103 protein-coding genes, 3 tRNA genes, 1 pseudogene and 2 riboswitches (1 of these 109 running past the window's edge) are annotated in these 114,535 nt (G+C 63.9%); of the genes and pseudogenes, 67 read left to right on the forward strand and 40 right to left on the reverse strand.

Annotated elements, in window-relative coordinates; genetic code table 11:
• Window positions 1–84: 84 nt before the first annotated feature.
• Window positions 85–183: riboswitch (glycine riboswitch) on the reverse strand.
• Between the two features lie 74 nt (window positions 184–257).
• On the reverse strand, window positions 258–2,195 hold the full coding sequence (locus IEY62_RS14645; RefSeq protein ID WP_189019095.1) for an FAD/NAD(P)-binding protein: 1,938 nt from the start codon (window positions 2,193–2,195) through the stop codon (window positions 258–260).
• Window positions 2,196–2,255: 60 nt separating this feature from the next.
• On the opposite strand from IEY62_RS14645, the gene IEY62_RS14650 reads away from it, so the two are divergent.
• The 3 genes from IEY62_RS14650 to IEY62_RS14660 all read left to right on the forward strand — a co-directional run bounded on the left by IEY62_RS14650 (window position 2,256) and on the right by IEY62_RS14660 (window position 5,961).
• Window positions 2,256–4,508 (forward strand): prolyl oligopeptidase family serine peptidase, encoded by a 2,253-nt coding sequence (locus IEY62_RS14650; RefSeq protein ID WP_189019097.1) that lies wholly within the window; start codon window positions 2,256–2,258, stop codon window positions 4,506–4,508.
• Between the two features lie 142 nt (window positions 4,509–4,650).
• A tRNA-Ser gene (locus tag IEY62_RS14655) sits at window positions 4,651–4,738 on the forward strand.
• A gap of 329 nt (window positions 4,739–5,067) precedes the next feature.
• Entirely contained in the window at window positions 5,068–5,961 is an 894-nt protein-coding gene (locus IEY62_RS14660) for a quinone oxidoreductase family protein (protein ID WP_189019099.1), read from the forward strand.
• Window positions 5,962–6,058: 97 nt separating this feature from the next.
• Here the strand turns inward: IEY62_RS14660 and IEY62_RS14665 are convergent, their stop codons facing one another.
• Together IEY62_RS14665 and IEY62_RS14670 are read right to left on the reverse strand one after the other, a co-directional pair.
• Window positions 6,059–7,498, reverse strand: coding sequence for an MFS transporter (locus IEY62_RS14665; RefSeq protein ID WP_189019101.1), 1,440 nt, complete (start codon window positions 7,496–7,498; stop codon window positions 6,059–6,061).
• A 110-nt stretch (window positions 7,499–7,608) separates the two neighbouring features.
• Entirely contained in the window at window positions 7,609–9,774 is a 2,166-nt protein-coding gene (locus IEY62_RS14670) for a RecQ family ATP-dependent DNA helicase (protein WP_189019103.1), read from the reverse strand.
• Window positions 9,775–9,913: 139 nt separating this feature from the next.
• Here IEY62_RS14670 and IEY62_RS14675 point away from each other — a divergent pair, with 139 nt between their 5' ends.
• The 5 genes from IEY62_RS14675 to IEY62_RS14695 all read left to right on the forward strand — a co-directional run bounded on the left by IEY62_RS14675 (window position 9,914) and on the right by IEY62_RS14695 (window position 14,565).
• On the forward strand, window positions 9,914–11,332 hold the full coding sequence (locus IEY62_RS14675; RefSeq protein ID WP_189019106.1) for a phosphomannomutase/phosphoglucomutase: 1,419 nt from the start codon (window positions 9,914–9,916) through the stop codon (window positions 11,330–11,332).
• Window positions 11,333–11,342: 10 nt separating this feature from the next.
• Entirely contained in the window at window positions 11,343–12,254 is a 912-nt protein-coding gene (locus IEY62_RS14680; protein ID WP_189019114.1) for a hypothetical protein, read from the forward strand.
• 65 nt (window positions 12,255–12,319) lie between these two features.
• Window positions 12,320–12,757, forward strand: a complete 438-nt coding sequence (locus IEY62_RS14685) for a hypothetical protein (protein ID WP_189019116.1) — start codon at window positions 12,320–12,322, stop codon at window positions 12,755–12,757.
• 22 nt (window positions 12,758–12,779) lie between these two features.
• Window positions 12,780–13,247: an RrF2 family transcriptional regulator gene (locus IEY62_RS14690; RefSeq protein WP_189019122.1), complete on the forward strand. Its 468-nt coding sequence runs from the start codon at window positions 12,780–12,782 to the stop codon at window positions 13,245–13,247.
• 160 nt (window positions 13,248–13,407) lie between these two features.
• Entirely contained in the window at window positions 13,408–14,565 is a 1,158-nt protein-coding gene (locus tag IEY62_RS14695) for a globin domain-containing protein (protein WP_189019123.1), read from the forward strand.
• Between the two features lie 135 nt (window positions 14,566–14,700).
• Here IEY62_RS14695 and IEY62_RS14700 read toward each other — a convergent pair whose 3' ends face one another.
• The gene (locus tag IEY62_RS14700; RefSeq protein ID WP_189019124.1) at window positions 14,701–16,527 is read right to left on the reverse strand and encodes a phosphoenolpyruvate carboxykinase (GTP); all 1,827 of its coding nucleotides are present in this window, start codon (window positions 16,525–16,527) and stop codon (window positions 14,701–14,703) included.
• A gap of 284 nt (window positions 16,528–16,811) precedes the next feature.
• Between IEY62_RS14700 and IEY62_RS14705 the strand changes: the two genes are divergently transcribed.
• A tRNA-Arg gene (locus IEY62_RS14705) sits at window positions 16,812–16,885 on the forward strand.
• 216 nt (window positions 16,886–17,101) lie between these two features.
• On the opposite strand, the gene IEY62_RS14710 is transcribed toward IEY62_RS14705, so the two are convergent.
• The gene (locus IEY62_RS14710) at window positions 17,102–17,830 is read right to left on the reverse strand and encodes a FadR/GntR family transcriptional regulator (protein WP_189019125.1); all 729 of its coding nucleotides are present in this window, start codon (window positions 17,828–17,830) and stop codon (window positions 17,102–17,104) included.
• A gap of 333 nt (window positions 17,831–18,163) precedes the next feature.
• Here IEY62_RS14710 and IEY62_RS14715 point away from each other — a divergent pair, with 333 nt between their 5' ends.
• The 7 genes from IEY62_RS14715 (at window position 18,164) to IEY62_RS14745 (ending at window position 26,411) form a co-directional block, all read left to right on the forward strand.
• Window positions 18,164–19,786 (forward strand): ABC transporter substrate-binding protein, encoded by a 1,623-nt coding sequence (locus IEY62_RS14715; protein ID WP_407671500.1) that lies wholly within the window; start codon window positions 18,164–18,166, stop codon window positions 19,784–19,786.
• 100 nt (window positions 19,787–19,886) lie between these two features.
• Window positions 19,887–20,843, forward strand: coding sequence for an ABC transporter permease (locus tag IEY62_RS14720; RefSeq protein WP_035733684.1), 957 nt, complete (start codon window positions 19,887–19,889; stop codon window positions 20,841–20,843).
• 3 nt (window positions 20,844–20,846) lie between these two features.
• Entirely contained in the window at window positions 20,847–22,967 is a 2,121-nt protein-coding gene (locus IEY62_RS14725) for a dipeptide/oligopeptide/nickel ABC transporter permease/ATP-binding protein (protein ID WP_189019127.1), read from the forward strand.
• The gene (locus IEY62_RS14730) at window positions 22,964–23,770 is read left to right on the forward strand and encodes an ATP-binding cassette domain-containing protein (protein WP_189019128.1); all 807 of its coding nucleotides are present in this window, start codon (window positions 22,964–22,966) and stop codon (window positions 23,768–23,770) included. Before IEY62_RS14725 ends, IEY62_RS14730 begins: the two co-directional genes overlap by 4 nt.
• Before the next feature lie 37 nt (window positions 23,771–23,807).
• Entirely contained in the window at window positions 23,808–24,725 is a 918-nt protein-coding gene (locus tag IEY62_RS14735; protein WP_189019129.1) for a dihydrodipicolinate synthase family protein, read from the forward strand.
• Between the two features lie 5 nt (window positions 24,726–24,730).
• Window positions 24,731–25,714: an ROK family protein gene (locus tag IEY62_RS14740; RefSeq protein WP_189019131.1), complete on the forward strand. Its 984-nt coding sequence runs from the start codon at window positions 24,731–24,733 to the stop codon at window positions 25,712–25,714.
• Window positions 25,715–25,724: 10 nt separating this feature from the next.
• Window positions 25,725–26,411, forward strand: a complete 687-nt coding sequence (locus IEY62_RS14745; protein WP_189019133.1) for an N-acetylmannosamine-6-phosphate 2-epimerase — start codon at window positions 25,725–25,727, stop codon at window positions 26,409–26,411.
• 403 nt (window positions 26,412–26,814) lie between these two features.
• Here the strand turns inward: IEY62_RS14745 and IEY62_RS14750 are convergent, their stop codons facing one another.
• Window positions 26,815–27,654, reverse strand: a complete 840-nt coding sequence (locus IEY62_RS14750; RefSeq protein ID WP_189019135.1) for a sulfurtransferase — start codon at window positions 27,652–27,654, stop codon at window positions 26,815–26,817.
• A gap of 447 nt (window positions 27,655–28,101) precedes the next feature.
• Here IEY62_RS14750 and IEY62_RS14755 point away from each other — a divergent pair, with 447 nt between their 5' ends.
• The 5 genes from IEY62_RS14755 to IEY62_RS14775 all read left to right on the forward strand — a co-directional run bounded on the left by IEY62_RS14755 (window position 28,102) and on the right by IEY62_RS14775 (window position 33,875).
• Entirely contained in the window at window positions 28,102–29,559 is a 1,458-nt protein-coding gene (locus IEY62_RS14755) for a dihydrolipoyl dehydrogenase family protein (protein WP_189019136.1), read from the forward strand.
• Window positions 29,560–29,629: 70 nt separating this feature from the next.
• The gene (locus IEY62_RS14760; RefSeq protein WP_189019139.1) at window positions 29,630–30,451 is read left to right on the forward strand and encodes a P-loop NTPase family protein; all 822 of its coding nucleotides are present in this window, start codon (window positions 29,630–29,632) and stop codon (window positions 30,449–30,451) included.
• A complete protein-coding gene (locus IEY62_RS14765) occupies window positions 30,448–32,484 on the forward strand; it encodes a YhgE/Pip family protein (protein WP_189019141.1) in 2,037 nt (678 codons plus the stop codon). The genes IEY62_RS14760 and IEY62_RS14765 overlap by 4 nt, the downstream gene beginning before the upstream one ends.
• Window positions 32,481–33,113: a TetR/AcrR family transcriptional regulator gene (locus IEY62_RS14770; protein WP_189019143.1), complete on the forward strand. Its 633-nt coding sequence runs from the start codon at window positions 32,481–32,483 to the stop codon at window positions 33,111–33,113. Before IEY62_RS14765 ends, IEY62_RS14770 begins: the two co-directional genes overlap by 4 nt.
• Window positions 33,114–33,254: 141 nt before the next feature.
• Window positions 33,255–33,875 (forward strand): hypothetical protein, encoded by a 621-nt coding sequence (locus IEY62_RS14775; protein WP_229785335.1) that lies wholly within the window; start codon window positions 33,255–33,257, stop codon window positions 33,873–33,875.
• 43 nt (window positions 33,876–33,918) lie between these two features.
• Here IEY62_RS14775 and IEY62_RS14780 read toward each other — a convergent pair whose 3' ends face one another.
• The gene (locus IEY62_RS14780; RefSeq protein WP_189019147.1) at window positions 33,919–34,830 is read right to left on the reverse strand and encodes an EamA family transporter; all 912 of its coding nucleotides are present in this window, start codon (window positions 34,828–34,830) and stop codon (window positions 33,919–33,921) included.
• Window positions 34,831–34,902: 72 nt separating this feature from the next.
• On the opposite strand from IEY62_RS14780, the gene IEY62_RS14785 reads away from it, so the two are divergent.
• Window positions 34,903–35,814, forward strand: a complete 912-nt coding sequence (locus IEY62_RS14785) for a LysR family transcriptional regulator (protein WP_189019149.1) — start codon at window positions 34,903–34,905, stop codon at window positions 35,812–35,814.
• A gap of 6 nt (window positions 35,815–35,820) precedes the next feature.
• On the opposite strand, the gene IEY62_RS14790 is transcribed toward IEY62_RS14785, so the two are convergent.
• From IEY62_RS14790 to IEY62_RS14800, 3 genes are all read right to left on the reverse strand, one after another.
• Window positions 35,821–36,345 (reverse strand): SixA phosphatase family protein, encoded by a 525-nt coding sequence (locus IEY62_RS14790; protein WP_189019151.1) that lies wholly within the window; start codon window positions 36,343–36,345, stop codon window positions 35,821–35,823.
• 241 nt (window positions 36,346–36,586) lie between these two features.
• Window positions 36,587–37,453 carry a winged helix-turn-helix domain-containing protein gene (locus tag IEY62_RS14795; RefSeq protein WP_189019153.1) on the reverse strand — a complete coding sequence of 289 codons (867 nt, stop codon included), beginning with the start codon at window positions 37,451–37,453 and terminating at the stop codon, window positions 36,587–36,589.
• 547 nt (window positions 37,454–38,000) lie between these two features.
• The gene (locus tag IEY62_RS14800; RefSeq protein WP_189019155.1) at window positions 38,001–38,825 is read right to left on the reverse strand and encodes a hypothetical protein; all 825 of its coding nucleotides are present in this window, start codon (window positions 38,823–38,825) and stop codon (window positions 38,001–38,003) included.
• Between the two features lie 199 nt (window positions 38,826–39,024).
• Between IEY62_RS14800 and IEY62_RS14805 the strand changes: the two genes are divergently transcribed.
• From IEY62_RS14805 to IEY62_RS14825, 5 genes are all read left to right on the forward strand, one after another.
• Entirely contained in the window at window positions 39,025–39,765 is a 741-nt protein-coding gene (locus tag IEY62_RS14805; protein WP_189019158.1) for a response regulator transcription factor, read from the forward strand.
• Window positions 39,766–39,768: 3 nt separating this feature from the next.
• Window positions 39,769–41,268 (forward strand): sensor histidine kinase, encoded by a 1,500-nt coding sequence (locus IEY62_RS14810; protein WP_189019160.1) that lies wholly within the window; start codon window positions 39,769–39,771, stop codon window positions 41,266–41,268.
• 133 nt (window positions 41,269–41,401) lie between these two features.
• Window positions 41,402–41,563: riboswitch (cyclic di-AMP (ydaO/yuaA leader) on the forward strand.
• Window positions 41,564–41,568: 5 nt separating this feature from the next.
• The gene (locus IEY62_RS14815) at window positions 41,569–42,426 is read left to right on the forward strand and encodes an aggregation-promoting factor C-terminal-like domain-containing protein (protein ID WP_189019162.1); all 858 of its coding nucleotides are present in this window, start codon (window positions 41,569–41,571) and stop codon (window positions 42,424–42,426) included.
• A 169-nt stretch (window positions 42,427–42,595) separates the two neighbouring features.
• The gene (locus IEY62_RS14820) at window positions 42,596–43,657 is read left to right on the forward strand and encodes a glycosyltransferase (protein WP_189019165.1); all 1,062 of its coding nucleotides are present in this window, start codon (window positions 42,596–42,598) and stop codon (window positions 43,655–43,657) included.
• Window positions 43,658–43,680: 23 nt separating this feature from the next.
• Window positions 43,681–44,436 (forward strand): MerR family transcriptional regulator, encoded by a 756-nt coding sequence (locus IEY62_RS14825; protein ID WP_189019166.1) that lies wholly within the window; start codon window positions 43,681–43,683, stop codon window positions 44,434–44,436.
• Window positions 44,437–44,443: 7 nt separating this feature from the next.
• Here the strand turns inward: IEY62_RS14825 and IEY62_RS14830 are convergent, their stop codons facing one another.
• The 4 genes from IEY62_RS14830 to upp form a co-directional block, all read right to left on the reverse strand.
• Complete coding sequence (locus IEY62_RS14830; protein WP_189019168.1) at window positions 44,444–45,835, reverse strand: pyridoxal phosphate-dependent decarboxylase family protein; 1,392 nt, start codon at window positions 45,833–45,835, stop codon at window positions 44,444–44,446.
• A gap of 49 nt (window positions 45,836–45,884) precedes the next feature.
• Complete coding sequence (locus IEY62_RS14835; RefSeq protein WP_189019170.1) at window positions 45,885–46,574, reverse strand: HAD-IA family hydrolase; 690 nt, start codon at window positions 46,572–46,574, stop codon at window positions 45,885–45,887.
• Between the two features lie 45 nt (window positions 46,575–46,619).
• A complete protein-coding gene (locus IEY62_RS14840; protein ID WP_189019173.1) occupies window positions 46,620–46,997 on the reverse strand; it encodes a VOC family protein in 378 nt (125 codons plus the stop codon).
• A gap of 196 nt (window positions 46,998–47,193) precedes the next feature.
• Entirely contained in the window at window positions 47,194–47,829 is a 636-nt protein-coding gene (gene upp, locus IEY62_RS14845; protein ID WP_026542238.1) for a uracil phosphoribosyltransferase, read from the reverse strand.
• 22 nt (window positions 47,830–47,851) lie between these two features.
• Between upp and IEY62_RS14850 the strand changes: the two genes are divergently transcribed.
• The gene (locus tag IEY62_RS14850; RefSeq protein ID WP_189019175.1) at window positions 47,852–48,385 is read left to right on the forward strand and encodes a nucleoside deaminase; all 534 of its coding nucleotides are present in this window, start codon (window positions 47,852–47,854) and stop codon (window positions 48,383–48,385) included.
• 24 nt (window positions 48,386–48,409) lie between these two features.
• On the forward strand, window positions 48,410–48,790 hold the full coding sequence (locus IEY62_RS14855; protein ID WP_189019177.1) for a VOC family protein: 381 nt from the start codon (window positions 48,410–48,412) through the stop codon (window positions 48,788–48,790).
• Window positions 48,791–48,808: 18 nt separating this feature from the next.
• Here the strand turns inward: IEY62_RS14855 and IEY62_RS14860 are convergent, their stop codons facing one another.
• From IEY62_RS14860 to IEY62_RS14875, 4 genes are read right to left on the reverse strand one after another with little or no spacing between them, the layout of a single operon-like run.
• Window positions 48,809–50,023, reverse strand: a complete 1,215-nt coding sequence (locus tag IEY62_RS14860) for a DNA glycosylase AlkZ-like family protein (protein ID WP_189019179.1) — start codon at window positions 50,021–50,023, stop codon at window positions 48,809–48,811.
• A gap of 19 nt (window positions 50,024–50,042) precedes the next feature.
• Window positions 50,043–51,038, reverse strand: a complete 996-nt coding sequence (locus IEY62_RS14865; RefSeq protein WP_189019181.1) for a glycosyltransferase family 4 protein — start codon at window positions 51,036–51,038, stop codon at window positions 50,043–50,045.
• Complete coding sequence (locus tag IEY62_RS14870; RefSeq protein ID WP_018777978.1) at window positions 51,039–51,437, reverse strand: 6-pyruvoyl trahydropterin synthase family protein; 399 nt, start codon at window positions 51,435–51,437, stop codon at window positions 51,039–51,041. It abuts the gene before it with no gap.
• Between the two features lie 3 nt (window positions 51,438–51,440).
• Window positions 51,441–52,442, reverse strand: a complete 1,002-nt coding sequence (locus tag IEY62_RS14875; protein ID WP_189019184.1) for a zinc-dependent alcohol dehydrogenase — start codon at window positions 52,440–52,442, stop codon at window positions 51,441–51,443.
• 139 nt (window positions 52,443–52,581) lie between these two features.
• Here IEY62_RS14875 and IEY62_RS14880 point away from each other — a divergent pair.
• The 10 genes from IEY62_RS14880 (at window position 52,582) to IEY62_RS14925 (ending at window position 63,714) form a co-directional block, all read left to right on the forward strand.
• Window positions 52,582–52,671: transfer RNA gene (locus IEY62_RS14880), tRNA-Ser, on the forward strand.
• A gap of 133 nt (window positions 52,672–52,804) precedes the next feature.
• The gene (locus IEY62_RS14885) at window positions 52,805–53,296 is read left to right on the forward strand and encodes a hypothetical protein (protein WP_189019186.1); all 492 of its coding nucleotides are present in this window, start codon (window positions 52,805–52,807) and stop codon (window positions 53,294–53,296) included.
• Window positions 53,297–53,392: 96 nt separating this feature from the next.
• A complete protein-coding gene (locus IEY62_RS14890; protein ID WP_407671501.1) occupies window positions 53,393–54,004 on the forward strand; it encodes an SRPBCC family protein in 612 nt (203 codons plus the stop codon).
• A gap of 2 nt (window positions 54,005–54,006) precedes the next feature.
• Window positions 54,007–54,414, forward strand: a complete 408-nt coding sequence (locus tag IEY62_RS14895) for a hypothetical protein (protein ID WP_189019188.1) — start codon at window positions 54,007–54,009, stop codon at window positions 54,412–54,414.
• Window positions 54,411–55,583, forward strand: a complete 1,173-nt coding sequence (locus IEY62_RS14900) for a cation:proton antiporter (RefSeq protein ID WP_189019190.1) — start codon at window positions 54,411–54,413, stop codon at window positions 55,581–55,583. Before IEY62_RS14895 ends, IEY62_RS14900 begins: the two co-directional genes overlap by 4 nt.
• Before the next feature lie 47 nt (window positions 55,584–55,630).
• Window positions 55,631–56,251 (forward strand): hypothetical protein, encoded by a 621-nt coding sequence (locus IEY62_RS14905; RefSeq protein WP_189019193.1) that lies wholly within the window; start codon window positions 55,631–55,633, stop codon window positions 56,249–56,251.
• 108 nt (window positions 56,252–56,359) lie between these two features.
• The gene (locus IEY62_RS14910; RefSeq protein ID WP_189019195.1) at window positions 56,360–57,097 is read left to right on the forward strand and encodes a YcnI family copper-binding membrane protein; all 738 of its coding nucleotides are present in this window, start codon (window positions 56,360–56,362) and stop codon (window positions 57,095–57,097) included.
• 102 nt (window positions 57,098–57,199) lie between these two features.
• Window positions 57,200–57,847: a DUF4232 domain-containing protein gene (locus IEY62_RS14915; RefSeq protein WP_189019508.1), complete on the forward strand. Its 648-nt coding sequence runs from the start codon at window positions 57,200–57,202 to the stop codon at window positions 57,845–57,847.
• Window positions 57,848–57,902: 55 nt separating this feature from the next.
• The gene (locus IEY62_RS14920) at window positions 57,903–62,891 is read left to right on the forward strand and encodes an Lhr family ATP-dependent helicase (RefSeq protein WP_189019197.1); all 4,989 of its coding nucleotides are present in this window, start codon (window positions 57,903–57,905) and stop codon (window positions 62,889–62,891) included.
• A complete protein-coding gene (locus IEY62_RS14925; RefSeq protein WP_189019199.1) occupies window positions 62,884–63,714 on the forward strand; it encodes an Fpg/Nei family DNA glycosylase in 831 nt (276 codons plus the stop codon). Before IEY62_RS14920 ends, IEY62_RS14925 begins: the two co-directional genes overlap by 8 nt.
• 75 nt (window positions 63,715–63,789) lie before the next feature.
• Here the strand turns inward: IEY62_RS14925 and IEY62_RS14930 are convergent.
• A pseudogene (locus IEY62_RS14930) lies at window positions 63,790–63,897 on the reverse strand (IS5/IS1182 family transposase); the annotation flags it as partial.
• 159 nt (window positions 63,898–64,056) lie between these two features.
• Between IEY62_RS14930 and IEY62_RS14935 the strand changes: the two are divergent.
• Window positions 64,057–65,430 (forward strand): amidohydrolase family protein, encoded by a 1,374-nt coding sequence (locus IEY62_RS14935; protein WP_189019201.1) that lies wholly within the window; start codon window positions 64,057–64,059, stop codon window positions 65,428–65,430.
• A gap of 174 nt (window positions 65,431–65,604) precedes the next feature.
• Here the strand turns inward: IEY62_RS14935 and yczE are convergent, their stop codons facing one another.
• Complete coding sequence (gene yczE, locus IEY62_RS14940; RefSeq protein ID WP_189019204.1) at window positions 65,605–66,234, reverse strand: membrane protein YczE; 630 nt, start codon at window positions 66,232–66,234, stop codon at window positions 65,605–65,607.
• 61 nt (window positions 66,235–66,295) lie between these two features.
• On the opposite strand from yczE, the gene yczR reads away from it, so the two are divergent.
• Entirely contained in the window at window positions 66,296–67,744 is a 1,449-nt protein-coding gene (gene yczR / locus IEY62_RS14945; protein ID WP_189019206.1) for a MocR-like transcription factor YczR, read from the forward strand.
• 85 nt (window positions 67,745–67,829) lie between these two features.
• On the opposite strand, the gene IEY62_RS14950 is transcribed toward yczR, so the two are convergent.
• Window positions 67,830–68,804, reverse strand: a complete 975-nt coding sequence (locus IEY62_RS14950; protein ID WP_189019208.1) for a quinone oxidoreductase family protein — start codon at window positions 68,802–68,804, stop codon at window positions 67,830–67,832.
• Window positions 68,805–68,936: 132 nt separating this feature from the next.
• Between IEY62_RS14950 and IEY62_RS14955 the strand changes: the two genes are divergently transcribed.
• Window positions 68,937–69,374, forward strand: a complete 438-nt coding sequence (locus tag IEY62_RS14955; RefSeq protein WP_229785337.1) for a MerR family transcriptional regulator — start codon at window positions 68,937–68,939, stop codon at window positions 69,372–69,374.
• 9 nt (window positions 69,375–69,383) lie between these two features.
• On the opposite strand, the gene IEY62_RS14960 is transcribed toward IEY62_RS14955, so the two are convergent.
• Window positions 69,384–69,881 (reverse strand): DUF4188 domain-containing protein, encoded by a 498-nt coding sequence (locus IEY62_RS14960; protein WP_189019210.1) that lies wholly within the window; start codon window positions 69,879–69,881, stop codon window positions 69,384–69,386.
• Window positions 69,882–69,977: 96 nt separating this feature from the next.
• On the opposite strand from IEY62_RS14960, the gene IEY62_RS14965 reads away from it, so the two are divergent.
• Window positions 69,978–70,553, forward strand: a complete 576-nt coding sequence (locus IEY62_RS14965; RefSeq protein ID WP_229785339.1) for a TetR/AcrR family transcriptional regulator — start codon at window positions 69,978–69,980, stop codon at window positions 70,551–70,553.
• A 41-nt stretch (window positions 70,554–70,594) separates the two neighbouring features.
• Here IEY62_RS14965 and IEY62_RS14970 read toward each other — a convergent pair whose 3' ends face one another.
• Together IEY62_RS14970 and IEY62_RS14975 are read right to left on the reverse strand one after the other, a co-directional pair.
• Complete coding sequence (locus IEY62_RS14970) at window positions 70,595–71,287, reverse strand: SRPBCC family protein (protein ID WP_189019214.1); 693 nt, start codon at window positions 71,285–71,287, stop codon at window positions 70,595–70,597.
• On the reverse strand, window positions 71,280–71,930 hold the full coding sequence (locus tag IEY62_RS14975; protein WP_189019216.1) for an ArsR/SmtB family transcription factor: 651 nt from the start codon (window positions 71,928–71,930) through the stop codon (window positions 71,280–71,282). The genes IEY62_RS14970 and IEY62_RS14975 overlap by 8 nt, the downstream gene beginning before the upstream one ends.
• A 151-nt stretch (window positions 71,931–72,081) precedes the next feature.
• Between IEY62_RS14975 and IEY62_RS14980 the strand changes: the two genes are divergently transcribed.
• The gene (locus tag IEY62_RS14980; protein ID WP_189019513.1) at window positions 72,082–73,014 is read left to right on the forward strand and encodes an RluA family pseudouridine synthase; all 933 of its coding nucleotides are present in this window, start codon (window positions 72,082–72,084) and stop codon (window positions 73,012–73,014) included.
• A 68-nt stretch (window positions 73,015–73,082) separates the two neighbouring features.
• On the opposite strand, the gene IEY62_RS14985 is transcribed toward IEY62_RS14980, so the two are convergent.
• The gene (locus tag IEY62_RS14985) at window positions 73,083–73,622 is read right to left on the reverse strand and encodes an O-acetyl-ADP-ribose deacetylase (RefSeq protein WP_189019218.1); all 540 of its coding nucleotides are present in this window, start codon (window positions 73,620–73,622) and stop codon (window positions 73,083–73,085) included.
• A 54-nt stretch (window positions 73,623–73,676) separates the two neighbouring features.
• Between IEY62_RS14985 and IEY62_RS14990 the strand changes: the two genes are divergently transcribed.
• The gene (locus IEY62_RS14990) at window positions 73,677–74,318 is read left to right on the forward strand and encodes a DedA family protein (protein WP_189019220.1); all 642 of its coding nucleotides are present in this window, start codon (window positions 73,677–73,679) and stop codon (window positions 74,316–74,318) included.
• 1 nt (window position 74,319) lies between these two features.
• On the opposite strand, the gene IEY62_RS14995 is transcribed toward IEY62_RS14990, so the two are convergent.
• The 6 genes from IEY62_RS14995 to IEY62_RS15020 all read right to left on the reverse strand — a co-directional run bounded on the left by IEY62_RS14995 (window position 74,320) and on the right by IEY62_RS15020 (window position 82,438).
• Window positions 74,320–74,625, reverse strand: a complete 306-nt coding sequence (locus IEY62_RS14995) for a hypothetical protein (RefSeq protein WP_189019222.1) — start codon at window positions 74,623–74,625, stop codon at window positions 74,320–74,322.
• 105 nt (window positions 74,626–74,730) lie between these two features.
• Window positions 74,731–77,532, reverse strand: coding sequence for a phosphoenolpyruvate carboxylase (gene ppc, locus IEY62_RS15000; RefSeq protein ID WP_189019225.1), 2,802 nt, complete (start codon window positions 77,530–77,532; stop codon window positions 74,731–74,733).
• Window positions 77,533–77,688: 156 nt separating this feature from the next.
• A complete protein-coding gene (locus IEY62_RS15005; RefSeq protein ID WP_229785341.1) occupies window positions 77,689–78,948 on the reverse strand; it encodes a glycosyltransferase in 1,260 nt (419 codons plus the stop codon).
• Window positions 78,945–79,802: an ATP-grasp domain-containing protein gene (locus IEY62_RS15010; protein WP_229785344.1), complete on the reverse strand. Its 858-nt coding sequence runs from the start codon at window positions 79,800–79,802 to the stop codon at window positions 78,945–78,947. Before IEY62_RS15010 ends, IEY62_RS15005 begins: the two co-directional genes overlap by 4 nt.
• A 62-nt stretch (window positions 79,803–79,864) precedes the next feature.
• Window positions 79,865–80,779: a PIG-L deacetylase family protein gene (locus IEY62_RS15015; protein ID WP_229785345.1), complete on the reverse strand. Its 915-nt coding sequence runs from the start codon at window positions 80,777–80,779 to the stop codon at window positions 79,865–79,867.
• Between the two features lie 108 nt (window positions 80,780–80,887).
• A complete protein-coding gene (locus IEY62_RS15020; protein WP_189019231.1) occupies window positions 80,888–82,438 on the reverse strand; it encodes a sigma-70 family RNA polymerase sigma factor in 1,551 nt (516 codons plus the stop codon).
• A gap of 366 nt (window positions 82,439–82,804) precedes the next feature.
• Between IEY62_RS15020 and IEY62_RS15025 the strand changes: the two genes are divergently transcribed.
• Entirely contained in the window at window positions 82,805–83,362 is a 558-nt protein-coding gene (locus tag IEY62_RS15025; protein ID WP_229785346.1) for a hypothetical protein, read from the forward strand.
• A gap of 243 nt (window positions 83,363–83,605) precedes the next feature.
• Window positions 83,606–84,433, forward strand: a complete 828-nt coding sequence (locus IEY62_RS15030) for a DUF1684 domain-containing protein (protein ID WP_189019236.1) — start codon at window positions 83,606–83,608, stop codon at window positions 84,431–84,433.
• On the opposite strand, the gene IEY62_RS15035 is transcribed toward IEY62_RS15030, so the two are convergent.
• Both IEY62_RS15035 and IEY62_RS15040 read right to left on the reverse strand, forming a co-directional pair.
• Window positions 84,430–85,701: an acyl-CoA dehydrogenase family protein gene (locus tag IEY62_RS15035; RefSeq protein WP_189019517.1), complete on the reverse strand. Its 1,272-nt coding sequence runs from the start codon at window positions 85,699–85,701 to the stop codon at window positions 84,430–84,432. The two genes, IEY62_RS15030 and IEY62_RS15035, sit on opposite strands and share 4 nt — an antisense overlap.
• A complete protein-coding gene (locus IEY62_RS15040) occupies window positions 85,701–86,492 on the reverse strand; it encodes an SDR family NAD(P)-dependent oxidoreductase (protein ID WP_189019238.1) in 792 nt (263 codons plus the stop codon). The genes IEY62_RS15035 and IEY62_RS15040 overlap by 1 nt, the downstream gene beginning before the upstream one ends.
• Window positions 86,493–86,584: 92 nt before the next feature.
• Between IEY62_RS15040 and IEY62_RS15045 the strand changes: the two genes are divergently transcribed.
• Window positions 86,585–87,751, forward strand: a complete 1,167-nt coding sequence (locus IEY62_RS15045; protein WP_189019240.1) for a glycoside hydrolase family 76 protein — start codon at window positions 86,585–86,587, stop codon at window positions 87,749–87,751.
• Here IEY62_RS15045 and IEY62_RS15050 read toward each other — a convergent pair.
• A complete protein-coding gene (locus IEY62_RS15050) occupies window positions 87,748–88,362 on the reverse strand; it encodes a YdeI/OmpD-associated family protein (protein WP_189019242.1) in 615 nt (204 codons plus the stop codon). The genes IEY62_RS15045 and IEY62_RS15050 overlap by 4 nt on opposite strands.
• Before the next feature lie 108 nt (window positions 88,363–88,470).
• Between IEY62_RS15050 and IEY62_RS15055 the strand changes: the two genes are divergently transcribed.
• On the forward strand, window positions 88,471–89,202 hold the full coding sequence (locus tag IEY62_RS15055; protein ID WP_189019244.1) for a hypothetical protein: 732 nt from the start codon (window positions 88,471–88,473) through the stop codon (window positions 89,200–89,202).
• On the opposite strand, the gene IEY62_RS15060 is transcribed toward IEY62_RS15055, so the two are convergent.
• Genes IEY62_RS15060 through IEY62_RS15080 form a run of 5 tightly spaced genes read right to left on the reverse strand, consistent with a single transcriptional unit; the run spans window position 89,199 to window position 96,558 of the window.
• Window positions 89,199–90,455, reverse strand: coding sequence for a M20 family metallo-hydrolase (locus IEY62_RS15060; protein ID WP_189019246.1), 1,257 nt, complete (start codon window positions 90,453–90,455; stop codon window positions 89,199–89,201). The genes IEY62_RS15055 and IEY62_RS15060 overlap by 4 nt on opposite strands.
• A gap of 8 nt (window positions 90,456–90,463) precedes the next feature.
• Window positions 90,464–92,179, reverse strand: coding sequence for an amidohydrolase (locus tag IEY62_RS15065; protein ID WP_189019248.1), 1,716 nt, complete (start codon window positions 92,177–92,179; stop codon window positions 90,464–90,466).
• Window positions 92,180–92,187: 8 nt separating this feature from the next.
• On the reverse strand, window positions 92,188–93,594 hold the full coding sequence (locus IEY62_RS15070; protein WP_189019250.1) for a gamma-aminobutyraldehyde dehydrogenase: 1,407 nt from the start codon (window positions 93,592–93,594) through the stop codon (window positions 92,188–92,190).
• Between the two features lie 13 nt (window positions 93,595–93,607).
• Window positions 93,608–95,230 (reverse strand): thiamine pyrophosphate-dependent enzyme, encoded by a 1,623-nt coding sequence (locus IEY62_RS15075; RefSeq protein WP_189019252.1) that lies wholly within the window; start codon window positions 95,228–95,230, stop codon window positions 93,608–93,610.
• A complete protein-coding gene (locus IEY62_RS15080) occupies window positions 95,227–96,558 on the reverse strand; it encodes an MFS transporter (protein WP_189019254.1) in 1,332 nt (443 codons plus the stop codon). The genes IEY62_RS15075 and IEY62_RS15080 overlap by 4 nt, the downstream gene beginning before the upstream one ends.
• 136 nt (window positions 96,559–96,694) lie before the next feature.
• On the opposite strand from IEY62_RS15080, the gene IEY62_RS15085 reads away from it, so the two are divergent.
• The 9 genes from IEY62_RS15085 (at window position 96,695) to IEY62_RS15125 (ending at window position 105,477) form a co-directional block, all read left to right on the forward strand.
• A complete protein-coding gene (locus tag IEY62_RS15085; RefSeq protein WP_189019256.1) occupies window positions 96,695–97,906 on the forward strand; it encodes a PucR family transcriptional regulator in 1,212 nt (403 codons plus the stop codon).
• A gap of 155 nt (window positions 97,907–98,061) precedes the next feature.
• Complete coding sequence (locus tag IEY62_RS15090) at window positions 98,062–99,414, forward strand: MFS transporter (protein WP_189019258.1); 1,353 nt, start codon at window positions 98,062–98,064, stop codon at window positions 99,412–99,414.
• Window positions 99,411–99,818: a RidA family protein gene (locus IEY62_RS15095; RefSeq protein WP_189019260.1), complete on the forward strand. Its 408-nt coding sequence runs from the start codon at window positions 99,411–99,413 to the stop codon at window positions 99,816–99,818. The genes IEY62_RS15090 and IEY62_RS15095 overlap by 4 nt, the downstream gene beginning before the upstream one ends.
• Window positions 99,815–100,423, forward strand: a complete 609-nt coding sequence (locus tag IEY62_RS15100) for an RraA family protein (protein ID WP_229785347.1) — start codon at window positions 99,815–99,817, stop codon at window positions 100,421–100,423. The genes IEY62_RS15095 and IEY62_RS15100 overlap by 4 nt, the downstream gene beginning before the upstream one ends.
• Before the next feature lie 78 nt (window positions 100,424–100,501).
• Window positions 100,502–101,041, forward strand: coding sequence for an NUDIX hydrolase family protein (locus IEY62_RS15105; RefSeq protein ID WP_189019264.1), 540 nt, complete (start codon window positions 100,502–100,504; stop codon window positions 101,039–101,041).
• A 73-nt stretch (window positions 101,042–101,114) separates the two neighbouring features.
• Window positions 101,115–102,179 (forward strand): DUF6707 family protein, encoded by a 1,065-nt coding sequence (locus IEY62_RS15110; protein WP_189019266.1) that lies wholly within the window; start codon window positions 101,115–101,117, stop codon window positions 102,177–102,179.
• Between the two features lie 71 nt (window positions 102,180–102,250).
• Window positions 102,251–102,961 (forward strand): SRPBCC family protein, encoded by a 711-nt coding sequence (locus IEY62_RS15115; protein ID WP_189019268.1) that lies wholly within the window; start codon window positions 102,251–102,253, stop codon window positions 102,959–102,961.
• 47 nt (window positions 102,962–103,008) lie between these two features.
• Window positions 103,009–104,319, forward strand: coding sequence for a tRNA guanosine(34) transglycosylase Tgt (tgt, locus tag IEY62_RS15120; protein WP_189019270.1), 1,311 nt, complete (start codon window positions 103,009–103,011; stop codon window positions 104,317–104,319).
• 228 nt (window positions 104,320–104,547) lie between these two features.
• A complete protein-coding gene (locus tag IEY62_RS15125) occupies window positions 104,548–105,477 on the forward strand; it encodes a type IV toxin-antitoxin system AbiEi family antitoxin domain-containing protein (protein ID WP_189019272.1) in 930 nt (309 codons plus the stop codon).
• A 144-nt stretch (window positions 105,478–105,621) separates the two neighbouring features.
• On the opposite strand, the gene IEY62_RS15130 is transcribed toward IEY62_RS15125, so the two are convergent.
• Window positions 105,622–106,326: a queuosine precursor transporter gene (locus tag IEY62_RS15130; protein ID WP_189019274.1), complete on the reverse strand. Its 705-nt coding sequence runs from the start codon at window positions 106,324–106,326 to the stop codon at window positions 105,622–105,624.
• A gap of 250 nt (window positions 106,327–106,576) precedes the next feature.
• Between IEY62_RS15130 and IEY62_RS15135 the strand changes: the two genes are divergently transcribed.
• The 9 genes from IEY62_RS15135 to IEY62_RS15175 form a co-directional block, all read left to right on the forward strand.
• Window positions 106,577–107,242, forward strand: a complete 666-nt coding sequence (locus IEY62_RS15135) for a TetR family transcriptional regulator (RefSeq protein ID WP_189019276.1) — start codon at window positions 106,577–106,579, stop codon at window positions 107,240–107,242.
• A complete protein-coding gene (locus IEY62_RS15140) occupies window positions 107,239–108,138 on the forward strand; it encodes a TIGR01777 family oxidoreductase (RefSeq protein ID WP_189019278.1) in 900 nt (299 codons plus the stop codon). The genes IEY62_RS15135 and IEY62_RS15140 overlap by 4 nt, the downstream gene beginning before the upstream one ends.
• A gap of 74 nt (window positions 108,139–108,212) precedes the next feature.
• Window positions 108,213–108,620 carry a hypothetical protein gene (locus IEY62_RS15145; RefSeq protein WP_189019280.1) on the forward strand — a complete coding sequence of 136 codons (408 nt, stop codon included), beginning with the start codon at window positions 108,213–108,215 and terminating at the stop codon, window positions 108,618–108,620.
• Entirely contained in the window at window positions 108,610–109,149 is a 540-nt protein-coding gene (locus IEY62_RS15150) for a hypothetical protein (RefSeq protein WP_189019282.1), read from the forward strand. The genes IEY62_RS15145 and IEY62_RS15150 overlap by 11 nt, the downstream gene beginning before the upstream one ends.
• 202 nt (window positions 109,150–109,351) lie before the next feature.
• Complete coding sequence (locus IEY62_RS15155) at window positions 109,352–110,755, forward strand: MFS transporter (protein ID WP_189019284.1); 1,404 nt, start codon at window positions 109,352–109,354, stop codon at window positions 110,753–110,755.
• A gap of 196 nt (window positions 110,756–110,951) precedes the next feature.
• Entirely contained in the window at window positions 110,952–111,614 is a 663-nt protein-coding gene (locus IEY62_RS15160; RefSeq protein WP_189019286.1) for a response regulator transcription factor, read from the forward strand.
• The gene (locus tag IEY62_RS15165; protein WP_189019288.1) at window positions 111,611–113,026 is read left to right on the forward strand and encodes a sensor histidine kinase; all 1,416 of its coding nucleotides are present in this window, start codon (window positions 111,611–111,613) and stop codon (window positions 113,024–113,026) included. The genes IEY62_RS15160 and IEY62_RS15165 overlap by 4 nt, the downstream gene beginning before the upstream one ends.
• Window positions 113,027–113,036: 10 nt before the next feature.
• The gene (locus IEY62_RS15170; RefSeq protein WP_229785348.1) at window positions 113,037–113,996 is read left to right on the forward strand and encodes a TAXI family TRAP transporter solute-binding subunit; all 960 of its coding nucleotides are present in this window, start codon (window positions 113,037–113,039) and stop codon (window positions 113,994–113,996) included.
• Between the two features lie 43 nt (window positions 113,997–114,039).
• A protein-coding gene (locus IEY62_RS15175) for a hydroxymethylpyrimidine/phosphomethylpyrimidine kinase (protein WP_189019293.1) crosses the window boundary here: on the forward strand, window positions 114,040–114,535 show its 5' portion. It continues 341 nt past the right edge of the window; 496 of the gene's 837 nt are visible here — the first part of the coding sequence; its start codon is at window positions 114,040–114,042; the stop codon falls past the right edge of the window.

Here is a 114,535-nt window from a genome sequence, read left to right on the forward strand (position 1 = left end):
GTAGGTAGACCTGAGAGTTTCCGCAGGCATGGGCCTGCTTGCACCTTCGGTGAGCCCGATAGCCGGACTTCTTTCCAGAGTTGCCTAACCGCGGCGGTACATGGGCCTGAGAGATTCCTGGGGAGGGTTTGCTCCTACGGCGCCTGACGATATGTACCGGCAGGACTCTCCCGCCGCAGATCAAAAGCGCGCACACCCTGATGGGTGATGCAGCTCACACAGTAACGAAGGCCGGCAGGCGGCGCAACCCCATGTCCCTAGAGACCCAGAATGCTACGTGCGATCTCGTCGGCATCCCTCAGGGTCCGCTGGCCGCTGGCATAGGCACGACCCGAGCGGGGGCGGGCCTCCGCCGCAATGGCGTTGCCCCACTGCGAGGCCGACAGCTGCAAACCCAGAACGTACAGGTTTTCCGTGATGGATCCGTTGGCGGCTATGGGACGGTACGGATGCGGCTCAACGTCCAGGCCGGTGGTCTGCATGGGCGTCCCCTCCACACTCATCATGATCTTGGTCCGCACCAGGCCATCAGACATAAGTTGTTCGAGCAGCGGCGAAATATTGATGCCAACCCTGTTCGCCGGCGACATCGCCTCGATCAGGGTCCGCGCCTCAGCGGGCCCTTCGTGGACCCAGGGCGAGGCCGCCCGGAACACCTTGGCTCCTCGGTCAACACTGAACTTGGGGTCTGGTCCCACAAAACTCACGACGCCGGCACGCGCCAAGGCGGCCAACTGCTCCGAACGCAGTGCGGGAGGTCCGCTGGCCAGTCCTTCGACGAACGACTCAAACCAGCCGCGCAACCCTGCCAGCCACGACTCGTCGGTGATACCGCCGTCAGCAACGACGGTCTTGAGGATGGCACGGCCGGTGTGGAGCGCGCCGATGGCCATTTTTACGGGGTCCGATTCGCCCAGCGCCGAACGCCTCGCGTCGTCGTCCAAGTACGCGGTGATCGCTGCGTCCAGGTCGCGCCGTGACTCGAACGTCCGGCCCGCCAACGGCGCCGCCAACCCGCGCAGATTCAACCGGCGCGAAGCAACCACATGCTTTTCAACCAGGATTTCCACGTCGCTTTCCCAGTTGGCCGTGGTGTGGGCATGCGGTTGAAGCGCGTCCTCAAGGTCGGTCAGGAACTGCGCCGGATCCTTGATGGCCGCGGGCTGGGACCGGGCCAGTGTTGAATAATAGGCCCACAGCGCGTCCCGGTGCAGCAAAGGCCACAGGTCATGGTCGAAGCCCGGCTGGATGCCCGCTGCCCGGAACCTGTCCACTGCGTCCTCGGTCAAATACCGCATGGTGACGCTGCTGGGGTAATAGCCCTCCAAGCCAGCCTTTGCCCGGTACGGCGTACCCCTGCGGGAAGCGGCGATGATCCTGGGCTCCCGGCCTGATGCCCGGTATTCCAACACCCCGGCGCCAGGCGCTCCGGCCTCAACGAACTTGCCCCCGCGGCCCTCGGTCAGCTGGCCCATCACGTCAAAGAAGTTCAACCCCATGCCGCGGACAAGCACGGGCTCATTGTCCGGCACAGCCTGCCAGTCAACGTCTGCGGGCGGTGCCGGCGGAAAGTAGAGCAAGCCCAACTCGTCAGCTGCGCGCTTGAATGATTTCTGCTCCGGATTCAGCCGTGATTCGATGTGCCCCAGGGCCAGCACCACGGAATCGACGGTGAGCCTTCCGCCGTCGGCCAGTTCGACGTCGAACATCCCGTCCACCGGGTGCGCCGCCACGGCGAGCGTTTCGTGGAAGGTGACCTCCACGCCGTCGGGCAGCCGGTCAAGCAGCTCCGCCAGGGTTTGCCGCAAATACCGCCCGTAGAGCGCACGGCTGGGGAAATCGTGGGAATCGAGGGTCGCCAGCTCCGACTTTTCGGCGTCGTTCAGCCCGGTTCCATCACTACGCCGGGCCTCGCGCCACTGATCAAAGGAACCACCCGCCAACGGTGCCGCCAACCCCGAATCCTCGGGGATCAGGGTGGGATAGAACGCCTGGGTGTTCATCAGGTACAGGCGCGACTGTTCAGGCTGCCACACGTGGCCGGAACCGGCGGGATAAGGATCCACCACATGGATCTGGAGGCTGGTGCCCTCCGGACGCTCCGCAGCCCAATTCGCGAGCAACCGTTCGAGGACACTGGTGCCCCGAGGGCCCGCCCCCAGGAGGGCAACACGGTTGATTTGCGATTTAGCCACGCTCCAGCCTAACTTCTGCGTGACTTGCTTACCGTCGAAGGGTGTTGCTTGGATGGGGCGATGACCACCACAGAAGCTGATCCGTCGCCACTTTCCGGGAATGACACCGCACCCGCCTCGGGACCGCGCCATGCGGCGGAGTCCGCGCCTGAACCCACTGATGAAAATGCCTGGCTCGAGGACATCCACGGCGAAGAGCAGCTGGCATGGGTCAGGGAACAGAACGCCCGCACCGAGGAACTGCTCGAAGACGCCGACTACGCGGAGGTGGAGTCCGGCATCCTGGAAGTCCTGGACTCCACGGACCGGATCGCCATGGTCAACAAGCGCGGCGACTTCTATTACAACTTCTGGAAGGACCAGGAACACCCCAAGGGCCTGTGGCGCCGCACCACCTGGGAGAGCTACCTCAGCGATGAGCCTGAGTGGGATGTCCTGCTCGACGTCGATGCACTGGCAGCTGCCGAAGGCGTCGAATGGGTCTTCCACGGGGCCGGATTCCTCCGTCCCGTTGACGGCTCCGAATACCGCCTGGCCATGGTCTCGCTCTCCCCCGACGGTGGCGACGCCGACCGTCACCGCGAGTTCGACGTCGAATCACGCACCTTCGTGGACCCGGCGGCGGGTGGCTTTGACATCCCCACAGCCAAAGGCAACATCAGCTGGTTGGATGCCGACACACTGCTCGTGTCCAGCACGGCCGAAGGCCTGCCCGCCACGTCATCCTCGTATGCACGGACCGGGGTGAAACTGCGGAGGGGCCAATCCTTGGCCGACGCTGAACGCCTCTTCGAAATTCCGGAGAACCACATGCTGGCCATGGTGGCGCACGACTCCACGCCCGGGTTCGAGCGGACCTTCGCCGTTGACTACATCGACTTCTACAACCGCAGTACCTCGCTGCTGCGCGACGACTCGTGGGTGACCATCGATGTGCCTACCGATGTCAACATCAGCGTCCACCGCGATTGGCTGCTTTTCCGACCCCAGGGTGACTGGGAGGTAGATGGCGTGGTGTACCCGGCGGGGTCACTGCTGGCCGCAGATTTTGATTCCTACCTTGCGGGTTCCCGTTCATTGCTGGTCCTGTTCACCCCTGATGCTCACACGTCCCTGCAGTCCTGGAGCTGGACCAAGGATTACCTGCTGCTGAACCTCCTCAGGGACGTCTCCTCCGAAATCCGGGTCCTGGATCCATCCTCCGTTGACGCCTCAGGACTGTGGGCCTCCACCGTCCTGGATGCCTGCCCTCCGCTGCACGACGTCAACGCCTACGCCGTGGATGATGAGGACATTTCTGATTCCGGCGCCGGAAACGACTTCTGGTTGGTGGCCACAGGCTTCACGACACCCACCACCCTGACGCGGGGAACGCTTGCGCCCGCTGCCGCGCAGGATGCACCCGCCGGTGGGGTGGCGAGCCGGCACGCCGAGGTGAAGCGGTCGCCGTCGTTCTTCAACGAAGACGCCTACGAGGTCCAGCAGCACTTCGCCGTTTCCCTTGACGGCACCAAGGTTCCGTACTTCCAGGTTGCATCCAAGGACCTCGTGCTGGACGGTGAGAACCCCACCCAACTCTCGGGCTACGGCGGGTTCGAAGTTTCCCGGACGCCCGCTTACAGCGGGACCATTGGGCGCGCCTGGCTCGAGCGCCGCACCATGGGCACATCCTCCGACGACGGTGCTGCCGCCCACTCACGCGGCGGCGTGTACGTGGTTGCCAACATCCGCGGTGGCGGGGAGTACGGTCCCTCATGGCACCGGGCAGCACTCCAGGAGAACCGGCACCGCGCCTACGAGGACTTCGCCGCAGTAGCCAAAGACTTGATCTCGCGGGGCGTGACCAGTCGTCGTCGCCTGGGCTGTGTGGGTGGGTCCAACGGAGGCCTCCTGGTGGGCAACATGCTGACCCAGTACCCGGAACTCTTCGGTGCCGTGTCCTGCGGTGTGCCCCTCCTGGACATGCGCCGATACACCAAGCTTTCGGCGGGCTATTCGTGGATTGCCGAATACGGTGACCCGGATGTGTCGGAACAATGGGATTTCATCCGGACCTTCTCGCCGTACCACCTGCTTCGCGACGGCGTGGAGTACCCCGAAACCTTCATCTGGACAGCAACTTCCGACGACCGTGTGGGTCCCGTTCAAGCCCGGAAGATGGCGGCACGGATGCAGGCCATGGGGATTCCGAATGTTTGGTTCCACGAGGCATTGGAAGGTGGGCATGCGGGAGCCTCGGACAACCGGCAGGCTGCGGCGTTGCAGGCAAGGAGCAACCACTTCCTGTGGCTTTCGCTGGCCGGGAGTAACTGACGCCCGATTCGGGGGTTCGCTGCGTAGTGAGCCATGCGCATGGCCTGTCCCGCAGCGGACCAACGAATCGGGTGACTGAACTGCCGCGTTTTGCGCTGGAAGCCCCGTTCTGCGTATCCTTGGTGGGCTAGCAATAGCAAAGGGAGACGTGCCAGAGCGGCCGAATGGGCTTCACTGCTAATGAAGTGTGGGGCACAACTCCACCGGGGGTTCAAATCCCCCCGTCTCCGCGAACAGGTCCCGGTTTTCGAACCGGGGCCTTTTGCGTTTAACCGGGGCCTTTTGCGTTTAAGGGTGCCGTGGCGTTTTGCGTTTAAGGGTGCCGTGAGCGGCCTCAGTGTGGCCTCCGTCCGGCCTCCGTGCGGCCTGAAGGCGCGGATGACTTTCCCTGCGGCGGCCATTAGTACCGGGCCCGGGTGGCTTGCCTGCTCGGGTATCGTGTATTTATATGACACGTCATGAACAGCAGTCACGTTCGTCAAATGTAGCCCGAGTCGACTCGTTCTCGAGGGACACGAGGGAATTCGTTGAAGCGTCGATGCGCGGTGATGGGTGTCTGGTGCGCGTTACGCACGCGTCGGTCGGCTCGACAGACATTATGGCCCGGCGGGGTGACTACCTGCTGCATCCCTTTCCGGGCTTCGTGTCCGGCTACGACTTCATCGGCATTGTCGAGTTCATCGACCGTCCTGCACAAAGCCTTGGTTTATCTGTTGGCGATCGGGTGGCGGGGGTTCTTCCTGGGATGGGTGCACACGCAACCAGGCTGCGGGTTCCATCATCGTTACTCGTGCCCGTGCCGGACGGTTTGGCCTCGGAAGATGCAGCGACGCTCCCACTCGACGGCGTCACCGCGAGACACGCATTGGACCTGCTCAAGCCAAGTCCCAGGGCGCTCTTCATCAATGGCGTGAGCGGTGCGGTGGGTCTTCTCGCTGCGCAACTCGCTGCTCTTGACGGTGTTCGCGTCTCGGGCACAGCATCCCCGGCTTCTGCGGCACTCGCCATGCAGTACGGCGCCGCATCGTTCGACTACGGCGACACACAATGGCCACGACAACTACTTGACCAAGTAGGCAAAGTCGATGGGGTGATCGACCATACAGGATCTCGAACCCTGAATTCTGTCGTCAAGCGAAACGGACGGATCGTGCGGACGGCATTTGGCGGACCCGTCGGCCATCAGAAAGCTGCGACGGCTGCGGGATTCGCCAAGACGCTCGTACGGCGTTTCGCGCAACCGTCCGAGGTTGTTTGCTCGACCCCAATGTATGTTGCAATGAAGCGCCGCTCCTACCGGCGCGACCTCACTAAGGTCCTCGAGCTCGCTGACAGTGGCCAGCTGAAACCACTCGATCCGGTGGTCTACGACGTCAGCCACTACCGTGAAGCCCTTGATGCTGCGGGACAGCCGGCATCGGGCAAGAAAGTCGTCCTCACGTTCGGCGAATGAACACTCTTCGGCGGCGAATGTGCCCCGGTTTTAGAACCGGGACTATTTGCGTTTGAGGAGTTTGTGCTGGGCGTACCGTGTCGCCCGCTGGCCGGGCTCAGGCGCGCTTTGCCCCTGCTGACGTGCCGCTGACCTCGGCTCCTGCATGACGATGGAGGGTCAGGCTGTCCACGGTACTGATCAGCATCAGGACGGCCATGGCGATGAGGGCTCCCTTGTACGCCCCCAGCTGCTCTGGCCCGAACAGGCGGGTGGCGTCAAAGAGCCGCAGGAACAAGGCCCCGACCGCGATCCCCGCCGCCGCTGCCAGCTGGACGAGGGTTGCCGAGATCGCATTGGCCGATGGCAGCTGCCCCGGGACGATGTCCGCATATTGCACCGATGCGTAAGCGGAGAAGCCAATGGACCGGAACGCGCCGCTGAACAGCAGCAAAGCGAAAATCAGCGGTTCCGGTGTTTGGGCGTCCAGGAAAGCGCACAAAGCGAACGTCACGGCGGAAGCGAACGATGCGAAGACAAGCACGGTCTTGAACCCGAACCGCCTGATAAGTGGCGTGGTGGCAGGTTTGATCCCGATGTTGCCCACGAAGACTGCTGCGACCATGACGCCGGCCTTCAGCGGATCCCAGCCAAATCCGTCCTGGAACATCAAAGGCAGCAAGAAGGGGACCGAGCTGATGGTCAGCCGGTAAATGAAGCCTCCGGTGGAGGTGGCCCGGAAGGTCCTCGTGCCAAAGACACTGAGGTTGAACAGCGGGACTGTGGCCTTGCCCATCCACCAGACCGCCCCCGCCAGGGACAGCACTCCAGCGGTTACCACTACGACAGCCAGCACGTTGGACGCCTGGCCGCCGAGGGTTTCCAGTCCCACCACCAACGCCCCGACGCCGAGGGTGGTCAGCATCAGCCCGAACCAGTCAAGGCGACGCTTCCCGTCGAACTGCGTCGGCGGCACCAGCCGCAGCGCAGCGATGAAGGCCGCCAGGCCCAGCGGGACGTTGATGAGGAAGATCCAGTGCCATGAAAGGAACGTCGTGAGGGCTCCACCCACCATCGGCGCAAGAACCGGGGCGAGGAGCCCTGGCCACACCAGATAGGCGGTTGCCCGGAGGAGCTCGGATTTGGGCGTTCCCCGCAGGACCACCAGTGTCCCGACCGGAACCATCATGGCCCCGCCCATGCCCTGGGCCACCCGGCTGAGCGTGAGCATGGTCAGGTCGGTGCTTACAGCGCAGAGCAGGGAAGCGATGGTGAAGACCGAAATGGCCAAGCAGAAGATCCTGCGCGCGCCGAATCGTTCAGCGAGCCAACTGCTCAGTGGGATTCCCATCGCGACCGTCACCAAGTAGGCCGTCATGGTGATGTTGATGTCGGCCGGGGCGACCCTGAAATCGGATGCGATGCTCGGAATCGCGGTGATCAGGATTGTCCCGTCCAGGAACTCCATGAAAAATGTCGCGGCCACCAACAAGGCCAAGCGTGGGCGCCAACTGCTTTGGCTGGCTTCAGCGAGGCCTGCGCTAGGTCTTGTGGTCATGACTCCGGTCCAAGTTCGTCGCTGGTGCTCCGCGAAGGCAGCAGGGCGTTTCCTCGATCCTATAGACCTGATGTGGGAGCGATCACAAAATGACGCTTTTCTACTTCCGGCTACCCCGCCTGTGCCAACGCAAGAGGGAGGACCGCGGCAGCACCTGCCTGCCGCAAAGCGCGCGCCGAAACCGTCATGGTCCATCGGCTGTCAACCAGATCGTCCACCAACAACACGGGCTGGCTCCCCATTCCAGCCAGGGCTTCAGAAAGTTCCGGCCCAACAACCAGCCGTTCCCAAACCCCGGCGAGCCTGTAGGCGCTGTTTCCGCCCCGCGCTCCGGTTGGACCACCGTGAGCAGGCTGTAGTGGCCCCAGGTACGGCATCCTGCCTATTTCAGCTATTCCCCGGGCCAAGGAATCAACCAGTTGCGGTTTGCTTCGGGACGGAATGCTGACGACGGCCACCGGGCGACCGACGCCACTCCACGGCGTTCCGCCCTCGGCACCTGACCATTCCCGCAGTACCTGAACGCATGCCTGCAGCATCCCGGTATCCACGGCACGGTCCTGTGCGCCGGCAGCAAACAGTTCACGGAGGGCGCCGCCCCAGCCAAGGTCGGTCAGCCTGGCCAGAACACGTCCCTCGGCGACGCTTTCGTCGGGCTTGATCTTTCCCTTGACTGTGACACCGAGCCGGTCCATTCCGCTGGGCCATTGAAGGCGGGGCTCTACCGCGATTCCTGCCCAGCGGAGGGTCTGGCCCGCCGCCTCCACAGCCGAGTCCGCCACGTCCACGGGGAACCATCTGCCCGCACAGTTGTCACAGCGGCCACAGGCGGCAGCAGTTTCGTCGTCAAGCACCGAGGTGATGTACTCCATCCGGCAGCCGGCCGTGTCCTGGTAGACCACCATAGAGTCCTGCTCGTCCACCCGCGCCTCGGCAATGCGGGCATAGCGTTCGGCGTCGTAGTGCCATGGCCGACCGGTTGACCGCCAGCCGCCGCCGACGCGTTCGACGGCTCCATCCACCGCCAAAACCTTCAAGAGCAATTCCAGTGGTGTCCGGCGAAGGTCTACCCGGGCCTCCAACGCGACGGTGGACATGGCTGAACCGGCATCGCCGAGGACAGCCAGCACAGCGGCTGCCTTCTCCTGCGACGGCATGGACGCTGTGGCGAAGTACTGCCAGATCTCACGGTCTTCCGACCCCGGAAGCAGCAGCACATCCGCGTTGGCGGCGCCACGGCCGGCGCGGCCGACTTGCTGGTAGTAGGCGACAGGTGATGACGGTGCCCCGAGGTGGATGACGAAGCCGAGGTCAGACTTATCGAAGCCCATGCCCAAAGCTGAAGTTGCCACGAGCGCCTTCACTTGGTTGTCCTTGAGCAGTTGTTCTGCCCGCTCGCGGTCAGCGGGGTCGGTCCTGCCTGTGTAGGAGAGCACGTTGTGCCCGGCCCCGGCAAGCAGCCGGGCAGTGTCTTCGGCCGCAGAAACGGTGAGGGTGTAGATGATGCCGCTCCCCGGCATGTCCGCAAGATGGGTCAGCAGCCAGCCCAGCCGGTCCCGGGAGTCGGCGAGGTTGAGGACACCCAGACGCAGCGACTCCCGCCCCAGGCCGCCGCGGATGGTCAGCACTCCGGAGCCGAGCTGCTCTTCAATGTCATGGACCACCCTGGAGTTGGCGGTAGCTGTCGTTGCCAGGACGGGGACGGTCTCCGGGAGCTGGGCGATGAGGTCGGAGATACGGCGGTAATCAGGCCGGAAGTCGTGTCCCCAGTCGGAAATACAGTGGGCTTCGTCGATCACCAGAAGCCCTGTCCTCCGGATCAGCTCCGGAAGCTGGTTCTCCCGGAAGGACGGATTGGTGAGTCGCTCTGGAGACACGAGGAGAACATCGACTTCGTCCGCCGCCAACTGGGCCAGGACTGTGTCCCATTCAAGGGCATTTGCGGAGTTGATGGCCACAGCGCGGACGCCTGCCCGAGCCGCCGCGGCCACCTGGTCACGCATGAGAGCCAGCAGCGGTGAGACGATCAGGGTTGGCCCGGCTCCCCTGCGCCGCAAGAGCAAGGATGAAACGAAGTAGACAGCGGACTTTCCCCAGCCGGTGCGTTGGACCACGAGTGCCCTGCGGCCGGCATCCACCAACGCCTCGATCGCTTCGAACTGACCATCATGGAACTGCGCGCCGGGATGGCCAACCAGTTCGCGAAGGCAAGCCAGGGCCTCCTGTTGGGTTGTTGATTGCACGGGAACGGCAGTGTTTGGGGAGTTGTTGGCCATGACCCCAGTATTCCAGTCGCCCCTGACAGCAAGAACGGGCAGACCCTGCTATGTGGATAACAGCTGAGTGGATGACAACTATCCACATAGGACCGCCCCGGTTCATGCCGCGCCGGGCAGCCACAGTAGGATTGAGCCCGTGACTAGCGAGCAGAACAAGACATTCGACCTCTCGGCATCCTTCAAGGCGTACGACGTCCGGGGCATCGTAGGTGAATCCATCACGGCTGAAATCGTCGAGGCAGTCGGCGCTGCCTTCATCGACGTCCTGGGCCTTGAGGGCGAAACTGTCCTCGTTGGAGGCGACATGCGTCCTTCGTCACCGGAGTTCAGCCAGGCCTTCGCCAACGGCGCCGCAACCCGTGGAGCCAACGTCCAGCTCTTGGACCTGATCTCCACCGACGAGCTCTACTACGCGTGCGGCGCCCTGAACGCCGCCGGCGCCACTTTCACCGCCAGCCACAACCCCGCCGAATACAACGGCATCAAGATGGCCAAGGCCGGCGCCCAGCCCATCTCTTCCGAAAGCGGATTGAAGGAAATCCAGGCACTCGCCGAGCAGTACCTGAACGCAGGGACCATCCCGTCCGCCGCGACGCGCGGTGAGATCGGTGTCCACGATGTCTTGAAGGACTACTCCGAATACCTGCGCAAGCTGGTGGATCTTTCAGGTTCCCGGCCGCTGAAAATCGTGGTCGACGCCGGCAACGGTATGGCAGGCCTCACCACTCCGGCAGTCCTGGGCGACAAGTTGCTCCCGGCGCTGCCCTTCGAAATCATCCCGCTCTACTTCGAACTGGACGGTTCCTTCCCGAACCACCCCGCCAACCCGCTGGAACCGGAAAACCTTCGCGACCTCCAGGCGGCTGTCGTCAAGCACGGCGCGGACATCGGCCTCGCTTTCGATGGCGATGCAGACCGCTGCTTCGTGATCGATGAAAAGGGCGAGCCCGTGTCCCCGTCGGCCATCACAGGCATGGTTGCCCGCCGCGAGATCGCCCGGGCCCGGAAGTCCGGGGAAGAAACCCCGGTCATCATCCACAATCTGCTGACGTCAAAAGCTGTTCCGGAACTCGTAGCAAAGGACGGCGGCCGTGCCGTCCGGACCCGTGTGGGGCACTCCTTCATCAAGGCCGTCATGGCGGAGGAAGGGGCAGTCTTCGGCGGGGAGCACTCGGCGCACTTCTACTTCAGGGACTTCTGGAACGCAGACACCGGAATGCTCGCAGCCATGCACGTACTTGCTGCCCTCGGTGAGCAGGACGGACCCCTCTCGGAGCTCGGCCGCCAGTACGAGCCCTACGTATCCTCGGGCGAGATCAACTCCGAGATCGAGGACAAAGCCGGTGCCGTGGAGCGTGTCCGGGTGGACTTTGAAACCGAAGACATCGAGATCGACCACATGGATGGCAGCACCTTCACTGCGAAGGACGGCAGCTGGTGGTTCAACCTCCGCCCGTCCAACACCGAGCCCTTCCTGCGCTTGAACGCCGAGGCCAAGGACCAGGCCACCATGGAGAAGGTCCGCGACCGCGTCCTGGCACTGGTACGAGGCTAGGCGCACAGCCATGACGCAGCTTCCGCCCGAGGTACGGACCTCGCCTGAATCCGAATTGGCTGCCGTTGTGGCCGAGGCCTTGAAACTGGCAGAGGCCCAGCTGGTCCTTAACAAGAGCTTCGCCCCGTTCGTCTTCATGCTCGACGCCGAGGGCACTGTCCAGAACGGCGAGGTCCCCCAGGAAATCCGGGGGACCATGCCCCCGGACCCAGTGGTGGCCGTGAAGCTGACAGTCGACCTCTTCGCTGGATACGCACAGAACCTCCACGCCATGGTGGCTGTACTGGATCCGCTGTCGGCCAAGGCCGAGGACACGCTTCACCTTTGGGCTGAACACCGCAGTGGCATTGCCCAGCTCATCCGGGTGGACTTCACCCGCAAGAAGTTCCTCAAGCACCCCACTTTCAGCGAACCCCGGGTCGAGACCCAGCCCGCCCACCTGTGGAACGGTGAAGCGCCGGCCCCCGCGCAGGAATGGTGGCACGAGGGACTTTCGGAACAGGCCATCCAGGATGTCTTTAAGCTTGTGGGAGTCGCAGTTCCGTTCGCCGAGGATCAGCTTTCCAGGAACGGCGGCCTGGCCCCCTACGGGATCACCACCGACCTCGCCGGCGAGTTGGGGCATCACATGGCCTACCAGGAGGCCAACGCAGACGGCGAAGTAGATTCTGCGGAGTCCGTTCTGATGATGGCCGATGGCTTCCGCAACAAAAAAGACACGCTCAGGGGAACCTGCATCCTGTCCGATGTTCTCGTTCAGGTTGAAGACGGGGCCGTGGACGCAGTCAGGCTGCACATCGAACATTCCGAAGGACTGTCCATGAACATCTTGAAGCCGTACGAGATTGACGGGCAATCCCGAGCGGTCGTCTTCGGAGATTCAGCAGTTATTCCTGCCGACGCACATGTGTGGTCAGCATGAGTGGACAAAGCTCCAGCGCCGTCCCAGAAGACTCAGTGCCCGAAGACTCAGTGCCGGGAGACTCAGTGCAGGGAGAATCAGAAGAATCAGCCCAGGCCCGCGAGCTCCGGGAGACCCTGGGCACTGGCCTTGGGACCGCCCAGGAACATCTCCAACAGAATGGCGGCTTCTTCCCCTTCGGAATCACGCTTGGGAGTGATGGCGAACTCCGGATCGTCATGGTGACTCCCGGTGAACCTGACGAGGATGGCGAGGTCGACGCCGGTCAAATGCTGACCGATCTCCACGAACTGTTGCGCCAAGGCCGGGACGAGTTCCGTGCGGTGGCTATCGTCAGCGACGTCAGCCTACCCGAGCACGGTTCCGACGGCATTCATGGCGCGGCGGAGCACCGTGATGGTGCTGTGCTGGCCGCCATCATTCCTTATGTCCCCGGAGCCGAGGGTTTCATCTTCGCTGCCATGGAACCGGATACCCACGAGCCATCCATCTGGGTGGACTAGACCCACCGCCTAGACTGATCCCATGAAAATCAACGCCTTCGCAGATGTGAGCCTTCGGGCCATCATGGTGTTGGCTGCGGCTCCTGAGGGTGCACTGCTGACCACCCAGGCAGTGGCAGATGCCGTGGGAACTCCCTACAACCACGTCAGCAAAGCTATGGTCCGTTTGCGTTCCCTCGGGCTCATCGACGTCGAACGCGGCAGGCTGGGCGGATCCCGGTTGAGCGAAGCCGGGCGGAGAGCCACCGTGGGTGAGGTGCTGCGCCATCTGGACAGCCGGCAGGACCCGGCGGAGTGCCAGTCTGCCACCAAGAACTGCCCGCTCATCACCGAGTGCGGACTCCGTCACGCCATGACCCGCGCCAGGGAGGCGTTCTACCGTGAACTCGACACAGTGGTTATCTCGTCCCTCCCCCACGCCCGGCAGATGGACCCGGTATTTCAATCGATCGGGCTTCGGCCTGAGATCCGGATGCCGGCAGCGCAGTAACGGCCTGCCGCACCGCAGAAGCGCTCCCTTCCCTTTCATCCCCCGTGCGATTTGCACATGAATTCTACGAGGTGTAGAACTTGGGGTATAAATACACGCATTTCAAATGCTTGTATTTTCCGGCCGGACAAAAAGCCCAGCCCAAACCGCCAGGAGAAACATGCTCTCGGAAAAATCCCGCCCCGTCATTGAAGCCACGCTGCCCCTGGTGGGATCGCGGATAGGCGAAATCACCACGGATTTCTACAACCGCCTCTTCGCAGCACACCCCGAGCTCCTGGACGGCCTGTTCAGCCGCTCCAACCAGCGTTCGGGAGAACAACAGAAGGCACTCGCCGGGAGCATCGCCGCTTTCGCGACACACCTGGTCAACAACCCCGCCACGCTTCCCGAGAAGGTCCTGTCACGCATCGCGCACAAGCACGCTTCCCTGGGCATCGTCAAAGAGCAGTACGGCGTGGTGTACGAACACCTGTTCGCGGCCATCGCTGCTGATCTGGCTGACGTCATCACTCCGGAAATCGCCGAGGCCTGGACTGAGGTCTACTGGCTCATGGCAGACGCCCTGATCAAACTTGAGAAGGACCTGTACGCTTCCCAGGCAAACAGCCGGATGTGGATGCCGTGGCGGGTGGTGGCAAAGGATGCGGCGGGCAAAGACGCGATCACTTTCACTTTGGAACCTGCGGACCACACCCCCGTCACCGAAGCTACGCCCGGCCAGTACGTCAGCGTCAAAGTAACGCTCGCTGATGGCCTGCGCCAGGTCCGGCAGTATTCATTGTCCGGCGATGCCGGCACCAAGCGGGTCTTTACCACCAAGCTGAACGACGGCGGCGAGGTCTCCACCGCACTGCACGCCGCCGTCGAGCCCGGCGACATTCTGGAAATTTCGAATCCCTACGGTGAGATCACCCTCAAGGACGGCGATGGTCCTGTGATCCTCGCTTCGGCCGGCATCGGTTGTACTCCCACGGCCTCCATCCTGCGTTCGCTCGCGGAATCCGGTACAGACCGCCAGGTCATGGTGCTGCACGCAGAAAAGGCTATGGATCACTGGGCACTGAGCGGACAGATGACAGAAGACGCAGCGAAAATCGACGCCGAACTCCGGCTGTGGCTCGAAACCCCGCACGCCGGCGCCAACGACGGCTTCATGTCATTGCGTGAAGTGGATTTGCCGGCCGATGCGTCACTGTACCTCTGCGGCCCGCTCCCCTTCATGAAAAAGATCCGTGACGAAGCAATCGACGCCGGGATTCCGGCCACCCGGATCCACTACGAAGTTTTTGGACCGGACGTCTGGCTCGCCAGCTAGCCACGAACCACCAAGGCAAGGAACCGCCAACGCCAGGAACCCCCAACGCCAGGCACGACGGCGGCCCGCCACCTTTCAAGAGAAAGGTGACGGGCCGTCGTCGTTCACTTAAGAACGCCGTTGTTCCTAAGAGGTCTAGCCCAGACGGGTTTTGAGTCCGTCCAGCTCCGACTGGAGCGCCGCCGGGAGGGATTCGCCGAAGTTCGCGAACCATTCCTCGATGGACGCCAGTTCGGTTGCCCACTCGTCGGCGTCGACGCGCACAGCGGCTTCAACCTCGGCCGGGGTCATGTCCAGGCCCTCGAGGTCGATGGACTCGCCGGTCGGGACGAAGCCGATGGGGGTTTCCACGGCGTCGGCCTTGCCCTCGAGGCGCTCGATGGCCCACTTGAGCACACGGGCGTTGTCCCCGAAGCCAGGCCAGGCGAAGCCGCCTTCAGCCGTGCGACGGAACCAGTTCACCAGGAAGATCTTGGGCAGACGCTCCGGGTTGGCCTTGGCGGACAAGTTCACCCAGTGGTTCAGGTAATCGCCTGCGTCGTAGCCGATGAACGGCAGCATGGCCATGGGGTCGCGGCGAACAACGCCAACTGCACCGGCGGCAGCAGCCGTGGTTTCCGAGGACAGCGTGGAGCCCATGAAGATACCGTTGGACCAGCTGCGGGCTTCGGTCACCAAGGGGATGGTGGTTTTGCGGCGGCCGCCGAACAGGATCGCGGACAGTTCCACGCCCTCCGGGCTGAAGTACTCCTCGGCCAGCATGTCGATCTGGTCGATCGGCGTGCAGAAGCGGGAGTTGGGGTGTGCTGCCGGGGCGTCGGAGTCCGGGGTCCAGGACTCGCCACGCCAGTCGGTCAGGTGCGCCGGAGTGTCCTCCGTCATGCCTTCCCACCACACACCGCCGTCGTCAGTCAGTGCGACGTTGGTGAAGATGCTGTTGCCCTTGGCGATGGCGCGCATGGCGTTGGGGTTGGTGCCCCAGCCAGTGCCGGGCGCGACGCCGAACAGGCCGGCCTCAGGGTTGACGGCGCGAAGTTCGCCTTCCTTGCCGAAGCGCATCCAGGTGATGTCGTCGCCGAGGGTCTCCACCTTCCAGCCCTTGATGGTGGGATCCAGCAGGGCGAGATTGGTTTTACCGCAAGCAGACGGGAACGCAGCGGAGACGTAGTAGGTCTTCTGCTCCGGGGACGTCAGCTTCAGGATGAGCATGTGCTCGGCGAGCCAGCCCTCGTCGCGGGCCATGACGGAGGCGATACGCAGTGCGTAGCACTTCTTGCCCAGGAGGGCGTTTCCGCCGTAACCGGATCCGAAGGACCAGATGGAGCGCTCTTCGGGGAAGTGGACGATCCACTTGTCCGGGTTGCAGGGCCAAGCGACGTCGGCCTGGCCGGCTTCCAGCGGTGCGCCCAGCGAGTGGAGGGCGGGAACAAAGAATGCGTCGGTCTGGGTGATGCGGTCCAGCACGTCCGTGCCGATGCGGGCCATGATGCGCATCGAGGCTACGACGTAGGCGGAGTCGGTGATCTCAACGCCAAATTTGGGGTCTTCCGCGTCAAGGTGGCCCATGACGAACGGGATGACGTACATGGTACGGCCACGCATGGAGCCGGCGAGCAGGCCGCGCAGCTTCTGCTTCATCTCAGCCGGAGCCATCCAGTTGTTGGTGAAGCCTGCGTCGCGCTCGTTCTCGGAGCAGATGAAGGTCTGCTCTTCCACGCGGGCAACGTCAGCGGGGTCCGAGAACGCCGCGAAGGAATTCGGGAACGTTTCCGGGTTGAGGCGCTTCAGTGTGCCGGCCTCGACCAGTTCATCGGTGAGCTTCTTGTTTTCTGCTTCGCTGCCATCAACCCAGTGGATGCGGTCCGGCTGAGTCAGCTCGGCAACTTCCTCAACCCAGGCCAGCAGGCGTGCATGCGTAGTAGGTGCCTTCTCAAGCAGCGGCAGTCGCGCCAGATCGCCCATTGCGGTTCCCTTCCTCGGGTTCAGTGGTGTGTCCTAAACGATAGGGGCCGCGGACCAGACCATTCCGCTGTCAGACATCGGACATCCACCTTGCCGAAAAGTAAAAACCCCTAGAATTCAACGTTCCCGATTCCCGAGGAAGGAATTTAAGTGACTAAGGTCACGTAGACCGGTCTAGTTGCGCAGATTACAGCTTTTCGATTTGGAACTTCCCATGAACTTCTGTAAAGTTTATTGAGGTTCGAGGGGGTCAGAGAAACAGACCGCCGGAAACCACACGAAATGCGCCCATAGCTCAGCTGGATAGAGCGTCTGTCTACGGAACAGAAGGTCAGGGGTTCGAATCCCTTTGGGCGCACAAATCAAGACCCGCACCGGATCACCGGTGCGGGTCTTTTGTTTGTCCGGCCGTCCCAAACTAAGTAGCACTTCAGGCCGTTGTGAGCCTCAGAACGGCCTGAAGTGCGACTCAGTTGGGCCGGCGCGCGGCGGCAGGTGACCGGCACGCAGAAAACGCAAGGGCCGCCGTCGTACTTCTGTTGAAAGTACGACGGCGGCCCTTGCGTGCAGCGCGTTACTCGCCGACGGCCTCGCTGATGCGGCGACGAATGCCATCGAAATGCCGGTTGAGCAGCTCAGCGGCCGCCACCTTGTCTCCAGCAGCAACTGCGGCGTAGATGTCGCGGTGCATCGCTGCTGTCTTGACCAGGTCCTCGTTTCCGGGGCCAATCTCCACGTGGATCTTGCGGTAGACCTTCCAGAAGACGCCCATGAGGTTGATGAGGAGCTCGTTGTTGAGGGGTTCGAAAAGACGGCGGTGGAATTCGGCGTCGGCGGCCACGAAGTTCTCGCCGGCCGCTGCCAGTTCCTCCATCTGCTTGACCGATTCTTCGATGGACGCCAGCTGCTCTTTAGTCATCACGTCCATGGAGGAACCGATCAGCCCCGACTCAAGGGCCTGGCGCACGTCCACCAACTGCAGCGCCTCGAGGCCCTGGTGACGCAGCGAAAGCCTGCCGCGGAAGGTCAGCCCATCGGCGAGCGCATCGAAGTTGCTCGGCGCGACGAACATACCGAACCCGTGACGGATTTCGATGACGCCCAACGCCTGAAGCACCTTCAGTGACTCGCGGAGGGTGTTGCGCCCTACGCCGAGAGCCACTGACAGTTCGCTTTCCGTGGGCAAGGGATCGCCGGCTTCGAGCTCGCGCTCAAGGATCAATTCCATAATGTCCGACTGCAATGCACGCAGCCGGGCCTGTGCGCTGAACCGCGCCTGCGGAACCACACCGGAAGTTGTCATGGCTTTCTCCTTGCCGTGCACCGGCCCCCAAGGGTTTGGGGTGGTGCGGTGTTAATATTGAGGCGAGCTTAGCGCTCACCACAGGATGAGTAGCTCGCAACATACAATATCGGATGTCCCACCTCCTTGATAGACATGGTGGGTGATTTCCCCGGATATCCCTGAGATCTCCGCCACGGACCGGCCGTAGCCGGGTAACCGCAGGGCGTGCGGATTGCGCCCAGGCCACTGAATCTCACTTGACGTTCCGCTGTGACGGCCCTTACAGTTTCCATACGAGCATCGGACGTCCTACATCCGATAACCCACGAAACTCGAATGGTGAGGCACCCTATGAGCAAGACGATCCAAAGCCTGCCGCTGGTCAACGATGCCAGCCGCCGGAACTTCCTGAAGCTGAGCGGCGCAGTTGGTGCAGCAGCCGCCTTCACGGCAACCCTTTCTGCGTGCGGCGGCGCTGCCAGCACCACCACAGGCAACACAACGAACACCGCTGCAGTGAACAAGGACCTCATCATCGAGGCGGGCATCTCCTACGCACTCTCCACAGGCTTCGATCCCCTGAGCTCCTCGGGCGCAACGCCGATGGCAGCAAACCTGCACATCTTCGAAGGCCTCATCGAACTCCACCCGGCAACCCGCCAGCCCTACAACGCCCTGGCGGCAGCGGACCCGAAGAAGGTCAACGACACCACCTACCAGGTGACCATCCGCGAAGGCGCGAAGTTCCACGACGGTTCCCCGGTCACCACGGAAGACGTTGCCTTCTCGTTCACCCGCGTCATGGACCCGGCCAACAAGTCCCTGTTCTCCCAGTTCATCCCCTTCATCCAGGACGTCAAGCCGCTGGACGCGAAGACGGTGGAATTCACCCTTAAGTACGCCTTCCCCGGCTTCGGACCGCGCATCTCCGTAGTGAAGATCGTCCCCAAGGCACCTGCCACGGATTTGAAGGCTTTCGACGCGAAGCCGGTGGGCTCCGGCCCCTACAAGCTGGTCTCCGCCGTCAAGGACGACAAGATCGTCTTCGAGGCATTTGCCGACTACAACGGCCCCAAACCTGCACTGGCCAAGGGCATGACCTGGCTGCTCCTTTCCGACGCCGCAGCCCGCGTCACCGCAGTCCAGTCCGGCCGCGTCCAGGCCATCGAGGACGTCCCCTACCTTGATGTTGACGGCTTGAAGTCAAAGGTAAAGGTCGAATCCGTACAGTCCTTCGGTCTTCTGTTCCTCATGTTCAACTGCGCCAAGGCACCGTTCGACAACAAGCTGGTCCGCCAGGCCCTGCATTACGGCCTGGACAAGGAAGCCATCATCAAGAAGGCACTGTTCGGCAACGCCAAGGCAGCCACGTCCTACTTCCAGGAAGGCCACCCGGATTACGTCAAGGCCAAGAACGTCTACGGCTTTGATACCTCCAAGGCCGCGGACCTGCTGAAGCAGGCCGGCGTCACCAACCTCGAATTCGAGCTGCTCACCACGGACACCGCCTGGGTCAAGGATGTGGCCCCGCTGATCCTCGAATCGTGGAACAAGATCCCCGGTGTCAAGGTCACGGTCAAGAGCCTCCAGTCCGGCGCTTTGTACAGCGACCGGGTGGGCAAGGGCGACTACTCCGTGGTCGCAGCACCTGGCGATCCATCAGTCTTTGGCAACGACGCGGACCTCCTCCTGAGCTGGTTCTACTCAGGCGCAACCTGGATGGACAAGCGCGCCTTCTGGACCACCCCTGAGCGCACCAAGCTGCAGGACCTCATGGACAAGGGCTCCCAGGCATCCGGTGACGACGCCAAGAAGATCGTGGGCGAAATCGTGGACATGGTCTCCGATGAAGTTCCCCTGTACCCGGTCTTCCACCGCCAGCTCCCCAGCGCCTGGGACGAGAAGAAGCTCAACGGCTTCCAGCCGCTGCCCACCACCGGCCTGTCCTTCATCGACGTCGGACGCACGGCCTAAGCACCCCTCGCGTTGTGGGGCCCGCTCTGCGGCTTGAATCCCCCAAATAGCCCGCAGAGCGGGCCCCGCAACCAGCACCACCAACCAACCGGAGAACAAATTGGTCACGATATTGCGTCTGCTTGGCCGCAGGCTTGCAGCATTGCCATTGATGATCCTGGGCATTACGTTGCTCGTCTTCCTCGTCCTGCAGGCCGCTCCCGGAGACCAGGCAAGCTCAGCCCTCGGTGACGGCGCCAGCGAAGAAGCGAAGCAGCAGTACCGCCAAGACAATGGCCTCAACGATCCACTGGTCCTGCAGTACTTCCGATTCCTCGGCAAGCTCCTGCAGTTCGACCTCGGTACCACCACCCCGCCGGCCAAATCCGTGGCTTCCATGATCGGCTCGGCATTCCCCCTGACGCTCCAGCTCACTTTCCTGGGCGTCCTCATCGCCATCGTGCTGTCCCTGGCCTTCGGCATCCTCGGCGCGCTCTACCGGGACAAGTGGCAGGACCAGCTGGTTCGTGTCTTCTCCATCGCCGCGATCGCCACGCCGTCGTTCTGGCTGGGCATCCTGCTCATCCAGTGGTTCGCCCTGGGTGAGAACCCGATGTTCCCCTCAGGCGGTATTGCGACGCCGGAATCCGGCTTTGGCGGTTGGCTCAACTCGATGGCCCTCCCGGCTTTGGCCCTCGGCATCCCCGTTTCAGCCTCGCTGATCCGGGTGGTCCGCACCTCGATGGTTGAAGAACTGGACCGCGACTACGTCCGCACCGCCATCGGCAACGGTGTCCCGTACCGCGAGGTCGTCTCCAAGAACGTCCTCCGCAACGCGCTCGTCACCCCGGTGACCGTGCTGGGCCTCCGCGTCGGCTACCTGCTGGGCGGCGCCGTCGTGATTGAAATGATCTTCGCCCTGCCCGGCATGGGCCAGCTGATCCTCAACGGCATCACCAACCTGGACGTCAACCTGGTCCAGGGCGTGGTGCTCACCATCTCGGTCACCTTCGTTCTGGTGAACATCGTGGTGGACCTTCTCTACCTGCTCATCAACCCCCGAATCAGGACGGTATAGCTCATGCGCAGCAAGCTCGCAGAACGGCTAAGTGCCCCGGGCATTCGTTTCAAAGCCCTGCCCTGGGGCTCCCGTATCGCCCTGCTCTTCCTCATGGTGATTGTCCTGGCCGCCATTTTCGCGCCGGTCATCGCACCGCACGATCCACTGGAAACGTTCATTCCGGCCACGCCGCCGGGTGCCGAACACTTCTTCGGCACTGACCGCCTGGGCCGTGACATCTTCTCCCGCCTCCTGTTCGGCGCGCAGTCGTCGCTGATGATCGGCCTCGGCGCGGTTGGCCTGGCGATCCTGGCCGGTGCGCTCCTGGGCTCCTTCGCAGCGACCTCCAGCAAGTCCGTGAACGAAATCATCATGCGGCTCATGGACATCCTCATGGCATTCCCGGGCATCGCTCTGGCCGCCGTGCTGCTGGCAGCTTTCGGCAATTCGGTCCCGACCATCATCATCGCGATCGCCATTATCTACACCCCGCAACTGGCCCGCGTGGTCCGTGCCAACGTGCTGGCCCAGTACGGCGAAGACTACGTCCGTGCCGAGCGCGTGATCGGTGCCGGCCGCTTCTACATCCTGGTCAAGCACATCGTCCGCAACACCGCGGCCCCTGTGCTGGTGTTCGCCACGGTCATGGTGGCCGACGCCATCATCCTCGAAGCGTCCCTGTCCTTCCTGGGCGCCGGTGTGCAGGACCCTGCCCCCTCCTGGGGCAACGTGATTTCCTACGGTCGCAACCTGGTCCTGTCCGGCGGTTGGTGGGCCACCACCTTCGCCGGCCTGACCATCCTGCTGACCGTGCTGTCCCTGAACATCCTGGCCGAGGGCCTTACCGACGCCATGGTGAATCCGAAACTCCGCCGCGCGCCGGTAGTGAAGGACGACGACGGCAGTGCTTCGTCAGTAGCAGCGGTGGCCGTTGACACTGAGGTGGCAACCTCAGTTGCCCAGCCCTCCGTTATTGAGGAACACGAGCTCGACGGCGTCCGTGCGGCTTCCGCTGACGGGGTCGCTTCACAGGCGGGAACCTCAGCCGTCCTCACCGACGTGAAGCTGGCCGCCGCGAACCCGCACCTCCTGCTGGACCGGGAGCTGGAACTCCTGGCAGCCATCGAAGCGAAGCGCACCGACCGCCTCCCGCAGGTTTCAGCCGACGCACGCAACGTCCTCGAGGTAAAGAACCTGTCCATCCGATTCCCGGCCCGCTTCGGCGACATCGCGATCGTGGACAATGTGTCCTTCACCGTCCGCGAAGGCGAAACGATGGGCCTGGTGGGCGAATCCGGTTGCGGCAAGTCCATCACCTCGCTGGCCGTCATGGGGCTGCTCCCCAAAGCCGCACAGGTCACCGGTTCCATCATGTTTGACGGCAAGGAACTCCTGGACGCCAGGACGCAGCACAGCAACCCCAAAGCCTACGAGGGCCTCCGTGGTGAGCAGATCGCCATGGTCTACCAGGATGCGCTGAGCTCCCTGAACCCGTCCATGAAGATCAAGGACCAGCTGGAGCAGCTCACCAAGCGCGGTGGCCGCAAGACCCCCACCGAGCTGCTGGAAATGGTGAAACTGGACCCCGTCCGGACACTTGCCAGCTACCCGCACGAGCTCTCCGGCGGCCAACGCCAGCGTGTGCTGATCGCCATGGCCCTGTCCCGCTCGCCGAAGATCGTGGTCGCCGACGAGCCCACCACCGCTTTGGATGTCACAGTCCAGAAGCAGGTTGTGGACCTGCTCAACGAACTCCGCGAACAGCTCGGCTTCGCCATGGTGTTCGTTAGCCACGACCTCGCCTTGGTGGCGTCTTTGGCCCACCGCATCACGGTCATGTACGCCGGCCAGGTAGTGGAATCGGCCCAGGCTTCCGAGCTCCTGCAGAACCCCAAGCACGAGTACACCCGCGGCTTGCTGGGTGCGGTGCTTTCCATTGAGGCCGACGCCGTCCGCCTGCACCAGATCCCCGGCACCGTCCCGTCCCCGCGGGACTTCGCCACGGGCGACCGCTTCGCGGCCCGCTCACTAAGGCCCGACGCCGATCCCCACCAAAAGCTGGTACTCACCACGGTTTCCTCGTCGAACGGTGACGATGCCGACCACTACTGGGCGAGCCACTTGAAGGAGGACGCGAAATGAGCGAATCCACCGGTAAGCCGGTCATCGAGCTCAAGGACGTCAAGGTCCATCACCACGCACGGACGGGTGGCCTGTTCCGGCCGAACATCGTCAAGGCCGTGGACGGCGTGGACTTCACCATCAGCCGCGGCGAAACCGTCGGCATCGTGGGCGAGTCCGGCTGCGGCAAGTCCACGCTCGCTTCAGTCCTCGTGGGACTGCAGCCGCCGACGTCGGGCAAGGTCTTGTTCCACGGAAAGCCGGCCATCAAGCGGAACGCGGCCATGCGCAAGCAGTTCGGCCGCTCCGTCTCTGTGGTCTTCCAGGATCCGGCGACGGCATTGAACCCCCGCATGACCATCCAGGACATCCTGACGGATCCGCTGCAGATCCATGGGATCGGCAACGCTGCTTCCCGCGCTGCCAAGGTCAAGGAACTGTTGGCGCTGGTTGGCTTGCCGCAATCCGCGGCCGAAGTGACGCCGTCGCAGGTTTCCGGCGGCCAGCGCCAGCGTGTGGCGATCGCCCGCGCACTGGCTCTGGACCCGGACATCATCGTGGCGGACGAGCCGACGTCGGCGCTGGACGTTTCCGTCCGCGCACAGGTCCTGAACCTGTTGTCCGACCTGAAGACCCAGCTGAACCTCGGCATGGTGTTCATTTCGCACGATATCCAGACTGTCCGGTACGTCTCTGACCGTATCTGCGTCATGTACTTCGGCAAGATCGTCGAGCAAGGCTCCGCCTCGCAGGTCTTCGACAACCCCAGCAACGACTACACCAAGAAGCTGCTGGGCGCCGCGCCGAGCCTGCTCCACATCTAGTTTTTCCCTTCACACGCTACAAACAACGGAGAATTCTGTGTCCACTCAGTTCCAGGGCGTCATTCCCCCGGTCATCACCCCCCGCCACGCCGACGGCAGCATCGACACCGCGTCGCTGAAGAACGTCACCAAGCACCTGATCAACGGCGGTGTGTCCGGCCTTTTCGTCCTGGGCTCCTCCGGCGAAGTCCCCTACATGACCAACGACGAGCGTGAGCTGGTGGTCTCCACCATCGCCGACGCCAACGCCGGTGCGGTCCCGCTGATCGTGGGCGCCAACGAACAGACCACCAACCGCGTGATCGAGGAAGCCCGCAAGGTGGTCGACCTCGGCGCCGACGCGATCGTAGTCACGTCCATGTACTACGCCATTGGCAACGCCGCGGAGACGGAAACCCACTTCCGCAGCATCCATGCCGCCATCGAAAAGCCGATCTTCGCTTACGACGTCCCGGTCCGCACGCACTTCAAGCTGCCCACTGATCTCCTGGTCCGGCTGGGCCGCGACGGCGTCATTGCCGGCGTCAAGGATTCCTCGGGTGACGACGTTTCCTTCCGCCAACTGCTCCTCGCAGCCAAGGACATCCCCAACTTCGACATCTTCACCGGTCACGAAGTTGTAGTGGACGGCGCCCTCCTGGGCGGCGCGCAGGGCGTTGTTCCGGGCCTCGGCAACGTTGACCCGGCCGGCTACCGCCGCCTGTTCGACGCCGCCCAGGCTGGCGACTGGGCCGGCGCTGCCCGCGAGCAGGACCGCTTGGCCGACGTCTTCGAGATCGTCTACACCCCCAACGGGCGCGTCTCCGGAGGCGCTGCGGGCCTGGGCGCCTTCAAGACCGCGCTGCAGGTGATGGGCGTCATCGAGTCCAACACCATGAGCTCGCCGATGCTGTCCTTGAATGAATCCGAGACGGCTGCGATCCGTTCGATTCTGGAGCGGAACGGGCTGGTCTAGCTCCCATGACCCACGTGATCGGCGTTGACCTCGGCGGCACCAAAACCGCCGCCGGGGTTGTTGCACCTTCCGGCGAAGTGCTGATGTCAGAGACCATTCCGACATTGAACCGGGACGGTGGCGAAGCGATCCTCGACGCCACCGCAGCGCTGATCGCGGGCTTGGTTGGGCGCGCTGCCGACGCCGGAATTTCGGTTTCCGGCGTCGGCATCGGCTCCGCTGGGGTTATTGACGCTGCTACCGGGTCCGTTGTGGCTGCGACCGACGCCATCCTCGGTTGGGCCGGGACGGAGCTTGTTCCCGGGCTTTCTGCCCGTCTTTCGCTTCCTGCTTCGGCTGTGCGCGCCGTCAACGACGTTCACGCCCACGCCCTCGGTGAGGCTTGGCTCGGTGCTGCCAAGGGTTCCTCTAGTTCGCTCATGGTGGCGTTCGGAACCGGCGTTGGGGGGAGTTTCGTCTTGGACGGCGCTCCCGTTCTGGGGCACCGCTTTGTGGGCGGGCATGTGGGGCATTTTGCTTCTCCTCATGCCTATTCCGACGGTGTTCCACTGCCGTGTGTGTGCGGCGGATCCGGACACGTGGAGGCCATCGCTTCCGGGCCCGCCCTGTATGAGGCGTATCTGCGCTTTGGCGGTTCCGCCCGGGAGGCTTTGGATACGCGGGGCGTTTTTGCGCTGGCCTCTGCTGCGGAAGCGCTCGACGGCGGTGCTGACACGGGTTCTGCGGACAACCCCGCGGCTGCCCTGTGTGCCATAGACGTCGGCGCAGCCGCCGCAGGGCAAGCCGTGGGCGGACTCATCAACATTCTTGACCCCGAAACCGTGGTGATTTCCGGCGGCTTGGTTGATGCCGGAGACCTCTGGTGGAAGCCCATGGAGTTTGCCTTGCGTCAGGAACTGCTCTTGCCCCTGGCTTCCGTGCCGGTGGTCAGGGCGGCCCTCGGCAACAGCGCTGCCATTGTGGGCGCAGCGAAACTCGTCCTTAAGTAAGGAAGACAACTTGATCCTCACCCCAGAAGGCCTCGAAGCCCTCCGCTCCCAGCTCATCGTCTCCTGTCAGGCGTACCCCGACGAGCCCATGCGCGATCCCCGGACCACGGGCCAGGTAGCGGCGTCTGCCGTGATCGGTGGCGCCGCGGCGATCCGTGTCCAAGGGTTGGCCGACGTGCAGTTCACGCGTGCCGCCGTCGAGGTCCCTGTCATTGGGCTCTGGAAAGACGGGCACGAGGGTGTCTTCATCACTCCCACCCTTCGGCATGCCCTTGCGGTAGCGAACGCGGGTGCGCACGTTGTGGCCGTTGACGGGACGCGGCGGGCTCGCCCGGATGGGTTTTCACTCGCAGCGACCATTGCCGGGGTTCACAGGGATTCCCACGCGTTGGTCATGGCTGACTGTGGTTCGTTTGAGGATGCCTGCTCAGCCGTTGAAGCGGGCGCAGATCTGATCGGCACCACCCTGGCCGGCTATACGGGCGAGCGCCCGAAGACCGATGGGCCGGACCTGGATTTGCTGGAGCAGATCGCTGCTGCGGAGCTGGGAAGGCCCTTGATCGCCGAAGGCCGCATCCACACTCCCGTCCAAGCCCGCCAAGCCTTGGACGCGGGAGCCTTCGCCGTGGTTGTGGGCACCGCCATCACGCACCCGGCCAGCATCACGGGCTGGTTCAAGGGTGCGATGCACGCTTAGGCCCTTCGAGGGTGCATTTCTGCTGGATCATCGGAACCTCGCCGTGCTTTAAACCCAGCTCTGGCGCGGGCTGCCCCCGGTCAGGTAAGCGATGATCCAGCAAATTTGCCGCTCTCCAACGCGCGGGAAGCCAAGCTGAGCCGCTGTCCTACGATTTCTTTGTTTACGGGTCTGAAGCCATCGGCCATGATGATGTGGCTAACCGCCTTACCAACATTCGCGGGCCGGGCTTCGACCCTTCTGAAAGTGGCCCCACCGAGGACCACGCCTGGGGCTTCTTGTCCGCCGGGGCATCCGACGAAGTTACAGTTTCACCATCGACGGTGGCTCTCAGCCGTCACGCGGAGGAAACAGGCCGCCTACTCTGCACCGCAAGACCCCCTGCAAGTCCGCAGAGTAGGCCTCACAAGCTGCAGTCAGGCCAGATTTTCGTCTCCACGGGCCTGTCCAGTGCATGGCCATATTGGGACCATCCGCCGACGAACAGCTTGCCGGTACCCATTCCCAGGTGCTCCATCATCAGCAGGTTGTGGCACGCAGTAACTCCGGATCCGCAGTAGGAGATGGTGCGGTCCGCGGACGCAACGCCGGCACGTTCGAAGTTCGCACGGATGTGCGGCTCCGGGAGCAGGTTTCCCGAGGCATTGAGGTTCTCCCGGCAGGGGACGTTCACAGCACCAGGTATGTGTCCGGGGCGGGGATCGATAGGGTCTTGGCGGCCTTCGAATCGGTCGCGATTCCTTGCATCCATGGTGAGGAAGGCGTCGGAGGAGGCCTCCGAAATGTCCGCCAGGAGGTCTGCGGGCCAGGCTTTGGCAGCGAAGCTCCCGGTCCGGCGTAGCGGCGTTTCCGTGGAGAGATCCCCAGGATAGTTGCCGATACCTCCGTCCAGGATCGCGGCGCGGTGTCCTGTCGACCGGAGCATCCAGACCAGCCTGGCCGCAATGACTCCCCCGGCGTCGTCATAGACAACCACTGTGTCAGCATCGCTGATGCCGGCTTCCCGCATCCCTTGGGCAAAGACCTCGGGATCGGGCAACGGGTTCCGCCCCGCTTCCGGCGACGCTGGTCCAGACAAGCAGTTGTCCAGGTCGACGAACACGGCATCCGGGATGTGTCCGGCGTCGTAGGCGTCTTTTCCGGAGGAGCCGTCGAGATACCAGCGGGAATCTACAAGAACGAATTTCCCCAGATTATCCGCGCACCAGCTCCAGTCGACAAACGGCTTCAGTTCTTCTTCCATGCACAGCAGCCTAGACAGGCTTTCCATATTTTGAGATAGACATCCCACTATTTGGATGCTCCGAAACTTGTGAGGCCCACTCCGCACCCCAAAACCCACCCAAACCCCGCAAAGCAGGCCCCACAACGCACGGGCACAACTTGCGAGGCCCGCTCTGCACCCCAAAACCCACCCCAACCCCGCAAAGCAGGCCTCACAACGAACGGGCACAACTTGCGAGGCCCACTCTGCACCCCAAAACCCACCCCAACCCCGCAAAGCAGGCCTCACAACGAACGGGCACAACTTGCGAGGCCCACCCTGCACCCCAAAACCCACCCAAACCCCGCAAAGCAGGCCTCACAACGAACGGGCACAACTTGCGAGGCCCACCCTGCACCCCAAAACCCACCCAAACCCCGCAAAGCAGGCCTCACAACGCTGAGGGAGCGGTTGTAGGCTGTCCCCATGACTGCCGAGAGCTCCCGTGAATACGACGTAATAGTGATCGGCGCGGGCGCCGTTGGGGAAAACGTGGCGGACCGCGTGGTTCGGGGTGGCCTGTCGGCAGTGATCGTTGAAAGCGAATTGGTTGGTGGCGAGTGCTCGTATTGGGCCTGCATCCCATCCAAAGCCCTCCTTCGTCCGGGCAGCGTCCTCCATGCCGCCCAAGGCATTCCGGGTGCCGCAGAGGCCATCACCGGCACCATTGACGCAGACGCGGCGCTGAAGCACAGGGACTGGTTCACCAACAACTGGCAGGATGGCAGCCAGGTTGAATGGCTGGACAGCGCCGGCATTGACCTGATCCGCGGACGCGGCCGGATAACGGGTCCCCGCGAGGTTCATGCGGAGGGGCTCGACGGCAACGGCTACGTCCTCAAAGCCCGGCACGCCGTAGTGGTCGCCACCGGCTCAAAGCCCACCGTCCCGGAGATAGAAGGCCTGGCGGACATACCTTTCTGGACCACGAGGGAGGCTACGGCAGCCAAGGAAGTTCCGAACCGGTTTGCGGTGCTCGGCGGGGGCGTGGCTGGCGTCGAACTGGCCCAGGCGTTTGCCCGCCTGGGTTCCAGCGTCACGCTGGTGGCTCGGGGTCGGCTGCTGAGCAGCTACGCAGAGGAAGCCGCGGACCTGGTTCTGGCCGGGCTTCGGGCCGATGGCGTCGCCGTGCACCTTCATACCGATGTCCACAAGGTGGAGAAGAACGACGACGGTTCCGTCACCGTGGCACTCGACGGCACGACCCTCGTTGCCGACCAACTGCTGGTCGCCTCCGGACGGCATCCCGCGTTGGCCGATCTGGGCTTGGAAAGCGTTGGCCTCGAAGCTCAAAACAGCAAGCCACTCCGGCTCACGACGGATGCCAGCGGGCTCGTCGAAGGTCCATCCAGCGATGACTTCCGCAGCCCGTGGCTTTACGTGGCCGGGGACGCCGCCGGAAAGGTACTCCTGACGCACCAGGGCAAGTACGAAGCCAGGGCAACGGGTGATGCGATTGTGGCCAGGGCCAAGGGCGAGCTGAAAGGCAGCCCGCAGCCGTGGAGCGCCTGGGCGCATACCGCCAATAATCATGCCGTGCCCAGCGTCGTTTTCACCGACCCTGAGGTGGCGTCCGTGGGGCAGGGCCTCGAGCAGGCGCTCCTGCAGGGCAAGAACGTCACGGGTGTTGAACTTCCCATCAACGTCAGTGGCTCACAGCTGTACTCCCCGGACTACAAGGGGTGGGCCCAAATTGTGGTGGACGAAGACCGGAAGGTCATCCTGGGCGCAACGTTTGCAGGCCCCGGTGTCTCAGAGCTCCTCCATTCAGCAACGATCGCAATCGTCGGCGAGGTTCCGCTTGACCGGCTCTGGCATGCAGTTCCGTCCTATCCGACCATCAGCGAGGTATGGCTCCGGCTCCTGGAGAAGTACGGCCTTTGATTTCTATTTGAACTGACCAGTCAGTTCAGTTAGACTTTCAGCAGACAACAGTTCTGCGAAAGGCTTCATTGTGCTGTCCGTACAGCAACTCCAGATCAACGGCCGCCGGGACGATCTCCTCCCGGCAACGTCGCTTCAGGTCCACCGCGGCGAACTCCTCCTGGTTGCAGGGGAAGGCCAGGACCAGCGGACTGCCCTGGCTTTGGCCCTGAGCGGCCGCATGAAGCCCAGCAACGGCGTCCTCAGCTGGGACAACACCACCAAGACCAAGAAGATCAGGCTTGCCAGCGCCCTGGTGGACTCCCCCGGAGTCAACGAACCGGAACAGCATCTCAGCGTCCGGGACCTCGTCACTGAAGACCTGTCCCTCATTCCCCGCCGCTACCGTGGCGCACTGCTGAGCAAGCCGTGGCTGAAGGTCAACAGCTTTGAGGACATCGCGGGCCTCTGGATCGAACAGCTTCCCGCCGGCCGACGCCTTGAGCTGCTGACCGCCCTCGCCCTGGCAGACCCCGCCACCGACCTCCTGGTCATCGACTCCCCCGATCGCCACAGCGCGGATCCCGAAACCTGGCTGCCCCGGCTTCAGGCATTGGCGTCCGACGCCGGGCGGCCGCTTGCCGTCGTCGCCGTCGTCAGTGCCCTCCCGGACTACTGGAAGGGCGCCGCGGCCGTAATCGGCAACTCCGTCACCCATCCCCCTGAACCGGAAGCGGAGCCGACACAGGCACCGGCGCCGGCCGAAGCGGCCGCCGTCGTCGAACCCGCCGTCGTCGAACCCGCCGTCGTCGAACCCGCCGTCGTCGAGCCCAAAGCCAAACACGCCGCAGACGCAACGCCGGACGTGACTGAAGAACCTGAATCCGAAAACCTCCAAAGGACTGCAAAGTGACTGTTCTGCGGCTAGCCCGCTCCGAACTCAAGCGCATGACCGGCGGGCTCCTGCCCAAGCTGACCATCCTCGCCCTGACCATGGTTCCGTTGCTGTACGGCGCCGTGTACCTGTACGCGAACTGGGATCCGTACGGCAACCTGAACCAGATCGACGCCGCCTTGGTGGTCGAGGACACCGGAGCCACATCGAAGGATGGCACCCAGCTGCAGGCCGGCAAGAAGGTGGCCGACAGCCTGGAAGAAGGCCACGTGTTCAACTGGAAGCAGGTCTCCAGCGCGGAAGAAGCTGACGCCGGCGTCCGGACGGGTGAGTACGCCTTCGCGTTGCGCATTCCCAAGGACTTCTCGTCGAACCTGGTCTCGCCCGGCAGCTTCGACGCCGCCAACCAGGCCATGCTCCACGTCACCACCAACGACGCCAACAACTACCTCCTGAGCACCATCGTGGACAAGCTCACCACGGCCGTGCACTCGACAGTGGCCAAGGAAGTGGGCGAAGAAACAGCCAACCAGCTCCTCACCGGCTTCGGTACCATCCACGCGTCGATCGTGAAGGCAGCCGACGGTGCATCGGAGCTGGCCACGGGCGTCGGGAAGCTCAGCGACGGCGCCGCCACCCTCCACATGGGCACCGGCCAGCTGGTCACCGGCGCGGACCAACTCGTGTCCGGGCAAACCCAGCTGCGGGACGGCGCCGTGCAGCTGAAGACCGGCGCCAGCCAGCTGAGCTCCGGCCTCACGGAATTGAAGAACAAGACCGCTACCTTGCCTGCTGATTCGCAGAAACTCGCGGACGGCGCAGCCCAGGTGGCAGCAGGAAACGCGGAACTGAACGCCAAGGTACAGGAGGTCGTCGGGCAGTTGGACGCCGCTGACAAGGGCCTGCGCAACCGCGTGGTGGAGTCCAACGCGCGGCTCGTGACGGCGGGTGTGCTGACACAGGAGCAGGCCGACAAGGTCCTGGCTGATTTCGATGCCGCAGCAGCATCCAGCCCGGTGACCGACGCCAAGGCGAAAATCTCCGGTGACGCGGCCAAGATCCAGCAGCTCTCGGACGGTTCGGCAGCTGTGAGCGCAGGCGCCCAGAAGCTTGCCGGTGCCACGCCAACCCTGACCGACGCCATCTCGCAGGCCGCCGCCGGTGCCGGGCAGTTGAATTCCGGCTCAGCAACCCTGGCCGCCGGCCAGCAGACCGCTTTGGACGGCGCAGTGAAGCTCGACGACGGCGCCCGCCAACTCGACGACGGTGCGGGGCAACTTGCCAGCGGTGCAGTGACCGCTTCCGACGGTTCACACACCTTGGCCACGGAGCTCGCCAAGGGTGCCGGAGAGATCCCCAACCCGAACGATGAACAGAAGAGCAGCGTCTCCAAGGTCATCGCGGATCCCGTTGCAGTGAACAACGTGTCCCAGGCGAAGGCCGGTTCCTACGGCGCGGGCCTGGCGCCCTTCTTCCTGACCTTGGCCCTTTGGATCGGCGTGTTCATGCTGGTGCAGGCCATGCGGCCCATCACCCAGCGGGCCCTGGCGTCGAATGCCCCCGCCTGGAAAATCGCCGTCGGAGGCTGGCTGCCGTTCTTCGTGGTCTCGGTGCTGCAGGCCACCATCCTCACGCTGGTGGTGGACCTCGGACTGGGCTTGAATCCGGCCCACCCGATCGGGATGTGGCTGTTCATGCTGGCCGCGGTGATGGCGTTCAGCGCGATCATCCAAGGCATTGTGGCGCTCATGGGTACGCCCGGCAAGTTCGTGGTGCTGATCCTGCTGGTCTTGCAGCTGGTGTCCTCCGGCGGCACCTTCCCCTGGCAGACCACCCCCATGCCACTGCACGTCGTGCACGAAGTACTGCCCATGGGCTACGTCGTCACGGGCATGCGACACCTGATCTACGGCGGTGAGCTCAGCATGATCTGGCCTACCGTGCTCGGCCTGCTTGGATACACTTTGCTCGGAGCGGCGCTGTCAACGCTGGCCGTCCGCAAGCACAAGATGTGGACCTTGAAGACCCTGAAGCCGGAGATCGCAGTATGAGCACCAACGAGCCGGCCCCTTCCGGCACTGCGGAGAAGAAGCTGCGCCCGGGGCGTACCAACGCCACCAAGCAGCGCCTGTTCGAGGCCTCCATGGAACTGATCGGCGAACGTGGCGCTGCGGGAGTGACCGTGGACGAAATCGCGGCAGCCGCAGGAGTGTCCAAGGGCACGGTGTACTACAACTTCGGCAGCAAGTCGGACCTGATCGCGCAGCTTCTGCGGCACGGCGTGGACATCATGCTGGTCAGGCTCCAGGACGTGCAGGGGCAAAGCAGTGATCCGCTGGAATCCATGAAGAACATGGTGGCCCAGGCCATGGAATTCATGGACGACTACCCGTCCTTCGCCCGGCTCTGGGTCAGCGAAAACTGGCGGACGCCCGGCGAGTGGAGCGCTGTTTTCACGGAACTCCGCGCAGAGCTGTTGGCCGTGATCGGTTCCGCGGTGGAACGCGTCGCCGCCGGCTACAAGGTTGACCAGAACATCGTCCGGGGCAGCCTGGAAGCAGCCATCTTCGGGGCCATCTTCGTAGTGGGCCTGGACCGGCAAACGTACAACCCGGAGCGGACCCGTGAGCAAAGCGTGGCCGCGGTGATGACCATCATGCACGGGTACGTCATCAAGTAACTTCAAGCACGTTGTGAGGCCCAGTCTGCGGGGTATGGCGTGCTCATAGCCTGCTCAGCGGGCCCCGCAACGGTATGCAACTGCAATGTACGACGGCGTGGCGTGGCCGCTTGGTCGGCGATGATTAACCTCATGCGTCACATGGGGAACAGCGGGAAGCTTGCGGTAGTGGCGGCCTTCGTGTCCTTGGGACTGCTGGTGATGGCTGCCGTGGTGCTTGAGGAATTGGTGTTGTACCTGTTCCTGGGAAGCGTGCTGCTCTGCTACCTGGCTTCCCTGGTCCAGGTCTTCAACCGGCGGCGGTACCTGGTGATTTTTCTCGGCGCCATCGGAACCAGCCTGTTCATCGGTTGCAGCATCGCCTTCCTGCGGATGTGGGGCATCGCGTTCACCCAGGATGCCAACGCTTTGGGCAGTGCGGTAAGCACCAAGGACTCCGACATCTACTTCTACCTGGCGGCCCTTGCTGGGGTGGGAACACTCGCCGTGTTGTTCCTCGGAGCCGTGGTGCCGTCGTTCGGTTCCAGGGCAGCTGCTCCCGCGAAACGGCCCGCCCCTGCGGCAAAGAAGCGGCCGGCGCCGCGCACGCCCGCTTCCCGCCCCGCGCAGGCCAGGCGCCCGGTTGCCACGGCTCAACGTCCTGCCGCCACTGGAAAGCCGCCTGCCGCGAAGCGCCCCGCACCCTCCCGCACGCCAGCCACCGCAGCCAAGCGGCCGGCGTCGAACGCTCCCGCCCAACGCAAGGCAGCCCCCAAACGCTAACGCCCCTGCGTTGCGAGGCCCGCTCTGCGCGCTTGCGCCAGGTTTAGACGCGCAGAGCGGGCCCCACAACGGGCGCGTCCGGGCGTTTTCGTGAGACACCCAGCACCGCCGTCGCGACGCCGAGCAGCAGGATGAAGCCACCGGTGATTTCGGCGGGGGTCGGGATTTCGTTCAGGACAAGCCATGCGGCCGTCATGCCCACCACCGGGACCAACAGCGTGAAAGGCACGACGTCGGAACTCGGGTACAGCGACAACAGCCGGTTCCAGATGCCGTAACCGACCAATGAAGCAAACACCGCCGTATAGATCGCGCTCAGGACGGTGGCCGGTTGGAGGTCGGTGAGCGTGCTCCACACGACTCCGGGCCCGTCCGCCAGCAGCGACAACCCGGCCAGCGGCAGCGGCACCACAGCGCCTGACCACACCACCAGCCCCAGGCCCGAGGCCGCTTTGGAATGGCGCGCCACCACGTTTCCCACGGCCCAGGACAGCGCGGCCGCGAGCACAATCATGAGCGGCAGCACGGGTGCCACAGCACTGCGGCCCAGCGCCACGACGGCCAGGCCGGCGATCCCAAGCGCAACACCGGCCATTTGCCTCCGGCTGGGCTTCTCACCGAGGAAGCGCGCCGCGAGCAGCACCGTGAACAGCACCTGCGCCTGCAGCACCAAGGACGCCAGGCCTGCCGGCATCCCCAACGCCATGCCGAGGTACAGGAGACCGAACTGCCCGGCACTCATGAACAGCCCGACGCCGACGATCGGTTTCCAGCCGACGTCCGGTTTCCGGATGAAGAAGATGAAAGGAAAGACGACCAGCAGGAAACGCATGGCCACGAAGAGCAGTGGGGGGACGTCCCTGCCGTTCGTGTGCAGGCCAAGGTCGATGGCGACGAAGTTGATGCCCCAGAGAATGGCGACCAGCACGGCAAGGAAGGAATGGCGAAGGTTCACAAGTACACTCTGACGCCCATTGCCATGAAGCACCAGCGTTGAATTCAGCAATAAACCAAGTAGATTTGCTTCATGATCGATATCTCGGCTCTGCGGGCATTGGTAGCGGTTGAACAGCATGGTTCCGTAGTGGCTGCCTCGGACGTCATGGGCTACAGTCCCTCGGCGGTTTCCCAGCAGATCAAGAAGCTGGAGAAGCAGACCGGCGTGGCTGTCCTGGAGCGAAACGGCCGCGGCGTTCTGCTGACAGAGCGGGGGCTGGCGCTGGCAGGATACGGCCGGCGGATCATGGGCGAACTCGAGGAGCTCCAGGCAACCCTCCTGGCCGATCCTGCGAAACCATCCGGGCTCCTGCGGCTGGTGGCTTTCTCCACTGCCTGCCGTGGCCTGGTGGGGCCGGTGCTGGGGCGGATGGCAGCCATGCACTCCGCGCTGGACATCACCGTACTGGCGGAGGATCCGCGTGAAGCTGTGCAGCGGGTGGCCTCAGGCGAGGCCGAACTGGCCGTGGTCCACAACTGGAACTCGGTCCCACTGGTCATACCGGAGAACCTCGTGCACGAGGACCTCTGCATCGACCAGGCCGATGTCCTCGTCAACAGCACCCACGCACTCGCGGCGCGTTCCGCCGTCGAGCGCGAAGACCTGCTGGACGAGACCTGGATCAGCACTCCGGCGGGAGCCATCTGCAATGAGGCGTTGCTGCAGATCTTCGCAGGACTCGGCCGTGTGCCAAACATCCGCGTTTACGACCCTGATTTTTCCACCCATGTGGCCATGGTCGAACAGGGCGTGGCGATCGCGCTGGTCCCCCGGCTGGGCCGGCCCGCCCTGCCTCCCGGCGTGGTGGCCATACCCGTGGTCAGACCCACCCAGCAGCGCTCCGTGGGAATCGTGTACAGAAAGACCATGACGGCCAGCCCCAACATCCGGCACGTTGTCCGCCTGCTGCGTGAAGTGGCTGCTGAGGAACTTCCCGGATAGCAGGAGCTAGTGGCGGGGCACCGTGAAGTGCGTTAGCCGGGCATCCTGCCCGTCGAGCTCGGCCCAGGACTTTTCCGTTTCCATGACCGTCAACGCACTGGTTGGGTAGCGGGTAGCCGCATCCATGTAGGCGTCATGGTCGGAATCGCGAGAGGCCAGGTGCATGGCAAGGTCCTGCACGCCCGGCATATGCGAGATAACCATGAGCGTTGTGACGGTGTCCGGAACGTGATTGATGACCGTCAGCATGCGGTTGGCGGAAGCGGAATAGAGGCCGTCTTCGAGTTTGGGCGTGGGCGCCTTCTCCCCCAGCTCGTCGCACACCCAAGTGCAGGTCTGGCGCGTCCTCAGGGCTGATGAACAGAGGATGAAGTCCGGAACCACACCGTGCTTGAGCAACCACTTGCCGGCGAGCGGCGCCTCGCGGTGTCCACGCTCCTCCAGCGGACGCTCATGATCCGGCACGCCTGTGGGCCAGTCGGCCTTGGCATGGCGCATTATCACAAGCCGCTTGATGTGATGGTCACTCATGCAATAACCCTATCCGGAGCAGGCCCCCGTGGCTTCCCGACCTTCTTTGGAAGCAGAACAGCCGTGGGGCAACCTGATGCGGTTGCCAAGGGGTTTTCCGCACATCAAAGAGGGTCAGCAGCCCACGCGCCGTCGCCGAGGAATCGTCCCGCTAAAGCAAAAAGCGCCCGCCTCCTCACCGGAGACGGGCGCTTTCGACGCTGTACTGCTTAGATGCAGTGCTACTTAGATGCAGTGCTACTTAGATGGAGTATTCCGGAGCAGCCCAGACGATGACCTCGGGGTGCTCGTAGAAGCGGTAACCCTGCCCACGGACGGTGCGCACGGTGTTGGCCAGGCGGCCCAGCTTGGAGCGGAGGCGGCGGATGTGGACGTCGATGGTGCGCTCGTTCGGCACCTCTTCGGCGTTGCGCCACAGTCCTTCAAGCAGTTCGTCGCGGCCCACGGTGCGGGTGCCGTTTTCGACGAGGTAGTTCAGAAGCTCGAATTCCTTGAACGTCAGGTTCAACGACTCGCCATCCAGGTGCACTTCGCGCCGGGCAAGATCAATCAGCACACCTGAAGGGCGGGCTTCCTGCTGCGGTGCCGGCCGTGCCGCTTCCGCACGCTGGCGGGAGGCCACGGTGGGGTCGCCGAAGGTGGAACGCACGACGTCGAGCGCGGACCCGGGTGCCCCGGCGGGGGCCACGGCGACGGCCGCGTAGCTCTCGGCACCGGTCACGAGTGACTGCGCGTACGCCCGGATTTCCTGGGCAAGCTTGGCAATGGAGGTTCCAGCCGCAGCTGCGGTCTCTTCGTCAATACCCATGTACAGCACGAAACCGCGGGCCACGTTGTCGTTGGCTACGGGGCGGAGCCTGTCCGACTGGGCGATCACCGGGGTGGGCGCAGTCATGGGTGCCGGCTCGGCGGTGGGTACTGCACGCAACTGGCCGTAGGAGTTGGGGTTGTAGCCCTGCGGCACGTACCCGGGAGCCTGCTGGCCGGCGCCTTGCTGGGCGGGGGCGTAGCCGGGGCGGTTGCCAAAACCGGGGCGGAGCCCGGCGTTCGACGCGGCCTTGTTGGCGTTACGGACGGAGATGTGGACGTATCCGGATGCAACTGACATGGAGTGCTTACCTCAAAAGTGAATAGCCGTCATCGCGGCTTCGAATGCTGAATGTCCCCGCAATGAGTTTGGGGAGGGGCGCCCAACGCTGGGCTAGGGGGCGAATGCCTGAAACTTCTTGGGGTGGAAAGTTAGGCTTGCATTCGACAACAGCGGTCATCATGGCCAGCGGGTGTGCTGGACCAGGTTGCTGCGGCTGCAGGTGCTGTTGAGTTCTTGTTCACATTGGAAGTGTGCAACGTAACAATGGCAACACGCAAGTAACAAAGCGTCGAACCGTCCACATTTTGAGACGTAGAGGTCTATTGTGCTGCAAATCACAATTCCGCAGGGCCCTAAAATGAACGTCCTTTCATTCGCCGGAATGAAGAAATATAGGCCTTCCAGTGAATTTTCTTCGGCTGATCGGGCATGATTCGCACACTCACGGACGTGATCGCAGCTGATGCGGAATCTCACGTTCTGAAACAGTTGTTGTCCAATCGCCGCCGGACAACCGCTCGAATTTTTTGCCCGGAATCTGGTAGTGACAGCGAAACCGACGGTTTCAGGACGACGTGCCGCCGGACGTTGAACCCTGGCTGGACGTCCCACCCTGACCCGTCGTCGATGTCAGCCGAATGGATTCCGCGGTGTAGTTGTCGCCGTCCTTCGAGGCCGTCACACGGACAGCGGAGCCGGCAGCTACGTCGGCCAGAGTCAGCGGGCTCGCGGCGGTTCCACGCTGGCGGACCCCTTGTGCAACCGCGGTTTCGGAGCTCACGGCGTAGCTTCGGGTGAATCCGTCAGCGCTCTTCACCGTCAACGACGCCGATGAGACGTCAGTGACGGTGCCCAGCTGATCAGCCATGGCCACGTAGGCTCCATCGCGGAGAACTACGTATTCCGAGTGGACGGCAGCACCGGGTCCGCCAGCCAAGCCAAGACCCTCCGGCGGCATGTTTCCGCCCATCTGCCCCTGCCCCGGCCGGCCCATGCCATCCTGGGTCACGCCGTCCTGGCCCGCGCCACCCTGGCCTGGCACGGCCTGGCCTCCAAGCCCACCGGCATCGGTCTGGCCCGGTGGTACGTTTGCGGCGTCCGCCGATCCGGCGCTGCCCAGCGAGTAGAAGCCGGCCGCCGTCCCGGCAACCACCACTACCGCAATTCCAGCCACCATCAGGACCCGCTTCACCGCACGGCCGCTCCGGGCAGCCGTCGGCAGCTCGTGTTGCTGTTTACCCCACCCTTGGGAAGCTGACGACGGCGGCGCTCCCCACCCGGCATAAGGCTCGGCAGCTGTGCTCGGACTTCCAGGCTGCCCGGCGGTTTCCGGCTCGCTTTCCGGGACCGGTCCGGGCTGGGGAGCTGCGGGACTGTTGTGCTCGTTCATGGTCTTCTCCATTGACGTGTGCCGTTGTACGCCCCCAGCCTCAGACCCGTTGCTGTGCGCAGCCTGTGCCGCCATGAAGACCCGGCTGTGACGTGCAACAACGCGTGTTTCCGGACTCCTACCTCGCTAGTGTTGACTTCACAGCGTCCTCACAGGACCGGCAAAGCGCTGGCAAACCAGCAGAACGGAGAGTTGTCCCATGGCCTCCTCGCACTCCATGACCAACAACCTTCCCCAGCTCACCCATCCCGACGGGTCCCCCATCCGTGCGTTGGTGGTGGACGACGAACCCAGCCTTGCCGAACTCATGAGCATGGGCCTTCGCATGGCCGGCTGGTCGGTAGCTGTGGCCGCCGACGGTCCCGGTGCGGTGAAACTTGCCAAGGAATTCCGACCCGACGTCCTGGTGCTCGATGTCATGCTGCCCGGTTTCGACGGCGTCGAGGTCCTCAACCGCATCCGTGCCTTCGCCCCGGAAGTTCCCGCCCTGTTCCTCACGGCAAAGGACGCCGTGCAGGACCGCATCGTTGGATTGGCCGCCGGGGGCGACGACTACGTCACCAAGCCCTTCAGCATGGAGGAAGTACTCCTCCGCCTCCACCGGCTGGTCCAGCGTTCAGGCGTGGCCGCCATGGACACAGCCGAACTGGTGGTGGGAGACCTGACCTTGAACGTCGATACGCGCGAGGTGACCAGGGCCGGTGAAGACATCGCCCTCACCGCCACGCAGTTCGAACTCCTGCGCTACCTCATGGAAAATCCCAAGCGCGTCGTCAGCAAGGCCCAGATCCTGGACCGCGTATGGGACTACGACTTCGGTGGACAGGCCAACATCGTGGAGCTCTACATTTCGTATCTCCGCAAGAAGATCGAAGCGAACCACCCACCCATGATCCACACCATCCGTGGTGCCGGATACGTCATCAAACCCGCGGACTAGGCATTGGGCACACTTTCAGGAGTTGCCAGAAACCCGCAGCGCAGCTGGCTCAATCCGTCCACCTGGCATCTGCGTACCCGGCTGGTGCTGGTAGCCATGGCTTTGCTGATAGCAATCTGCAGCGCTGTCGGAATCGTCAGCTACGCCTCCATGGACACCGTGTTCAACAAGCAACTCGACCAGCAGCTTCAACAGGCCTCCAGCCGCGCGAACGAGTTCGGCAGGCCGCCGTCGAGCTTTCCCAACGCACCGTCCGGAAGGCCGGACCCGCTGGAGGCACGCGGTCAGGCGGCCGGGACCCTGAACGCGCGGATCGATGGATCAAGTGTTCGCAGTTCAGGACTGATCGACGCCCAAGGCAACAGGGTCTCCCTTTCGGACGCCGACGAGCAGGTCCTTCTGGCACTCCCCCGGGACAGCCGCGCCGTGGACCGCTCCCTGTCCAACGGCGACTACCGCCTGGTGGCAGTGACCACCAACTATGACGACGTGATCGTGACAGGCCTTCCGCTGGCGGACAAGCAGACCGCCGAAGCTTCGCTGGTCTGGACCATGGTGCTGGTATCGCTGGGCGGCCTGGTGGTGATCGGCCTGGTGGGCACAGTGATCATCCGGCGAACAATGCGGCCGCTGGAGCAACTCTCCGAGGTCGCCACCAAGGTTTCACGCCTGCCTCTCGACGCCGGCGAGGTAGCACTTGCGGTGCGGGTACCGCCGTCGGCCTCCCATCCAGGAACTGAAGTAGGCAGCGTCGGTTACGCCCTGAACCAGATGCTGAACAACGTGTCCAGTGCGCTGGAAGCCCGGCAGGAAAGCGAAACCAAAGTGCGGCAGTTCGTAGCCGACGCCTCCCATGAACTGCGGACGCCGCTGACAGCCATCCGGGGCTACACCGAGCTGCTGCGCATGACCGAAAGCTTCACCGACGACGGCAGGAAGTCCCTGGCCAGGGTCCAAAGCCAGTCCGAACGCATGACCACACTGGTGGAGGACCTCCTGTTGCTTGCACGGCTGGACGAAGGCCAACCGGTAAAGGTCACGGACGTGGACCTGACCCAGCTTGTGGTCGAGACAGTGAGTGACGAGAAAGTCATGGCCCCGGACCATATCTGGCAGCTCTCGTTGCCGGATGAACCCATCACTGTCCGCGGCGATGCCACGCAGCTGCACCAAGTGCTGGCCAATCTGCTCTCCAACGCCAGGAAGCATACGGATCCAGGCACTACCGTGGTCACGGGCGTGATGCTCTCTGCAGACGGCAGCGCAATAGTGACAGTAACGGACAACGGGCCAGGGATTCCCGACGATTTCCAGGGCCGGATCTTCTCCCGGTTTGCCCGTGCCGACGCGGCACGATCAGGGTCCGAAGGGACGTCGGGCCTGGGGCTGTCGATCGTGGAATCCATCGTCGAGGCGCACGGTGGAAGCGTTGAAGTAACCTCCCGCCCGGGACGTACGGAGTTCGCCGTCAGACTCCCGACGGTCAACGGCAGAGAACTGTAACGACTCCGGCAAGCCGACTCACCGGCATCGTGATCTCTGTTACCTAAATGTGACTTCTACCGAAACCTCCTGTACCGTCGAAAGGGTGGGTCGCCCCCAACTGGCCCACATCCGGGATGCGCCGAGCTCTGCCACTTCCCGGAGTCCGATCTTTCTCCGAGGCAGAGACGGGGGACCCAGAGTCTCCGGGCCCAGGCTTTTATTGCCGGCCCTTGGGGTGAAGCCGCAGCGTGATGCGCGGCCGGATGACCTCATCCGAACCCGACAGCTAACTCCGCAGGCGCTGAGAGGTAATCACACATGTCTGAATTTAACGATCAGACGCGCCCTTCCGCGCGTCACCGCGACCAGAACGACGCCCCGTTGACCAAGTCGCAGTCCGTCCTCAAGAAAGCTGCCCGCGACGGCAAGTCCGGTGCCCGCATGTCCGTAGTAGCCGGCGTTATCGCCGCTGCACTGGGCGTCGCATCGCTTGGAACCGCCGCCAACGCCGCTCTTACGCTTCCCGAGGCAAGCCGCGTGGCTGAAGCCCGGACCGCTGCCGAGGCCAGCAACAACAAGGCCGCCGAGGAAGCCGCAGCAGCCAAGAAGGCCGCAGCTGAGAAGGCTGCCGCCGAAAAGGCAGCAGCTGATAAAGCCGCAGCAGAAAAGGCTGCAGCCGACAAAGCCGCCGCCGATAAAGCAGCTGCCGATGCCGCCGCCGCCGCACAGGCAGCAGCCGACCAGGCCGCAGCAGAAAAGGCTGCAGCCGAGAAGGCCGCCGCTGACGCTGCCGCAAAGCAGGCAGCCGACGCCGCTGCTGCCGCCGCCGCCGAAGCTGCAGCCGCCGCAGCTGCACCCAAGGCCGTGGACGACCCCGCTGCTGCCAAGGCCTACGCCGCCAGCATCCTGGGCAGCTACGGCTGGAGCGCCGCTGAAATGACAGCCCTGAACACTCTGTGGGAGAAGGAATCCAACTGGAAGACCACTGCCACCAACGCGTCCAGCGGCGCCTACGGCATTGTCCAGTCCCTGCCTGCGTCCAAGATGGCATCTGCCGGCGCTGACTGGCAGACCAACTACCAGACCCAGATCAAGTGGGGCCTGGACTACATCAAGGAACGCTACGGATCCCCGTCGGCAGCCCTGGCCTTCCACCTGGCCAACAACTGGTACTAAACCAGACGGCTCGATGGCCGCTCCGGTTTCCGCCGTTCGCATCAGTTCCACTGGTGCAAACAGCGGAACCGGGGCGGCTTTTGCCGTTTCACAGCTGCACCCACGGCTTCACAGTAGGGTCACAGCTTCCACTTAAAGCCCTCATAACCGGGTCCTTCATTCTGGATCCATGACCATTACGGATCCCAGAACGGTAGTCCAGCACCGGCAGCCTTTGCTTGCGGACGCCCCTGCGCTGGTCCCCGTCCTGGACCTCACCATCCCCGTCTACAACGACGAAGCCCGGCTCGAGGCAAGCCTCCGCCGGTTGCACAGCCATCTCATGGAGTCGCTGCCGCACGCGTTCCGGATCACCATCGCGGACAACGCCAGCACCGACGCTACGCTCCGGATTGCCGAGCGGCTGGCACGGGAACTCCCTGAACTGTGGGTGGTCCGGTTCCAGGACAGAGGCCGTGGGAATGCGCTCCGCCAGGTCTGGCAAACCTCGCCGTCGCCAATTCTGGCCTACATGGAAGCAGACCTGCCCGCGGACCTATCCGCCCTGGCTCCCCTTCTGGCACCACTGTTCTCCGGACACTCGGACGTAGCTGTCGGCACCCGCCTCGCCCCGGCATCGCACTCAAACCTGAGCCCACTGCGCCAGTTCATTTCGCGCAGCTACAACGCCCTGCTGCGGACCCTCATGGGCGCCCACGTCTCCGATGCCCAGTGCGCTTTCAAAGCCATCCGCGCGGACGCCGCACGCAAGCTCCTCCCCTACATCAAAGACGACCGCTGGTTCTTTGACACGGAACTCATGATCGACGCTGAACTGTGCGGTTTGCGCGTCCATGAAGTCCCCGTTGACTGGACTGACGATCCCAACTCAAGCGTCGACGTCGTACGAACCGCCTTTGCCGATCTGCGGGGCGTGGCGCGGCTGATGCGCGACCTCGCCGGCGGGCGGGTCCCCGTCCGCAAGCTTCGGACGGAACTCGGTGCGGCGGCGGCCACCGGAAGCGGCATTCCCGGCAGGGTGCTTCGGGCCCTGGGGTGGGCTGCGGTCTGCGTCGCGGCTTTCTTGCTGTGGTGCAATCTCCTCGGCGCATTCCCGGCTGCCTTGACCGCGCTGGTCCTGACGGCGTTGGCTGCCCGTGTGGCCGGAGGGTTTCGCACTCTCCTTCACGGGCAGAACTCCGTCCACCGTCCCCACAACAATGAGCTGCCACAGCACTTGCACCTGACGTGACGTGAGGATCTAGCGTTGTACGCATGACGGGAGATACAGGGCGGCAGTGGAGTGTGGGCGAACTCGCCAGGGCCTGCGGCGTCAGCGTGCGGACGCTGCACCACTACGACGGGATCGGCCTGCTCTCCGCCAGCGGCCGCACCGCATCCGGTCACCGGCGCTACGGGGAAGACGACCTTCGCAGGCTGTACCGGATCAGGGCGCTCCACATGCTGGGGATTCCGTTGGCCGCCATCCCGGATGTCCTGGCGGCCTCCGGTGACGATGACCTGCAGTCCATGCGTACCCTCTTGTACGAGCAGCTCCGACAGGTCCAACAACACGCCCGGCACGTCCAGGCCCTGCAAGAGCGGCTCATCACTCTGGTCAGCCGCCTTGATACTCCCTCCATGCCAACGCCTGAACAATTCATGTCGACTTTGGAGATGATCACCGTGTACGAAAAGCACTTCACCGACGAACAACGGCAGCAACTCGCTGACAAGCGCCAGGAACTGGGTGCCGAAAGGGTCGAGGACGCCAAACAGAAATGGGCCGCCCTGGTTGAGCAAGGACTGGCCCATGTTCGTGCCGGGACGCCTGTCACCGACCCTGCCGTGCGGGAATGGGTGGACTCATGGGATGGAATAGGCAACATGTTCCATTCAGCCGAGGACACCAAGGCAGCAGCCCGGGCCGCCTGGCAGGAGAACAGCCAGCAAATCACTGCAGACCTGCCGTGGAGTTCCGAAGACCTGGCAGGACTCATGGGTTACCTGGCAAAGGCGAGGGCGCAGTAAGGACCGGCTACTCTTCCGGTTCCGCCTCCACGGCACCACGGACGGCTGCCACGGACGCTGCAACGTCGCCGGCGTCCGTGGTCCAGTTGCTCACCGAGATCCTGAGGATCTCGCGGCCACGCCAGGAAGATCCGGACATCCACACCGCACCTTCGGCCATGAGCCGCTGCGTGATCCTGTGGGTGCGGTTGTCGCTGCCGAAGCTCACGGAAACCTGGGTGAACACCACATCATTGAGAATTACAACCCCCGGGATCCCAGCGAGACCATCAGCCAAAGCGCGGGCATTGGCCGCGAGCCGCTCCACCATGGCAATCACACCGTTCCGGCCCAATTGCCGCAGGGCCGCCCAGACCGGGATGCCGCGAGCCCGGCGGGACATCTCAGGAACCTTCTCCAACGGATCTCCCAAGCCTGTTTCCGTAGCGATCAGATAGCTGGTGTGGACGCTGAAAGCGCGGCGAAGGGATTCCGGCCTGGAGACGATCGCCAGGCCGCAGTCATAAGGGACGTTCAAGGTTTTATGGGCGTCCGTCGCCCAGGAATCGGCCTCCTCGACGCCGGCCAGCCTGGGCCTCAGGGCCGGACTCACCGCAGCCCACAACCCAAATGCCCCATCAACATGGACCCACGCCCCGCGGTCATGCGCCACGGCGATGGCTTCTTCCATGGGGTCGAAAGCGCCGGAGTGCAGGTTGCCTGCCTGCAGGCAGACCAACGAAGGGCCGGGCTGCTCATCCATGGCTGCTGCCAACGCTTCGGGAATTATCCGGCCTTGCCGGTCCGCGTCAACAGGGACACAGGCGCCCAACCCCAAGTAACGAAGCGCCAGGTCCACTGCGGCATGGCGTTCCCTGCCTGCAAAAGTTGTAATGCGTGGCCCACCGTTCAGTCCCAACGATTCCAGGTCCCAGCCTGCCTCATCCATCAGATACTGGCGACCAGCTGCCAGGCCTACGAAGTTCGCGGTGGTGGCACCGGTGGTGAATCCGACGTCGGCCGTTGCAGGAAGGTGGAGAAGGTCCAGCAGCCAGGCAGCCGCGGATTCCTCAATGGCAGCTGCCGCTGGCGTGGCGAAGCGGAGCCCGGTGTTTTGGTCCCACGCCGAAACGAGCCAATCGGCGGCCATGGCGGCGGGCAAGGTCCCACCCATGACCCATCCGAAGAACCGGCCTGACTGAATGGCCATGAGGCCCGGCTCAGCCAAGGCGGCGAGTTCGTCCACAACCTCGGCGGCATCAGTGGCCTCATCAGGGAGCCGCGGCAGGATGCTTTTGGCCACCTGGTCGGCGTCGGACGAAGGGCGGACAGGGCGGGTAGGCACTGAGGTGAGCCAGGCACCGGCGTGGACCATGGCCCGTTCCAATGCAGCACCGTAAGCCTCCGGCATCGCAGACATGCGCACAGCCTACGCCCGGTTCGCGGGCTGGAACAGTACGGGATGAAAGCTAGAGGGTCAGCGTCAGGAGGTGGCCGCCGTCGGCGTTCTTCACAGCCGTGACCGTCACGGCTGAGTAGTCCGCGATCTGCCACATGCCCTCCTCAAGGTGGACACCGGCGTCGCCCACCACAACCGTCCGCATGCCTGCAGCGCGCGCCGCAGCTACGCCTGCCGGCGCATCTTCGAAAACCACGACGTCGGCAGGATCGGCTCCCAGCAACCCCGCCGCTTTGAGGTATCCCTCCGGATGCGGCTTGCCCCGGGTGACGGACTCGGCTGTGACGGTGGTGGACGGCATGGTCAGCCCGGCGGCCTGCATGCGGATCTCTGCCAGGATGCGGTCTGCGGAGGTAACCAAAGCAATGGCCTCATCAGGCAGCCCCGCCAACAGGGCTTCGGCGCCGGGAAGCGCGATGACGCCATCCGTCCGTGAGCGCTCCATCTCACCGAGCTCGGCGGTCAGAGCTTCCAGATCAGCGCCCGCCGGCGCATAACGGCGAACGGTATCGCCGGCCTGGACGCCGTGGGAAGTGCGGAGGATTTCGTTGTAATCCAAACCGTAGCGTTCGGCGAACTCCAGCCACACCTGTTCCACGATGGCCGTGGAATCGACCAGGGTGCCGTCCATGTCGAAGAGGACGGCACGGACGGTGAGTACTGGCGGTTCGATGGAAGCTTGGGCGGCAGGATGGCTCATGGTTCCATCCTGCCGCACCCGCGGGATGTGGTGCAGCTGTGTGACTCAGCCGTTGGGACGCTGAGGCAAGTACTGCAGCGCCCACTTGTTGCCGTCCGGGTCCGCGAAGTACACGAAGTGGCCCCAATCCTGGATGTCGACGTCACTGACGTCCACGCCGTTGGCCTTGAGCTGCTCGTGCGCTCTGTTGATGTCGCTGACCACCACCTGCAGGTTCGGGGCAGTGCCTGGAGGGGCATCGCTGAGCCCTTCACCAATGGCGATGGAGCAGGCGGAACCAGGCGGAGTCAGTTGCACGAAGCGGATGCCGTCCATGGGACGCTCGTCAAAGTCGGCGTTGAAACCGACCTTGTTGACGTAGAAATCCTTCGCGCGGTCAACGTCGGACACAGGGACAAATACCAGTTCAAGTTTCCAGTCCATTCGCCACAGGCTAACGGGGCGGACCGGAAACCGGTAGGGGCAATCGTTCCGCGCGGTCCTGAACGTTCCTTCCCGGTTGCTTCCGGCTTTCACCCGTCCAGCCGGCGCGGTTCCGCCGAGTAGCCGGTATTCCGGCCCAATGGCAGAGGTCCACGCACAACAAAGTGGGAAGGAACGTCGTGAAGGGGGTTTCCCTTTAGCCTGCCACGCCGTAGAGGCGGTCGCCGGCGTCGCCCAGGCCGGGAACGATGTAGGACTTTTCGTTGAGTTTCTCGTCGATCGAGGCCAGCACAATGTTCACGTTGGCGTCCGAAAGCTCTTCTTCCAGCTTGGCCAGTCCTTCCGGAGCAGCCAGCAGGCAGATGCAGGTGACGTCGGAGGCGCCGCGCTTGAAGAGGAACTTGATGGCCTCGCGCAGGGTGCCGCCGGTGGCGAGCATGGGGTCAAGGACGAAGATCTGGCGGCCGGTGAGGTCCTCGGGGAGGCGCTCGGCGTAGGTGATGATGTCCAGGGTTTCTTCGTCGCGGGCCATGCCCAGGAAGCCGACCTCGGCGGTGGGGACCAGCTTGGTCATGCCCTCCAGCATGCCCAGGCCCGCACGCAGGATGGGGACCACCAGCGGAGTGGGTTTGGTGAAAGCCGTACCGATGGTCTTGGTGACCGGGGTCTCGATCTCGACCGGCTGCGTCTTGACCTCGCGGGTGGCTTCATAAGCCAGGAGGGTGACGAGTTCTTCAGTGAGTTGCCGGAAGACCGGTGAAGGGGTGTTCTTGTCCCGCAGAACGGTGAGCTTGTGAGCGACCAGCGGGTGGTCCACGACGAGTGTGCGCATCCCCCAAAACTATCATTGAGACATGAGCGCCACCGAGCCGTATCACGCAGATCACCTGGCCTGGATGGGCCTTGCCCTGGAGGAAGCACGGCTGGCGTTGAAAACGGACGACGTGCCGATCGGCGCAGTGGTGTTGGGGCCCGACGGCGGCGTGCTGGGTTCCGGACGCAACGAACGGGAAGCGCATGGGGATCCAACCGCCCATGCGGAGGTGGTGGCGATCCGCCAGGCGGCCGCCTCACTGCGGCAACGTGCCCTGGATTCAGGCTCGGACGACGACGGTTGGCGGCTCGAGGACTGCACGTTGGTGGTCACTCTGGAGCCGTGCGCCATGTGTGCCGGGGCGATTGTCCTGGCCCGTATTCCCCGCGTCGTTTTTGGCGCGTGGGACGAGAAAGCGGGAGCGGTGGGATCTGTATTCGATATCCTCCGCGAGCGCCGTCTCAATCACTGGGTGGAGGTTTACGCAGGGGTCAGGGAGGACGAGTGCTCAGCGCTCCTGAAGGACTTCTTCGCCTCGCACCGCGCCCCGGCAGTGGAGCACCGCCCAGCCTGATCCCTTCCTTCATGGGAGCAAGCCATGACAGTTTCTTTCAATCACACCATCGTCCATGCCAGGAACAACCAGGCTTCAGCGGAGTTTATGGCCCGTATTTTTGGGCTTCCCGCGCCGCAGGCCATGTGGTCGTTCGTCACCGTTTCCCTCGATAACGGCGTCACGCTGGACTTCATGGAGGCCCCGGGCGAAATCGCCCCGCAGCACTACGCCTTCCTGGTCAGCGAAGAGGAATTCGACCAGATCTTCCTTAGGATCACCGCCGGGCAGGTGCCCTATTGGGCCGATCCTGCCCGCTCCCGGGCACAGCAGATCAACCATAACGACGGTGGCCGTGGCATTTACTTCGCCGATCCCGACGGACATTTCCTGGAGGCCATCACCAGACCATACGGTTCGGGCTGACGGGGTTCGTCCCTGGCGTCAGCGTCCGGCCGCCTCGTCCAATGCGTCAATCCGGATTTGGCGTGATGCCGGTGAATCCAGGCTGAACGACCGGAAGTCACCGAGCTCGTCCCGGATCCACGCCTCAATCTCGGCGATCCGTGTGGTGACCGCTGACGTGGGCTTGGCAAATGTCCAGGCAACGATCCGCTCCTTGCCGGGGTCGTACTGCCATAGCCCGATGATCCTTCCCCGGTCCAGGATCGGATGGTCCGGCAGGTCGGCCTGAAGTGCCAGCGTGGTGTCCAGGACCTTCTTCCCCTTGTCCTCATCAGCAAACATATCCGCCGAATTGCGCCTGTGGAGGACCAGTGAATCCGTGCCTGCCAACAGCTGGATCTGCTCGTCACCGGGCTCTTGGAAGTCCGCCAAACGTTCGACGTCGGCGGGCAGCATCCAGAGCACGTCGCCACTGGCCGTGGGCACCTCCACGGCGCCCAGGGTGGCGAGCGCTGCCTGGCTTTGGGCCACGGTGAATGCGGTGAACCACTGGGTCTGCTTGAGCGTTGCTCCCCCAGTCCAGCGCAAGTAGCGTTCCAGCAGCAGCCGGCGGGCGCCGTCGTCGTCGAGGCCGCTGGGCGCAAGGTCCCAAGCGGTGTAGGCGTAACGCTGCTGGTCGAGGCGGCCGTTGACCGGGACGCGGCGAATGCGGCCGTCCGCCTGGAGCAGTCCCAAGGCCGTCGGAAGCGTAGTGGAAGCGCCCTTCTTCTTGCCTTCCTCACCCAAGCTGCGGACCGAATCGCCCAGCACGTCCCGGAGTTGTTTGGGGTCCATGGGGCCGCCGGCTTCCTTGAGTGCGTGCTCCACCTCGTCCTCAAGGAGGGTGATCTCGCCGCGTTCCACGCCGAGCCTCGCCAGGACTTTGAAGGGGGCAATCGCTGCGTCGCGGCCTATCTGGAGGGCCCATGCATAGTCGGCCTGGCCCAGGACATAGGTGCAGCCGCGGGCGGTGGGGAGTTCGTGGATTCTGAGGGCTTTGGCGTCGCTGTCCGCTTGTTCGCGGCTGATTCCTGCCCGGGCGAAGAGCGTGAGATAAGGGTTGGCGCCACCTACCGAGCGGGCCCACCCTGCGTGGTCCAGGACTTCCGCTGATGTCTTGCCGGTCAGTGAGCCGTCGAGGCCTTGCTTGTGCCACGCCCAGGCCCTGAGACGTTCGGGGGTCAGAATGGCGGATGCCGGTGCGGTGCTGGTCATGGCCCCATTCTGCACCCGGTTATCCCGGCAGGCCGGTCATTGCTTTCAGAACAATGCCCGCTGTGGTCTCCCAGCCGGGGAGGTGTTCGCGGGCTTGGAGGGCGTTGCTGCGCCAGCGCTTTTGGAGTGCCGCGTCCGTGAGCCAGCTTCGGATAACTTCCGCGAGTGCTTCCGCGGGATCCCACACCGCGCCCGGGTCACTTTCGCCCAGGGCTTCTACCGCGCCGGTCCCCTGCCGGACGATCACCGGAACTCCGTGAGCCAACGACTCCCCTACCACCAGACCATAGGCCTCCGATGTGGAAATCAGGACGCTGAGGTTTGCTGTGTGCCACTGCTCTTCCAGAGCATCGCCGGTCAGCTCGCCAGTGACGCTGATGCGGTTCTGGAGGCCGTGACGTTCGACGGCGGCCCTCACCTCGGCCGCGTACGCCGGGTCTGCGTCCATGGTCCCTATCAGGGCAGCAGTCCACGGAAGGTCCCTGACCTGGCTGAGGGCTTCCAGCAAGAGAGTCTGATTCTTGTTCGGCAGGAGGGCCGCGACGGCGAGGATGTGCGGGGGCACTGATCCTTCGGCGATCTGCGCACGATCCACGCCGGGGCGGGCCACGTGGATGGTCAGCGATCCGTGTTTGGCCTTCAATTCAGCTGCGGAGTGGGCGCTCGGGCAGATGACCGCGGTGGCGGACGCCAACGCACTCGCCTCAAGATCCTGATGATCCGCCAATGCCATGTGCGAGATGATCCAGACCTTGGTTCCGGCCTGCACCGCGGCGGCGATTTCTTCCGGCGCCCCGCTCGCCACCAGGCCGTCGGCAATCACGGTAGTGCCGCCGTCGAGCGCTTGCGCCAAACGTTGGCGGTCCGCCGGGCTGCCAACCGGCCAATCGCCGTCGACGGTCAGTGTCTCAACCGTGGCGCCGAGGGCCGTCAGGTGTTCGGCGAGTTTGGCGTTGTATTTGTTGCCGCCGGAGCCGTGCCTGACGTTCCCCGGGACCAGGAAGCGGATGTGCACTTACTTGGCCGGAAGCTCCAGCGAATAGCCCGCCCAGGCGTCGGGGTTTTCGCGAAGGACGACGTCGATGCCGGCGAGGGCGGGGCCGTCTTCGGTGTCCTGGATCCGGGTGGCCATGGCGTCTGCGATGTGCTTTGCGAGTGCCTCTGTGGTGGAGAGTTTGCCCTTGAAAGCGGGGTGTTCGTCGAGGTTCTTGTAGTTCAGGTCCTCGAGGATTTCCTCGAGGATGCCGCCGGCGGCTCCGATGTCGAGGACGATTGCGTCGTCGTTGAGATTCTGGCGACGGAAGCTGACTTCGGCAACGAACGTTGCACCGTGGAGGCCCTGCGCGGGGCCGAAGGCTTCACGGGGAAGGCTGTGGGCGATCATGAAATGGCGTCGGACGGTCAGGCTGAACATGTCTTAATCCTCCGGGTTTGGGTACGCGACCACATGGCAGAAACCGCCGGGCCGTTCGAATAGGTTGACGAGTGTAGTGGGCAGGTTTTGGAACTGGCATTCGCTGGTCAGAAACGTGTCGAACAGCGGATCTTTGAGCTGGTTTACTGCTTCCTGCAGCCGCTGGGCGTTGGTACGCCGGTGCCTCCTGGGCAGCGCAACGGCGCCCACCTGGCTGGAGCGGATGTTCAGCCGGCGGGCGTGGAAGTCCTCGCCAAGGGGCAGGGTGACTTCCTTGTCCGCGAACCAGGAAAGCTCGATGACGTCCGAATCATCACCGGCCAGTTGCAGGCTCAGCTTCAGGCCGTCGTTGGAGGCGGAGCAGTGGAAGACGATGTCGTTGTCGTTTGCCGCGTCGTCGGGTTCGGCGAATTCGATGCCTAGCTTTTCGGCGAGTTGCCGCTTCTCCGGGTCGGCATCCACCAATTGGAGCCGCCCGAGCGGGTACTTCCGCAGGAGCGTCGCCAGGACGCCGCCCACCAGTCCACCACCGACGACGGCGACCCGGTCTCCCAGCCTCGGTCCGGCTTCCCAGAGGGCATTGATGGCTACCTCGACGATGCCCGTAAGTACGGCGCGGCGGGCCGGGACGTCCTCCGGGATTGCGGTGAGCTGGCTCGTGGGGAGCACGTAAAAGTCCTGGTGCGGGTGGAGGCTGAAGACCGTTTTCCCGCGCCATTCGTCCGGGCCATCTTCGACAGTGCCGACGCTCAGGTATCCGTACTTCACCGGGCCGGGGAAGCCCCCTTCCTGGTGCGGGGCCTGCATCAGATCGGCAACCCGCTCCGGGACACGGCCTTCATGGACCACACGTTCGGTTCCGCGGCTGACGCCGGAGTAGAGGGTCCTGACCAGTGCTTCATCTTCTTGCAGTGGCGGCAGGGATTCAGGGCGCAGTTCGCCATCGCCTGACTTGGTGACCCAGTAGGCGTGGGCTTCGTGCACGTGATCGCGAGGAATAGTCATGATGCTTACGAATCTATCCGTGGGTCGCTTCGGATGGAAGTTGGCCCCGTTTCGTGGTGGGCTTTGGGCGGTTGTGCCCGCGGCTCCGAGCGGGCACGTTTTGGGGAACCGGGCCCAACTCCGGTACCCTATTTCAGTTGGTGACGTGTCCGAGCGGCCGAAGGTGCAACACTCGAAATGTTGTTTGGTGTAAAAGCCAACGTGGGTTCAAATCCCACCGTCACCGCCAATGAGAACCCCCGGGAAACCGGGGGTTTTCTGCATTCTCAGCGCCTTTGTGGTGTATTTTTTCGAGCAGTGGTCATCCACCAATAGGCCGTTTCGGAAAGGCCACCGCCGCCATCCAAATAGGGGGAATCCACATGCGTCGACGCATCGTGTTGGCCTCATTGGCCGTCATCTGCGCGGGAATGGCAACATCCTGCGCCGGCTCTGCTCCTCTTCAGTTGGATGCCGGCACAACCACGGTCGAGTACAGCTTCCGTGACAGCTCCGTCCCGCCTCAGTACCACCGCAGCTACGTGATCAAAGCTTCGAAAAACGACGCCTCCATCACCGTTGACTCATATGGCGACGTGCTGGCCCAGGAAACAATTGTCATGCCGGCCGATACGTGGACCAAGGTCTTGGAGTCGGCAAAAACCTTGCCCGCCCGTGCCGGCAAGATCAGCGAACCCAAGCCCGGTTGCACGGGAGGCACGGGTTCGAAGATCACCATCCGGGATGGCGGTGCGGAGCGCTACTCCAAGTCGGCTGAAAACTGCGGTGGCCGATCCGACCAACCTCTGACCGAGACCGCGGGCCCCCTTGAAGCCCTGTTCGACATGGACGAACTGCTGAAAACCGGCAAATAACGCGTCGAGGGGCAAGGTTTCGGCACTTTCGCGAAGGCAAAGAGCCGGGATCTAACCCTTCGCCGCAGCCAGGAGTAGATTTAGGCCGGATGCCGCATGGCACCCTCGGAACCATCACGGACCGTGGAGGCGGCAATGGCCAGGTCGGCACAACAAACAGGCAAAAGCACCGACTACGAATTCGTCACCGTCTGGCGCGTGGCGGGGACGCGTGAGGAAGTGGTTGATGTCCTGGGAGATGCCGGGACACTGAAACAGTGGTGGCCATCGGTCTACCTGGACGTTACGAGAGTATCCCCGGGCGGCCCCGAGAGAGTGGGCGCTTCTTTCGATCTCCACACCAAAGGCTGGCTCCCCTACACCTTGCGCTGGCGGCTCACTGTCACGGAACCGGTGACCCTGGATGGCTTCGCACTCACAGCCAAAGGCGACCTCAACGGTACGGGACGCTGGACTTTCACAACGGATGGCCCCGAAACAGTCATCACCTACGACTGGCGGGTCAACACCGCCAAACCTCTCCTGCGCAGACTGAGTTGGCTCCTCAAACCAGCGTTCTCGGCGAACCACCACTGGGCCATGGCCCAAGGTGAGGAAAGCCTTAAACTTGAGCTCCGCCGTCGTAGGTCCGGTTCGGCGGGCAGCGTACCGGCGCCGCCGGGTCCAACCTTCACTGCGCGGCGCAAACTTACGCAGGAAGGACGCTGAACATGCCGGAGGCCTCCAAGAACAGTGTCCTGTGGCTCCCGGAACCGGAGGAACAGGACTACCCGGCCGCAGCGGACTACTTGTCCTTTCTGGGTTCCGACCATGCCGTGAACCAACTGGTGAAGGCCCTGCGAAACGCCAGGATTGTCCATAGGAAAGCAAAAGACATCCTCCGCGCATCCCGGCTGGCCCTGCTTCCGGAGGACAACGCACACGTGGCGTCTGACCTGCGCAAGATCAGGAGCGGCAAACGGCTTTCACCTGTGCTCGTGGTGCGCGGGGACCTGGCCCGTGGAATCCCGGCCCAGGTAGTCGATGGGTACCACCGCGTCTGCGCCAGCTACTACACGGACGAGAACACCGATATCCCGCTCAAATTGGCGGACCTCCCGCCCGGGCAAAGCAGGTGACCTTCCTTCAGCTCTCCCTGATCTCGGCAGTGGCCCTCCTGGGGCCACTGCTTGCGTTGCCCCGGAAATGGCATCTGCCCGTTGTCCTGGGCCAACTGCTGGCCGGCATCGTGATTGGCCGGACGGGACTCCATGCGGTGGACCCTGGGGACCCTGCCTTTACTTTGATGGCCGATGTCGGCTTCGCGCTGATCATGTTCGTTGCAGGCACGCACGTCCCAGTGCGGGACAAAGCGATCCGGGCAGCCCTGGGAGGCGGCGCAGCCCGGGCCGGGGCCGCGGCGGTACTGGCCGTCGGGACGGGTTTGGGGATTGCTGCCGTTTTCGGGACAGGCCACGCGCCCATGTACATCGTGCTGCTGGCCTCGTCGTCGGCTGCCTTGGTGCTGCCGATCGTCGATTCCTTGGGACTGCGCGGATCCAAGGTACTGACCATGACCGCCCAGGTAGCGATAGCCGACATAGCCTGCATCGTGGCACTCCCGCTGGCGGTTGATCCGCCCAACGCGGGCCGCGCAGCTCTGGGGGCGGCCGCGGTAGCGGTCAGCGCGGTGCTTCTGTTCTTCATCCTCCGGGCCTTGGAACGCCGCGGCACACGCGGCCGCCTGCACGACGTTTCCGAAGACAGGAAGTTCGCGCTGGAATTACGGATCCAACTGGCCTTGTTGTTTGCCTTGGCAGGTTTGGCCGTTCTGGGGCACGTCTCCGTGATGCTGGCCGGGTTCTCCTTTGGCCTTGTCGTGGCAGCTGTGGGTGAACCCCGGCGGCTCGCCCATCAGCTTTTCGCGGTGAGTGACGGTTTCCTGGGACCGGTCTTCTTCGTCTGGCTCGGCGCTTCCTTGAACCTGAACGACCTCGGATCGAACCCCCAAATGATTCTCCTGGGCCTCTGCCTTGGCGCGGGTACCCTCTTGGTTCACGCCGCCATGCGTGTCCTCGGCCAGCCCCTGCCGCTGGCCGTCCTCTCGGCATCCCAACTGGGCGTGCCCGTGGCCGCCGTGACCATCGGCGAACAATTGCACCTGCTCCAACCCGGCGAAGGCGCGGCGATGGTCTTAGGTGCTCTCATCACCATTGCAGCCAGCGCCATCGCGGGGCGGACCGCCGCGGCCACACAAGAGGCCGCGGCGAACCCATCCGGGGCCAGACCTGCACCGAACTCCCGATAGAATCAAGACGCCGACGAACAGCCAACGCAAGAAGAAAGGGAGGACCCGTGCGCACTTCACAGCCCCGGGCACCCTTCCATGCCTTGCGGTCAGGAGCCATCGCGCTGGTCATTGTCGTTCTGGCCGCCGGAGCGCACGTGATCGGCGGCGGATCGCTACCCATGGCACCAGTCCTTTTGGCGCTCGTCGCGCTGACGGCGCTGGCAACCACGTTGGCAACCCGGTTCAAGCTGAACGCCGTCACCATGGCAGCGCTCCTGGGCTCGGGACAATTGGCACTCCACGAGGCCTTCACTGCCTTGGGGCCGGTTGCCGCCGGCACGCAGGGAACCGCCCACCACCTGGGCAGCGAACCGTTGAACCCTGCGCTGAACACCGTCAGTGAACACACTCACCAGCTTGGCACCACCTTTGGGGCCCTGATGCTGATCGCCCACGTCGTAGCCACCCTGGGGTCGGCCCTCGTCCTGGCCAAGGGCGAGGATGCGCTGTGGCAGCTTGCCGCGTGGCTCCGACCATTGGTTTCCCTTCCAACGCTTCTGTTCAGGCCCGACGCCGGCGCGTCACCTGTCGCAGTTGGCGCACCCGAGGTTTTCATCCCCCGCCCCTGGCGGAACCTGAGGCAAGACAGCCGCCGCGGCCCGCCCGCCGTCGTCGTACTTAGCTAGTTCCGCCCGGCACCAAAGCTGCAAAGCCAGTAATAGCCTTTGCAAGGTGACGGGCTCCCAAACCCGTACCCCAGCGCCCCTCATTTTGGCGCCCCGAAAGGCAACCCCATGAACAAGTCCTCGCTCCGTCGTACCCTGTCCGCTACCGCCGTTGCTGGCGGAACCGCTGCCCTGATGATGGCCGGGATCGCAGGCGCATCGGCCCACGTCGGCGTAGATCCGAACAAGACCGCAGCAAACTCCTACGCACTGTTGACGTTCAGCGTCCCCCACGGCTGCGGCACGTCCGGCACCACCAAGATTGCCATCAGCCTCCCCGAGGAACTGACCGACGCAACCCCCACCGTGAACCCGAACTGGAACGTGGAGAAGGTGACAGAAAACCTGGCTGAGCCCAAGAAGCTGGACGATGGCACGTCCATCACCAAGCGGACCAGCCAGATCGTTTACACGGCCAAGGCGCCACTGGATCCGCACATGCGCGATGCCCTGGTCCTCTCGGTCAAACTGCCGGACGCAGCGGGCAAGACCATCTACTTCCCCACGTACCAGACCTGCGAAACAGGCAAGACGGACTGGATCGAGATCCCCAAGGACGGCCAGAGCGAGGATGACCTGAAGTCGCCCGCACCGGCCATCGCCATCACCCCGGCGGATGCTGCGGGAGACCACCACGCTGCCGCCAGCGTGTCCACCGAGCAAGCCTCCTCGGTAAACGACGACGGGTCACAGGCCCGGAGCTGGGCCGGCCTGATCGCCGGCATCGCGGGCCTTGGGCTCGGCGGCGCGGCGTTCTTCCGCAGCCGCTCGGCCAAGCCCGCCGCCGTGAAGGCAGACGCCAAGTAATCAGCGCAGGTGGCGCCCGGAAGATCACGATCCGGGCGCCAATCCGCGCTGTAACCCGTGGCTGAATTGACTAGTGCCACCCCCGAAGCAAGGCTGGTGCCCATGTGGACTCAGCGCATCAAAACCGGTCTTGTGACGACGACGGCGGCCGCCTCGCTGCTGCTTCTTGCGGCTTGTGGACCAAGCCCCAGCCCGGCGGAATCGAGCAGTGCCCCGCCAAGTTCTTCCACTCCCTCGGCATCGTCAACATCGGCCTCCCCCTCGGCGACGGCCACCACGACGCCCTCGCAGTCCCCCACTCCCACAACCACCTCCGCGCCACCGGCAGCTGTTGGCCAGTGCAAGGCGTCGAGCCTGACCGCTGCCACCGATTCCACTGGTGGCGGAGCAGCCGGCAGTGTCTACGAGAAGCTGATCCTGACCAACTCCGGAACGGCCCCGTGCATTGTTGAGGGTTTCGCCGGGGTGTCCCTGACGGCAGATGCCAACGGTGAACCGATCGGTGAACCGGCGACCCGTGAAACCACCACCCCGGTCACCAAGATTGAGCTTGCCCCGGGCAAGTCCGCGTGGGCTGAGATCCGGTACACGCAGGCAGGCAATTACGGCGACTGCACCAAGGTCCCCGCGGCCGGGCTTCGCATCTACCCGCCAAATGACACTGCCTCACTGTTCGTCGCCGAACAGCACGATGCGTGCAGCAACGCCGGCATCAAGCTGCTGACCATCACTGCATTCCAGGCTGTTTGACCAGTCCCCCACGGTTCCGTCTTATTCTGTCGGAGCCGTGGGGCATGATGGATGAATGCAGGAGCCGCAGACGTCCGTTGGCGCCATCAGCCGTTTCAGCCAGGCAACCAGGGAATGGTTCCTCGGCGCTTTTTCCGAGCCCACGCCTGCTCAGGACGGCGCTTGGAACGCGATCTCCTCGGGTTCCCATGCCCTGGTCGTAGCGCCTACGGGGTCCGGCAAAACACTGGCTGCCTTCCTTTGGGCTTTGGACAGGCTGCACTCCACGCCCCGTGACACGTTGCCGGGGCTTGAGACCCTGCCAGCGAACGGCAAGGGACGAGCAAAGCGCCCCAAAACCAAAACACGCGTCCTCTATATCTCACCGCTCAAAGCATTGGGTGTGGACGTTGAACGAAACCTCAGGTCACCGCTGATCGGGATCACCCAGACAGCCAAGCGTTTGGGCTTGCCGGCACCTTTGGTGACTGTCGGAGTCCGTTCGGGAGATACGACGGCGGCGGATCGCCGAACGCTGTTGACCAACCCGCCCGATATCCTCATCACCACCCCGGAATCCTTGTTCCTTATGCTGACGTCCCGTGCGCGGGAAACCCTCAGCGAAGTGGACACCATCATCATCGACGAAGTGCACGCCGTTGCGGGCACCAAGCGTGGTGCGCACTTGGCCGTCTCCCTTGAGCGCTTGGATGCGCTCCTGCCGAAACCTGCCCAGCGGATCGGACTCTCGGCCACGGTCCAGCCCCGCGAGTTGGTGGCCCAGTTCCTCGCGGGTCAAGCTCCCGTCGAAATCGTCGCTCCACCGTCCAAGAAGAACTGGAACCTCACGGTCACGGTACCTGTGGAGGACATGTCAGACCTGCAGGGTGCGGCAGGGGCCTTCGATTCCGGCCCGGCGTCCGGGCTGCAACCACAGGCGTCCATCTGGCCGCATGTGGAGGAGCAGATCGTGGATCTGGTTCTGTCCAAGCAGTCCACCATTGTCTTTGCGAACTCGCGGCGCCTTTCGGAGCGCCTGACCGCCCGCTTGAACGAGATCTATGCCGAGCGTCAATTGATGGCAGCGGGCGGCGGGGAGTGGGCAGCCCCCGAATCGAACGTGGGCGATCCCACCCCGGCCCTTCCCTCCTCCACAGCAACGCCCGCGCACATGATGGCCCAAGCCGGCAGTACCACCGGCGCAGATCCTGTGCTTGCCCGAGCGCACCACGGATCGGTGTCCAAAGACCAGCGCGCCATGATCGAAGACGACCTCAAATCCGGCAGGCTGCGTTGCGTCGTTGCCACGTCCTCCTTGGAACTGGGCATCGACATGGGCGCCGTGGACCTGGTGATCCAGGTGGAGTCGCCGCCTTCAGTAGCCAGCGGTCTGCAGCGCGTGGGACGTGCCGGACACCAAGTGGGCGAGATCTCCGAGGGCGTGCTGTTCCCCAAGCACCGGGCTGACCTCCTGCACACCAGCGTCACCGTTGAGCGAATGCTCAGTGGCCAGATCGAGCGGCTGAGCATACCCACCAACCCGCTGGACATCCTGGCCCAGCAGACGGTCGCGGCCACGGCGTTGGGAAGTATCGACGTCGAGGAGTGGTTCAGTACGGTGCGTCGATCGGCTCCGTTCGCGAGCCTTCCCCGCTCTGCGTTCGAGGCCACCCTGGACCTGTTGGCTGGACGATACCCCTCCGATGAATTCGCTGAACTCCGTCCACGCATCATTTGGGACCGGCACGCAGGCACCATCGAAGGCAGGCCGGGTGCGCAACGGCTGGCGGTCACTTCCGGCGGCACCATCCCGGACCGTGGTTTGTTCGGCGTCTACATCATCGGCACCGAAGTTGAAGGCTCGTCCTCCCCGGCCAGTTCGGACGGCAGTGAACCAACAGCCTCTGCCCGCGCCGCGAAGGGCGGACGCCGGGTGGGCGAGCTCGACGAAGAAATGGTCTACGAGTCCCGGGTGGGCGACGTCTTTGCCCTCGGAGCCACCAGCTGGAAAATCGAGGACATCACCCACGATCGCGTGTTGGTCTCCCCCGCTTTCGGCCAGCCCGGCAAACTCCCGTTCTGGAAGGGTGATTCCCTGGGACGTCCTGTTGATCTTGGCAGGGCGTTGGGGGCCTTCATCCGGGAACTCTCCGCTGCGGATGAAGCTCCCGCCATGGAACGCTGCCAAGCCAGCGGCCTGGACGCCTTCGCCGCAAGCAACCTGATCCAATACCTCAGGGAACAAAAGGAAGCCACCGAGATTGTCCCCAGTGACCGGACCTTGGTGGTGGAGCGTTTCCACGACGAACTCGGCGACTGGCGGGTAGTCCTCCACAGTCCCTTCGGCATGCCGGTCCATGCTCCGTGGGCACTCGCCGTCGGGCAACGCCTGCAGCAACGCTACGGTCTGGACGGTTCAGCCATGGCCGCTGACGACGGGATTGTGCTGCGCGTACCCATGATGGAGGACGAACCACCCGGAGCTGAGCTGTTCCTCTTCGACCCCGAAGAACTCGAACAGATTGTCACGGCAGAGGTCGGCGGCAGCGCACTGTTCGCTTCCAGGTTCCGCGAATGCGCAGCCAGGGCCCTGCTCCTCCCGCGGCAGAATCCTGCAAAACGGCAACCCCTGTGGCAACAACGCCAGCGTTCGGCGCAGCTGCTGGATGTCGCCAAAAAGTACCCTTCCTTCCCCATCGTGCTCGAAGCCGTCCGGGAGTGCCTTCAAGATGTTTACGATCTCCCCGCGCTGAAGGACATCGCCGCGTCCGTGGAGCGCCGTGAGCTCCGGATTGTGGAAACCACCACCCAGCAGCCCTCGCCCTTCGCCAAGTCCTTACTGTTCGGTTACGTGGCCCAGTTCCTGTATGAGGGCGACTCGCCCCTGGCCGAACGCCGCGCAGCTGCCCTGGCCCTGGACTCCACACTGCTCAACGAACTCCTGGGCAGGGTGGAACTTCGCGAGCTTCTGGACGCAGCCGTCATCGACTCCACCGAAATGGAGTTGCAGCGGCTCGCGCCGGACCGCCGGGTGCGTGGGATGGAAGGCATCGCTGATCTTCTGCGTCTACTCGGCCCGCTCAGCGTCGACGAGGTAGCCGAACGGCTTCAAGGGATGGAACAGCCGGAGCCTGCCCTGCAGCCCGAAACGCTGGACCAGCCACTGGACCCTGAGGATCCGGACCACGTGGAGGAAAGGCCTCCGGCCGCGCCGCACGGCACAGAGTCCGACGCCGAATCACACCTTGCTGCACTGCAGAAAGCCAACCGCGCACTCAAAGTGACAATCGGCGGCGTCGAGCGTTTTGCTGCCATTGAAGACGCGGCGCGGCTCCGCGATGCCATCGGTGTTCCGCTGCCAATGGGAGTACCGCTTGCTTTCATTGAGCCCGTCCATGATCCCCTGGGTGACCTCGTTTCCCGGTACGCCCGGACCCATGGACCGTTTACCGCGGCCGAGGCGGCAACCCGTTTGGGACTCGGCGTGGCTGTGGTCAATACGGCCCTGAAGCGACTGGCCGGAGACGGCCGCGTGGTGGAAGGAGAGTTCCGCCCCCACGCTGTGGCTGAGCAGCCCACAGAAGCGGTTGAACCGGAACTCATGAGCCTGGACGCCCCGCCGTCCAGCGAGTGGTGCGATGCCGAGGTTTTGCGGAAGCTCCGGCGTCGTTCGCTTGCCGCGCTTCGGGCAGAAGTGGAGCCCGTCGATACTGCCGCTTATGGCAGGTTCCTCCCCGCCTGGCAAAACGTGACCGCGCCGGGTAAGCCCAGAAGCCAAGCACTGCGGGGACTCGATGGCATCATCACGGCAGTGGACCAACTGTCCGGAGTTCCCATCCCGGCCTCCGCGTGGGAACCACTGGTGCTCGCAAGCCGTGTGGCGGACTACAAGCCAGCAATGTTGGACGAACTCATGGCTGCCGGCGAACTCCTTTGGTCCGGGGCCGGGTCCTTACCCGGCAACGACGGCTGGATCAGCCTGCACGTGGCCGATTCCGCCGAACTGACTCTCAACCCGGATCCGGAGTTCGAACCCGGCGATGCCCAGCAGAGGCTCCTCGAGCACTTCAGCGCAGGGGGTGGCTATTTCTTCCGGCAACTTACGGAAGTGGCAGGCGGCATGGACGCGGTCCTCAGCGACGACGCCGTCGTCACCGCATTGTGGGATCTGGTGTGGGCCGGACGCGTCACCGGCGATACCTTCGCCCCCGTCCGGGCCATGATCTCGGGCGGCAAGACAGCCCACCGGCAGGTTGCCAAGGCCCCCAGGGCCAGGGCTCCGCGGATGAGCAGGCTCGGCCGCTCGCATGGAACCGGCTTGCTGGGATCGCCTGGCCTCACCGGCGGGCGGTACGGCTCGGTGGGCGGCGGCATTGCACCGGCGCCGCCGTCGGCAGTAGGCCGCTGGTCTGCTTTGCCTGCGCCCGAACTGGACCCCACCATCCATGCCCGGGGCACGGCTGAGCTTCTGCTGGACCGCTACGGTGTGGTGACCCGCGGTTCGGTCATGGCGGAGAACATCATCGGCGGCTTCGGCCTCATGTACAAAGTCCTGGCCCGGCTCGAAGAAGCCGGTCGATGCCGCCGCGGCTACTTCATCGAGCACCTTGGGGCGGCCCAGTTCGCCGTCCCGGCAACAGTGGACCGACTGAGATCCTTCACCGAAGACGCCCGCATCGCCAAGGCGGAACCCGTCGCGCTTGCACTCGCCGCCACGGATCCGGCCAACCCGTACGGCGCGGCGCTGCCCTGGCCTGCGCTGTCCGTCGACGCCGGTTCCGGTCACCGACCGGGGCGCAAAGCCGGAGCGTTGGTGGTGATGGTCGACGGCGCACTGGTCCTTTACGTCGAACGCGGCGGTAAGACGCTGCTTACCTTCAACCAGGACGACGCCACACTGACAGTAGCGGCGCAGGCGCTGGTGGACGTGGTGCGTCGCGGAGCCGTAGACAAGCTCTTCATGGAGAAGGTCAACGGCCACGATCTCCTGGAAACTCCCATCGCCGTTGCCCTCGCGGCCGCGGGGGCCTACTCCACTCCGAAAGGACTAAGAATCCGTGCCTGAAGGCGATTCCATCTGGCGGGCAGCTCATCGCCTGAACGAGGCCTTGGCGGGGCAGGTCATCACAGCTTCCGACTTCCGCGTCCCTCGTTTCGCCACCCTCAACCTGGCCGGTTGGACCATGACCGAGGTGGTCCCCAAGGGCAAGCACTTGCTCATGCGCCTGGCCGGCCCTGTTGACGAAGATCCAGGTGCCAGCAGGAAACCCCGGGCACTGACCATCCACTCCCACCTCAAAATGGAGGGCAACTGGATGATCTATCCGCCAGGTGGTCGTTGGACCAAACCCGGCCACACGGCAAGGTGCGTGCTCCGCACATCCGTAGCCGACGCCGTCGGATTCTCGCTGGGCATTCTCGAGGTAGTGCCCACAGCGGAGGAAGCGAAGATCGTGGGACATCTGGGGCCGGACCTCCTGGGGCCCGATTGGGACGAAGAGGAAGCCCTGCGCAGGCTCAGGGCCGAGCCTGACGTCACCGTCGGTTTCGCCCTGTTGGACCAGCGGAAACTGGCAGGTATCGGCAACATCTATCGCTGTGAAGCCTGCTACCTTTCGGGCATCCATCCGGCCCTGCCAGTCGGCGAAGTCCCGGATCTGGCCAAGACGGTCAACGATGCCAAACGCCTTCTCGGCGAGAACCTTGGGCCTGGCCGCCGGTCTACCCTGGGCCCACGCGCCTTGCGTCCCGGTTACTGGGTTTATGGCCGTGAACGCCAACCCTGCAGGCGCTGCGGCGCCACGATCCGTCGAGGCCTGCTGGCAGGACCGGACGGGACCGAGGAACGCGACATCTACTTTTGCCCGCGCTGCCAGCCGGCTCCCTAGGGCGCGTCTCCTAAGTTTTCAGCCAGATGCTGATCGCCCGGCGGACTGCTCCTCCGCGATGGGTGGGGGCGGGTTTCGTCGTTTCCGATGGCCGATTTGATCGGACGGTTCCGGGATGACGGCCACAATGCCGCCGTCGCGCCGGTGACTCCTGACTGCCCTGGATGAGTATGCCTTGTCACCACGGCCCGGATTCGCTATTGACTCCAGTCGGGCACTAACTTAGCCTGAAGCGCATATCTATATTTGAGTCCATATATGTACTTTAATACAGATTCCAATCATCACTGGCACAGGCTCGGCATTCTGCAGGAGCCCCACGTAGGAGGATGCGCATCAATCATGGCAACTGTTATCGAGAACGGACTCATACTTTCAATGCGCGCTGGCGCCGAGCCGGAAATTGGCTCCATACTGATCGGAGATGACGGACGGATCGTCGCTGTCGGCGCCGAAGTGTCACCGCCTCCAGGCGCTGTCATCATTGATGCGGAACGCTGCATCGTCATGCCCGGCATGATCGACGCGCATCGTCATAGTTGGTTGTCCAGCACCCGGACTTCGGCATCCGGTTGGACCTCGTACAACTTCTTGAAGCACATTCGCGGCAAAGCGATGCAGGACTACCGGCCGAAGGACCTGTACATCTCAGCCCTTGTCGGCATGCTCGACGCCCTCGAAGGCGGGGTAACGACGGTTCTTGACTACGCCCACTGCTTGAATTCGCCGGAGCACGTCGACGCCAACATGGAAGCGTTGGAGCACTCGGGAGGCCGTGCTGTCTACGGAATCGGTTTCAATGAAGTACCTGGTAAGCGAGGAGGATTCCGCTCGCTCGAGGAGCGCTTCGACAACCTCCGGAACATGGTTGCGAAAGGAAGCAGCAACGAGCTCGTGACGCTCTGGACCAGCGCGTCGGACCTTCCTTTTGAAGGCGCGCAGACCTTGGTGGAGCAAGTGCGCGCTTCACGAGCGCTTGGAGTGCCGATCACCCTGCACGGCTGTGTGGTTCAGCTGCCGAATCTGCCAACCGAGGTGGAGGCGCTCAATGCCGAAGGTCTGCTCGGTCCGGACATCCTGTGGGCTCACATGGGGTTGGCGACAGACGAGGAATTGAAGCTTGTCCTGGACAGCGGCGGCAAGATCGTGTCGTTGCCGGCCGCCGAGATGCTCGGCGCCTTCATCCCCCCGGTTATCGCACGCTGGTCCGCGCTGGGCGGTCGTCCCGCCATCGGGGTCACGATGGTCACCGGGGCGCCACGCGATCTGTTCACCACGATGTTCGCCGGTATGGTTTCCTATCGCCTGGACCACCCCGATACAGTCCCCGATGATCCGGGAACATTCGAGGTCGGGATGAGGGAAGCTGTGGAGTGGGCCACCATCAATGGGGCAGAGGCCGTGGGGCTGGCTGATCGGATCGGATCACTCGAGCCCGGCAAGGATGCCGACATCATTATTTTGCGTCCAGGTCTGGTCGCCGAGCCTGTCATCAATCCTTGGGGAACTGTTGTCAGCCAACTCGGCACCGGCAACGTCCACACCGTACTCGTCAAGGGCAAGGTCGTGAAACGGGATGGCAAACTTCTGGCCGACACGTCGCGGATCGCCACCGACTTCCGGTCAACCATGGATCACCTGGCGCACGCGAACCCGGTATTGCGGGGGCCATGGGTAACCGGCAGCGGCTGCGGCTGCAATGAGTGCTCCAGCTAGAAGACAATAGCCGCCGGAGCACGCGAAGGTGCGCGCCGCCGTCGGACGTTCCACCACGCCAACGCCACCACTTCTGGTTGGCGGCGTTGGCGCCTGAATACCCCGAGCCTCTGATATTTCCCTGCGTCGTTACTGGCAGTCGGGCCTCTCGATGGGAGCCATCAAGGACTAGCCTCAAGCAGCGGGCGCGGCCTCCACGGCTTCCGTGGGGGCCGTTGCCTTTGACCGTTCCGGGACCATGAACTTCGGCAGCAGAACCTGCACGATCGGCCCGATTGCCAAGGCGTAGACCACGGTCCCCACGCCGACGGAGCCGCCCAGCAGGAAGCCGACTGCCAGAACCACTACCTCGATGCCGGTGCGGACCAGTCGCACGGACCACCCGGTGCGCCGGACGAGACCTGTCATGAGCCCATCACGCGCGCCGGGACCCAAGCGGGCTCCGATGTAGCAGGCGGAGGCGATGCCATTGAGGATCACGGCACCAGCCAGCATGGCGATCTGTCCGCCGAGGTGTGTCACGTCCGGTATGAGCCACAGACCGAGATCTGCGAAGAGGCCCACCAGAACCGCGTTGGCGATGGTCCCGATGCCAGGCATCTGCCGCAGCGGGATCCACAGCAGAAGGACCAGGAAGCTGACCGCGATCACAACAACGCCCATGCTGAAGCCGGTCTTTTCCGACAGGCCCTGGTGGAATACGTCCCAGGGGTCCAGGCCCAAGCCGGCCCGGATGAACACGGCCAGCGAGATGCCGTACATTGCCAGGCCGATCAGGAGTTGTGTGATTCTTCGGGTCATCATGAGATCCATCATCCAAGAGAACTGGCCTTGTATTCCATAGCCAGTTTGGAATACTGGTCTGATGGCACCCTCGCTGAATCCCACCGCACTCCTTCGCCTCCTCGGCTCTTGGAACACCGGCGCCCTGCCCGCCTACCGTGAGCTTGCCGACGTCGTGCGTCTATTGGTGATGGATGGCCGAATTCCGTTGGACGTCGCGCTGCCCAGCGAGCGGGCGCTGGCCCAGTCGCTGGGCGTCAGCCGCACGACAGTGACGGCCGCGTATGCGAGTCTTCGCGAACAAGGATTTCTGACCGCCGGCCAGGGCAGCCGGGGGCGGACCTGCATCCCGCATCGCTCCGTACCGGCGAGCATGCCGGGGCTTGCCGCGCCGGAAGGGCTCCTGGATTTGGCCTATGCGTCCTTGCCTGCGGCAGGAGAAGCAGTCCACCGCGCGTTCGCGGACGCGCTGACCGAACTCCCCGCCCTCCTGCCGGGCTTCGGTTACGACGCCATGGGCGTAGCAGCCCTGCGCGAAGCGATCGCGGACAAATACACGGCGGACGGCGTACCCACCGCTCCCAGCCAGATCCTGGTCACGTCCGGAGCGCAGCATGCTCTCAACATTGTGTTGCGCACCCTGGCGGGAAAGCAGGACCGGGTGATGGTGGAACACCCCACCTATCCCAACGCGTTGGATGCCATCCGCGCCGCCGGATGCAGGGTCCTTCCGGTGGCCTTGCCGGCGGGCACCTCACCGGCCTGGGACATCGACGCGATGGTGACGGCCATGAGCCAGCAACGACCCGCAATGGCGTACTTGGTGCCGGATTTTCATAACCCGACGGGGCGCATCATGTCTGATCTGCAGCGACGGCGACTCGCCCGCGCGGCCGCGTCAGCCGGGACGGTACTGGTAGTGGATGAGACGCTGCGCGGCTTGAATCTCGACGGCGTCCGCACAGCTCCGATGTCGGCTTTCAGTCCCGCTGTGGTTTCCATCGGCTCGCTGAGCAAGTCGCATTGGGCGGGCCTGAGGACCGGCTGGATCCGGGCAGACGAGGACCTGGTTACCCGATTCATAGCGGCCCGTACCGTCATGGACCTGGGTGGCCCCGTGGTTGAGCAACTGGCGGCGGCGCGCCTGATCAGGTCGTTTTCCGATCCCCTGGACGCCCGCCTTGAGGAGCTTCGCCACAACAGGGAGTCCCTGCTGCGCCTCTTGGAGCAGCATTTGCCGGAGTGGGAGGTGGAGATGCCCAAGGGCGGGCTGACGGTTTGGTGCCGGCTGCCAAGCCCGTGCAGCACAGCCCTTACAGTGTTGGCGCCCGACTTTGGTGTGCGGTTGGCCGCCGGTCCGCGCTTCGGCGTCGGCGGGGCTTTTGAGCACTACCTGCGCGTCCCGTTCACTTTGCCGCCGGAGCAACTGGACGTTGCTGTGCGGGCCCTGCGCACCGCGCAGTACAAGCTCGACACGTCCCCGCAACTGCGCCGGACCCTCAAACCCGAGCGGCCGGCCGCCGTCGCCTAATACCGCAAGTACCCCGGCTCCCTGTTCAGCAACAGATCACGCGCTCGCCCAATCGTGCCCAGACGATCGCCATGCATGGACAGGGTCACTCCTTGAAGGTGGCGCCCATGCGGACTGCAAGCTTGCCGGTGGTTTCGCCGCGTTCCAAGGTCGCGAGGAGATCCGAAATCTGGTCGACCTCGCCCACCCTCGTAAGATCGACGCGTATCAGGCCCTGGGCAGTGGCTTCGAGCGCCCATTTCAGGGAGGTCGTCCCTTGCCCGGGGTGCTCGGCCAGCCACGCGCCGACGTTGAACCCTGCAGTGGTTTTGTTCTCTATCCAGTGGGCCATGGAACTGAGGGCGACGTCCGGGGCTTGCGATGCGTTCCCTACGCGGACCAACCGGCCGCCTCCACGTAAGAGGCGGAATCCGGCCTCAGTGGCGGCACCCCCAACGGGGTCAACAACGATGTCGTAGGTACTTGATGGAATTGATTCCAATTCACTGCGCAAATAGCTGTGATCGTATCCAAGCTCGCGGGCGATGTTTTGTTTGGCGGACGTACCAACAACGGCGTCCACGCGGCCCGCGCCAAGTGCTCGTGCAACCTGCGCGAATTGAGAACCCAAACCGCCTACGCCTGCGTGGACAAGCAGGCTATCCCCCGCGGAGAACCTGGCAACCGTGGTCAAGGCGAGGTGGGCTGTGACGGTGTTGACGGAAACCACCGCGGCGAGGTCGACGCCAAGCCCGGCGGGGATGGGGGAGACGAGTGCTGCCGGAGCGCAGGCGACGTCAGCGAATCCCCCGGCAGCTGGCAGTATCGCGGCAACCTGCTGACCGACGTCGAAATTTCCGACCCCCTCCCCGAGCGAACGTACGGTTCCGCTAACTTCGAGTCCGGGCACGAAGCCGGGACCGGAGGGCATGGCTCCGTTGACCCAGAGAGCATCGATCAGACCAACACCGGCGTACTCGACGTCGATGCTGACCTGGCCGGCGCCCGGTTGGGGTGCGGCAAGTTCGCTGAGGACGAGCCCATCGAAGGATTGGTGGTGTGTGAGGACGAGCGCACGCATTGTTCTCCTGCAGGTCGCGAATGAAGGTGACGTGGTGACTGTAGAAGTTGGAGTCCACTCCAGCGCAAGCCACAAGCCGACGGTTGCCGGCCGCCCGCATGGGAGTGCACTTCAGGAACTACACTCGCAACCATGAACGTCGACAAGGGACTGGGGATCGCCGAGATGGCAGCCCTGGCCGGACTCAGCACAGATACCCTTCGCTGGTACGAACGCGAGGGCATCCTCCCTGCGGTGGGCCGTGGTTCTTCAGGGCAACGTCGCTACGGCCCGCGTGAGCGTGATCTCGTGCTGCTCCTGACCTCGCTCCGGGACACCGGAATGTCCACGGCCATGATGAAAACCTTTGTTCAGCTGCTCATGGAAGGCGCGGCGAGCCACGGGCGCAGAATCAACGTGCTGGAGCAGGCCCGGGAACTGCTGGAGGAACGTCGTCGCAAAATTGACCAAGCCCAGGCAGCGTTGGACAGCAAGGTTGAGCACTACAAAGAGTTGATCGCTGCAGGACTCGACTGTGACGGCGCGCCGGTGACAAGTGACATCCGCATGCTCCAGGCCGCCAGGAGCTAACGCGTTCGGCTACCCTTGGCCCCCGCGAGCCGCCGAGCCCATCCGCTGCTTTGCAGTGTTGGTCTCCGGGCCGATGGGAACCTGGGCTGTGGCTTTGGCCAGGCCAAACAGCGGCATGCCGTTGTACACCACTTCAATACCCGACGCCGGCACCTGGTACGTCTCGTGCCAGACGCCCACGTCCCCGCTGCCCGCGATCTCCTTCATGAACTTCCGCCAGGGCCCAAGGTGGGGCGAATCCCGGTCTGCAGCGAAGCGCCTCAAGTGTTCAGGGCTTTCCCAGTAGCTCAGGATGATGGTGGTGCGCCCAAACCACTGCTCACTGCCGAGCAGTCCGGCTTCGGGGTTGGCGGCCAGGTGCTGCATCATGGCGGGCATGGCCGAGGCCACCTTGGCTACCTTGCCCATCTTCCACCACCTGTTGGCCCGCATGCCGATGAGGAAGACCGTCACGTCGCTGCGGCCAATATCCGCGGTGAAGCGGCCGGGAAAGACTTCTTGTGCCATGACATTCCTTCTCTTGTGGATTCTCAGACGCTTGTGCATTCTCAGATCCAGTTTCATAACAGCGTTATGAAACAATGTTATGGAACAATGAAAGGCATGGCAAGACCCATAGTCCATGACCACCTGGTCCAGCAAAGGCTCCTGGCCGTCACCGCCGAACTCGTAGACCGCGAGGGCCCCTCCCGGGTGACCCTGCGCGACGTCGCCACGGCAGCAGAAACGTCGACGTCGGCCATCTACTCGCTCTTCGGCGGCAAAGCCCAACTACTGACGGCCGCGATCGACGACGGATTCCGATCCTTTGGCGAGTCCCAGCGCCAAGCAGCCCCGGGCGGCCTGTTGAACCTCGGGCGGGCCTACCGCATCTGGGCCCTGGACCACCCGGCGCTGTACCGGCTGATGTTCGGCGGCGCACTGGCCGCCTACGTTGAGTGCACTCCGACGCCGGAAGTCGCCTCCGACTCGATGCTCCCCCTGGTGGAGGCGGTCACCTCCGCACAGGAAGCGGGAAGGCTTCGCGCCCAAGACCCCACAGTGGTCGCGATGGCAATCTGGGGCCAGGTCCACGGACTGGTGGGCCTGGAGCTGGCCCGGATGAACTCTCCCGAGACCGACTGGGCGGGCATCTACGAAGCCGCCCTCGAATCGGTGGCCCGCGCCTGGGCCCCCTAACGCGCCCAGGCGCCCAGGCCAGGCGCCCAGGCAGGGGAACCCTACGCGTACACCTTCTCCAGGAACGCTCCCCAGGCCTTGGCCGTGAGCTCGGAGTCTCCGGAGCCACTGAAGTCGTGCACTGTCATCCCCACCGGTGCGCCAAAGACGTTCCGGCCGAAGAAGCGGTACATCGCGTCCGCGGTGCGCAAGCCGAGGAAGTTCTCATCGGAGAAGTCAACCTCGCCGCTCAGCCGCCCAACGCCGTCGAGCTCCAGGTCAACAGCAGTCCCGGCAGTGGCGCCATCAACTCCCAGGGCCGTCTTCAGCTGTACGAAACCGTCCGGCGTCTGCGATGAAGCCGGGGCCTGGATGTCAGTGAAGGTCACCGGCTTGCCGTCGAAGTACTGCAGATACTGACCCAAGGTGTGCAGGTAGAAGCGGGTGTGCTTGCTGGCGCCGTCGTACTGCTCATCCCAGTTGTCGGCGAAGATCCCGCTGTGGACGTAGTGCAGCTTGGCCCGGCCACCGTCCATTGGCTCGAGGACATGCTCCAACTGGTTGAACCAGCCGTCGGGGCCTTCCATCCGCGAAACCAGGTGGGTGGGGTACTCCTCCACCGTTTTCTCCGCAGGCCACTGGTCCGTGGGGAACATCCAGGCTGCGGTGTCGGCAGTAACGGCGTTCCACACGCGTTCCGGCGTGCCGGGCAGCTCGGTATCCGCCACGATTTCGAAGTTACGGTTGTCAGTCATTGCTTTGGTCCTTATCTGCTGGTTTTTCTGTTGAGGTGTCAGTCTGTGGTGGGGTCTTCAGTGCGGGGTGGAGGACGACGACGAGCCTGTGTTTGCGTCCGCCGCCCGCCGCCGTGGCCGAACCGCCGTCGTGGTACTTATCCACGAGGCGCGTCACCGCCACCCCAAGTTCTTCTGCGAATGCTGCGCGTTCCGCAGCGGAACGGAAAGTGATCTCGCCGTCGATGGCGAAGCTGGCCAACTTCTTCTTTGCCAGGGCCGCGCCGGAGATGAGCTTGCCCATTTCCTGAACGGTGCGGGAGGCGAGCGCCAGCAACCAGAACGCCGAGAAGCGGTCCGAGAACCGCCGCGGGTCCGGCGCAACAGAAGCCAGGGCGACGGGCGAGATGAGGTAGGACGCCGCCGTCGCGCGAACGACGCGCTCCGTGACATTGCCCTTGCGCCGCTCCTCCACCAACTCCACCAGGCCGTGGCGTTCCAAAGCTTTGAGGTGGTAGTTCACCTTCTGGCGCGGAAGCCCCACTTTGGCAGCCAGCTGCGTGGCCGTCGCGGGCTCGACGAGTTCCTGGAGGATGCGCGTCCGGATGGGGTCCAGCGAGGCTTCCGCCGCGGCCGGGTCCTCGATCACTTCGATGTCCAACATGCTTCCAGTATGGCCACCGACAACTTTTCTTGTCAAGAACTTTTTTGTGTTCGGTCAGCCTTTCCGTTGTGAGGCCCGCTATGCGCGATTCGCACACGTTTAAGGGCGCAGAGCGGGCCTCACAACGCACGGCCGGTAGAATTGTCCGGTGATGCAATCCCCTCTCCCCGTGCGCGACGGCGTGAACGCCACCCGCCTCCGCCTCCCGGACGAGGGGCCCTGGGTCACCGCCATGGACTACATGATGCATCGCTGGGGACACATCGACCCCCAAGGCATCGAGGACCGTTTCGACGCCGGTGAGATCGTGGGCGAAGGCGGCGTACCGCTGGACCGGAGCACCAAGCTGGAGGACCACACCTTCATCTGGTACTACCGCACCCTCCCGCCGGAGACGCGACTGCCAGTAGAAATCAACATCCTCCACCAGGACGAACACATCCTGGTGGTGGACAAGCCGCACTTCCTGCCCACCACCCCCGGCGGCACCTACATCCAGGAATCGGCGCTGGTCCGGCTCCGGAACCTCCTCGACCTCCCGGACCTCATCCCCATGCACCGCCTGGACCGTATGACCGCAGGCCTGCTGCTGCTCTCCACCAACCCGGAGACGCGCGGCAAGTACCAGGTCCTCTTCGAGAAACGCCAGGTCCAGAAGGAATACGAGTGCGTGTCCGCGGCGACGCCGGCCGCAGGATATCCCGCCGTCGAGTTCCCGGCAGTGGTCCGCAACCGCATGACCAAGTCCCGCAGCTACCTGCTCGCCGAAGTCATCCCCGGTGAACCGAACGCGGAAACGCGCATTGAACAGACAAAAACGTTCGACGCCGGCACCCACCAGCGCGCGCTGTACCGGCTGGAGCCACACACCGGAAAAACCCACCAACTCCGCGTGCACATGGCCTCGCTCGGGCTGGGCATCGTCAACGACACCTTCTATCCGGAGCTGCTGGACAAGGCTCCGGACGACTACACGAAACCCCTGCAACTCCTGGCCCGCGGCATCACGTTCGTGGACCCCATCACCAAACAACCCGTGGAATACCGCAGCCAACTCGAACTCAGCGAAGCCCACCCCGCCTAAAAGCAACGCGGGGTCACTTATGGCCCAAGTTTCGCCTCAGCATGGGCCATAAGTGACCCCGCGTTGCCTTAGTCGCCAAACACCGCCCGGAAGACCGCCGTCGTATCCTCGGAAAACAGCACGAACTCCACCAACTCCAGCGCGCCTGCCGCCGCACCGCCTGCCGCAGGCAACGACGCAAACGACTCGACGGCGTCGAAGGCCACCTTGGCAACCTGCCGGGCATCCCATCCATAAATACCGGCGCTGATAGCAGGGAAAGCAACTGACCGCGCACCCAGGCCGCCAGCCACAACCAGGCTCTCCCGGAAGCAGGACGCAAGCAACGCCGGGTCGGTCTGTCCGGCGTGCCGGTTCGGCCCCACCGTGTGGATAACCCACTGCGAGGGGAGCCTGAAACCGGGCGTCGCGACGGCGGACCCCACCGGCAGCCCGGCCGGCAGTTGGGTGCGGCGCAGTTCACGGCACGCCTCAAGAAGGTCCGGCCCCGCGGCCCGGTGAATGGCCCCATCCACTCCCCCTCCACCGAGCAGCGCAGAATTGGCTGCATTGACGATTGCGTCCACTGAACGGGTTGTGATGTCACCCTGCAGGATGTCGATGCGCATGCCCACAGTCTCACGCCCGCGCGGCGGGGTCGGCAAGTGCGGTACCTTGTGCCCATGGACATCACCGCCCCGGAGACATGGGGATCCGCTATCTACCTGTGGATCGTCCCCATTGTGCTGGGCGACGCCATCTTCCCGCCCATCCCCTCCGAAATGGTGGTCATCACCGGTGGAGCGCTCGCAGCCGATGGACATGCCAACTTTTGGCTGATTCTTTTCCTCGCCGCATTCGCCTCCTGGCTGGGAGACATGGCCGTCTTCATGCTGTTCAAACGGCGGATCAGCCATGTCCTGGATCGTTGGTCATGGGGCCGACGGGTCCACCGCGGGATCCACGAGGCCATCGCCAGAGCCGGCCGCTCCTCCACGTATGGCACTATCATCGGCGCGCGCTTCATCCCGGGCGGGCGGCTGGCGACGTCGGCCGCAGCGGGGATTGCCAACGTCTCGGTCCGCGGATTCGGATTGTGCGCCAGCCTGGGCGGAGTCCTGTGGGCTGTATGGCAGGTAGGACTGGGCTACTTCACCGGCTCCACCACCAAGCTGCCGTTTTGGGCCAGCTCCCTCATCGGCGTTGGCGTGGGCTTGGTGATCGGCGTGGTCGTGGGCCTGATCGTCACCCGGCGGCGCGGGAGCCGCTCCCCCGTGGAGGAACCGTTCGACGGCGACGTAGCCCGACCCGAAGAAGGCGTTTAGCCTAAACGGGAGACCAACGGCCGCGGCTGCGGCGCAACACATAGAGGCTGCCGGTCACCGCAACACGCTCGACGGCGTCACGCATCATCGCCGCGGACGTCCGGGCTTCGTCGTTCTCACCTGGGTAATCGCGGGCGTCCACCATGAAACGAAGGCTGATTTGCGGGACGCCGCCCACGATGTCCAATTGGTTCGCTTCGACGTGGTGACGGGTTTCCAAGGCTTCGACCGCTGCGGCCATGACGGCCTCCGGTGCGTTGCCCGGTTTGAGGCCAGTGATCTTCAACTTGGTCTGGAACGACGGCATCCCACCACCCTAACGCTCCCGCACGTCCCACGCTCTTGAACGGATCCCTCCCTCACTGGTGAGGGAGGGATCCGTGCTAGCCCGAGGGATGTGGAAGAGGGTTTGCTAGCCGGTGTTGCGCAGGCCGGCGGCCACACCATTGACGGTGATGAGCATGGCCCGCTGAAGCCGCTCGTCGATCTCGGCGCCGGAAACCGACTCCTCGCGGACCCGTCGGAGGAGCTCCACCTGCAGGTAACTGATCGGATCCAAGTACTGGTCACGGATTTCCAGGGAGCGCTTCAGCGTGGGCTGCGCGTCCAGCAGCTCCATCTCGCCGGTGAGCCGCTCCACCTCCGCCACCGTAAGTTCGTACTCGTCACGGATCATGTGGAACAAGCGGTGCAGTTCCCCAGGGACCAGCGAGGAAACGTAGTGCCCCGCGATCTCCATGTCCGTCTTGGCCAAGGTCATTTCCACGTTCGAAATGACCGACCGGAAGAAGTGCCAACGGTCCATCATTTCAACGAGTTGTCCGGTGTTCCCGGCCTCGCGGGCAGCCTTCAGCCCGGAGCCCACACCGAACCAGCCCGGGACGATCTGCCGGGACTGCGTCCATCCGAAGACCCACGGAATGGCGCGGAGTCCGCCGAGTCCAGCGCCGGAATCCGGACGCTTGGAAGGACGCGATCCGATGTTCAGGGAGCCCAACTGCTCCACCGGCGTGGAAGCCAGGAAGTAGGCAGGGAGGTCGGGATCGTCAATGAGCTTGCGGTACCGGGCAAACGCGGCGTCGGAGATGGTCTCCATGACGTTGGCGTAGCGTTCACGCTCATCTTCGGAGGTACGCGGAGTGCGGTGAAGCGCCGAACCCTGCATTACCGCGGCCAGGGACAATTCGAGATTCTCGCGGGCAAGTTCAGGAAGCGAGTACTTGTCCGAAATTACCTCGCCCTGCTCGGTGAACTTGATTTCCCCTTCGAGGACGCCGTTCGGCTGGGCCATGATGGCGTCGTACGTGGGTCCGCCACCACGGCCCACGGAACCGCCGCGGCCGTGGAACAAGCGCACCCGAACGCCGTGCTTCGCAGCAATGTCGCGCAGCTTGCGCTGGGTCTTGTGGATCTCCCACTGGCTGGTCATCACGCCGGATTCCTTGTTGGAATCCGAGTAGCCGAGCATGACTTCCTGGATGTCGCCGCGCAGACGGACCAGTTCGCGGTACGACGGATCGGACAAGAGCTGGTCCACGATCTCCGCCGAGGCACGCAGTTCCTCCACGGTTTCCAGCAGCGGAGCGAAGCCGATCTTGGCGTGGGGCTTGGCTCCGAAAAGGTCAAACAAACCGGCCTCACGGGCCAGCACAGCGGCAGCCAGCACGTCATCCGCGCCACGGGTCATGGAGATGATGTAGGTTTCCACCACGTCCGGGCCGTAGGTGTGCAGTGCTTGGCGGATGCTCCGGAAGACGTCATAGGTGCCATCTGCCGTGCCCTCGAGCTTGATCGGGTGGCCGGAGAGAGGCCGGCGCGATGCGAGCTCCGCACCGAGAAACGCGAACCGTTCCTCCCGGGTCAGTTCGCCGTAGGGCTTTTCTTCCGTGCCGAGGCGGTCCACGAGCTGTCCGACGGCGTCATGGTGGTGGTCGGCATGCTCACGGATGTCCAGGGTGGCCAGGTGGAGGCCGAAGGCGGCAATGGCCCGACGGACGCGCGCCAGGGCACCATCAGCCACCAGCGCGGCAGAGTGGTTCCGCAAGGAGTCCTCCAGCAAGCCGAACTCTGCCAGGAGCTCGGAGGTGGTGGCGTAGTCGCGGCCCGGTTGGTGGTGGGTGGAACCGGAAACCCGGCGGCCCGTGTTGATCAGCTTCGCTTTGATGCAGGTCAGTTTGAGCCGGTACGGTTCCTGGGCGTTCAGTTCGAGGATTCGCTTATCCAGGCCTGGCAGGTTCTTCAGGTCCTCCGTGATGGAATCAAGCAGCGCCTGGTCGGCACCGAACAAGGCCGTGGAGTTGGACAGGATCGAAATGAGCTCATCGATCAGGGCAATGCTGATCCGCACCGCATTCTGGTTCTGCAGTTGCAGGATCTCGCGGGTCACCGCAGCCGTAACATTCGGGTTGCCGTCGCGGTCACCGCCAATCCAGGAACCAAAGCGGAGAGGGGCAGCCGCTGCCGGCAGCTTCACACCGTGTTCCTCGAGGAGTTCCGAGAGATCTGTCAGCATCTCCGGCATTGCGTCGGTGAGGATGCTGTTCAAGTAGTAGATGGCATTGCGGGCTTCATCCACAGGGGTGGGGCGCACTTGGCGGAGTTCATCCGTCTGCCACATCTGGTCGATGATTTCGGCGAGCTGGCGGTCCTGGCGGCGCCTCGCCGAGGTGCCTTCCTCCGTAGCTTCGGCCAGGACATCGGAGAGCTTCCTGACCTTGTCCAGCACAGAACGCCGCGAAGCCTCCGTGGGGTGGGCCGTGAAGATGGGACGCACATCGAGTTCGTTGATGACATCCTGGAGAACTTGCGGACCTGCCTGCCCGGCGATCTCGGACACGGCCTTGGCCAGCCAGCCGTCCTTCTCCTGGCGGGTCCGGAGTCCACGGACGCGGTGCACTTGCTCGGCTGCGTTGCTGAGGTGGAAGTAGAACGCAAAGGCGCGGACCAGATCCGTCGCCTGGTCCAGTGGCAGGGAGGCGAGCAACTCGCGGACCTGGGCCACGACGTCGTGCGCGCTCCAAGGGCCCGTAGCATCCGCGCCGCCCCGTGCGGCTTCCTTTGATTCCTTGGTCAGCAGACGCACCTGCTCCACAAGCTGGAGCAGTTCCGGACCGTGCTGCCGAACCAGCGACTCCCCCAGAAGAGTCGAAACGCGACGCACATCGGCCCGCAGTTCTGCAGCGAGATCGGTGTCTTGATGGGCAGTGTGAACCATGGATGCATACCTTCGGGATCAGTTGTGGCCCGTACACTGCGCTGGATACTGTGAGCCGGATTACTGGTGTTTCCTACGGGATCTTACCCGGACACAACCCCAGCAAAGAATGCGTCTCAGAATTTGGCGCGGGCTTTTCGATCGCGCCGTAACGGTTTAACGGCCGGGCTCTGTTGCGCCCGCCGATATGACACCGGTTCGTTCCAACTTGTTCCAGCGGGCCGGACTGCCCCTGGCTTCCTTCACGATGGCACTTGCCAGGGCCAGCCCGACAAACACGGAATAGAGGGGCCACAACGGCAGCGTCCAAAGGAACCGAAGATCCCGCCAAGAGCGGTTCAGACCCACGGCAAAAATGACCAGGACAAGGGAGATAAACAGTCCCAACCATCCCAAAAGGGCCAAGGCTTCGGCCTTGAGAGGGCCACGGCCTGCGAGGTACAGGAAGGGCAGGACGGAGAGGACCGCCAACTGCAGGATTGGGATGACCACCATGGTGATGGAGTTGAAGACCAGGAAAATGCCGAATAACCCATACTGGCGCCGCCCGAGCATGCCCAAGTGTCGTCGGAGCGTCTGGAGCAGCCCGCGCGCCCACCGCACTCGTTGCCGCCACAGACCGCCGGGAGTTGAAGGGGATTCCGCGTAGACCAGCGCCCTGGGTTGAAAGCGGACACGGTAGCCCGCCCGGTAGATGCGCCAGGTCAGTTCGAGGTCTTCGCCGAGCGTCTCTTCATCGAAGCCTCCCATCTGCTGCACCAATTCGCTGCGAAACGCCCCAATGTTCCCCGAAACAATAGGCAGGCAATGAAGCAGGGACAGCGCCCGCCGCACCAGTCCTGTCCCAACGTGACTCAGGATCGCCAACATCATCGTTTGCAGTCGGTCCAGGTTCACAGGACGGTCATCACCGCAAACGGCACCTATGTCCGGATGGTCAAACCCGTCCAGCATGAACGTGAGGGTGTCCGGGGCGAAAATGCCATCAGCATCCACGAACATGAGAATGTCCCCGCGCGCTGCAGAGATGCCCAGGTTAAGGGCAGCACCCTTTCCGGCGTTGGACTGGGACAGGAAACGTACGCGGACGTGCTGGTCCGCGAGACCGGACATGATGGCGGCCGTTGAATCCGTGGAACCGTCATCCACCAGGATCACCTCAAGCTTCCGGTAGCGGCTGGCCAGAATCGACTCCACGCATTTGCAAATGACGACCGCCTCGTTGTACCCGGGAACGATAATCGATACCAACGGTTGACTGCTGACGATGGAATAGCGGTGCCGGGCTGGTTTTGACCGGTCAATCCACTCGAAATAGAAGGCCAAAGGCACGTACACAATCTTCACCCCGCCAAAGCCGAGGATCATCGCCCCTGAAAATTGGACAAATGCCAAAGCCACGTCCAGTAAAGTCACACAGCCCCTCCCAGCACCTGCCTGGCAGCGTACGGCCTCATGGCGTGAAGCAGGAGCTCCGGGGCATGGGCGCTGTTGGCACCGAAACGTGCGTTGATTTCCAAGACCACAGGCTGTCCGTCAGCCATGCGCCGGATGTCGATATCGACGGCGTTGGTCAGGCCCAACGCTTCAGCCGCTGCCATCGCGGTCCTGGCCACATCGGATGCCGCAGGCGGTCCCAATCTTTTGACCGAGACCGCGTTGCCCCAGCTTCCGTGCCTGAGTTCGGTTTTCTCCAGCACCACTACAAGGTTGTCGTCGTCTCCTGCTGCACCGCGATAAACCACTGGTGCGTATTCGGTTCCGGTTGCGAATCGTTGGACCAGCCAGGAGTCGTCCAGGGAACGCCAGACACGTTCGGCGTTCCGGCCGCCGTCGGTATGTCTTTCCAGAACCTGCACTCCCCGGCCACCACGGGAGACCCGTGGCTTGACGACGAGCCAGCCTCCCATCCTGGCCATGGCCTCGTTCACGGAGCTGAAATCCCCCGGCAACCCGAAGTCCGGCACTGGAACACCGGCATTGTCGAGACATTTCATGGTGAGGTATTTGTCGTTCGCAATGGAGACAGGCGCGGGATCCGCGATCAGCACATCCACCCCTGGAGCAAACCCTTCGCGGGCCAAGGACGCCGCCACCAACTCCTCACTCACGGTCGGAATGACGAGTTCAAGGCCATGGGCGGCCACGAGTCCCCGCAATTCCCACAAATAGCCTGGCGCATTCACAGGCGAAACAACTGCCACCGCGTTCGCACACGACGCGTGGACCTGGCGCATATCAACGCCCAGAACCCAATGTCCATGCTCCATCAGCTGATGTGACAACGAGAGTCCGGCCGGTCCTCCAACGCCTGTGACCAATACCCGCGCCATCAGAACTCCCCCACGGCCGAACCCAGCAAGCGAACAGGCTCAAAACCCTCGGCGTACGAGGTCTTCACCTGCGAACCCCTGAAAGCCGCGAGGCTGCGGACCCTTTCCGCGCTCATGTACGGCTTTCCTTTTTGGTTCCGGTGCAGGGCAACAGCATGGATCTTCACATCCACGTACCCGGCAATATCCACGAACACACTCGGGTCGAATTGCCGGGTTGACGAAGGACTCTCAAAACACAGGATGGAAGAGTGGCGGCGGGCTGCCCGCATGGTTGCGTTATGCACGGCTTGATGGTCCTGGTGGTAGTCGTTGGAGGAATGGGTCATGACAACGTCCGGCCGGAATTCGTTCATGAATACCTCAATCGCCTGCGTCATCTCCTGCCCGCACCCTGACAGGTTGGTGTCATGGAAATCCAGGACCTGGACTGCGGATACGCCCATGAAATCCGAGCCTGCCGCGGCTTCAACCCTGCGGACGGCGCTGTTCCCACCTTTGCTCCCGGAGCTCATCACCATGGTCCGGACCTCGTGGCCGGCATCGGCCAGTTTCGCCAGGGTGGCACCGCACGCCAACTCGAGGTCATCAGGATGAGCCCCTATGGCAAGGATCCGCCGGGGCTGCTTGGCCATTCCCGGTCCGACGCGGAGGGACGGCACCACAATGCAGGCACCGATCAAACCCGCTCCCACGGACAACCCTGCGTTTTCAAGCCACGGACGGTGCTCGGGCACCACCATCCAAGCTCCCAAAAGGAGCAGTAGAAGCGTGCCCGAGCCGACCAGGGCCCACTGAAGACGATCCGCCTTGCTGAACTTGCGGACGCACCAGCTGCGGCCTGCCGGGGTGGCGGCCCAAAAGGACACCAGTCCGCCCAGCAGGCAAGCAGCGGTGAAGAAAGAGGCCTTCATATTTCCCCCAGATCGCATGGAACAAGCGCGGCGCCCATCTCCGGCACCGCCGTAAAGGTAGTGGTCGGAGGAAAAGCTTCGTGACGCTGTCCGGGGCAATTGCCGGGCTCAGTACGCGCAGGCAAAGTTGCCCGTGACCAGCCCGGTGCCGCTGAATGAGTATCTGAGTATCCCGCTCCCTTTGGAATCCTTTGGCGCGTCTACACGGAAGTGAAGGTCGCTCCGCTGGACCGAATTCGTGACACAGGACACTGCGTTGGAACCTTGCCCCGAACATGACCAACCAGCAGGAGCCACAACAGACCTCGCTTCAATGGGGACATCATTTTCCACCGCAAGGACAACTTTTCCCTGTCCCAACGGGCGGTCTCCGGATGCGGTGAAGGCTATGTCCCAGGTTGAAACGTTGGAACTCTTTCCACCGCTTCGAGTCGTCGTCGTAACCCGCTTGGCTGAACCGCTGACGGCGGCCAGCGACGTCGAGGGGGACTTCCGTGCGGTGGTGGTGGACGGCGAGGGCACGGGAACAGGCACGGGCTCCTGTACGGGAGGAGTCTCCGGCAAAGGGGCCTGCTCCGCGGGAGAAGAGGCAGCGGGGGCAGGCATGGCCGGTGTGGGCTCGGCGGTGGGTGTTGGCGAAGCAGGCGATGGCCTGGTGTCAACCTGCACCGCACCGGTTTCCACGGCCTTCGGCTCCATGGACGCATCCGGGGAAAGGAGGTCGACGATTCCTACGGCACCCAAGACCAATCCAACAGCGGCAGCCGTGGTGAGGGCCATAACGGCGGGCTGTGCGAGGGCGGGCACGGCAAGGAAACCCTTGACCGGCAGAATTCCGCCCAGTACCCCAAGACCGGCACCTTTTCCCACCCACGCGGCGAGTGGGATTCCCGTGATCATGGGCAGAAGGATGGCACGCATGGTTCCCTGGACGTCCTCCAGTTCAGCGAGGGCGGCTGTGCACTTTGCGCAACTTTGCAGGTGCCCGCGGACCTTTCGCTCAGCACCACTGGAGAGACCTCCCCGGATGAAGTAGCCAAGTTTATTGCCAAATTCTGCGCAGTTCTCATCAGATTGGTCGGCAAGGTGGTACTGCAGGTACTGTCTCCGCAGCCCTTCGCGGGCGCGCACAGCCAAGGCGGAGACGGCGTTCGCCGACACTCCGAGGATCGGAGCAACAGCCGCCGGTTTCATTCGTTCAACGTCCAGGTACCACAGGACAGCCTGCCACCGTTCCGGCAGGGATCGGAACGCTCGAGCGACCGTGTTCGACTCAAATGCCTGAACGGCGGCATCAGGCTCAGTCATGGTGTTGTCCAGCACGGACTCATCCCCGCTGGGAAGCACTTTGCTGCTTTTCCGATTCTGCTGGTGCGACAACCTGGTCACTGTGGACAACAGGTACGCGCGGAAAAAAGTATCGGGCCCCTTGCCGGCCACCAAGCTCCGCAGAACCGACTGGAAGGCCTCCGCTACGACATCTTCAGCATCGCTCGGATTGTCCACATTGCGCTTGGCTACCGTGGAGGCCATGGATACGTGACGCTCATAAAGGTGGTCGAATGCCGATAGGTCCCCGCTGCGGACCAACTCAATCAGATGCCCATCATCGCTGACTTCGCGGTTGGATTTGTTGCTCGAGCGTGACCGCCGTGCCATCTTAGCGCCCCCAAAACGTATTGAACCCTGCCCATATACATGCAGTGCGACGTAACTCCGGGTCGTGACGCGAATTTGTACACAATGTTTACCAACGTTCCGCGCCGGGTAGTTTCGTCACGAATTGCCTGTGAGGGGCACTGGTTCGGTATGACATCGTTCCGCACAAAATCACAGGGGGAATGCACCTTTGCGCGGCACCTTTTGCTACGCAGATGGCAGAGCACCAGCTACCAAGCCGGTTGGCGTTTCCGTTCGGATTGGTTCCAACCGGAAGTCCGCCCGGTGGTGACATCCCTCGCCGCAAACGCTTCGGTTCCGGCAACGACCGCTTGGTCGCTGGGTGCCGCCAGGGCAAGGAACGGCGTGAGCATCGGCGAGACCATGACGGATTTCAGGGCCCTCTTCACGGCCGCCGAGCAATCCCTGGACGTCGACGCTCTCCAATCACTGGCCGAAGGCTGGGCAGACGTAGCCGAGACGGCGCCGCCCATTTCCTGCACCGATGTCTACACGGGTCTGGCCAGCAAAGCCCACTTTCAGCGCCGGATCCATGAAGTGTCGGGAATTGCCACGGGATGTCAGCGGGCGCATGCACTGGCCGTCATTTCGGTGCCCAATCCGCAGGAAAGCCGCAGCCATCGGTGGACCCTGTTGGCCCTCATCGGGGACGTCGTCAAGGCCCAACTGAGTGGAACTGAGGCTACTGCGATGTACCTGGACTCCGCGGTCCATGTGCTCTTTCCGCTCAGCGAAGGCAATCTGGCCCGGTTATCGCAATGCAAAACAGCCATAGAGGCTGTGGGCGATGGCGCACTCAGCCCGGCACGCCTGGACTTCCATCCTCTGGCAGGCGGCACAGCGGCGGTATCAACAGCCGCAACGATCAAAGCCCCGGTGCTTCCCTTCTTCGAATCGAACTAAAACCTGGGCCAATCGCGTCATGAAATGCAGTGTTCCAGCACTGAGCCTCTGACGGATCGTTCCCGGTGCTCTCCGGGGACCGACCATCAAACGCGGCTCGCGCTGGCATGGGTTGGGGGCCAGCGCGAGCCGTTCCACACTGCCAAGTGCACGCCGCCGGTTCCAGGACTTCGGGGAATGCTGCAGGCCGGTGCATGGTTGAGGACAGTGCAACAAGGCACCACCCCCAAGCCAAGGAGAGCCATGAGTTCATCTGCCACAGCAACCGACCCCCGGATCGCTCGTTGGGAGCGGTTCCGTGATGGCCGGAATTCGGTCCTTGCCACCGAACATGGCTGGTTGACCCTGACCTCCTTCCAGTGGCTTGTTGAAGAACCGTCCGCGGTGGAGCTCGCGCCCGGGCTCTGGTCCACTGACGGCACAACAGCTTTCCTGACGGCCAGTGCCAAAGACGGCCTTACCCTGGTAGCCACCGGTGAGACGGTGGACGGAACCCTGAGTGCGGTGCTGGAGGACGAAGAGTCCCTGATGTGGGTCCGGTACGGTGGCGCGGACGGCAAGCAGGTAGTGGTGGAACTGGCCATGCGCGCGGATAAGTACGCGATCCGCACCCGTGATGACGGGTCCCCCGTCCTGACGGAGTTCACGGCCGTACCCACCTACGACTACAACCCGGACTGGGTGGTCACCGGACGTTTCGAGCCCTATGAAGAACCCCAGGACGTCCCCATCGGCACGGCCAACCCCTTGGTGGACGGCGTACACCGCTCAGTGGGCGAGGTCGTTTTCCGTGTCTCCGGCGTCGAGCACGAGATCCGGCTCCATGCCGAGGCAGAGAAGCTCGGCGCGCTCAACGTCACGTTCCACGACGAAACCAACGGGGACACAACGGACGAGTGGCGCAAGGTTTTCATTCCCCGGCCCCGGCCTGACGGCTCGGTGGTGATTGATTTCAACCGCGCCATCAACTACCCCAGCGCCTTCACTCCCTACGGCACCTGCCCCATGCCTGTCCGGGGGAATTCGATCGATGTCCGGGTGGAAGCCGGTGAGAAGATCCCCGGAGTCTAGGCGATGGCGGAAACGCCCGTCACGGCCCGGCCAACGATCAGCGAGTTGATTTCATACGAGCCTTCATAGGTGTAGATGGCTTCGGCGTCAGCGAAGATCTTGGCCATCCGGTAGTCGGTGACGATCCCGTTCCCGCCCAGGATGGATCGTCCGCGGGCAACAGTCTCGCGCATCCTGGCACTGCAGTAGGCCTTTGCGAGCGCCACTTGGGCCATGTCGGCACCGCCGTGCCGAACCCCGCGTGCGTCAGTGAAGATATCCTCCTGCAGTTGGGCTATGCGGACCATCATTCCCATGCTGGCCACCGCGTTCCCGAGCATTTCCACCAGGTGCTGCTGGATGAGCTGGAACCTGGCCAGCGGCTTTCCGAACTGCATACGCTCGACGGCGTACTGCCGGGCGACGTCGAACGCGGCCAGTTGCTGGCCTACAGCCTGCCAGGCGACCATGATCCGGGATCCGCGCAGGAGATGGTTGGTGTCGGCAAAACTGCTGATGCCCGTGAACCGGTCCGCCTCCGCAACTTCCACGTCACGGAAAACGATGTCGGCGTTCTGCACCGTCCGGAGGGCGATCTTGTTTTCGATACGGCTCCGGGTGACGCCCGGCAATGAAGCGTCGACGATGAAGGCCCGCACGGCTCCGTCGGCTTCGTCTTTGGCCCACACCAGCATGTAATCGCAGAACGTCCCGTTGCCGATCCAGCGTTTGGCGCCGTTGAGCACCCAGTAGTCGCCGCCGTCGGACGTTGGCCGCGCCACCCGGCGGGCCGTGGTTTCCATGCCGCCGGCGACGTCTGAACCGTGGTCTGGTTCGGTGAGCGCGAAGGCGCCTGTGGTGCGGAGGTTCGAGGCGTCGTCGAGGTAGCGGTCCTGCTGGGCGTCGCTGCCGAAGTCGTAAAGGGACTCGACAAAGAGGTCGTGATGGACCATGAAGAAGGTGGCGATCGAGGTGTCCACGCGTGTCATCTCCGCGATGACCAGTCCAGCGAAAAGATGGGTGTAACCCCGCTGGGCCGGCGCGCTGAGCCGGAGCGCGGCGAGTTTTGGCAGGATGTGCTCCGGGAATTCGGCTTTCTCCCACCATTGCCCGGCGTAGGGTGCGATCTCCGAGGCGAGAAACGCCCGGAGTTCGTTGAGTTTCCGCTGTTCCTGGACGCTCAGGAGTGACTCGAAGTCGAAGAAATCCGCGGTGGGAAGATCCGCTACCGACGCCGGGGTGCCACCGGATGATCCCGCCGGCAGCGGGGCCCCGCTGTAGTCGCCCATCATTTGATTCCCATCCGGATGGCGCCATCCAGGCGAATGGTCTCGCCGTTCAACATCGCATTTTCCACGATGTGGGCGGCCAGGTTGGCGTATTCCGCGGCCCGGCCAAGGCGTGCCGGGTGCGGGACCTGCTGCCCCAGCGATTCCTGGGCTGCTTGGGGAAGACCCGCCATCATGGGTGTTTCGAAGATGCCGGGCGCGATGGTGGCGACCCGGATCAGGGAACGTGCCAGTTCGCGCGCCAGCGGGAGCGTCATGGCAGCTACCGCCCCTTTGGAGGCGGCGTAGGCGGGCTGTCCGATCTGGCCTTCGAAGGCGGCAACGGAGGCAGTGTTGATGATGACACCTCGTTCGGGGCCACCCAGCTCGGTGGACACGGGTTCCGTTTCCACCATGGCGGCGGCGGCCAGGCGGATCACGTTGAAGGTGCCGATGAGGTTGATCTGGATGACTTTATTGAAGGTCTCCAGCGGCAGGACGCCGTCCCGGCCAAGCACTTTTCCGGGTGTAGCTATGCCTGCGCAGTTGACCACAATGCGCAGTGGTCCCAACGATGCTGCGGCGTCAACAGCGGATTGGATCTGGGCTTCGTCGGTGACGTCGGCTGGAGCAAAGACCACCTTGCCGCCTGCGTTCCCGGCATTCAGCGTGGCGGCATATTGCTCGCCGGCGGACTGGGGCAAGTCCACCAGCACCACTGATGCTCCGGCGTCGTAAAGTCGCTTCGCTGTGGCCGCACCCAAACCTGACGCACCGCCGGTAATCAGCGCCACCGTACCGTTGATGTCCATCCATCCTCCTTGATGCAGAACCCAAATCCGTTAATGCATGTTAACTGAAATTGTGAGCCAGTGCACAACTGGTCCACCGATAGGCTGTTCCCATGCCCGCGCACGATGCCCTCGACAACCAATCGCTCCCCACTCCGGATGCCGCTGTCCGGGCCAGCCGCGCCGACCAGGCAGCCCGTTCGGTGACCCGCAGCTTCGGGCGGCGGCTGCTCTTCCTGCCTGGCACGCACATCGGCGCGATCAGGATTCCGGGGAACACGCTCCGCGGCCTGTTGGGCCCTTGGCACTACTGGTGGCAGGCGCATTATGTGGATTGCCTGGTGGACACGGGCCGCCGGGAGCTCGCCACCAAAACAAGGTTCGACGGCGACTCCCGCCCGAGCGCCGGCAGGCTTGCTTCCCGGCTGGTCACCACTATCCGGCTGCGTAACCTGCTCAGGTTCGAGAACCACTACTACGACGACATGGCTTGGCTTGCCCTATCAACGCTCAGGCTTGGGAAGCTTGCGGAGGAAACCAGGAAACCGGGGCGCCGGCGCAACGCGTACATCCAAAAACGGTTAACCCTGCAGTTCGATTCAGCGTCCACGGACGAGCTGGGCGGCGGAACGTTCTGGAGTACCAAAAGGGACTTCAAGAACACTCCTGCCACCGCACCCGTAGCCCTGTATTTTGCCCGGACGGGCCACCGGGACCGCGCCCAGGCCCTGGTGGGGTGGCTCAACTCCCGGCTTCTTCATCCCGAGCTCGGCGTTTACCGGGATGGGATCCGGATCAGGAACGGTGAGCCTGTCCTGGAGGAGGCCGTGTACACCTATAACCAGGGGCCGGTTCTGGGGGCTTTGCTGGAACTCGGTGGCCAGGACAACCTTGATCGGGCCGCACGCCTGGTCGGGGCCATTGACCGCGAGTTGACGGTTCCCGGCACCCGGGTGATCCGGGGAGACGGGACCGGCGACGGAGGGCTCTTCACGGGGATCCTGGTCCGCTACCTCGCGGTGGCGGGACGGGACGGGCGGCTTACCCTTGAAGCGCGTGAAACGGCGCGCGAACTGGTCATCTCCACGGCCGAAGCTTTCTGGACGGGACGCCGGGAAGCACCGGAGCTGATGCGGGGCCCAGCTGCGGAAAACCCGCCCCTCGTCTTCTCCCCCAACCCCCTGCGCCCGGCGACGGAGACCTATCCGCCGGGTGCCGGCGTCGAACTTTCCACCCAGCTGCAGGCCTGGATGGCTTTCGAGGCCGCGGCCACGCTTTAGCTGGCCGGTTTCGGGGGCGTGGCCGGCTGTTTCTTTTGGGGATACGGCGTTTCATGGCGGGACAGCATCTCCACGAACCCGGCGATTTTACGGGCCCGGGTATCGGCCCGTTTGACCAGGTTGGTGCGGTGGATCAGGGCGAAACGGTTCTGGGACGTGAGGACGTCGAACATGGCCTGCGCCTCGGGAACAGCGGCTATTGCTGCTGCGAGGTCGTCCGGCACTGTTGAGTCGGCGGGGCCGGCGTAGGCAGCTTCCCAGCGGCCGTCGGCCTTGGCGGCCTCGACGGCGGCGCGCCCGGCGTCGGTCATCTTGCCTTCGGTTTCAAGCCTGGCGATATGGCCAACGTTCCGCGCGGACCAAATGCTGCGGCGTCCCCGCGGTGTCATGCGCTGGAAGTAGCTCTCGGCGTCGCGGCTCCGGGACTGGCCATCGATCCAGCCGAAGCACAGGGCCTCGTCCAGGGCGGCGTCGTAATCCAGCTCCGTGACGTTACCGCCCTTCTTGTGGAGGATCAGCCACACGCCAGGACTGTCCGCTGCGTGTTCGGCCAACCAGGCGCGCCATTCGGCGCCGTCCCGGACAAGAAGTTCCTCGAGCTCAATGGGCATGGCCCCATTCTGCTGCGAAATGGCCCTGCTGCGAAACGGCTCTGCTGCGAAACGTGGGAAACGGCATAGGCTGAAAAGCAGACGCCCTGCCACACCCCAGGAGGAACAATGTTGCGAGCCCGACCCCTTCATTTCACATCCCGTCTGGAGCATTGGACCGGAGTTCTCGCCGCCCTGGGTCTGGCCAAGGTGGTGGATCAGGGCGATTGGCTCGAGTTCGACGCCGGTTCCGGTCGCCTGGCGCTGCACGCCGCAGCACACGGATCCCCGGAGGACGGAACAACGGTATTTGGGGTGGAAGTGGGAATCCTGGAGGAGTTCGCCCGCCGAACCAGGGAGGACGGCACGCAGGCGGACGTCACCGAAGCATCCCACGGGACCACGGTCCAAGTCACAGCCAAGGACGGATTCCAGTTCCTCGCGGATCAGGCACAGCGGGCTGAGGACGGCACCTGGGCAACGTCCGGACAGGCCGACCCGGCGCTCGTCGTGGTGGGCACGTGGGTGAGTCCCGACGTCGACGGTTCCGCCCGGGAACTGCGCAACATCGGCGCCCGGCCGCGGACGTCGGACGACGAAGCTGCCACCTTCACTGCCAAGAACGGTGGCATCCTCCGCGTTGTCCACGGTTCCGCTGCCGGGTCCGGGGACCTGGCCTTCGAGTACGACGGCGATCTGGAGCTTTTGCTGGGGCGGCTCACCGAGGCGAAAGTTGAGGCACGGATCAGCGAGGACGTCCTCTACGTCGCCAACCCTGATGCCGTGGGTGGCTCGGCGTCGGCGTCGATTGTTGTGGAGAGAACAGCAACACAACAGACGCCGGCCGGCCCAAGCAGCTAGTCCTCCAGCGCCCCGTCACAGAGCCGGCCCACAACCTCGGTGAGCATGGCCAGTCCGGCAACGATGTCCTCATCCGTGGTGTATTCGTGCTCGTTGTGGGAAATCCCATCCACACTGGGAACAAAGAGCATCACGGTTGGAACGAGGTCCTTCATGTTGGTGGAATCGTGCCCGGCAAGGGTCATGACTTCCTTGTTGGACAGTCCCAGGTGGGCGGCGACCTTGGCCGCAAGTTCCACGCCTTCGGGCTGGTATGGGGTGACCGCCCAGGAGTGTGAGTGGTTCTTTTCCACCGAGACGTTGGCCAGCCGTTCAATCTCCGTGATGCGCGCGTGCAGCAGCGCATCCGCCTCGGCCAGCACTGCTTCGTCGGCACTGCGCAGGTCCAGGAGCAGGTTCACGCGCGACGGCACCACCACAGGTGAGTTCGGGTACACGTTGAGCTGCCCCACCGAGGTGTGCAGGACGCCCGGGAAGCGGTCAGCGAGTTCGCGCGCCGCCACCACCAGCATCGAAGCACCCAGAAGGGCGTCCTTGCGGTCCGCGATCACCGTGGAACCGGTGTGTGCCTGCTCGCCGTGGACCACGAACTCATACTTGTTCGCTGCCCAGTTGGAGCTGACCAGGCCAATGGTGATGCCCTCCCGCTCCATGCTGCGCCCCTGTTCGATGTGGATTTCTGCGCAGTAAGCCGCCTCCGGCCCCTCAAACGTTCCGCGGCAACCAATCGCGTCCAGGGCGTCACGGACGGTGATCCCGGCGGCGTCCTTGGTGTTGAGTGCAGCGTCGAGGTCCAGCTTGCCCGTGTAGACGGACGATCCCATCATGGACGGCTTGAAGCGGCTGCCTTCCTCGTTGAACCAGTTGACGACGGCGAGGTTGAACTTGGGTGCGGTGGCGCCGGCTTCCCAGCGGGCTGCCAAGCGGAACGCGGCGTGCGCTGCGGCCAGGACGCCGTACGCGCCGTCGTAACGGCCCGCCGTCGGCTGTGAATCCATGTGGGACCCGACCACCACGAAGGGCGCACCGGGCACGGCCTCGTAGAGGCCCCACTGGTTGCCGGCGTGATCGAACTTCACTGTGAAACCGCGCTCTTCAAGGAGCCCGGTGAGCCAGCGGCGCTGTTCGCCATCGGGAACCGTTGCTGCCTGGCGGTCCACGCCGCCGTTCCCGGTGGCACCGAAGGCGCTCATGGTCCGGAAGTCCTGCACGAAGGCGGTGTCCTGGGCGGTGAAACGTGTGGTGGTTGTCATGATCTCCCCTATGAGCTGTGGGCGGCGAACGAACTTTCAGGGGAAAGTTCAGCGTTGAAGCCGGTTGATTGGTAGGTGAAGCGGCCTCCGACGGCGGTGGCCAGGACCTGCAGTCCGCTGATGGCCGGTGCCTTCAACGGTGAGGCGGACAGGACAACGAAGTCGGCAAGCTTGCCGGGTGTCAGGGTGCCTTTCTCGTCCAAGGAACCTGTGGCTGCCGCGGCTCCGGAGGTGTAGGCGGCGAGGGCCTGCTGCGGGGCGAGGCGTTCTGCGGGGTTGCCAAAGACAGCCCCGGATTCGGTCCGCCGGTCCACGAAGGCCTGCATGCCACGGAGTACGTTACCGTCGGCAACGGGACGGTCCGAGCTCCCAGCGAGCGTCACGCCTGCTTCCAGGAAACTCGCTGCCCGGTAGGCCCACGGCAGGCGCTCCGGTCCGAGGGAAGCGGTCATGCCGTCCCCACCGTCCCGGAAGAAGCTTGCCTGCGGTGTCACGGCTATTCCGGCGTCCGCGAGCCTGGCCAGTTGCTCGGGGCGCGTCATGGAGGCGTGCTCGATCCTGTTGGGCACCCGACGCGGTCCGTACACCGCTTGGCAGTGGGCAATGATATCCACGGCGAGGTCAACGGCACGGTCCCCGATGGCGTGCGCCGCGATGGACCACCCGGCGGCGTAAGCAGCCTCGATGCGCTCCCGCAGCTGGGCCGGATCCGCTTGGAAGTAGCCAACGTTGCCGCGGTTGTCCTTGTGGCCGTGGCTGCAGAACTCGTGGCTCACGGCCGCGGTTTCGCCCAGGAGTGAGCCGTCCAGGAACACTTTGGCGGGCCCGAGGGACAGGTACTCATTCCCGAATCCGCTGGTGATGCCAAGGTCCAGCCCGGCCGGGACGGCACCAACACTGTCAGAAGCATGCCCGCCCAGGCCGTGCAGTACATCCAGCACCGGCATGACCTGGGCACGGGCATGCAACCGGCCGTTGGCCGAGGCGCTCTGGTAGGCGGCGAGCTCGGCCGGGCTGTGCCCGATCCACCCGCCGCCAACCCCGGCCTCGGTGAAACTCGTGATGCCCTCGGAAGCGTAATACAACGTGGCCCTCTCAAGGGCGGCCTCGATGTCCTCCAGCGAGTACGGCAGGATCAGCTGCTGGATCAGTTCCTGGGCCGTCTCCTGGACCAGTCCCGTGGGATGTCCCGCTGCGTCGCGGACGATCGCACCGCCGTCGGGATCCGGGAACGACGGCGACTCCGCACCTGCCAGCCGCAACGCGGCTGTGTTGACCACGGCCATGTGCCCGGAGTTGTGGCGCATGAACAGCGGCCGCTCCCCCGTGATGCGGTCCAGCTCGGCGATGTCCGGGAAGGACCCGCCGTGCTGGGTCTGGCTGAAGCCAGTGGCGAAGAGCCAGCCCGCGCCGTCGCCGGTAACAGCACCGGCGTCGGTCATGGCGCCGCCGAGCACCCCATACAGCTCATCCAGGCCGCGGGCACCGGAGACGTCCAGCTCCGCCAGGCCCAGCCCGAACCACGTGGTGTGGCAGTGGGCATCGATGAAGCCCGGAGTGACAGTGGCACCGCCAAGATCAAGCACCTGAACAGCGTCCAAGCCATCCAGGTCCTCGTCCAGGCCCACGATGCGGCCTTGCCAGATGCCCAGCGAGCCGGCCACCGGGCGGTCCGGATCCATGGTGATGATCTCTGCGTTCCGCAGGAGGAGGTCGAGTTTCATGTCCAGTTCTAGCGGTGGGAGGTGGTGACGGATTTGATGCGCGTGTAGTCCTCGAGGCCATACACGGAGAGGTCCTTGCCGGTGCCGGAGTGCTTGAAACCACCGTGTGGTGCCTCGGCCGGGATCACCTGGTGGCAGTTGATCCACACGGCACCGAAGTCGAGCTCGTTGGAAACGCGGGTGACCACGCCGTGGTTCTCGGACCACACGCTGGACGCCAGGGCGTACTTGGTGCCGTTGGCGAGTTCGATCGCTTCTTCCTCGGTGGCAAACGGCTGGACCGTCAGCACGGGGCCGAAGATTTCGTCACACACCACCTCGTCGGTCTGGAACACGCCATCGATCACCGTAGGCTCAAAGTGGAAGCCGCTTCCGGTGCGTTTGCCACCGGACAGGACGCGGGCGTTGGCAGGCAGGCGGGACATGAAGCCCTCTACCCGCTCCAACTGCGCGGCACTGTTGAGCGGCCCAAGATCCGCATCGGAACCGCCCACCTTCAAGGCGGCAGCGGCGTCAGCCAGGGCTGCTGCGAACTCCGTGTGGATGTCCTGGTGCACCAGTACACGGGTCACCGCAGTGCAGTCCTGCCCGGCGTTGAAGAAGGCAGCCAGGGCGATTTCGCTGGCAGTCCGCTGGATATCGACGTCGGCAAACACTACAGCGGGCGCCTTGCCGCCAAGCTCCAAGTGCACGTCCTTGAGCGTCTTGGACGCCGCGGACATGACCTGCGCACCGGCACGGGTGGATCCCGTAATGGACACCATCTCCGGGATGTCATGGTCCACCATCGCAGCGCCGGCTTCGCGGCCACCGCAAACGATGTTCACCACGCCCGCCGGGTACACCTGCTGTGCCAACTCCCCAAGGACCACCGTGGACCAAGGCGTGGTGTCGGCAGGCTTAAGGACCAGCGTGTTGCCCGCAGCGAGGGCCGGACCGATCTTCCAGATGGCCATCATGAACGGGTAGTTCCACGGCGTAATCTGCGCAACCACGCCAATGGGTTCGCGCCGGATGGTGGAAGAGAAACCCTCCACATACTCGGTCTGGGCAGTACCGGAAACAACCCGGCATGCACCTGCGAAGAAGCGCAGTTGGTCCGCGCCCCGCAGGATTTCCAGCTCTTTGGTGAGGGCGGCAGGCTTGCCGGTACAGGCAACCTCAGCCTCGAGCAGACGGTCAACGTTCGCCTCGATGAGGTCGGCCAGCTGCAACAGCAGCGACTGGCGAGTTCCCGGCGTCGTGCGCTTGTAGCTTGTGAAAGCTGCGGCAGCGGCCTGGAAAGCGACGTCGACGGCGGCCGCGTCACTGTCCGGCGCTGTGCCGATTTGTTGGCCCGTGGCGGGGTCGAAGAACGGCAGGCTGGCCGCAGTGTCCACGGACTCGCCGTTGATGATGTTCTGAAGCTGGATCACGGTGAGGCTCCGGTCAGTTTGTTGAAGTCTTGGGGGAACGCGTGGTGGGGTCCTGCGGCAGGTGCAGCAAGGCCGGGAGGCCGGAGTCGACGGCGCGGCGGAACGCGGCTGCGAAGTCTTCCGTGCGGTCCACACGCTCGCCGTAACCGCCGTAGGAACGGGCGAGCGCGGCGAAGTCCGGATTAGTCATGTGCGTTCCGGACGGGCGGTCCGGGTAGTGCGCTTCCTGGTGCTCGCGGATGGTGGCGAAGATGCCGTTGTCCACCACCAGGACGATGAACTTGGCGCCGTAGCCCATGGCCGTGGCGATTTCCTGGCCGTTCATCATGAAGCAGCCATCGCCGGCCACGGAGATCACCTGGCGTCCCGGGTAAGCGAGCGAGGCTGCCACGGCTGCCGGGATACCCATGCCCATGGCCCCGTTGCGCGGAGCGGCCAGGGAGTTGGCCGAGTTGTGGTCCAGGTAGCGCGCGGGCCACAGGGCGTGGTTTCCGGCACCGAAGGTGAGGACGGCGTCGTCGGCCGTTTCCTTCTTGAGGACCTCCATGGCGACGCCCAGATCCACACCGATGCCGCCGTCGGGCGTTGGCGTGGAGAACGTGAGCTGGTCGGCGCGGGCGCTGGCGAACCAGCCTTCCTCGCGCTCGCCGGCCGCTTGTGAGGGAGCCAGCGCCGCCGCGAATGCGGTCACGTCCGCAATGATGTGCTGGTCCACGCGTCCGAAGTGGCCCAGGAGGTTGGCGTCGGCGTTGACTACGACGGTTTCGGCGGTGAGTCCACGCTTGTAGCCATCGGAGAGGACGTCGCCGCGGACGCAGCCAACAAACACGATCAGGTCTGCTTGGTCCAGGCGCTGGGCGTTGGCGTCGCTGCGGCCGTAGCCCAGGAAGCCGGCGTAGGCGTCGCTGCGGTGCGGGACGGCGTCGTAGGCTCGGAAGTCGGTCACCACGGGAACGCTGTTACGGCTCGCCCAGGTGGCCAGCTGCTCGCCGGACTCCTGCGTCCAGCCTTCACCGCCGACGACGATCAACGGCTTGCGTGCCTTCTCCAGTTTTTGGGTGAGGTCTGACAGGTCCGCCGAGGCCGGCTCGGGACGGGCAACCTTGCGGGGTTCCACGGTGGCGTCCGGGACGACGTGCACCAACACGTCCTCCGGGAGGCCGATCACTACAGGGCCGGGGCGTCCGCTCAGGGCGGTGAAGATGGCGTCGTCCACCACGCGGGCGGCGGAAGCGGCGTCGTCGAGGGTCACCACCTTCTTGGCGGTGCTGCCGAACCAGGCGTTGATATCGAATTCCTGGAAGGACTCGCGGCCCCGGTCGGCCACCGGGATCAGGCCGACGAACAGGATGAGAGGCGTGGCGTCCTGGTGCGCGGTGTGGATGGCGATGAAAGCGTTGGCAGCGCCCGGACCACGGGTCACCATGGCCACACCCGGGAGCTCGGTCAGGCGGCCTTCGGCCAATGCCATGAACCCGGCACCGCCTTCCTGGCGGGCCACAACATTCTGGATCGGCGAGCCGTGCAGTCCGTCAAGGACGTCCAGGAAGCTCTCGCCAGGCACGGTGTAGACGCGCTGGACGCCTGCCCGTTCGAGTTGGCCAACAATCAAGTGGCCGGCAGTGGTTGTGCTCAATGCTTCATTCCTTCTTCTTCGATGGAAAGGCCAGGGAGGAACAGGCCGGAGAGCGCGGTCAGCGCGGACACGACCAGGAGGATGATGGCTCCGGGCCAGAAGGAATTGTTGGCGGCCACCAGTGCGGTAGCGATCAACGGGACGAAGCCGGAGATAACGCCGGCAGTGTTGGAGGTGATGGCGACGCCGGTGTAGCGGACCTTCGTGGCGAAAAGCGCAGTCAGCGCGGTGCCGGAGACGGCGTAAGGGATGGAGAGGACAGCGACGCCGATCATCATGGCGAGGACCACCAGGACAGGGTTGCGGCTGTCGATGGCCAGGAAGACCGGAACCGCGATGATGGCTGATGCCACGCCGCCCCACAAAATGACCTTGCTGGCGCCGTACTTCTCGCCAAGGCGTCCGGCCCAGATCAGTGCGGCGATCTCGAGTGCAGCAGCAAGCAGGGTGCCAAGGAGCAGGAGTTCAGAGGGCAGCTTGAGGACCTTGGTGCCGTAGAAGACCACGAAGCTGGTGATGAGGTAGAAGCCGCCGATGCCGAGCAAAGCCGAGCACATACCCACCAGGATCTGGCGCCAGCTGTTCTTCAGGACTCCGCGGATGGGGGCGTGTTCGGTCTCGCCGGATTCCATCAGGGCTTCGAATTCCGGTGATTCGCTAAGGCGGCTGCGGATCCACAGCGAGATGGCCAGCAGCGGGATCGCGGCGATGAATGGGATCCGCCAGCCCCAGGCGTCAAAGTTGCTCTGGCCAACCAGGAACAGCATGCCGAAGAATCCACCGGAGGACAGGATGGTGCCGATCGGCGAACCGATCTGCGGCAGGGCAGCGTAGCGTGCACGCTTTTCCACCGGAGCATTCTCGACGGCGATAATCACCGCGCCGCTCCACTCACCGCCGACGGCGAGACCCTGCACGATGCGCAGCGCCACCAAAAGGATGGGGGCGGCCAGGCCGATGGTCATGTAGTTGGGAAGCAAACCGATAAGGCCGGTGACTACGCCGATGCCCACGATGGTGACCATGAGGATCTTCTTGCGTCCTACCTTGTCGCCGAGGGCGCCGAAGATGAAACCACCAATCGGACGGGCCACGAAGCCCACCGCGAGGGTTGCGAAGGATCCCATGGCCGCCACGAAGGGGTCTTGGGAAACGAAGAACTGCGCGTTGAACACCAGCGCAGCGGCTGTGGTGAAAAGGAAGAAGTCGTACCATTCCAGCGCAGTGCCCACCAGGGCCGCCAGGGCCACCTTCTTGGTGACGCTTTCATCGACGACGCGTGGTGCCGTGGGACTGGTGTCCGTGGCTCCGCTGACCGTGCTTGCCATTGTTGCTCCATGAGTGCGAACGGGACCGGACGTTGGGGGTGCCCGGGCAAATTTGTGTGACTCAATCCATAGTGCCAGTAGTTTTTCCCAAAATGACTAGCAATCCACCACGGAAACATGGCGCTAGAATGTGTGAATGCACAATTCTGATACCTCGGGCCATGCCGCCCGATGGACTGAGCTGGTGGATCAACTTGAAGGCAGGCTGGACGCACTGGCGCAGGCCTTCACGACGAGAGTCCGCGAGATCCCCGAATACGGCGAAAGCCAGGTGACCGTCCTGGAAATCCAGGAGACGGCACGGGAGACTTTTCGGCGGTTGATCAACGGGCTCAGGAATGGACGCACCGATAGCCGCGACGGCCTGCTGGACTTCGCCTCCGACCTCGGATCCAAACGCGCCAGGGCCGGCATTCCACCGGAGTCCCTGACCTCCGCGGTGCGCCTGGACTTCAGCATCCTGTGGGCCGAACTGCTGGAGATCGCGCACACCGAGGACGCTGCCCTGTTGGCCACCAGGGTGGACCAGGTCTGGAGCGTGGTGGACGAATTCGCCACCCGGACGCACACAAGCTACCTGACCGAACGCGTCAGGATGGCACAGGAAGAATCGAGCATCCAACGCGAATTCATCGCCCGCCTTTTCAACCAGAGCACGCCGTCCCAGGAAACGTCCACTCAAGTGGCTTCGGCGTTGGGCATCAACCCCGAATCACGGTTCGCCCTTGTGGCGGCCAGCGGTGAGCCTGGTGCACGGCTGCGGGCCGCGACGTCCCAGTTCGGTTCGGGGCAGCACGCCCGGCAACGGTTGTTCCTCCACGAATCAGGCGGCAACACCTACGTGTTCTGGGCCTTGCCAGCCGTGCGGACGCGGGGTCCGGAACTCCGGGCAGAGACGCCCGGCCCGGGGGCGGACAGCCAGCAGCTGCCACCCGGCGTCGTCAATATCCCTTGCGGCTATGTGCCCGAGGTTCTCGGCCTGCGCGCACTCCCCGGCGCCGCCCGCACCGCCGAAAGCCTGGCCGCGTTGCTGCGTCCCCGCGACACCGGGCCTCTGTCCGCAGATTCCGCATGGGCGCGGCTGGCCCAGCAGAACCTGCAAGATGCCGGGCTGGACCTCGCCGCGGAACTTGAGGAGGCCTTGGCGGACTGCCGGGGCGGCGAGCGCGAACGCTTGCTCGAAACGGTCCGGAACTACCTCAGCACGGGCAACATCACTGCCACGTCCGAGCAACTCTTCTGCCACCGCAACACCATTCTCAACCGACTCAACCGGTTCCAGGAGCTGACGGGAATAGACCTTGCCGTTCCTGCAAAGACGGCCCGCCTGGTGGTGGCGTGGGCCTAGCCCATTCCGGCACGGAGGGATGCCCGATGTGTGTTCTCACATTGCTGGGCCCGGTTTGATGGAAGTTATGCCATTGATGGTGTGATCGGGCACACACCATAGTTGTAGCTACCTTGCACCGGACACTCGTCCCCGCACCCCATCCGGAGAATCAGATGGCCCACACGGTAGATACTGCCTCCGCATCAACATCCAGGCTGGACCTGGCTAAGATGCGCAAGATTGCCCTCGCCAGCGTTATTGGCACCACCGTCGAGTGGTACGACCTTTTCGTCTTCGGGACGGCGTCGGCCCTTGTCTTCAACAAGATCTTCTTCCCCAGCTTCGATCCGATTGTCGGCACCATGCTGGCCTTCGGCACTTTCGCTTCCGCCTACATCGCCCGCATGGTCGGCGCCATCATCTTCGGTCACTTCGGTGACCGGTTGGGCCGCAAGTCCATGCTGCTGGTCTCCCTCCTGACCATGGGAGCGGCAACGTTCGCCATTGGCCTGCTGCCCGATTACAACAGCATCGGCATCATGGCGCCGCTGCTGTTGCTCTTCCTCCGCGTCATCCAGGGCCTGGCCCTGGGCGGCGAATGGGGCGGTGCCGTGCTCATGACTGTTGAACACGCCCCGCCCGCACGCCGTGGCTTCTACGGCTCCCTGGTACAGGTCGGCGTTCCCGCCGGCACCCTGATCGCCAACGTGGCATTCCTGATAGTGGCCTCCACCGTCAGCACCGAAGCCCTGTACTCGTGGGGCTGGCGCATCCCGTTCCTGGCCTCGGTCCTCCTGGTCACTGTGGGCATCTACATCCGCCTGCACATCGAAGAAACCCCGTCCTTCCAGGCAGTCAAGACCGCCGGAGCCAAAGCCAAGATGCCGTTCGCTGCGCTGATGGCCAAGTACTGGAAGCAGGTTGTCCTGGGCGGCGTCGCTACCCTTTCCACGGGCAGCACCTTCACCCTGTTGGTGGCCTCCGGTGTCTCCTACGGCAAGAAGGAACTCGGCCACTCCGAGAGCCTGATGCTCTGGGTGGTCCTGGCCTCCTGCATCCTGGGACTGTTCCTCATCCCGTTCTTCGGCAAACTCTCTGACAAGTTGGGCCGCAAACCCATCATTTTCGCCGGTGTAGCAGCCGAGGCAGCACTCGCCTTCCCCATGTTCTGGCTCATGGACACCAAATCGGTGGCACTGCTCTTCGTTGCCTACCTGGCCATGATGACCGCCTTCTGCGCCAACTACGGCCCCATCGCCACGTTCCTGGCCGAGCTGTTCGGCTCCAAGGTCCGCTACTCCGGCCTGTCGGTGGCCTACATGCTGTCCGGCCTCCTGGGCAGCGCCGCCACCCCGTTCGTCACCACGTGGCTGCTGGGCATGACGGGCCAGAGCTCGTCCATCGCCTGGTACATCATGGCCGCAGCCGGCCTGTCCCTGGTTGCGCTCTTCCTGCTGACCGAGACCCGGTACGGCAACATTGACGCCGTCGACCAGGCACCCGCGGAAGCCGCGGCAGCCCGGTGACCGTCACCACCATCGAGCGCCTGGCTGGCATCCCCGGCCAGGCGCCCGCCGTCGGGCCCTTCTCCCCGGCGGTCATTGCAAACGGTTTTGTGTTCACCTCCGGCCAGATCCCCGCGATCACCGGACTGGACGATCAACCCGACACCTTCGAAGGGCAGGTCCGGCAAACCATCGAAAACCTTGCCGGCGTCCTGGAGGCGGCAGGATCCAGCCTTCAGCACGTAGTCAAGGTCAACACCTACCTGACCAGCCAGGATCAGCTGGAGGAGTACAACCGCGTGTACTCGGAGTACTTCGGCACCGCCAAACCGGCCCGGACCAGCGTGTGCGTGAGCTTGTGGGGAGTGTCCCTGGAAATCGAATGCGTGGCAGTCCTTGCCGGGAACCAGGAGGTTGCCCCGTGACTTTCACCCTCCTGCGGGAGCTGACGGACGTCAGCTACCCCACCATCGGGCACTTCCTCGAGGAGGGCTTCGTCTCCCCGGCCATCCAGTCGCTGCTGGCAAACGTCAAGATCGCCGGACCGGCCGTCACCGTCCGGATCGCCGACCACGATGCCATCGCCATGAACCGCGCACTCCTGGCGCTCACGCCCGGGGACGTCCTGGTGGTGGACATGCTCGGCGACCAGCACCACGCGCCTGTCGGGGCCGTAACGGCTGCCGCGGCGCTCGCTCAAGGTGCAGCCGCCGTCGTGGTTGATGGGGTGGCCACCGACGTGCTGGAACTGCGGCAGACCGGTTTGCCGGTGTTCGCCCGCGGGACGTCGTGCCTGACCACCAAAAGACTCCATGGAAGCGGCTCCGCCGTGAACGTTCCTGTGCAGTGCGGGGGCGTGACGGTCAACCCCGGCGATCTCGTGCTGGGAGACGACAACGGGCTGATCGTGCTCGCCCCTGATGCTGCGCGCGACGTCCTTGGAAAGGCACTCGCCTCGGACGCTGCCGAGCCGGACATCCTGGCGCGCATAGCATCCGGGGAGCCGCTCGAGTCCATCCTTGCCCTCTAATGCCGCCGAGAGCGTAACGGCCCCGACAACCGGAATGCCTCCACGGAACTTCGGCCGGGGATGCGGTAGAACTTAACCATGAGCGTACGTACACCGGACCCGTATCCAGGCTGGCTTTCAGATGAAGACCTCTTCGAAGCCCGCGGCCGCCTCCCCATGGTCTATGTGGAGGCCGTTCCCGTCCGGCTGGATCCGCTCGGGTACGTGAACGAGGTTGGCACTCTCCTGCAAGGCGACGCCGACGGCAACATGGTGCGCTACCTCGTCTCCGGCCGTGTTCTCTACCGCGAAACCATTCGCGCGGCACTCCTGCGGCACATGGAAAAGGACCTCGGCCCCCTGGCGTTCCCGCAGCTGCCCATCAGCCCCGTCCCCTTCACGGTGGCCGAGTACTTCCCGGCTCCGTCCCAGACGGGCTTCACGGACGACCGCCAGCACGCGGTCTCCTTGGCTTACGTGATTCCGGTGACCGGAGAATGCGATCCGCGCCAGGACGCCCTGGAACTGACCTGGATGACACCCCAGGAGGTGCTGAGCGAGAACGTCCAGCAGGAATTCGACGGCGGCCGGGGCAACCTCGTGCGGCAGGCCCTTTCATTCTCGGGCGTGGTCCTCTAGCGGGTCCCGGCCTCTGCAGCAGCTCGTCTTTGTAGACTGGACGGCGGACCCCAAGAGAACCAAAGGACTTCCGATGACTCACAGCCCAGCCACACAGCAGTACAGAGAGAAGCAGGCTGGGGACCTGCGGCCCGGGGACTTTGTGTTCCCGCCCGGTGACGGGCCGGCCCAGGAAATCGTCAGTATCGACGTCGAAAACGATGACTACGGCGTGGCCGCTTTGCTGCGACTGACAATGGACGACGGCGGTACGGTGCGGATCGCTGTCGGGTCCAGCGTTCCTGTGGGCGACGGAGTTCCGGCCGGCCCAGCAGGGGACGCTGCCGACGCCGGCACAGCCGACTCGCCCGAGCCCGACGTGGCTGAGCCCGACTCCAGCACCCCCGACTCCAGCACCTCCGCCTCCAGCACCCCCGACTCCAGCACCTCCGCGGAAGCCGGGGCCGACGCTCCCGCTGGACCCGCCGTCGTCGTGCCTCCCCGCCCCGAAACGCCGCCTGCCTACACCGGACCGAGCGCTGAAGAACTCGCGCTCATCCCCGAGCCCGCAGGAACCCCGGAAGCCGTGGTGCGCGCCGCCGCGGCCAACCACAAGGGCAAGAACGGCGTGCAAGTCCTGGCTGAGCGGCTCGCGAAGGGCATCAACACCAAATCCGGAAGCTGCCTCCGGGACCTCAGCAACCTCGCATTCGACCTGTGCATTGTCCTACGCGATCCAGACCATGCTTTGGAGGTCGCGGACCTGCTGAATGTGCTGCCGTTCGATGGAAACCTGGACCGGTGGGCCTCGATCGAGCGGGCTCTGGCGTTGTCCAGTTTCATCTGCCGCGAGGCCGGCCAGGCTGAACGCGCCGCCGTTTACGAGAAGCTGCTCCGGGCACCCGAATCCCAGGAAGAGGACCCGTTCAAAGCCCGGATCAACGCCAGGGTGCGGCAGCGTTCCCTGAACGAACCCAACCTTTACGACAAGGAAATCTTCCGCGCGATCGACAACGGCAACCACGAAGCCGAGCGCGAATGGCGCTTCCTGCGTCTCGAGGCACTCATGTTCCTGCGGGCCCACGGCGGGTCCAAAACCATTGGCGAGGACGAGTTGGCCCGAAGGATCGCAAACGAACTGGAATCGGTCCGCGCCTAAGTTTCCTGACCCGCGGATTACCGGATTTCAAGGCCTGTTTTATGGGCGCGAACGGCGGTAGATTCGGGGCCATGACGAACAATCTGAGCGTTGTGGTTAATGCCGATGCGCAGCAAGTTTGGACCATGCTGCGTGAACCGTCGTTGGTTGCCCAATGGCACGGTTGGGAAGCCGATGATCTCGCCGACGAAATCAAGCAAATCTACTTCAACACAGACGTTGTGGAAGGACCCGATCACACCAGCCTCACCGTCAACGGCGGGGACGTCTTCGAGCTTCACCCCGTCTCCGGTGGCACGGAAGTAAGAATCACAAGGGTTGCCCTGGACCACGATTCCGAGTGGGCTGACTGGGACGAGGACATCACGCAAGGCTGGCTCACGTTCCTGCACCAGCTCCGGTTCGCCTTGGAACGGCACCCGCACGGGCACCGGCGGACGCACTTCGTCTCGCTGCCGGGCAAAGGCGGCCCCGCGATCGAAAAGCTGGGGCTGGGAGATTTGCCACCCGTTGGGGAGGAATACTCGCTCACGCTTGCGACGGGCGAGAAGATCTCCGGGAAAGTCTGGTTCAAGAGCAGGCACCAGGTTGGCCTCACCGTCCACAGCTACGCCGAGCACGGCGACGGGCTCCTGATCGTCGCCGAGCAGCTGCCGATTCCTGAGAAAAGGCCCGACGGCGGCTCCATGGTGATTGCCTCCACTTACGATCTGGGGGCCCACACTTTGGCAGACATCCGGTCGTCGTGGGACAACTGGAAAGCTGAAAACTACGGGTCGTAGCCTTTCCCCGGCAGGTTACCCACGGTAAAGCTGGCACACTTGGTAGCGTGCCAGCTTCTGTTCCTGCCCCTGCTTCTTCCCCTGCGCTGCCCGGTTTGTCCCAGCGGCAATCCGAGTTCTCCTTCTCGGTGGGCACGCGCCTGACTGAGACGTGCCCGCCGTCGAGCGCCCAGACAGACGCCAACGGCGGCGCCTTCCTGGGCCGCACCGGAACCATCACCACACCGCACGGAACCATCCAGACGCCCGCGTTCATCGCCGTCGGGACCAAAGCCACCGTCAAGGCGGTGCTGCCTGAGTCCATCGCCGGGCTCGGTGCGCAAGCCGTGCTGGCCAACGCCTACCACCTGTACCTGCAGCCGGGGCCTGAGATCCTCGATGCTGCCGGCGGGCTGGGCGCGTTCATGAACTGGTCCGGTCCCACGTTCACCGACTCCGGCGGATTCCAGGTGATGAGCCTGGGCTCGGGGTTCAAGAAAGTCATCGACATGAAGAACGTGGATTCATCCGGCCCGGATGACGCGGTGGCTCCCGGCAAGGAACGGCTGGCGCACATCGACGACGACGGTGTCTGGTTCAAATCGCACCTGAACGGAGACCGGCACCGTTTCTCCCCCGAGATCTCCATGCAGGTCCAGCACCAGATCGGCGCTGACATCATGTTCGCCTTCGACGAGCTTACAACCCTGCAGAACTCGCGGGCGTACCAGGAGGAGTCCCTGGAACGGACACGGCTGTGGGCGCTGCGGTGCTTGGAGGAACACGCTTCCCTGACCGCGTCCCGCGTCGGCAAGCCCTACCAGGCGTTGTTCGGCGTGATCCAGGGCGCCCAGTATGAGGACCTGCGCCGCAAGGCCTGCCAGGACCTCGGGGCCATGCCCTTTGACGGCTACGGAATCGGCGGTGCGCTGGAAAAGGAAAACCTGGGCACAATCGTTCGTTGGTGCAACGAGGAACTTCCAGAGGACAAGCCCCGGCACCTGCTGGGAATCTCAGAGCCGGACGACATCTTTACGGCCATCGAGAACGGCGCCGACACCTTCGACTGCGTCTCCCCCACGCGGGTGGCCCGGAATTCCGCGTTCTACACGCCGTTCGGACGGTTCAACCTGAGCGGGGCCCGCTATAAAACCGACTTTGGCCCGTTGCAGGATGGCTGCGATTGCTACACCTGCGTCAACTACTCACGTGCGTACATCCACCATTTGTTCAAGGCCAAGGAAATGCTTTCGGCTACGCTGATCTCCATCCACAACGAGCGGTTCGTGGTGAAGATGGTGGACGACGCCCGCTTGGCCATCGAATCCGGGGACTTCTTCGAGTTCAAGGCCGAGACACTGGGCCGGTACTACTCCTAGGCCGGGGTTCCGCCCGCTTGCTCCCGCCCCCCCGCCCCCCAGATCGCGGATCCGGTGCCAAATCGCGGGTCCGGTGCCAAATCGCGGGTCCGGTGCCAAATCGCTGGAGCTGAACCGCGACCTCGCACGGCTCCCGCGTCCTCGGCATGACCACCGCGATCTCAAGCGTTTTCCACATAGCGGCAGCAGGGGCTGTCTTGGGGCTGACGCGCAGCCAAGGCTGGGTACATGAGCCAGAAACTTATGCCGACCCTCCCCCAGCTGGGAACACTGTGGCGCACACAGCAGCTCAACGAACTGGGACTTGGTTCACGCGCAATCGCCGGATTGGTCCGGAAGGGTGAGCTTCTCCGCGTACGCCAGGGATGCTACGTCCGAAAGGCGGCGTGGGACAAACAGCCGGTCGATGCCCGCGGCAAGCAACTGATCCACGCGCATGCTCACGGAACTCTCGCCACGTCCAACGGGGACTTCGTCTACAGCCATACCTCTGCTGCCCGCCTGCACGGCTTGTTCCTGTGGAACGTGGACCAGCTGATCCATGTCATTCTTCCCACCAACCCCTCCAGCGGCCGGCTTGGCAAGGATGTCCGCGGCCACAGGTTGCGGTTGCCAGCCTCCCAGATCGTCACGGTGGAGTACCTTCCCGTAACGGACCTGGAACGAACGGTGGTGGACTGTGCCATGACGTTGAGCTATCGGCAGGCGCTGATCATCATGGATCATGCGCTTCGGCTCGGAGCCGACAGGTTTCTCATGATGGCGCACGCCGGTGCCTTAACGGGACGCCGAGGAGTCACGACCCTGCGGAGATGCTTGGCCAATGCGGACCCCGCCTCCGAATCGGCAGGTGAGACGCTGTGCCGTGATCTGCTCCAGCGGCTCAAGTTACCGATGCCCGAGCCGCAGGTAGAGGTGCAAAGCCGGATCGGCCGCTACCGGATGGACTTTGCGTGGAAGAAGGAGAAGGTGGCCCTTGAGTTCGACGGAGAGGTCAAGTACTTCAAGTACGCCCGGACGGACCGGGTGATCTTTGAGGAACGACGTCGGGAGAAGGCACTCGTTGAAGACGGCTGGTTCTTCATCCGGGTGGAGTGGCGGGACCTGTTTCACGAACAAGAGTTCAAAGCGCGCGTTCTGAAGGCGCTCCGCCGGTGAGCTCAACGCCGACCGTGTGCGCTCCCATCATGCTGGGCCGCGAGATCGCCGAGCCTGTGCGAGGACGCGGGATCTAAGCGAGATCGCCGCTCTTATCCGGCGATCTCGCGCAGCTGCCGCGTACGCAGCACTGTTCCGGCGATCTCAGTTAACTCCGTAGCTCGGCTCACGCTTCTTGATCCAGCCAACGACCAACACGGTGATCGGTACGAACAGGAACTCCACGGCCGTCTTGTAGACGAAGCCCACCAGGACGTAGTTGACGAACGAGCCGGCGTCCGAGATACCAATGACCGACGCCGCGATGCTGCAGAAAATCAGGGTGTCCACGAACTCGCCCACCACCGACGAGCCCATGAGGCGGGCCCACAGGCTCTTCTCACCCGTGCGGGCTTTCATCTTCACCAGGATCCACGAGTTGATGGTCTGGCCAGCCAGGAAAGCAAGCAATGAGGCAAGCACAATCTGCGGCACCGGACCCAGAGCGCCTTCGATGGCTGCCTGCTTGGCGGTTCCGTACTCGTCGTTGAAGCCGGGAAGGATGATGATCACCCAGTAGCAGAGGGATGCGAACACGGAGAGTGCGAACGAGGTGATGATGGCCTTGCGCGCAACCTTGAAGCCGTAGACCTCGCTCATGACATCGCCCAGGATGTAGGCCAGTGGGAAGAGGAAGAACCCGCCGTCGGTGATGATCGGGCCAAGCACCACGCCCTTCGAGGCGCCGATATTGGACAGGATCAGCACCTCGGCCATCACGGCCAGCATGATGCCGAAGTACGGTGAACCGATCGAGGCGAAGCGGGGCGCAGGCTTGCTCAGCGTGCTGGAGCCGGAGGGCGAGGGCATGGGTCATCCATTTCGTAGTGGTTCGCGCAGGCACCCGGTTCCAGGGAGCCCCGCTGTATTAGCACTGTGGTTGGTGAGGCATGCAGCCCGGCACCGGTTCCATTCTCCCACTTATCCTCGCCCCCTCCCTCACACCCCACCCCCTTCAACCAACCCCTCCCTCACACCCCACCTCCACCCCGTTTTGAACACGTTCAAGAAAGTGCAATACTGATTTCTGAACACGTTCAAAACCCATAGGGAGCACCGCATGGCCGCTAAAAGTGAGCAGACCCGCCAACTGGTGGCCGACGTCGCGCTGAAGTTATTCCGCGAGATCGGCTTCGAAAAGACCACCATGCGCGCCATCGCCCAGGAAGCCGGGGTGTCGGTTGGCAACGCCTACTACTACTTCGCTTCCAAGGATGAATTGGTCCAGGAGTTGTACATCCAAGTACAGGATGAGCATGCAGTTGTCGCGGCGCAGGCCCTCGAAAATGTCCAGGACCTCGCGGGTCGCCTGAAGGCCGTGCTCCACACGGGCATCGACGTTATGACGCCGTACCACCAATTCGGTTCCGATTTCATAGCGACGGCGATTCGGCCGACGTCGCCCGTCAACCCGTTCGGCGAGGCGTCCACCGCCGCCCGGGACGCTTCGCTCGCGATCTTCCGTTCCGCCGTCGAGGGTTCCTCCCCCTCGGTCGCGAAGAAGCTGCGCGACGATCTGCCCGAGCTGCTGTGGCTTGCGTACATGGGCGTCGCCCTGTACTGGGTTTACGACAAATCCGAGGGCCAACGCCGCACGCGCAGATTGATCGACGGGGCGGCCCCGTTGATGGCTCGTGGCTTGTCGCTCGCGAAGATTCCCGGCGTCAGCAAGGTCTTCGACGACGTCCTCGGACTCGTCCGCAGTGTGAAGGAGGACCCCAAATGACCCGGACTGTGGTGATCGCGGGCGCCACCGGCTTCATCGGCAGCCACCTCCAGCGGCGGTTTCCTGAAGAGGGTTGGCAGATCCGGACCGTTGGGCGGGACGCTTCCGCTGACGCCCGCTGGAACGACGACGGCGCCATCGCCAAAGCGCTGGACGGCGCCGAACTGCTGGTGAACCTCGCCGGACGATCCGTGAATTGCCGCTATAACGAGCGCCACCGACGGGAGATTCTGGATTCCCGGGTTGTGACCACCCGGGCTCTGGGCCGGGCGATGGCTGTGTGCGCCGAACCGCCGCGGACCTGGATCAACTCAAGTACAGGCACAATTTACCGGCACGCTGAGGACCGTCCGCAGTCGGAATCTTCGGGTGAGCTGGGCAGCGGGTTCTCCGTAGACGTGGCGCGGGCTTGGGAAGACGAGCTGGCTGCGGCTGTTGTTCCGGAGACCCGGAAAGTACCGCTCAGGATTGCCATTGTGCTGGGAACCGGCGGTGGGGTCATGAGTCCTTTCCGGAACCTCGCGCGGCTGGGTTTGGGTGGGCACATGGGGCCCGGGACGCAGAAGTTCAGCTGGATCCATGTGGAGGACCTGTACCGGACGGTGTTGTTTGTCCACGAGCGGCCTGAGCTGACCGGCCCGGTGAACGCAGCATCGCCCTACCCCGTGGACAATCGGGAGCTGATGGCACTGGTTCGGCGGAGCTTTGGTGTTCCATTTGGCGTCCCTACGCCGTCGTGGATGCTCGAAGCCGGGTCTGTTCTCATCCGGACCCAGACCGAGCTGGTGCTGAAGAGCCGCTGGGTGGAGCCCCGGAAACTGCTCGACGCGGGCTTCGCGTTTGAGTACCCATCGTTGGCCGGTGCGCTCAATGAAATTGCCGCAGGGACCCGGTGAGGCCGGAAGAAGCGGGGACGCCGCGGCCTTACGGACCCAACGACCGTGTGGTGCTGGGCCGAAGAGGCCTGGTAGTGGGCGTTCTACTTTCTGATGTCGTGTTTTTTCTGGTGCAGGCATTCATCGGAGTCGTTCGAAGCCCACAACATGCCGAATATCAGCTTTCGTTCCTGCCCATCCTCGTAGTTTTTGGCGCGCTCCCTGTCTGCCTGGTGGCCTTCCCTACGGCGATACTGCTAGGAAGAGTGCTGCGCAACATTCGCAGCCAATGGGTTCACGTAGCGGCCTTTATCCTCGCAGGCGCTCTGGTGGGAAATCTGGTTGGCGCTTCCTTCACGGGGTGGACCTCGCACACTTTGATTCAAATGACAATACCTGCAGCGCTCGCGGCCGGCGTCGGACGGCTCTGCATTTGGAACCTGGTCATCGTGAACGACTTTCCCTCCCCAAGCGACGGTTCTACGGTGACCCATGAACGATGACAGTTGGGTGGATGAGTCCGAGTACGGGCTGGGGGCTCCTGGGTCGGGGAATAGCTGGCGATACGGATCGAAAGACCGGGTAGTGATCGGAGGCAGAAGCCTCGCTGTCGGCGTCGCGGTGGCCCATCCGACCTTCTGCCTGTTGCTTGCAGTCCAGTCACCGGGCGGCTGGGCACTCCTCTTCTTCATATACAGCCTGCTTCCAGTGTGGGTCGTAGGTCTTGCCGCCGGGTCTCTCCTGGGCTTGGTCCTGCGGCGTATCCCCAACCAGTGGATTCACGTGGCTGCCTTTTTCTTGGTTCCATTGCTCTTTTGCGCGCCCTTCGGCGGACTGTCGCCGAGCGGCGCGATTCACTTTTCGATGTCCATAGCCCTTGCGGCCGGCATTGGACGGCTCACCATCTGGAAGATCGTTCGCATCGACAAGCCCTACCGAGCAAGCGTCCCCGCCAATCCCCAGGGGAGTGAGCAAGCGTCCCCAGGTGCCTGCACGCGCCCCGGCCGGACCACACCGCACTACAAAACCTAAGGAAGTGTTAGGAAATCCGCTCCCACGTTGGTTGTGCCGTGCATCACCCATAGTTTGGAATACGTCCTCTTCACCCCCAAGAGGGCCTTTCTTAGTCAACGAAGAGCCATGCGCAAGGACGCCATGAGCACGAGCTTCATGGACAGAACGAACTCATGCAAGACACGGCTGCCACGTGCGCAGCCGCCAGGAAGGTTCATTGATGAGCACCCAACAAGCTGCACCTCTGAGCGAAGCCGCACAGACACGCAAAGCAGTGAGCAACATCCTCAAGGGCTCCGCGGGCAACCTAGTGGAGTGGTTCGACGTATACGTTTACACCGCATTTGCGGCGTATTTCCAGTCCCATTTCTTCAACTCCTCGGACGACCTCCAAGCCGGCCTTGAAGCGATGGCCGTCTTCTCGACGTCGTTCCTCATGCGCCCGATCGGCAGCTGGTTCTTCGGACGCTACGCGGACCGCAAGGGCCGTAAAGCCGCTCTCACACTCAGCGTGACCATGATGTCCGCCGGGTCGTTCGCCATTGCGATCATGCCCACCCAGGATGTCATCGGACTGTGGGCCATGATCCTCCTGGTCTTTATCCGCATGGTCCAGGGCTTCTCAGTGGGCGGCGAGTATGGAACCAGCGCCACGTACATGTCCGAAGCTGCCACGGCCAAGCGCCGGGGGTTCTTCTCCAGCTTCCAGTACGTGACACTGATCGGTGGCCAGATGCTGGCCCTCCTGGTACTCGTGATCCTGCAGAACACCATGAGCAAGGAAGACCTGACCGCATGGGGCTGGCGGATTCCGTTCGCCATCGGTGGTGTTGCTGCCCTGGTGGTGCTTTGGCTTCGTCGCTCGATGGAGGAAACCCTTTCTGCCGACCAGCTCCGCGCGGCGCACGTCAAGGTCGCCGGTGAGGCACAGCCCGGAACCATGAAGCTCCTGTTCACCAAGCACTGGAAGCCGCTGCTGATCTGCATCGGAATCACGCTCGGCGGCACCGTTGCGTTCTACACGTACACCAACTTCATCCTCAAGTTCATGAACGATACGTCCGGCATCGCCAAGACCGACACCTCCGTGATCAACTTCTGGGCGCTGTTCATCTTCATGCTCCTCCAGCCTGTTTACGGCATGCTCTCCGACAAGATCGGCCGGAAGCCGCTGCTGATCTGGTTCGGCGTGACCGGGGTTCTGTTCACCTGGCCCTTGCTCTCGGCGCTGGCTGGGACAAAGGATCCGTTCGTGGCGTTCCTGCTGATGTTCGGCGGTTTGCTCATGGTGGGTGGGTACACATCCATCAACGCGCTGGTGAAGGCTGAGCTGTTCCCCGCGTCCATCCGCGCCCTCGGTGTGGGCCTCGGCTACGCGATTGCCAACTCGCTCTTCGGCGGAACGGTTCCATTGATTGGCGCCGCGCTGCAGAAGTCGGGCCAGGTGGACATGTTCTTCACCTACGTCACCGCCGCAATCTTCGTCTCGCTGCTGGTGTACATCTTCGCCCTGAAGAACAAGAAGTCCACGCATCTGGATGCGGAGCAGGGCCACGCGTTCCTCGCCAAGGGCTCGGCTGAGGAAACCGACGACGGCGGCAAGAAGGATCGCGTCAACGCCTGACTTGGGTGCCTTGTGAGGCCCGCTCTGCGCACTTTGGATACTCCGAAAGGCGCAGAGCGGGCCTCACAACGTTAAGCTCTAGTAGCGGGCCCGAACAGCCAACCCCGCCAGCCAACCCTGCCAGCAACCCCCGCACCGAACCCCGCCAGCCAACCCTGCCAGCAAACCCAGTACCGAACCTCCGGAGGACCACACAGTGCACGTGCTCATCGTCGAGGATGACGACGCCATGGCCTCAGCCTTGAGCGCCGCCGTCGCCTCCGCCGGGCACAAGCACACCCGGGTCTCCAGGGGCGAGGACGCGCTGCTGGCCCACCGGCAGCACGAGGTCATCCTGCTCGATCTGGGTTTGCCGGACCTTGATGGCCTTGATGTCCTCCGGAAGCTCCGCCAGGTCACGCAGATCCCCATCCTGATCCTGACGGCCCGCGATGACGAACGCAGCGTGGTCCTCGGCCTCCGCTCCGGTGCGGACGACTACCTGGTGAAGCCCGTGAAACTCGTGGAGCTGCTGGCCCGAATCGAGGCAGTGACCAGGCGGACCAACCGCTCCGGACCGGAAGCTCCCCACACGATCGTTCTTGGTGAACTGGAAGTTGACCTCGATCGCCGCGTGGCAACAATCAACAACAAAGAACTGGCCCTCACAGCAACCGAATTCGACCTCCTGGGCCTCCTTGTCAGGAACGCCGGCTCGGTGGTCACCCGGGAACAGATCCTGGATGCCCTCTGGGGCGACGCGTTCCTTGCGCATTCGCGGTCCTTGGACGTCCACCTGACCGGCCTCCGGTCCAAACTGCAGATGCCTGGCTTCATCATCAATGTCCGTGGCGTCGGCTACCGCGTAGAGCAACCGTGAAACTCCGGGTCCTGGGCATCCTCAGCCTGCTGGTGGTGGTGATTGTGGTGACGGTGTCCAGCGTGATTCTGACATCGGCCAGCCGCGAGCTCACGCAGGAGCTGCAAATCAACCGGGTCGCTGCCCTGAATCGGTTCGCGCAGTTGGCCAGTGATGCCCTGGAGGACAACAACACCACCCAACTGCAGCGCGAGATGGACCGCTACGCCGAGCTTTATGGCGAGGGAACCCTGATCCACATGCAAGGGCAGACCATCCATTCCGGCGACCTTCGCGACGATCAACCGGAGGTCATGGACGCGCTCGGCAGCGCAAGCCTGAACCTGAGCGACACCACACTGAGTCCCGTCCGCGCCTTCGGGACGGGCAACGAGATCATCTCAAGGTCCTTCGGCACGGCCAGCCAGGTTCTCGGTGAGGTTGTCATGGAGGTAAACCTCGACGCCGCACGCCAGAAGCTACGGGAGCGGTGGCTCGTCGTCGTCGTTGCCGCCGTGGCGCTGGGCGCGCTGCTCCTGCTGGCCGCCGCCCGCATTACGGGCTGGGTGCTCCGCCCCGTCCAGCGGCTCAGCAAAGCCGTCCACGAGCTTGAAGCCACGGGCACAACCACCCAACTCCCCGAGGCCGGCCCGCCTGAACTGCGCGAACTCAGCCGCTCGTTCACCACCATGGCGCACACCGTAAGCGACAGCATGGAATCGCAACGGCGGCTCATCGCTGACACCTCACACCAGCTCCGTAATCCGGTGGGGGCGCTCCGCTTGCGGATCGATCTTCTGCAGCTTGCCTTGCGGTCGGAGCCCGAAAAAGCGGCCGCTGCGGGTGTCGTTGCGGAACTTGAACGCGTGGAGGGAATGCTCGACGGCGTGCTGAAGCTGGCCACCGCTGAACATCGTGCCTCTGCTGGGGCTGCCCGCGCAGATCAGGACGCAGGACACCAGCGCCTGACGGTCATCGACCCCTTTCCGGTCCTGCAAGGAGAGGCAGAACGAGCCACACCCTCTGCCCTTCAGGCGGGCGCCGGCATCACGCTTCTTGAACCAGCCCGGCCGATCACTATCGCCTGCAACCCCGAGGAACTCGCACACATGGTGGGTGAACTCCTGGCCAACGCCATCAAGTACGCCCCGGGCGCCAACATCACAGTGGCCACCGAACCCACCCCGGGCGGCACCGCCGTCGTGGTTTCCGACGACGGTCCCGGCCTCCCGGCCGATCAGCGCGCCGCGTCCACCACCCGGTTCTGGCGGGCGCCCCAGCACAGCAAGATCCCGGGCAATGGCTTGGGCATGACCATTGTGGAACGGTTGGCCGAGGCGAACGGAGCAAGGTTGGTGCTGGCACCCCGCGTGCCGCACGGGCTGACGGTACGCCTGGAATTCGTGCAGCCACAGGGCGGTTCCGATGCCTGAGCTCCGCACCATGACTCGCCGAAATGCGCTGAGGGCGGCCGTGACGTTCGGCCTGCTGGCCTCAACTGTCGGCTGCTCCGCGGAGGAACGGCCGCAGGAACTCACGGTGGCCGGTGGCGAATCGGGCGGTTTCTACCTTGAGTTCGCCACCCTGCTGGCGGACTTGCTGCAACGTGAGCGGATCGCTGACAAGGCGCGGGCTTTGACCACTGGCGGCAGTCTCGAGAACATTCAGCGGGTGTTGGCAGGCGAGGCGACCTTCGCCGTCGCCCTCGCCGATGCCGCAGCCCAACCCGCCGCCAACAGCCACAGCGAAGGACGCCTGATGGCTTTGGGAAAGGTCTACCAGAACTACGTCCACTGCATCGTGCGGGAGGACAGTACCATCCGGTCCTTCGCGGACCTTGCCGGCAAGACCGCGGCGGTGGGCGAAGTAGGCTCCGGAACCACCCTCACGGCCGGGAGGATCATCGCCGCGGCGGGGCTGGCACCGCAGTCCGCACCGCCCGGTCGAGCTCTGAAACAAATCAATCTGGGACTGAACCAGGCCATTGACGCGCTTGCCAATGGTTCCGTTGATGTCATGATCCAGTCCGGAGGGGTCCCCACGGCGCCCATTGCCTCTGCCGCCCAACGCTTTGGCATGCGGCTTCTTGATCTGTCCGGACTGATTCCCGCAACGCGTGCACAGTCGGGTTTCTTCTACGACCGGGTGTTGATCCCTGCCAACAGTTACGGAAACGCGCCCGCAGTCTGGACAGTCGGGGTGGCCAACCTGCTCCTGTGCCGAAGTGATCTGGCGGACCACGTTGTCCGGCAGACCGTGGAACTCCTGGTGGGAAAGGCCCAGGATCTGGTACCCAAGTCCAGTGCGGGGGTCCAGTTCCTCAGCCCCGAAACGCTGATCAACACCGCCGGGGTGCCGCTCCATCCGGCCGCCGAGGCGAGCTACCGGACGTTGCACGGCTAACCCCGTTTAGGAGCCAAACCGGAGCAACTGCCAAAATGGACACATGACTTCAGCCGTTGCCCCTGCCATTGCTCTGACCATCGCCGGCTCCGAAGCGACCGGTGGCGCCGGCGCGCAAGCGGACCTCAAGACCTTCCAGGAACTCGGAGTGTTCGGCATCGCGAACCTCACGTGCATCGTTTCCTTCAATCCGCAGGACAACTGGAACCACCGTTTTGTCCCGGTGGACCAGCAGGTCATCGCGGACCAATTGGAGGCGACGACGGCGGCATACGGTGCCGCTTCCGGCGCGCCGTCGGTTCTGGACACCGTGAAGATCGGCATGCTCGGAAGCCCGGCAACCATCAGCACGGTGGAGAAGGCTCTGACGGACGGCTCTTTCAAGCACGTGGTGCTGGATCCGGTGTTGATCTGCAAGGGCCAGGAGCCGGGCCACGCGCTGGACACCGACCAGGCGTTGAAGGCCCAGATCCTGCCTCTGGCTACTTTTGTCACTCCGAACCACTTCGAAGCCGAGTCGCTGTCCGGGCTCACCATCA

It is taken from the genome of Paenarthrobacter histidinolovorans, from assembly GCF_014647595.1.
Taxonomy (GTDB): Bacteria; Actinomycetota; Actinomycetes; order Actinomycetales; family Micrococcaceae; genus Arthrobacter; species Arthrobacter histidinolovorans.

Excerpts from the sequence above, each read along its gene's own strand:
- IEY62_RS14920 (WP_189019197.1), top strand. The coding sequence starts at position 57,903 with ATGCAGGAGCCGCAGACGTCCGTTGGCGCCATCAGCCGTTTCAGCCAG.
- ppc (WP_189019225.1), bottom strand. The coding sequence starts at position 77,532 with ATGGTTCACACTGCCCATCAAGACACCGATCTCGCTGCAGAACTGCGG.
- IEY62_RS15065 (WP_189019248.1), bottom strand. The coding sequence starts at position 92,179 with ATGAAACTCGACCTCCTCCTGCGGAACGCAGAGATCATCACCATGGAT.
- IEY62_RS14955 (WP_229785337.1), top strand. The coding sequence starts at position 68,937 with ATGAACGTCGACAAGGGACTGGGGATCGCCGAGATGGCAGCCCTGGCC.
- IEY62_RS15020 (WP_189019231.1), bottom strand. The coding sequence starts at position 82,438 with ATGGCACGGCGGTCACGCTCGAGCAACAAATCCAACCGCGAAGTCAGC.
- IEY62_RS14965 (WP_229785339.1), top strand. The coding sequence starts at position 69,978 with ATGGCAAGACCCATAGTCCATGACCACCTGGTCCAGCAAAGGCTCCTG.
- IEY62_RS14750 (WP_189019135.1), bottom strand. The coding sequence starts at position 27,654 with ATGGAAGAAGAACTGAAGCCGTTTGTCGACTGGAGCTGGTGCGCGGAT.
- IEY62_RS14975 (WP_189019216.1), bottom strand. The coding sequence starts at position 71,930 with ATGTTGGACATCGAAGTGATCGAGGACCCGGCCGCGGCGGAAGCCTCG.
- IEY62_RS15115 (WP_189019268.1), top strand. The coding sequence starts at position 102,251 with ATGACGAACAATCTGAGCGTTGTGGTTAATGCCGATGCGCAGCAAGTT.
- IEY62_RS15050 (WP_189019242.1), bottom strand. The coding sequence starts at position 88,362 with ATGCCCATTGAGCTCGAGGAACTTCTTGTCCGGGACGGCGCCGAATGG.
- yczE (WP_189019204.1), bottom strand. The coding sequence starts at position 66,234 with ATGATGACCCGAAGAATCACACAACTCCTGATCGGCCTGGCAATGTAC.
- IEY62_RS14935 (WP_189019201.1), top strand. The coding sequence starts at position 64,057 with ATGGCAACTGTTATCGAGAACGGACTCATACTTTCAATGCGCGCTGGC.
- IEY62_RS14990 (WP_189019220.1), top strand. The coding sequence starts at position 73,677 with ATGGACATCACCGCCCCGGAGACATGGGGATCCGCTATCTACCTGTGG.
- IEY62_RS14830 (WP_189019168.1), bottom strand. The coding sequence starts at position 45,835 with ATGTCTGCGATGCCGGAGGCTTACGGTGCTGCATTGGAACGGGCCATG.
- IEY62_RS15045 (WP_189019240.1), top strand. The coding sequence starts at position 86,585 with ATGCCCGCGCACGATGCCCTCGACAACCAATCGCTCCCCACTCCGGAT.
- IEY62_RS14805 (WP_189019158.1), top strand. The coding sequence starts at position 39,025 with ATGGCCTCCTCGCACTCCATGACCAACAACCTTCCCCAGCTCACCCAT.
- IEY62_RS14950 (WP_189019208.1), bottom strand. The coding sequence starts at position 68,804 with ATGCGTGCGCTCGTCCTCACACACCACCAATCCTTCGATGGGCTCGTC.
- IEY62_RS15080 (WP_189019254.1), bottom strand. The coding sequence starts at position 96,558 with ATGGCAAGCACGGTCAGCGGAGCCACGGACACCAGTCCCACGGCACCA.
- IEY62_RS14890 (WP_407671501.1), top strand. The coding sequence starts at position 53,393 with ATGGCACCCTCGGAACCATCACGGACCGTGGAGGCGGCAATGGCCAGG.
- IEY62_RS14850 (WP_189019175.1), top strand. The coding sequence starts at position 47,852 with ATGAGCGCCACCGAGCCGTATCACGCAGATCACCTGGCCTGGATGGGC.
- IEY62_RS15040 (WP_189019238.1), bottom strand. The coding sequence starts at position 86,492 with ATGGACATCAACGGTACGGTGGCGCTGATTACCGGCGGTGCGTCAGGT.
- IEY62_RS15085 (WP_189019256.1), top strand. The coding sequence starts at position 96,695 with ATGCACAATTCTGATACCTCGGGCCATGCCGCCCGATGGACTGAGCTG.
- IEY62_RS15150 (WP_189019282.1), top strand. The coding sequence starts at position 108,610 with ATGAACGATGACAGTTGGGTGGATGAGTCCGAGTACGGGCTGGGGGCT.
- IEY62_RS14910 (WP_189019195.1), top strand. The coding sequence starts at position 56,360 with ATGAACAAGTCCTCGCTCCGTCGTACCCTGTCCGCTACCGCCGTTGCT.
- upp (WP_026542238.1), bottom strand. The coding sequence starts at position 47,829 with ATGCGCACACTCGTCGTGGACCACCCGCTGGTCGCTCACAAGCTCACC.
- IEY62_RS14895 (WP_189019188.1), top strand. The coding sequence starts at position 54,007 with ATGCCGGAGGCCTCCAAGAACAGTGTCCTGTGGCTCCCGGAACCGGAG.
- IEY62_RS14665 (WP_189019101.1), bottom strand. The coding sequence starts at position 7,498 with ATGACCACAAGACCTAGCGCAGGCCTCGCTGAAGCCAGCCAAAGCAGT.
- IEY62_RS14710 (WP_189019125.1), bottom strand. The coding sequence starts at position 17,830 with ATGACAACTTCCGGTGTGGTTCCGCAGGCGCGGTTCAGCGCACAGGCC.
- IEY62_RS14690 (WP_189019122.1), top strand. The coding sequence starts at position 12,780 with ATGAAAATCAACGCCTTCGCAGATGTGAGCCTTCGGGCCATCATGGTG.
- IEY62_RS14740 (WP_189019131.1), top strand. The coding sequence starts at position 24,731 with ATGACCCACGTGATCGGCGTTGACCTCGGCGGCACCAAAACCGCCGCC.
- yczR (WP_189019206.1), top strand. The coding sequence starts at position 66,296 with ATGGCACCCTCGCTGAATCCCACCGCACTCCTTCGCCTCCTCGGCTCT.
- IEY62_RS15055 (WP_189019244.1), top strand. The coding sequence starts at position 88,471 with ATGTTGCGAGCCCGACCCCTTCATTTCACATCCCGTCTGGAGCATTGG.
- IEY62_RS15140 (WP_189019278.1), top strand. The coding sequence starts at position 107,239 with ATGACCCGGACTGTGGTGATCGCGGGCGCCACCGGCTTCATCGGCAGC.
- IEY62_RS14790 (WP_189019151.1), bottom strand. The coding sequence starts at position 36,345 with ATGAGTGACCATCACATCAAGCGGCTTGTGATAATGCGCCATGCCAAG.
- IEY62_RS14700 (WP_189019124.1), bottom strand. The coding sequence starts at position 16,527 with ATGGGCGATCTGGCGCGACTGCCGCTGCTTGAGAAGGCACCTACTACG.
- IEY62_RS14855 (WP_189019177.1), top strand. The coding sequence starts at position 48,410 with ATGACAGTTTCTTTCAATCACACCATCGTCCATGCCAGGAACAACCAG.
- IEY62_RS15135 (WP_189019276.1), top strand. The coding sequence starts at position 106,577 with ATGGCCGCTAAAAGTGAGCAGACCCGCCAACTGGTGGCCGACGTCGCG.
- IEY62_RS14815 (WP_189019162.1), top strand. The coding sequence starts at position 41,569 with ATGTCTGAATTTAACGATCAGACGCGCCCTTCCGCGCGTCACCGCGAC.
- IEY62_RS15105 (WP_189019264.1), top strand. The coding sequence starts at position 100,502 with ATGAGCGTACGTACACCGGACCCGTATCCAGGCTGGCTTTCAGATGAA.
- IEY62_RS14770 (WP_189019143.1), top strand. The coding sequence starts at position 32,481 with ATGAGCACCAACGAGCCGGCCCCTTCCGGCACTGCGGAGAAGAAGCTG.
- IEY62_RS14885 (WP_189019186.1), top strand. The coding sequence starts at position 52,805 with ATGCGTCGACGCATCGTGTTGGCCTCATTGGCCGTCATCTGCGCGGGA.
- IEY62_RS15060 (WP_189019246.1), bottom strand. The coding sequence starts at position 90,455 with ATGACAACCACCACACGTTTCACCGCCCAGGACACCGCCTTCGTGCAG.
- IEY62_RS14995 (WP_189019222.1), bottom strand. The coding sequence starts at position 74,625 with ATGCCGTCGTTCCAGACCAAGTTGAAGATCACTGGCCTCAAACCGGGC.
- IEY62_RS14725 (WP_189019127.1), top strand. The coding sequence starts at position 20,847 with ATGCGCAGCAAGCTCGCAGAACGGCTAAGTGCCCCGGGCATTCGTTTC.
- IEY62_RS15090 (WP_189019258.1), top strand. The coding sequence starts at position 98,062 with ATGGCCCACACGGTAGATACTGCCTCCGCATCAACATCCAGGCTGGAC.
- IEY62_RS14860 (WP_189019179.1), bottom strand. The coding sequence starts at position 50,023 with ATGACCAGCACCGCACCGGCATCCGCCATTCTGACCCCCGAACGTCTC.
- IEY62_RS14795 (WP_189019153.1), bottom strand. The coding sequence starts at position 37,453 with ATGTCAGTTGCATCCGGATACGTCCACATCTCCGTCCGTAACGCCAAC.
- IEY62_RS14820 (WP_189019165.1), top strand. The coding sequence starts at position 42,596 with ATGACCATTACGGATCCCAGAACGGTAGTCCAGCACCGGCAGCCTTTG.
- IEY62_RS15015 (WP_229785345.1), bottom strand. The coding sequence starts at position 80,779 with ATGAAGGCCTCTTTCTTCACCGCTGCTTGCCTGCTGGGCGGACTGGTG.
- IEY62_RS14670 (WP_189019103.1), bottom strand. The coding sequence starts at position 9,774 with ATGGCCAACAACTCCCCAAACACTGCCGTTCCCGTGCAATCAACAACC.
- IEY62_RS14985 (WP_189019218.1), bottom strand. The coding sequence starts at position 73,622 with ATGCGCATCGACATCCTGCAGGGTGACATCACAACCCGTTCAGTGGAC.
- IEY62_RS14775 (WP_229785335.1), top strand. The coding sequence starts at position 33,255 with ATGGGGAACAGCGGGAAGCTTGCGGTAGTGGCGGCCTTCGTGTCCTTG.
- IEY62_RS14870 (WP_018777978.1), bottom strand. The coding sequence starts at position 51,437 with ATGTTCAGCCTGACCGTCCGACGCCATTTCATGATCGCCCACAGCCTT.
- IEY62_RS15035 (WP_189019517.1), bottom strand. The coding sequence starts at position 85,701 with ATGGGCGACTACAGCGGGGCCCCGCTGCCGGCGGGATCATCCGGTGGC.
- IEY62_RS15170 (WP_229785348.1), top strand. The coding sequence starts at position 113,037 with ATGACTCGCCGAAATGCGCTGAGGGCGGCCGTGACGTTCGGCCTGCTG.
- IEY62_RS15155 (WP_189019284.1), top strand. The coding sequence starts at position 109,352 with ATGAGCACCCAACAAGCTGCACCTCTGAGCGAAGCCGCACAGACACGC.
- IEY62_RS14960 (WP_189019210.1), bottom strand. The coding sequence starts at position 69,881 with ATGGCACAAGAAGTCTTTCCCGGCCGCTTCACCGCGGATATTGGCCGC.
- IEY62_RS14785 (WP_189019149.1), top strand. The coding sequence starts at position 34,903 with ATGATCGATATCTCGGCTCTGCGGGCATTGGTAGCGGTTGAACAGCAT.
- IEY62_RS14800 (WP_189019155.1), bottom strand. The coding sequence starts at position 38,825 with ATGAACGAGCACAACAGTCCCGCAGCTCCCCAGCCCGGACCGGTCCCG.
- IEY62_RS14980 (WP_189019513.1), top strand. The coding sequence starts at position 72,082 with ATGCAATCCCCTCTCCCCGTGCGCGACGGCGTGAACGCCACCCGCCTC.
- IEY62_RS14840 (WP_189019173.1), bottom strand. The coding sequence starts at position 46,997 with ATGGACTGGAAACTTGAACTGGTATTTGTCCCTGTGTCCGACGTTGAC.
- IEY62_RS14715 (WP_407671500.1), top strand. The coding sequence starts at position 18,164 with ATGAGCAAGACGATCCAAAGCCTGCCGCTGGTCAACGATGCCAGCCGC.
- IEY62_RS14755 (WP_189019136.1), top strand. The coding sequence starts at position 28,102 with ATGACTGCCGAGAGCTCCCGTGAATACGACGTAATAGTGATCGGCGCG.
- IEY62_RS15010 (WP_229785344.1), bottom strand. The coding sequence starts at position 79,802 with ATGGAGCATGGACATTGGGTTCTGGGCGTTGATATGCGCCAGGTCCAC.
- IEY62_RS15125 (WP_189019272.1), top strand. The coding sequence starts at position 104,548 with ATGAGCCAGAAACTTATGCCGACCCTCCCCCAGCTGGGAACACTGTGG.
- IEY62_RS14695 (WP_189019123.1), top strand. The coding sequence starts at position 13,408 with ATGCTCTCGGAAAAATCCCGCCCCGTCATTGAAGCCACGCTGCCCCTG.
- IEY62_RS14835 (WP_189019170.1), bottom strand. The coding sequence starts at position 46,574 with ATGAGCCATCCTGCCGCCCAAGCTTCCATCGAACCGCCAGTACTCACC.
- IEY62_RS15030 (WP_189019236.1), top strand. The coding sequence starts at position 83,606 with ATGAGTTCATCTGCCACAGCAACCGACCCCCGGATCGCTCGTTGGGAG.
- IEY62_RS14915 (WP_189019508.1), top strand. The coding sequence starts at position 57,200 with ATGTGGACTCAGCGCATCAAAACCGGTCTTGTGACGACGACGGCGGCC.
- IEY62_RS14680 (WP_189019114.1), top strand. The coding sequence starts at position 11,343 with ATGACGCAGCTTCCGCCCGAGGTACGGACCTCGCCTGAATCCGAATTG.
- IEY62_RS15130 (WP_189019274.1), bottom strand. The coding sequence starts at position 106,326 with ATGCCCTCGCCCTCCGGCTCCAGCACGCTGAGCAAGCCTGCGCCCCGC.
- IEY62_RS14875 (WP_189019184.1), bottom strand. The coding sequence starts at position 52,442 with ATGACTATTCCTCGCGATCACGTGCACGAAGCCCACGCCTACTGGGTC.
- IEY62_RS14970 (WP_189019214.1), bottom strand. The coding sequence starts at position 71,287 with ATGACTGACAACCGTAACTTCGAAATCGTGGCGGATACCGAGCTGCCC.
- IEY62_RS14650 (WP_189019097.1), top strand. The coding sequence starts at position 2,256 with ATGACCACCACAGAAGCTGATCCGTCGCCACTTTCCGGGAATGACACC.
- IEY62_RS15110 (WP_189019266.1), top strand. The coding sequence starts at position 101,115 with ATGACTCACAGCCCAGCCACACAGCAGTACAGAGAGAAGCAGGCTGGG.
- IEY62_RS14730 (WP_189019128.1), top strand. The coding sequence starts at position 22,964 with ATGAGCGAATCCACCGGTAAGCCGGTCATCGAGCTCAAGGACGTCAAG.
- IEY62_RS14825 (WP_189019166.1), top strand. The coding sequence starts at position 43,681 with ATGACGGGAGATACAGGGCGGCAGTGGAGTGTGGGCGAACTCGCCAGG.